This is a genomic window from Phenylobacterium sp., from assembly GCF_030679875.1.
In the GTDB taxonomy this organism is placed as follows: Bacteria; Pseudomonadota; Alphaproteobacteria; order Caulobacterales; family Caulobacteraceae; genus Phenylobacterium.
Genome location: NZ_JAUXSP010000015.1, coordinates 278,113 through 372,018 on the forward strand (window position 1 = coordinate 278,113; position 93,906 = coordinate 372,018).

Genomic DNA, 93,906 nt, shown 5'->3' on the forward strand with positions numbered 1-93,906 from the left:
CTCCAACCTGCCGGAGAACATCCCGCTGCTGGACGAGGTCCGCCGCCGGGTGGAGGCCCACGGCGGCGACCGCTTCGTGTTCGGGGAGTTCTCGGAGGAAGAAGAACGCTGCGGCGCCTATTGCGCCCCCGATGAGGGGCTGCATTCGGCCTATACCTTCGTCCTGCTCAAGGCCCGCCGGATGGCCGCCCAGGTGTTCAAGGATCACTACCAGACCCTGGGCGCCCACCCTGGCCACTGGCCGACCATCTCCTTCTGCAACCATGACGTGGCGCGCACGCTCACCCGCTTCGGCGGACCAGAGGCGGGGCCGCCCATGGCCAGGCTCATGCTGGCCCTCCTGATGGCCCTGCGGGGCACCATCCTGCTCTATCAGGGCGAGGAACTTGGGCTGCCGGAGGCCGAGCTGTCCCGCGGCGAGCTGCGCGATCCCGTCGGCGACCTCTACTGGCCTATCGCCAAGGGCCGGGATGGGGCGCGGACCCCCATGCCCTGGCAGGCCGAGGGCGCCCATCTGGGCTTCTCCAATGGATCAGCCTGGCTGCCGGCGGCCGAGGCCCACCGCCCCCTGGCCGTTGACCGCCAGGAACTCGACCCCAAGTCCACCCTGGCCTTCGCCCGCCAGATGATCGCCCTTCGGAAGGCCTCCCGCGCCCTGACCCACGGGGAGATCGAGTTCCTGGACACGCCTGAGCCCGTCCTGGCCTTTCTCCGCCGGCACGAGGGACAGACGGTCGCCTGTGTCTTCAACATGAGCGCCCGGACCGCCCGGGCCGAACATCCCGCCCTGACCGGCGGTGAACTGCTGCCGGTCGCATCAGGGGTCTGTGAGAGCCTGCCCGGCGGGCTGGCCCTTGGTCCCTATGCCTGCCGGTTCCTCAAACATCCCTCATGACAGGTGCGGGGCCCCCAAAGCCCCGCTAGAAGACGCCATGGCCGAAGGCGACAGCAAGAGCTCCACCGCGACATCCACCCGATTCGGTGAGGGCTTCCTCACCGACATCTGGTACTTCGCCGCCCTGTCGTCGGACCTGAAGCCCGCCAAGCTGCAGCGCTTCGAAATCCTGGGCGAACCGATTCTGATCGGCCGGGGCCGCAAGGGGGGGGCCTATGCGGTGCGCGACATCTGCCCCCACCGGGCTGCGCCGCTCTCGGCCGGAAAGCTGACCGCCGAGCCAGACGGCCGCGAAAGCGTCGAATGCCCCTATCACGGCTGGCGCTTTGGCCTCGACGGCGCGTGCACGGCCATTCCATCCCTGGTGGCCGACCAGGCGATGGACGTCAGCAAAATCCGGGTCCGGCGATATCCGGTGCGCGAGAGCCAGGGGATGGTCTTCATCTGGATCAGCGCCGATCCCCGCTTCGACGGTGAACCTGACATCGAGCCGCCGGTCTTCCCCGGCGTGGTTGGCGGCAAGCCCAAGCTGGTCGACCGCATGACGTTCGACGCTCATATCGACCACGCCGTGGTGGGCCTGATGGACCCGGCGCACGGCCCCTATGTGCACCAGCAGTGGTGGTGGCGCTCGGCCAAGAGCCAGCATGAAAAGTCCAAGCCCTTCGAACCCCGCGACGCCGGCTTCGCCATGGTCCGCCACGAGCCGTCCAAGAACAGCCGGGCCTACGCCATCCTCGGCGGCCAGCCCCTGACCGAAATCTCGTTCCAGATCCCCGGCCTGCGCTGGGAGCATGTGACGGTGGGCGAGCGCCAGGTGCTGTCGCTCACCTGTCTGACGCCGCTCAATGCGAGCCAGACGAAGATCACCCAGATCGTCTGGTCCGATCATCCGGCCTTCTGGTTCCTGCAGCCGCTGATCGCGGCTGGGGCCCGGGCCTTCCTGCGCCAGGACGGCGACATGGTGAACCTGCAGAACGAGGGCCTGCGCTACGATCCCAGCCTGCTGTGGATCGATGACGCCGACCGCCAGGCCAAGTGGTACCAGCAGCTCAAGCGAGAATGGACCCAGAGCCGCCGGGAAGGCCGCGCCTTCGTCAATCCCGTCGAGCCGACCCGTCTGCGCTGGCGGAGCTAACCTCGACTATCCTCAGCCCTTAGGCGGCCTCCGGCTGACCCACCAGCTCAATGGGGGCGAAGCCGCCTTGGATCGTCCAACTGATCCGGGCCCCCAGCTGAGCGGCCAGGGCCATGGGCTCGGCGCGCTCGAAGGGCGTCGCGGCGGCCTGGGCGTGGGTCAGGGTCAGCTGAAGGATCGGGTGGCGTTCGAACAGGCCGCTCCTGGGGTCTCGAAGATCTCCATGGACCACCACTTCCACCGCATCCAAAGGCAGGAATCCCAGCATCTCGACGGCGAAACGAAGGGCTGCGGCGCAGACATTGGCGCCCTGCATCTGATTTCGCTTCCCGATCGGCGCCGGACGGAACACCGCGCGGCCCTGCGGAAGCCGCTCGGCCTCCTCGGCTGGCATGGCGGCGAGGTCCAGGGCCTCGATCTGCACCTGGAACTGGCCCTTGGCCGGCGAGCAGAACCGGAACCGCTCTACGGCCCCGTAGGCTTCGCTGAGTTGGGTGTGCTCGGCCAGGGACTCGTTGATCGTCCGCATGTCCAGTTCGGCGAGCTTGCAGGCGAAATCGATCTCCACATTGTGCGCCTGTGCCTCGCGCCAGGCCGTGCGATAGGCGTGCTCATCCTCGCTGGCGGCTTCGGCGACCCGCGCGGCCAACTGCCGGCGTTTGTCGCGGTCAGACCCGAACAGCTGAGCCAGCCAGCCCGGCTGATAGGCGTGCAAGGCTTGCCTGGCCTCGGCCTCCCGCTCCTGGGTACGAACGATATTGATCCGCGGTCGGGCGGCCACCGTGGCCCAGTCCCGGGGCTTGTAGGGGACCCGGTGGCACTGGATGAGACTGGCGATCCTGGCCGCAAGGGCGTCGGCCTCGGCGGCTGGCCCCAGGCGCCCGTCTTGCGCCCCGCCAAAGCGCGCCTGCTCGGCCTTGGCCTGAGCCGCGCGCTTTGCCTCGCGCTCGATCCGGTCCATGGTGAGTTCGATCGACTGATCGGGACGCATTTCGTCCATCAGAACCTCCTGCCGTCATCCGCTCTCTGGCGGCTTCGGAGCCATAATCGAATAACTGCGTTATCGAGCCTTTAATGCCCTCATTTAGAAATTCTGGCGTCGAAATCGCCTATGACGATTTGCCCCCTCAAGGGGAGGCGTTACGGACCATGGTCCTGGTCCACGGCTTCGCCTCCAACCGGAAGGAAGGCTGGCGGCGAACCGGCTGGTACGCCGCCCTGGAGCGGCGGGGAACCCGGTGCATTGCTCTGGACCAGCGCGGTCACGGCGAGAGCGAGAAGCTCTACGATCCGCAAGACTATGGCCGCGAGGCTCTGGGCGGTGACATTGTCGCCCTGATCGACCATCTGGGGCTGCAGCGGGTGGATCTGTTCGGATACTCCATGGGCGCCCGGACCGCCTTGGCCGCCGCCCTGGCCGCCCCTGACCGGATCGGCCATCTGATCCTCGGAGGGGTCGGCGAGCGGCTGCTGGAGCCGCGGGCCGAAGGCGCACCGACCGACGCCATGGCCCAGGCCATGCTGGCGGACGATCCCGAGACGATCAGCCATCCCATGCTGCGCAGCTTTCGCCACTTCGCCGACGAACAGGGGGAGGACCGCCGCGCCCTGGCGGCCTTTGTCGGGGCCCGCAACCCGCCTCTGGATACAGCGGCCATGGGCCAGCTTGACGTCCCGGTTCTGGTGGTCGCAGGCCAGAGAGACGAGGCCGCCGGCGACCCTGACGGGCTGGCGGGCGCCTTCCCGCAGGGTCGAGGCATCACGGTGGTCGGTTGTGACCACTTCTCCGCCATCCCCCACGCCCTCACCAAGGCCGCAACCTTCGACTTCCTCGACGGCATGCTGGATGACCCGTTCGGGGACCGCTTCTAGTCCTCGCAGGCCGAAGACGCCCTACCGCCCCAGGGCGTAGGGGCCGCCGCGTTCAATGGCCGCCTTGTAGGCGGGTCGGGCGTGCAGCCGGTCGAGCCAGGCGTCGGCATTGGGGTATTTGGGCAGCAGGCCAAAGGCCCGGGCGACCTCGCCGACGAAGCTCGTCTGGATGTCGGCGCCGGTCAGGGCCTGCCCCATCAGATAGTCCCGCCCAGCCAGGGCTTGATCCAGATAGGACATGTGGTTGTCGATTTCGCTGGCGATCCGCTCATGCAGCGGCCCGCCGGCCTCCCCCAGGCGCATGACGTACATCTGAAGCATCAGGGGCAGCATGGCCGAACCTTCGGCGTAATGCAGCCATTGCAGATAGGCCTCGTAGTCGGGGTCGCTCACCGCCGGCTGCAGCTTGCCCGCCCCGTGATGACGGATGATGTAGTCGATGATGGCGCCGGATTCGTGCACCGTGGCCTCACCATCGGTGACGACCGGCGACTTGCCGAGGGGATGGATGGCGCGGAGCTCGTCGGGCGCGAGTCGCGTCTTGGCGTCGCGCTCATAGGCCTTGATCTCGTACTCTACGCCCAATTCCTCCAGCAGCCAGAGGATGCGCTGCGAGCGCGATTCGTTGAGGTGATGGACGACGATCATGGCGGCTCCAGGGTTTGGCTTACATCGTATAGGGGTCGGGCGTGACCCACGGCAAGCTAGGCCTATAGTGATCCCATGACCTCCGCCCCCTCCCCCGACCGCGTGGCTGACGCCCCCACCCGCCTCCTGGCCGCCGCATCGGCCGCCGAGGCCTGTGTTGCCCAGGCCCGCATCACCCTGGCCGCCCGTATCGCGCCGGAGGGCCGACTGGACCGCCGCATTCTGGACGCCGAACAGCGGGCGGCCCACGGTCTGGCCTGGGCGGCGGCCTATGCCGAGACCCTGCGGCAGACCGCCGACTGGGCGGGCGCCCTGGCGGCGGCCGGGACCTGGGATGAGGCGAGCGCACGGCCGGCCCTGCTGCTGGCGCATGAATATCTCAGCCAGCTCGCCGGCGGCCTGCCCATGAGCCAGGGCGAGATGGCGCGGCCCGTCGATCTGGGCTTTGATCCCGCGAGGCTCTTTCCCGCCATCGCGGCCCTGGCGCCCGACGCCACGCCCGAGGCCCGCCAGCGCATTGTCGAACTCCTGGCCGAGGCCCGCGGGCGCCCCTCCCTCGAGACGAGCGGCCTGGACGAGACGCATCAGGCGATCTTTGCGCAGTTCACCGATTTCGCCGCCGAGAAGATCGCCCCCCTCGCCCACGGCTGGCACCTGCGCGATGAGCTGATTCCCCTGGCCCTGATTGAGGAGCTGGCCGCCCTCGGCGTGTTCGGCCTGACCTTGCCCGAAGGCTATGGTGGGGCGGGTCTGGGGAAGGTGGCCATGTGCGTGGTCTCTGAAGCCCTGTCCCGGGGCTATATCGGCGTCGGTTCCCTGGGCACTCGATCAGAGATCGCCGCCGAGCTGATCCTGGCCCATGGGACAGATGCGCAGAAGGCGCAGCTGCTGCCAGCCATCGCCTCGGGCGCGATGCTGCCCACGGCGGTCTTTACCGAGCCGGGGGCGGGTTCGGACCTGGCGTCCCTGCGCACCCGCGCCGTGCGCCAGGACGGCGCCTGGAAGGTCACCGGCGCCAAGACCTGGATCACCCACGCCGCCCGGGCTGATCTGATGACCCTGCTGGTGCGCACCGATCCCGACAGCGCCGACCACCGGGGTCTGTCCATGCTCCTGGCGCAGAAGCCGCGGGGGGAGGACGAACAGCCCTTCCCCGCCGCCGGCATGAGCGGCGGCGAGATCGCCGTCATCGGCTATCGCGGGATGAAGGAATACGAGATCGCCTTCGACGGCTTTGCGGTCCCCGAGACGGCGCTGCTTGGCGGACAGGAAGGTCAGGGATTTATCCAACTCATGGCCACCTTCGAATCTGCCCGGATTCAGACCGCAGCTCGCGCCATCGGGGTCGCCCAGAACGCCCTGGACCTGGCCCTGGACTACGGCCTCTCCCGTCGCCAGTTCGGCCAGCCCCTGACCGCCTTCCCCCGGGTCGCCGATAAGCTGGCCATGATGGCGGCGGAGATCCTCGGGGCCCGGCGCCTGGCCTGGTTTTCGGCCCGGGCCAAGGACGCGGGCCGCCGCTGCGATCTTGAAGCGGGCATGGCCAAGCTGACGGCCGCCCGTATCGCCTGGGCCTGCGCCGACAACGCCCTGCAGATTCATGGGGGAACGGGCTTTGCGGTGGAACAACCCATCAGCCGCCTGCTGGCCGACGCCCGCATTCTCAACATCTTCGAGGGCGCCGGAGAAATACAGGCTCAGGTGATCGCGCGGCGCCTGCTTGAGGGCGCCAATTGAGCCTTTTCAGGCTGCGGGCTCAGGCCGCCGCGGCAGCCGGCGCAAAGCCCCGGGCGATCAGGGCGATCTGGCGTTCCAGTTCAGCGCTCATCTGGTCGGGCCCGGCCTGTTCCCAGGCCGCCATCCGATAGTTCCAGGCATAGGCGGCCATCAGGGTGTCGACGATCAGGGCGATGTCGGCCTCGGCCGCCACCTCGCCTCGCGCGCGGCCATCGGCGATGCAGTCGTAAATCATGCCCCGGAGGCGGGGATTGCGCCCGTAGGGGACGGAATCCGACCCGGGACGCCAGTTATAGGCCGCCGCGATGTGGGCCAGGAACAGGGGCGTGCGCCGGGTCTCGAAGGCATAGTGCAGGGCGAAGATGGACGACAGTCGATCCACGACCGACCCCCGCAGATGCGGGGTGATGCGGTCAAGCTCGGCATAGAGGTCTTCGAGCCGATCCAGCATCACCTGGCTCAACACCTCGGCCTTGGAGGCGAAGCAGGTGAAGACGCTGCCCACCGCCACCCCGGCCTGGGTGGCGATCTCGCGCACTGTCGTCTCTTCGTACCCCACCGTCTCGAACAGCTGTCGGGCGGCGTCGAGAACGCGTCGACGGGTCGCCTCCTTTTGGGTCTGGCGTAGATTCAATTTCCCCCCAAGCGCGCTCTGACGGCGCGTCCTGATATCCGTCCCGCCGACAGGAGACCCGGCATGGCCCCCGGTAGCAAGCGCCTTTCCCTGGGGGGAGGCCAATCGACTCGCCCCTAGCCCCGGCGCGCCCCGGCCAGGATCACGCGGATCTGGTCGCGAGACCGGGCCTGCAGCGCATCCAGGCTCCAGCCGCCGAATACGGCCTGCGGGTAGTTGGCCAGGTAGTTGTCGAACAGCATCTGGCTGCGAAGCTTGATCTCGCACTCCTGGGACAGCTCTCCGCGCTCCACGCCAAGGGCCAGCTGGTCGGCGAACAGCTCAATGGTGTCCTGCATGGCCGGCAAGGCCCGGAGCGCCTGACCATCTTCGAACGACCACGACAAGCCAAGGGCCGCCCGGACCAGCGGCATCTGGCCGCGATAGAAGGCGTAGCCGGCGCTGAACGCCTTGAGCAGGGCGTCATCCACCGTACGACCTCGGGCCGCGGCCTCGGACATGGCGCTCTGTACGGCGTTCAGGTCCGAGGTCATGATCTCGCGGAACAGCTCGGACTTGTCGGTGAAGTTGGCGAAAACCGCCCCGGTGGACATGCCCGCAGCCGCGGCGATGTCCCGGATGGTCGCGCCCTCATAGCCCTGGGTGCTGAACAGTTCCCGGGCGGCGGCGAGCACCTTGGCCCGAGTCTGCTGCTTGGCCAGCGCCCGACGGGTGGGCATGCGGACACGGGTTTCGGCCTGGCCCTCGACCTCGGCGACGTGCTTCATCGACAGTACAACTCCAACTTGCCGTGGCGGGGGAGACCATCGGCGCATGCGCCCCACGGCGCCCGGAGAGACCGGGGCCACGGGGGCTGATTTCTAGGGCTTCCGCAGATCGTCGATGCGGTCACCGGGGCGGCACATTCGGCGAGTGCGTTCAGCTACTCGCGGTTCGGCTCTTCGAGCCCAGGAGATATCGGAATTATGTCGACCTTGCGGCGCGACCTGTTGTCGCAATTAAATCCCGTTAATATACAGAATGTTAACGCTGAAAACCGCGCGTCTGCAGCGCGGTTTTGATTGAACCAGATTCAGTGAGTGCGATCAACCGTTTGCGCGACTGCGAGGCGAAATCAGCTTTGTGCAAATCCGTGGCGAAGCCCTACATTCCATGAAGCTGAAGCATCCAGATGACAGGCCATGACCCAGATCTTCGCCGTGCTGATTCCCGCGAGCCTGCTCGCCGTCACCCTCACCCTTGGTGTGGGCATCTACGCGCTCTTCCGGGGCGGAGATTTTGGCCGCTCCTACTCCAACAAGCTGATGCGCCTTCGGGTCGTGCTGCAGGCCGCCGCCGTCCTGATCCTTGTGACCGCCGTTTGGTGGCGCAACACCTACGGGGGGTGAGCACGTCATGGTGGTCCTGAACCGAATCTACACCCGCACCGGCGACGGCGGCGCCACCCGGCTGGCCAATGGCGCCGAGGTGTCGAAGACAGACCTGCGGGTTGAGGCCTACGGGTCGGTAGATGAGACCAACGCCTGTCTGGGCCTGGCGCGCCTGCACACCGCTGACGACGCCCTGCTCCATCCCCTGCTGGAGCGGATCCAGAATGATCTCTTCGACCTGGGCGCCGATCTCGCCAACCCTCCGGCGGCCGGAGAGGATCCCGAGCGGGTCCTGCGGATCACTGAGGGCCAGGTGGCGCGGCTTGAGGAGGAGATCGACCAGATCAACAGCGCCCTGTCGCCCCTGACCTCGTTTATCCTGCCCGGCGGAACGCCTGCCGCCGCGGCCCTCCATCAGGCGCGCACCGTCTGCCGTCGGGCGGAGCGGGCGGCGGTCAGTCTGGCCCAGGCCGCCGATGTGGCCGCGCCGGCGCTGAAATATCTCAACCGTCTCTCAGACCTGCTGTTCGTGGCCGCCCGCCGCGCCAACGCCCAAGGGGCGCTTGACGTGCTCTGGAGGCCCGGGGCCACCCGGGGCTGACGCCGCCCTAAGGGACCGGGGCGGCCTCGGCCTGGGCCTCAGCCGCCGCGGCGGCCTGCTCGGCGGCCTTGCGCTCGGGGATGGTCCGGCCGGTGATATCGGAAATCAGCACTGGGCGGGCGCAAACCCGGCCATCGGGATCCCACCAGTCGCCTTTCGCCTCACAACGCTCTGCGGGCCGGACGACATAGACCTGGTAGGCGAATATCCCAACCAGGGAGAGGACGAAGACGCCCAGGAAAACGAGTTTCAGACGGTCGATGGTGCGGCTCATCGGATGGCTCATATTCGGGCTTTTTCTCCCTGGCTAGGCTCGACATCGGCGCAAAATGCCCCATGTCCCTGACTTGCAAACCGCGCGGGAAACGTTATGCCCCGTGCGTCCCATTCTTACGCAATGCGAATTTGAGGCTTTCATGAAGGTGTTGGTCCCGGTCAAACGGGTGATCGATTACAACGTCAAGCCCCGGGTGAAGTCCGACGAAACCGGCGTGGACCTCGCCAACGTCAAGATGTCCATGAACCCGTTCTGCGAGATCGCCGTCGAAGAGGCGGTCCGTCTGAAGGAAAAGGGTGTCGTCACTGAGGTCGTCGCCGTCTCGATCGGCCCGGCTCAGGCCCAGGAAACCCTGCGCACGGCGCTGGCCATGGGCGCCGACCGCGCCATCCTGGTGCAGACCGACGCCGACCTGGAGCCCCTGGCCGTCGCCAAGGTGCTGAAGGCGGTCATCGACGAAGAGTCCCCAAACCTGGTGGTCATGGGCAAACAGGCCATCGACGGCGACAATAACGCCACCGGCCAGATGCTCTCGGCCCTGCTTGGCTGGCCCCAGGCCAGCTTCGCCTCCAAGCTGGAGATCGCTGGCGACAAGGCGACCGTCACCCGCGAAGTGGATGGCGGCCTGCAGACCATCGAGGCTCCGTTGCCGGTCATCATCACCGCCGACCTGCGCCTGAACGAGCCGCGCTATGCGTCTCTGCCCAACATCATGAAGGCCAAGAAGAAGCCCCTCGACGCCAAGGACATCGCGTCCTACGGCGTGGACATCGCGCCGCGCCTGAAGGTGGTCAAGGTCGCCGAACCGCCGAAGCGCAGCGGCGGCATCAAGGTCGAAAATGCGGCCGATCTGGTCGCCAAACTCAAGAATGAAGCGGGGGTGCTCTAATGGCCGTTCTCGTCATCGCCGACCACACCGGCGGCGCGCTCAGCGACAACACCCACAAGACCGTCTCGGCCGCCAAGGCCATCGGCGGCGACATCGACATCCTGGTCACCGGCAAGGACTGCAAGTCCGCCGCTGAGGCCGCCGCGAAGATTGAAGGCGTGCGCAAGGTCCTGCTGGCCCAGAGCGACGACCTGGGTCACGGCCTGGCCGAGGCCATCGAGGCGGTCGTGGTTCCGCTGATGTCCGGCTACGACGCCGTGCTGACCCCGGCCACCTCGCAGGGCAAGAACTTCTCGCCCCGCATCGCGGCCAAGCTGGACGTCTCGCACATCTCCGACATCGTCGAAGTCGTTGACGCCTCCACCTTCGTGCGCCCGATCTATGCGGGCAACGCCCTGGAGACCGTGCAGTCCTCCGAGGCCAAGAAGGTCATCACCGTGCGCCCGACCGCCTTCAAGGCGGCTGGCGAAGGCGGTTCGGCCTCGGTCGAGGACGTCGATGCGGGCGCTGGCGCCGGCGCCACGAAGTTCGTGACCGAAGAGATCGTGAAGTCCGAACGTCCGGAACTGACCGGCGCCAAGATCGTGGTCTCCGGCGGTCGCGCCATGGGCTCGGCTGAAGAGTTCCAGAAGGTCATCGAACCCCTGGCCGACAGGCTGGGCGCCGCCGTCGGCGCCAGCCGCGCTGCGGTGGACGCCGGATACGCCCCCAACGACTATCAGGTGGGTCAAACCGGCAAGGTGGTCGCGCCAGAGCTCTACATCGCCATCGGCATTTCGGGCGCTATCCAGCACCTGGCCGGCATGAAGGACTCCAAGGTCATCGTGGCGATCAACAAGGACGGCGATGCGCCGATCTTCCAGGTCGCCGACTATGGACTGGTGGCGGACTACAAGGCCGCCGTGCCCGAGCTGATGACGGCCCTGGGCTGATCCTCCCCGGCCCTCTGGCTTCTGAGATGCGAGGCGGCGCCCCAAGCGCCGCCTCGTTTCGCTTCAGGGTGCGGCTTTGGCGCCACAAGGGATGACCCCTTCACATTGCGGCGCAACATAAAGACCTTGGCGGGGCCGCCTTCGCCCATGTTAGAAAGCCGTCACAGACCAGAGGCGGCCCTTAGGGCGGCCCGCAGATTTGGGGCGAATGGACATGGTTGAGATCAGATCGGTGGGCGTGATCGGCGCCGGCCAGATGGGCTCCGGCATCGCGCACGTCTGCGCCCTGGGCGGCTACGACGTCCTCCTGCATGACGTCAGCCCCGAGCGGATCGAGGCGGGCCTCGCCCACATCGATCAGGCCATGTCCCGCCAGGTATCCCGGGGGCAGATCGATGCGGCCGCCAAGGATACGGCCCTGGCGCGCATCAAGCCGGCGGCCGAACTGCAGGCGGTGGGCGCCACAGACCTGGCCATCGAGGCGGCGACGGAGAACGAAGAGGTCAAGAAGTCGATCTTCCGGGCCCTTTCACCCCATCTCGGGGCCAACACCCTGCTGGCCTCCAACACCTCGTCCATCTCGATCACCCGCCTGGCCTCGGCGACGGATCGGCCCGAACGGTTCATCGGCCTGCACTTCATGAACCCGGTGCCGCGCATGAATCTGGTGGAGATCATCCGCGGGATCGCCACCGATGCGGTGACCTATGAGGCGGCGGTCAATTTCGCCCGCTCCCTCGGCAAGACCACCGCCAACGCCGAAGACTTCCCGGCCTTCATCGTCAACCGCGTCCTGGTGCCGATGATCAATGAGGCGATCTACACCCTCTATGAGGGCGTCGGCACGGTTGAGGCCATCGACACGGCCATGAAGCTGGGCGCCAACCATCCGATGGGCCCCCTTGAGCTGGGCGACTTCATCGGCCTGGACACCGTCCTGTCGATCATGAACGTACTTTATGACGGCCTGGCCGACTCCAAGTACCGGCCCTGCCCCCTCCTGGTGAAGTATGTCGAGGCGGGCTGGCTGGGCCGCAAGGCGGGCCGCGGCTTCTACGATTATCGCGGCGAAAACCCCGTCCCCACCCGCTAGAGCCCAGAGGCCTGCGGCCATTCCGCCCCCGGCTTGGGCGCAATCGTTAATCTGTTCGACTTGCGCCCCCGGCGTGACCGATACTGCCAGGCGATTCGAACAGGCGGGTTCATGCGAAGGCTGACGCTTGCGCTGCTCTGCGGCGCCTATCTCTGTCTGGCGCTGATCATCGCCCTTTCCCTCTGGCGGAATGGCGGCGGCTGGGGTGCGGGCGTGGCGGCCCTGGTGGGCGGCCTGGGCCTGGCCTTCGCCTTTCACGGCCTGATCGAGCATGCGCTCACCGCCACCGGCCTGCGCGGCGAGATCGCCGCCCTGCGCGACGCCCACCGCATCCTGATCGACCAGGTCGAAAAGGTGGACGCCCGCCTGTCCCAGGTGGTCGAGACCGTGACCGACGACGCCCTGCGCCGCTCCGAGGAGTTGTCTGACGAAGTCCATATGCTTGAGGACCTAGTCCAGCGCATGGGCCAGCGGCTGGAGGAGCGGGTGACCGCGCCGCCGGTGCACAGCCGGCCGGGCCACGATCCGCGGCGCGAGGCGGCCCTGCTTGAGACCGTCCGCGGCGCCCTGGCCGACAACCGGGTGGATCTGTACCTGCAGCCCGTCGTCGCCCTGCCCCAACGCAAGACCATCTTCTACGAAAGCTTCTCGCGGCTGCGGGATGAGAGCGGCCGCATCCTGATGCCGGCCGAGTACATCAGCGTGGCCGAGGCCGAGGGCCTGATGACGGCCATCGACAACCTGCTCCTGTTCCGTTGCGTGCAGATTGTCCGCCGCCTGGCCAAGCAGGACCGCAAGGTCGGGATCTTCTGCAATGTGGCGGCCACCAGCCTGGGCGACGAGAGCTTCTTCCCGCAGTTCCTGGACATGCTGTCAGCCAATCGCGATCTGGCCGGGGCCCTGATCTTCGAACTGGGCCAGGGCGCGTTTGAGGCCCGCGGCTCGGTTGAGGCGCGCAATATGGCCAAGCTGGCTGATCTCGGCTTCCGCTTCTCTCTCGACAAGGTCACCGACCTCGACTTCGACCTGCAGGACCTCGCCCGCTCCGATGTGAAGTTCGTCCGGGTCGGGGCCCAGATGCTGCTGGACGAGATGGTCGAGATGGACGGGCGGCTGGTGCTGAAGTCCCTGCCCGACCTCGCCGCCGAGGACTTCTGCCAGCTGACGCGACGCTATGGGGTCGAGGTGATCGTCGAGAAGGTGGAGAGCGAGCGGCAGATCGTCGACCTGCTGGAACTGGAGGTCGGCTACGGCCAGGGCCACCTGTTCGGCGAGCCGCGGCCGATCCGCGAGGCTGTGCTGGCCGAGGCCGATCCCCCGGCGGACTTCCTCCGCCAGGGCCTGCGCCGACGGGCTGGCGGCCGGGCCTGAGACCTGCGCTTCCGCACACCCCGATTGACCGCGGACCCGACGACCTTTACCGCCGCAGGCCATGACCAAGCCGCAGACGCCCCAGGGACTTTCCGACCTTATCGACCACTATGACGTCCTGCTGAGCGACGTCTGGGGCGTGATCCATAACGGTCGCGAGAGCTTCCCAGACGCCTGCGCCGCGCTCGCCCGCTGGCGCGCCGAGCGCGGACCGGTGATCCTGATCTCCAACTCCCCGCGCCCCTCGGCCGACGTGGTCGCCCAGCTCGACGCGCTGGGGGTGCCCCGGGAGGCCTGGTCGGCCTTTGTCACGTCAGGCGACGCCACCCGGCTGCTGCTGGCTGAGCGCGCCCCTGGTCCGGCCTGGCGGCTTGGGCCTGACCGGGACGCCCCGCTCTATGAAGGTCTGGGGCTTTCGTTCGAGGCCCTCGACAAGGCCGCCTTCATCGCCTGCACCGGCCCCATCGATGATGAGACCGAGGGCCCTGGCGACTATCAGGCGCGTTTCGAGGGCGCGGCGGCGCGGGGCCTGGAGATGGTCTGCGCCAATCCCGACATCGTCGTCCAGCGCGGCGACAAGCTGATCTATTGCGGCGGCGCGCTGGCCCAGCTCTACGAGACCCTGGGCGGCAAGGTGCTGATGGCCGGCAAGCCGCATGCGCCCATCTACGATCTGTGCGTCGCCGAGGCCGAGCGCCTGACCGGAAAACCGACGGATCGCGCCCGCCTGCTCTGCATCGGCGATGGGGTGGCCACCGACGTCAAGGGCGCCAACGCCCAGGGCCTGGACGTGATGTTCGTCGCCGGCGGCATCCATGGGGCCGAGACGATCACCGACCAGGGCCTGGACCCCGCCGCCGTCGAAGCCTTGCTTCGCCAGGAAGGGGCCGAGGCCCGCTGGGCGATGGCCGGTCTGTCCTGGTAAGCGCCTACGGCGCCGGTCCATCCACCGGCGTCTGTGGCGGCGGCGTGACCGGATCGGCGGGTGTCTGGTCGCACGCGGCCAGTAGAACCAGGGCCGCAGCGACCCCAAGCAACGTCTTGCGCATGTCCCTCTCTCTCCCCATTGGAACCCTGTCAGGGCCATCTTCGGCGCTGATTGGGGCTCGCGTCCAGCGCAAGCGCCTTCGCTTTGTGCAGGGTTGCGTCTATGCAGGGCCAAAAATGGGGAGCGTTTCCTTGCCGGGACTATTCTTCGAGGACCTCAGTCTGGATCAGAGCGCGCAGATCGCCCGCACGGTCAGCGCCGCCGATGTGGAGGCCTTCGCTGCGGTGTCCGGCGACGACAATCCCCTGCATCTGAATGACGCCTATGCCGCGACCACCCCTTTCAAGCGCAGGATCGCCCACGGCATGTTGACTGGCGCCCTTATCTCCGCCGTCCTCGGCTCCCGCCTGCCAGGCCCCGGCGCGGTCTATGTCTCGCAGAGCCTGCGCTTTCGCCGCCCCGTGGGGATTGGCGACGAGGTCACCACGACGGTCACGGTCCGCGAACTGGACCCCCGACGGAGCCAGGCCACCTTCGCCACCGTCTGCACGGTCGCAGGCAAGACCGTGGCCGACGGCGAGGCCGTGGTTCTCGTGCCCAAGCGGGACGCCTGAACAATGCGTGTGATCAAGGGATGGAAGGGGCTCATGGCCCGTGATCGCGGCGCGGCCGTCGCACTCGGGAACTTCGATGGCGTCCATCGCGGCCACCAGCAGGTGATCGCCCTGGCCGCCCAGGGCGCCCAAGAAAAGGGCGCGCCCCTGGGCGTCATCAGCTTCGATCCGCATCCGCGGCAGATCTTTGCGCCCAATGCGCCGGCATTTCGCCTGATGCGGCCGGGTCAGCAGGCCCGCGCCCTTGAGGCCCTGGGCGTGGACCTGTTCTACGTTCTGCCCTTCGACCAGGAGATGGCCAGCCTGACCGACCGCGATTTCGCCCAGCAGGTCCTGCATGCGGGCCTGGGGGTGGCGCACGTGGCGGTGGGGTTCGACATCTCCTTCGGCAAGGGCCGCACAGGGAGCCCCGCGACCATGAAGGACTACGGGCAGGACTTCGGCTTCGGCGTCTCGGTGGCCGCGGCCGTGGCCGATGACAGCGGTGAGAAATACTCCTCGACCGCCGTCCGTGACGCCCTGAGGGATGGTCAGCCCGAAGCCGCCGCCGCCATCCTGGGTCGCCCCTTCGCCATAGAGGGCGTGGTCCAGCGGGGCCGGCAGCTGGGCCGCGAGCTCGGCTTCCCCACGGCCAATGTCCAGGTGGACGACTATGTCCAGCCCAGGTTCGGCGTCTACGCCACCCGCACCCGCCTGCCCGACGGGCGCGAGGTGCCCGGCGTGGCCAATATCGGGGTCAATCCCACCGTGGGCGAGGTGGCCCCGGTGCTGGAGGTCTGGCTGTTCGACTTCGACGAGGACATCTACGACCAGACCATCGAGACCGACCTGATCACCTTCCTGCGGCCAGAGCAGAAGTTCGCAAGCCTGGACGCCATGGTGGAGCAGGTGATGCGCGACGCCGGCCAGGCCCGCCAGATCCTGATGCCGGACTTCTGAGGCCGGTCACCGGACTTAAGCGCCAAGCCTAAAGGGCTCGCCCGCGCCGCGACGGTCTGCTAGGACCGCCCGATGACGAGGGGCCGCAAATCCTTGCGAATTACGCGCCCGGCGTGACGCCGCCGGAGCCTATGATCCAGCGCGCGCCGGGACCTGTTCCGCCCTCCTCCGCCTCCGACTTGGACGAAAAATCCCATGGCCGACGACGCTGAAAAGCGCACCGCTTCCCCCGAAACTGCGGGACGCGACTATCGCGAGACCGTCTTCCTGCCCCAGACCGACTTCCCCATGCGCGCAGGCCTGCCGCAAAAGGAGCCGCAGATCCTGGCCAAGTGGGACGAAATTGGCCTCTATCACGCCGCCCGCAAGGCCCGTCAGGCCGCCGGCGCGCCGCTGTTCGTCCTGCACGACGGGCCACCCTACGCCAATGGCGCCATCCATATCGGCCACGCCCTGCAGAAGACCCTGAAGGACTTCGTGGTCCGCTCGCGGTTCGCCATGGGCTACGACGTGGACTTCGTGCCCGGCTGGGACTGCCACGGCCTGCCCATCGAGTGGAAGATCGAGGAGGAGCTGCGCAGCAAGGGCCGTCGCAAGGACGAGGTCTCCAAGGCTGAGTTCCGTGAGAAGTGCCGCGCCTATGCCGGCCAGTGGATCGACGTCCAGCGGGACGGCTTCAAGCGCCTGGGCGTGCTGGCTGACTGGGAGAACCGCTACGCCACCATGGACTATCGGAGCGAGGCGGCGATCGTCGCGGAGTTCCACAAGTTCGTGGCCTCGAACCAGCTCTATCGCGGCTCAAAGCCGGTGATGTGGAGCCCGGTGGAGCGCACGGCTCTGGCCGACGCCGAGGTCGAGTATCACGACCACGTCTCGCCGACGATCTGGGTCAAGTTCCCGGTGACCCAAGGCTCCGACGCCGCCCGCGGCGCCAGCGTGGTCATCTGGACCACCACGCCCTGGACGATCCCGGCTAACCGGGCGATCGCCTATAACGAGTCCATCGCCTATGGCGCCTATCTGGTCGAGGCCCTGGAGGAGGGGCTGGAGTTCGAACCCTGGGCCAAGCCAGGCGACAAGCTGATCGTCGCCGACAAGCTGGCCGAGGAGGTCTTCAAGGTGGCCAAGATCGGCAAGTGGCGCAGGATCGAGACCATCGACTGCCAGGGCATGGTCTGCGCCCACCCGCTGGCGGCCCTCGACAGCCACTACGCCTTTAGCGTGCCCCTGCTGGCCGGCGACCATGTGACCGAAGAGGCGGGCACCGGCTTTGTCCACACCGCGCCTGGCCATGGCGCCGACGACTATGTGGTCTGGTTGGCCCATGGCCATCGGGAGATCCCCGAGACGGTGGACGCCGACGGCGCCTACTATCCGCATGTGCCCCTGTTTGGCGGGCTCAAGGTTCTGGAGACCGAGGGCAAGAAGTCCGGCAGGTTCGGCCCCGCCAACCCCGCGGTGATCGAAAAGTTGATCGAGGCCGGCGGCCTGCTGGCCCGCGGCCGGCTTGAGCATTCCTATCCGCACTCCTGGCGCTCCAAGGCGCCGGTCATCTTCCGCAACACCCCGCAGTGGTTCATCCGCATGGACGAGCCCCTGGATACGCCGGAACACGGCGGCCGCACCCTGCGCGAGACCGCGCTGGAGTCCATTGAGGCCACCGCCTTCTATCCCGAGGCCGGGCGCAACCGCATCCGCACCATGGTCGAGAGCCGGCCCGACTGGCTGATCAGCCGCCAGCGGGCCTGGGGGGCGCCGCTGGCCATGTTCGTCGACAAGGAGACGAACCAGCCCCTGCACGATGAAGAGGTCAACGCCCGCATCATTGCGGCCATCGCCGCCGAAGGCGCCGACGCCTGGTTCAACCGGCCGGTGACCGACTTCCTGGGCGCCCACGACGCCGACCGCTACGAGAAGGTCGAGGACATCCTCGATGTCTGGTTCGACTCAGGCTCCACCCACGCCTTCACCCTTGAAAACCGCGAAAACACCCGCTGGCCCGCCGACCTCTATCTCGAAGGCTCCGACCAGCACCGCGGCTGGTTCCAGTCTTCCTTGCTGGAGAGCTCCGGGACCCGGGGCCGCGCGCCCTATAACGGCGTCCTCACCCATGGCTTCACCATGGATGAGAACGGCGAGAAGATGTCCAAGTCCAAGGGCAACACCGTCGATCCGCACCAGATCATCAAGGAGTCCGGGGCCGAGATCATCCGCCTGTGGGCGGCCATGGTCGACTATTCGGACGACCAGCGGATCGGCAAGACGATCCTCGCCACTACGGCCGACGCCTATCGCAAGCTGCGCAACACCCTGCGCTACATGCTGGGGGCGCTGGCCGGCTACAGCCCGGCCGAGGCCGTCGCCGTCGACGACATGCCGCCCCTGGAGCGCTACATCCTGCACCGGCTCCACCAACTGGATGGCGAAGTGCGCGACGCCTATGCCGCCTACGCCTTCCAGGACGTGATCCGCCCGCTGATCGCCTTTTGCCAGGAGGACCTGTCGGCCCTGTTCTTCGACGTCCGCCGCGACGCCCTCTATTGCGACCAGGCCTCGACCCTGCGCCGTCGGGCGGCCCGCACGGTGATGGACGCCGCGTTCGAACGGCTGACGGTCTGGCTCGCCCCGCTCATGCCCTTCACCACCGAGGAGGCGTGGACGATGCGCTTCCCTGAGGCCGGGTCCAACGCCCTGCGGGTCTTCCCTGAGACACCGGACGTCTGGGCCAATCCTCAGGAAGCCGCCCGCTGGGCCAAGGTCCAGGCGGTCACCGCCGTGGTCACCGGCGCCCTGGAGGTGGAGCGTCGCGAGAAGCGCCTGGGCGCCGCCCTGGAGGCCGCCCCTGTGGTCCATATCAACGACCCCGACCTGCTGGCCGCCCTTGAGGGTCTCGACGCCGCCGAGGTGTTCCGCACCAGCCAGGCGACCCTGGTCGCCGGCGATGGCCCTGCTGGCGCCTTCCGCCTGGCTGAGAGCCCCGCCGTGGCCGTGGAGCCCCTGCGGGCCGAGGGCAAGAAGTGCGCCCGCTCCTGGCGGATCCTGCCCGAGGTGGGCGACGACCCCCGCTACCCCGACCTGTCCCTGCGTGACGCCGAGGCCGTGGCGGCCTGGGACGCCGCCCACGGCGCGGCCTGAGGCGATCTGGGCATGACCCTCTCACACCTGATCAACCGCCACGGCTGGACCGCCTATGGGCTGGCCCTGGCGGTCATCGTCCTCGACCAGCTGTCCAAGCACTGGATCCTGTTCGTCTATGACCTGCCAGCCAAGATCAGCGAGCAGGTGGTCGGTCCCTTCTTCCTGACCATGGTCTGGAACCAGGGGGTCAGTTTCGGTCTCCTGCGGGCCGACCAGGATCTCGGCCGCTGGCTGCTGGTGGCCTTCTCGGTCCTGGTGGCGATCGCGCTGGCGGTGTGGGCGCGGCGGGGCGACCGGACCCTTATGGCCCTGGCGCTGGGGCTGGTGATGGGCGGGGCGATCGGCAACGCCATCGACCGCGCCCGCTTCGGCGCGGTGGTGGACTTCCTGGATTTCTCGCGGCTCTATTTTCCGTGGGTGTTCAATATCGCCGACGCCGCCATCTCCGTGGGGGTCGTTCTGCTGCTGATCGATGGGTTCAGGCGCGACGCCAAGACCTAAGGACATTGGCGCCGCGCCCCTGTTTGCGCTAATGCAATGGACTTTCCGGCCGGGGGCGGCCTTTGGGAGCGTATTGTGATGACCCTCAACCGCGTGATCCTCGCCGGCGCCCTGGTGGCGACCGTCGGTCTGGCCGGCTGCAGCTCCACCCGCTCGGCCCTTGGCATGACCAAGGTGACCCCGGATGAATTCCGGGTCGTCACCAAGGCGCCCCTGGTGGTGCCGCCTGACTATTCCCTGCGCCCGCCGGCCCCTGGCGAGCCGCAGCCCCAGGAGCTTCGCCCCGAAAGCGCGGCCCGCGCCGCCCTGGTGGGCGAGCGTGAAGGCATGAACCGCAGCGCTGGCGAGCAGCAGCTGGTGGCCAAGGCCGGTCTGGCCGGAGCCGACCCCCTGATCCGCTACGTGGTCGACGACGAGTTCGGCGACATCGCCCACAAGGACAAGGGCTTCGCTGACCGGGTCATGTTCTGGCGTGGGAACGAGGCTCCGGCCCAGCCCGCCGGTGCTGATCTGTCGGGCCCGGTGGACGCCGAGGCCGAACAGGCCCGGGTCAACGCCATCACCGGCGGCGGCGACGTCGTCATCCGCCGCGACGCCAGCAGCCGAATCAAGCTGCCAGGCCTCTAAGGCTCGGCCTCAGTCCTCCGCCGGCGTCCTGATCTCGTAGCCGAGCGCCCCCAGGCGATCGAGCACGCCCCCCTGCGCCAGCAAGGGGCGCAACTGCACCACCGCAATGCTGTGCCCTGGCCGCTTCAGGGCGGCGACAATGGCGGCGGTCTGGTCGGCCTTCAGCCGGGCGTCCAGCTCCGCAGCTCCAGGCGCGGCGGCGATGCACCGCTCGTAGCTCCGCTCGCCGCCGAGGGCGTCTCGCACACGCCCCCAGGCCCAGGCCCGGGCCGCGGCCTCCGCTGAGGCGGGGCCGGCCTCCACAGCGGCCAGGGCTTCCATCACGCAGGCCTGCTGCGCGGCGGCTGGCGTACGCACCACGGCGGCCAGAAGCGAGGCGGCGTCATAGGTCTTGGCCTCCACCCGGATTCCCCGCGCCGCGGCCATCCGGCCGATGGTCTTGGCGGGATCGGCCGCCGTCAGGCTGGCGGCGTCGCGATAGTCACTGACCAGCAACAGGGCCGCGGCCATGCCGTTGCGGGTCTTGTAGCGGTCGGCCGCCTGGCCGGCCTGGGTTCGGGCGGCGACAAAGCGCGCCCGCAATGGCGGCTCGAGGGTCTCCTCGAATGGCGTTGAGGACCGCAGCCTCAGCAGGCTGACCACCGCACCTGGCGCGGTCAGCAGATTCACGCTGGCGTTGTTGAAGGGCAGGATGACGACATTGGCCCCCTCCAGACGCCGCTCCAGCACGCTGGCGTCCCACCCCGACCCCTTGGGGATCACCGAGGGCGCGCCCATCACATAGACGATGGAATCGCCGTCCGAGACCCGCCACCAGGCCGGGCCGATCTCCCGGGCGGTGACCACCAGCTCCTCGACCAGCACCGCATCCGGATCTGTCGGCAGGCCGGCCGATGTCTGAGCCGCCGCCGCCAGGGGTGAGACCAGCAGCAGCAGTCCGCACAGGACGGCGGTCAGGCGCATCATCTTCTCCTCATGGGCCGCCCCCGCAGCCTGAATCGGCCTATAATGCCCTTTGGACCCAGGCTCGAACATGCGCATCCATCGCCTTCCCCCCGAAACCGTCAATCGCATCGCCGCCGGCGAGGTGGTCGAGCGGCCGGCCAGCGCCATCAAGGAGCTGGTCGAGAACGCCCTGGACGCTGGCGCGCGGCAGATCGAAGTGCAGGTCGATGGCGGCGGCCTGTCCCGCATCCTGGTGGCCGACGACGGCTTTGGCCTCTCGCCCGAGGAGCTGCTGCTGGCCGTCGAGCGCCACGCCACCTCCAAGCTGCTGCCTGACGACGCCGGGGACTATGACCTGCTGCGGATCGCCACCCTGGGTTTCCGGGGAGAGGCCCTGCCCTCGATCGGCTCAGTGGCGCGGCTCTCGATCACCAGCCGCGCCAGGGGCGCCAGCGACGCCTACGCCCTGCGGGTGGACGGCGGCGCAATGGGTCAGGTCTCGCCGGCCGCCTTCCCCGGCCCCCACGGGGCGCGGGTAGAGGTGCGCGACCTCTTCTATGCGACCCCGGCCCGGCTCAAATTCATGAAGTCCGAGCGGGCCGAGGCCATGGCCATCGCCGAGGAGATAAAACGCCAGGCCATGGCCCATGAGGCGGTCAGCTTCAGCCTGGAGATCGACGGCCGAAAGGTCCTGCGTCTGCCCGCTGAACCGGCCGGCGACGCGGGACGGCTGGCCCGGCTTTCGGCCATCATGGGCCGGGAGTTTTCCGAGAACGCGCTGTTGATCGACCATGTCCGCGAAGGGGTGCGCCTGTCTGGCTATGCCGGTCTGCCGACCCTGAACCGGGGCAATGCGGCCCACCAGTATCTGTTCGTCAATGGCCGCCCGGTGCGCGACCGCCTGCTGCAGGGCGCCCTGCGCGGGGCCTATGCCGACTTCCTGGCGCGCGACCGCCATCCCCTGACGGCCCTGTTCCTTGAGCTCGACACCGCCCTGGTGGATGTGAACGTCCATCCGGCCAAGGCCGAGGTGCGGTTCCGCGACCCGGCCCTGGTGCGTGGCCTGATCGTCGGGGGTCTGCGTCACGCCCTGGCTGGCGCCGGCCACCGGGCTTCGACCACTGTGGCCGCCGACGCCCTGCAGGGTCTGCGCCCCGGCATGACGCCGGCGCCAGCCTATCGGCCGGGGCCCTCGGCGCAGGGCTTTTCCAGCTGGGACGGCGGCGGCTGGGGCCCAGCCCTGGCCCAGGCCATCCCGGGCCTGAGTGAAACCTCCGCCCGCCACGAGCCTGTCTATGAGCCGGCGACCTATGGCGCCGCAGGGTTCGCCGAGAGCGATCTGGCCCAGGGTCCCGCGCCGGACCTGGTGGACTATCCCCTGGGCGCGGCCAGGGCCCAGGTGCACGAGACCTATATCGTCGCCCAGACCCGCGACGGCGTCGTCATCGTCGACCAGCATGCGGCCCATGAACGACTGGTCTACGAGAAGATGAAGGCGGAGATGGCGGTGGGCGCGGTGGCGCGCCAGGCGCTACTGATCCCCGAGGTGGTCGAACTCGACCCCGCCGAGGCCGAGCGGGTGGTGGCCCGCGCCGACGAACTCGCCGCGCTGGGCCTCGTCATCGAGCCCTTCGGCGTCGGCGCGGTCCTGGTCCGCGAGACCCCGGCCCTGCTGGGGGCGACGGACGCCGCGGGCCTGGTCCGCGACATCGCCGATGATCTGGCCGAAACCGACCAGGCCCTGGCGCTCAAGGAGCGGCTGGCCGAGGTCTGCTCGACCATGGCCTGTCACGGCTCGGTCCGGGCCGGCCGACGGCTGACGGCTCAGGAGATGAACGCCCTGCTCCGCCAGATGGAGGCCACCCCCCATTCGGGCCAGTGCAACCATGGCCGCCCCACCTATGTGGAGCTCAAGCTCGCCGACATCGAGCGGCTGTTCGGGCGGCGCTGATTGCCTGTGAGGCGGCGAGGCTCTAAGCTTGGCCGGAACTCTGAAAGAGGGATGTTCATGTCACCCGCTGCGACGACCGCCCGGGCCTGACGGACCACAGGACGGCCATCGGCTGTCCATCCGTGACCAGGCCAGAACCCTGCGACCCGCGCCGCGTCAGCGCGCGGGCCGCTTGGCATGGGCTATTCTCCCGGACTCTTTCTTTGAACATTCCCAAATCGCAGCAAAGGACGCTGCACGCCCTCGCCCAGGGGGCCACCATTCGCCCTGTCCGAGACACCCGCGGGCATATCATCGACGTCGACTGCATCACCGGGGAGGGCTGGCGCCTGACCGATTGCGACCTCGCCGTCTTCCAGGCCCTGCGGCGGCGAGGTTTCGTCGCCAGCCGTAGTGGGGGTCCCTACCGGATCACCCGGGAAGGCCTGGTGAACCTGCGCAGCCGGCAGGACAACCGGACCACCTCACGCCTCTGGTGAGTATTTCAGGAAGTGGACGCGCGCGGCGCCATAGTCGCGGGCGTCCATTTCGGCGTACCGCGCCACAGTCGGCGGGGGTTCGCTGGCCCCGCGCTCCCACACGATCAGGGCGCCGGGGGCGAGCCAGCCCCCGTCGGCCAGGGCCGGTAGCGCCGCCTCGCCGAGGCCCTTGGCATAGGGCGGGTCGAGGAAGGCGAGCTCGAAGGGGGGACCATCGCCGCCAGGGCGAAGACCAAGGTCGGTGGCGTCGCGGCGGTGGACCCGGGTGCGGCCAAACAGGCCCATGGCGTCCACATTCTCGCGGATGGCGCCTCTGGCCTCTTCGTCGGTCTCGACAAACAGGCAGAACTTCGCACCCCGGGACAGGGCTTCAAAACCCAGGGCGCCGGAGCCTGCGAACAGATCGATGACGCGGAGATCGCGCAAGCCTTCCGACCAGGGGGCGTGCTCCAGGATGTTGAAGATGGCCTGGCGGGCGCGGTCAGAGGTGGGGCGCGTGTTCACCCCTTGCGGCGCGGCCAGGCTCTTGCCGCGGAATTCTCCCGAAACGATACGCACGACCTAGCCTCGGGACTTGGGTCCGCGGGGGCCGCCCGACCCGCGCGGAGGTCCAGACGGCCGCGGGCCGCTACGCGCCGGACCGGAGGGCCGACCGCCCTTGGCGCCGCCGGGGGGCCCCTTCCGGTCGGACGGCGCCTTTTCGCCAAGCTGGGCCTTGCCGGCCGGGTAGGCCTTGCCCGAGGCCGGGCGAGGCCGAGGCGGGGCCGACCCCGCCGCGCGATCCGCCTTTGGCGCAGAACGCGGCGCCTCGGATCTCGGGCGTTCAGACCTGGGACGGTCCTCGCGAGGACGCTCCGAGGCCGGCCGCGCCGGTCTTGGACGGTCCGCCTGCGGGCGTTCGGACCGCGACCGCTCAGGAGGGCGCTCAGACCGTGACCGCTCGGGACGCTCACCCTGGGGCCGTTCGGAACGCGACCGCTCAGGGCGATCAGCCTGCGGGCGTTCAGAACGCGACCGCTCGGGACGGTCCGCCTGCGGGCGCTCAGACCGTGACCGCTCGGGACGGTCTCCCTGGGGCCGTTCGGAACGCGTCCGCTGAGGACGGTCAGCCTGCGGGCGTTCGGACCGCGACCGCTCGGGACGGTCCGCGGGGGGTTTCGCGGCCTCAGGGCGCGCCGGCCTCTCGGAGCGGGCCGGCTCGGGTCGCGTGGGCCGATCTGTGCTGGCCGCGGCGCTGGCGCGGGCCGCCTGGACTCTGGCCTTATTGATCATCACCCGGCCCTCGGCGAGGGCGGCGTCACGGCCACTGACCTTAGGCGCGGGCTTTCCCTTGGGCGCGCCCTTGGGCCGCACAGTGATCTTGGCCTTGGCCCATCCGGGCTTGTAGGCCTTCTTTTCCACCGGCTTGACCTCGACCCGCTCCACCTCGGCGCTCGCCCGACGGGCCGCGCCGGCCGAACGATTGCGCTTGGGCGGTGAATAGGCCGGCCGGTCGCCCTTGGGCATGTCTTCGGCGGCGATGAAGTCGGCGAACTGCTCGCGCAGGACGCGGGGCCCGACCTCTTCGATCTCGCCGGCCTCCAGCACGCCCAGGGCCAAGGGGCCGTAGGAGAGGCGGATAAGACGGTTCACCTTCAGGCCCAGGGATTCCAGAACCCGCCGGACCTCGCGGTTCTTGCCTTCGGTCAGGGTCAGGCTGATCCAGACATTGGCGCCCTGGGGGCCTTCCCGGGCCTTGTCGATGCGCGCCTCGATGGGGCCATAGCTGACGCCTTCGACGGTGACCCCGTTCTTGAGGACGTCCAGCTTGTCCTGGGTGATGCGGCCATGCGCCCGGGCGCGATAGCGGCGTTGCAGGCCAGTGGACGGCAGCTCCAACGCCCGGGCCAACGCCCCGTCATTGGTCAGCAGCAGCAGGCCCTCGGTGTTCAGGTCCAGCCGGCCGACGGAGATCAGCCGCGGTAGCCCGTCCGGCAGGGCCTCGAACACCGTGGAGCGGCCCGCAGGGTCGGAATGGGTGGTCACCAGGCCTGCGGGCTTGTGGTAGCGGAAGAGGCGGGCCGGTTCGCGGTCGTCCACCACCTCGCCATCGACGGTGAGGATGTCGTTGGCCTCGACCTTGACCGCAGGGGTGGTCAGGACCTGACCATTGAGCGCCACGCGGCCGGCCTCGATCAGGCGCTCCACCTCCCGGCGGGAGGCGACGCCGGCGCGGGCCAGGGCCTTGGCCACCCGCTCTCCGCCGCCCTCGGCGCCATCGGGCGCAGTGGGGTCGTGGGCGTCTGGGGCTTGACCGGAGGGGGGTCGGGGAGTTCGTTGCCGTTCGTGGACCATGATCACCGCACCATGCGCATCGCCCTGCGCGCCGCGCAAGACGCCGCCGCACGCGGGGAAACCCCCGTGGGCGCCTGTGTGGTCGATCCGGCCACGGGCGAGGTGATCGCCATCGGCGCCAATGGCCCCATCGGGACCCATGATCCCACCGCCCACGCCGAGATCGTCGCCCTGCGCGAGGCCGCCCGCAAGTTGGGCAATTACCGGCTGACCGGCCTGACCCTGGTGGTCACGCTTGAGCCCTGCGCCATGTGCGCCGGCGCCATCAGCCATGCGAGGATCGGCCGGGTGGTGTTCGGCGCCGATGACCCCAAGGGCGGCGCGGTCCTGCATGGCCCGAGGTACTTCGAACAGCCCACCTGCCACTGGCGTCCGGAAGTGACCGGCGGCATCCTCGCCGACGAGAGCGCCGAGCTGCTTCGCGGCTTCTTCCGCGCCCGGCGTGGGAAGTCGGCCCCCGAGGCGCCAGCAGGGACCTAGGCGCCGCCGACCTTGCCAAGGCCCCCTGCCCGGTCGGATGATGCCACCCATAAGAATTCGAACATTTGGGAGACGACCATGGGATTGCTCGACGGAAAAGTGGCCATTGTGACCGGGGCCGGCGGCGGCCTGGGGGAGGCCTATGCCAAGCTGTTCGCCAAGGAAGGCGCCAAGGTGGTGGTCAACGACCTGGGCGGGACCCGCGACGGCTCCGGCGCCGACCGCAGCGCGGCCCAGAAGGTGGTCGACGAGATCAAGGAAGCCGGCGGCGAGGCGGTGGCCAATGGGGATGATGTCTCCACCGTCGAGGGCGGCGAGAACATCCTCAAGACCGCCCTGGACACCTGGGGCAAGATCGACATCCTGGTCTGCAACGCTGGCATCCTGCGCGACAAGACCTTCGCCAACACCTCGGAGGCCGACTGGGACCTGGTGGTCAAGGTCCACCTGAAGGGCACCTATTGCTGCGCCTGGCCGGTCTGGAAGTGGATGAAGGAGAACAACAATCCCGGCGTCATGGTGCTGACCTCGTCCACCTCGGGCCTGTATGGCAATTTCGGCCAGGCCAATTACGGGGCGGCCAAGGCCGGCATCTACGGCCTGATGCGCGTGCTTTCCATCGAGGGCCGCAAGTACGGCATTCGGGTCATGGGCCTGGCGCCTGGCGCCTTCACCCGCATGACCTCGGACCTGCCCGGCCGCCAGGGCAAGGAGCCCGACGCCATGAGCCTGCCGGAAAACATCGCGCCGGGCGTGCTCTACATGGTCTCCGACCTCGCCGCCGATCACTCCGGCAAGGTGCTGGGGGTGTCGTCCCGCGGCGTGCGCGAGATCAAGATGGTCCAGACCGACGGCTTCAATCCGGGCAAGCCCTACACCGCCCAGGACGTGGCCAAGCACGCTGAAGAGGTGTTCTTCCCGGCGGCGGCCGAACGCACCGCCGCCAGCGCTTAGCGGGCAGGCCCCTCCTCTTCCGTCATGGTCGGGCTTGACCCGACCATGACGGCGATCGGGCCTGTCAGAGCGCCGTCAGTCGCGCATCCAACTGCGCTCGGACCGCCGGCCATTCCTCGGCCAGAATGGAGAAGACCACCGTGTCGCGGATGCGGCCGGTCCAGACGACGCGGTGCTGGCGCAGGATGCCCTCCTGCACAGCCCCCAGTTTGAGGACCGCAGCGCGGGAGCGGTGGTTGATGGCGTCGACGTTCAGTTGCACCCGCCGGGCGCCGGCCTCGAAAGCATGGCCCAGCATCAGGCGCTTGGTGGCTGGGTTCACCGCCCCGCCCCGGTGGTCGGGGTGGTAGTAGGTGCCGCCGATCTCAACGGACGCATTGGCGGGATCGGGACCGATATAGCTGGTCATGCCGATGCACCGCCCCTCGAGCAGAACCGCATGGGGAATCCAGCTGCCCTCGGCGGCCTGAGCCATCATCCGCGCCCAGCCGGCGTCGAAATGCTCTGGTTCCATGGAGTGGGGATAGAGGTCGCGCCAGACCTGCAGGTCGGCGGCGCAGGCGGCCTGCAATTGGGCGCGATGGCGTTCGCCCATCGGCTCAAGCCGCACATGCCGATTGTGCGAATTCTGGCCTTCCAGCTGCATTTCACCCCCTGTGACGCAACGGCACGAAGAATCTTTCACCCGCCCTCTTGCCTTTGGCCAGGAGGGTATTATCTCAGCCTGGCCCTTTTGGGCGTTTCCTCCCTATAACTTTTGAGTCGCGCCCTTCATGGACGCGGCTCTTTTTTTGCCTCAGGCGCGACCGAGCAGCATCAAGCCCTGGATCAGGAAGCCGGCCCCCAAGGCCGTGAAGATCCATCGGCGCCATCGGCGGAAATGATCTTCAGAGATGATGTCCAGGAACCGGCGGCCAACCGCCGCGCCGAGCACGGCGGCCAGGACCGCTCCCGCCACCAGGGCGAGACCCAGGCCCTCCCCCTCAGCGCCGACCGAAATCAGCGCCCCGCCGTAAAAGACGAGCTTGGCCAGGTGGGCGAAGACCTGGAAGGCGGCCTTGGTGCCGATGACCTCGTGACGGTTGAGGGAGCTGCGCACCAGAAACAGTTCGCTCAGAGGCCCGGAAACCCCCACCGTCAGGGCCATGAGGGTGGCCAGGAAGCCGCCCGCCAGGGCGTGGGTCGGACGGGCGGCGTCCAGGGGAATGAGCCTCGGCGGAAGCCAGACCAGGACCGGCAAGAGGCCCATGCCGATGAAGATCGCCGCCTTGGAGGGCTGGAAGGCCATGAACGAGAGCAGTCCCATGCCAGCAATGGCGCCGAGGCCAAACCACCCCACCGTGCGATAGCGCACATGCCGGGCGTTGAAGCCTGCCCTGGCAAGGTTCGAGGCCAGCTGCGCAGCGCCATGCAGGGCGAGCGCCGCACCCACCGGCAGGATCAGGGTCAGGACCGCCATCAACAGCGAGCCGCCGGCCATGCCCAACAGCCCCGATATGGCCGAGGCGGCGAAGACCGCAGCCAGGACCAGCCCGACGCTGAGCCCGCTCACGAACCCGCCATCAGAAGCTGGGCGGCCTGGATCAGGTAGAGGACGCCGACGGCGGTGACGATCCAGCGGGTCCAGCGCTTGAAGTTCACGTCGCTCATCCGCTCCAGGATCAGGCCGCCGCACCAGGTGCCGGCCATGGAGAGCGGAATGGCCAGGGCGAACAGCCAGAGCGGCGGCATGTCGGCATCCCGCGCCCCGACCAGCAGCGGCGCCCCATAGACGATGATCTTGGCCAGGTGGGCGAAGACCTGGGTGGCGGCCTTGGTGGCGACGATGGCGTGGCGGGTGAGTTCGGTGCGGACGAAGAAGATGTCCAACAGGGGGCCGGCGACGCCTGCCATCAAGTTCAGGCCGGTGACGAGGAAGCCCGAGGCGAAGGCCTGGTGCGGCCGGGCGGCGTCCAGCTTCAGCCAGCCCGCCGGTAGCCAGGTGAGCCAGGGCACCAGGCCCAGCATCAGGAACAGGAACGGCTTGGACGGGGTGAAGGCCGCCAGCGACACCAGCACGCCGGCGATCAGGGAGGCCAGGGCATACCAGCCGACAATGTCCCAGCGGACGTGACGCCTATGCAGCAGGGCCCGCCAGCCATTGGCGACCAGCTGCAGAATGCCGTGGGTGACGAAGGCCGCTGAGACCGGCAGGACGAGCGCCAGGGCGCCCATCAGCACCAGGCCGCCGGCCATGCCGAAGACGCCAGACAGGGTGGCCGTCAAAAAGGCGGCGGCCAGGATGAAGATCGCAGTAGGTAGGGTCACGGGCAGTCTCCAGAAAGGCGGCCTGTCCTCCAGGGCGGTCACAGGCCGCCTCGGATTGCAGAACCGCAGCGCGTCGCGCGCGGGACGGAGCAGGCGCTGCAAACCTCATTGGGCGAGCGCCTTGTAGAAGACGGTGGTGGCCTCGGGCCGGCCGTCTGTGGAAAGGGCGAAGTCGGGAATGACGCCGACGCGAACCCAGTCGCCGCGGGCGTAGAGCCGCTCGGCGTCGCCGCCGGTGACGGTGTCGAGCACCAGGAGCGTCAGGCCCATCTGGCGGGCGGCGGTTTCGGCATGGGCCAAGAGGGCGGCGCCAACACCCCGGCGGCGAACGCGAGGATGGACGAGCATCTTGGCCACATCCCCGCGATGGGGCTGGTTCTCCGGCCCGGCGGGGATCACCTGGACCACGCCGCAGAGACCCGCCGCGTCATGGGCCAGGATCAGGGCGCGCCCGTCATCGGCGCTGAGTTGACCCGCCCACCATTGGCCGGCGCGATCGGCGTCCAGACCCTCAAGAAACGAAACTGAAGCGCCGCCCGCCACGCACGCCGCCAGCAGCTCGCCGAGCGCAGCGGCGTGGGCTGCGGCGTCGGCGGCGGACAGGCGGCTGTAGCGGACGGCGGCGGTCATTGACGATCCCATACACCCGCCAAAGCTTGACCGCCACAAAGCCAAAAGGCCCCGGCGGTGACGCCGGGGCCTTGGCACTTGCGGGCTGTTGTAAGCCTTGCGTCGCCTAGTTCCGGAACACGGCCGCCGTGGACGGGTCCTGGGGCATTTCGCGGTACTGGCGCAGCTCGTTGCGGCCCACCACCATGTGGTGGACCTCATCGGGGCCGTCGGCCAGGCGCAGGGTGCGGGTGGAGGTATACATCCGCGCCAGGGGGGTCTTCTGCGAGACGCCGGTGGCGCCGTACATCTGGATGGCCTGGTCGATGATCTGGCAGACCCGCTCGGGCACCATGGCCTTGACCATGTGGATCCAGATGCGGGCCTCCTGGCGATCGAGGACGTCCATGGCCTTGGCGGCCTTGAGCACCATCAGGCGCATGGCCTCGATCTCGATGCGGGCGCGGCTGACGATCTCGACATTGCCGCCCAGCTGGATGATCGGCTTGCCGAAGGCTTCCCGGGTCAGGCCGCGGGTGACCATCAGGTCGAGCGCCTTCTCGGCCTGGCCAATGGCGCGCATGCAGTGGTGAATCCGGCCGGGACCCAGGCGCAGCTGGCTGATCTCAAAGCCGCGGCCTTCGCCCAGCAGCATGTTCGAGGCCGGCACCCGGACATTGTCGAACACGATGTGCATATGACCGTGCGGCGCGTCGGGATCGCCGAACACGTTCATCGGGCCGACCACCTTGACCCCAGGGGTGTCCATGGGAACCAGGATCTGGGACTGGCGCAGATGGGGCGGACCTTCGGGGCTGGTCTGCACCATGGTGATCATCACCTTGCAGCGCGGGTCGCCGGCGCCGGAGATGTAGTGCTTCTCGCCATTGAGGACGTACTCGTCCCCCACCAGGGTGGCGCGCATGCGGATGTTCTTGGCGTCGGAGGAGGCCATGTCCGGCTCGGTCATGGCGAAGGCCGAGCGGATCTTGCCTTCCAGCAACGGCTTCAGCCACATTTCCTTCTGCTCGGGCGTGCCGACGCGCTCGAGAACTTCCATGTTGCCGGTGTCGGGCGCGGCGCAGTTCATCGTCTCAGAGGCCATCGGGTTCTTGCCGAGCTCGACGGCGATATAGGCGTAGTCCAGGTTCGACAGACCCTCGCCGGTCTCGGCGTCAGGCAGGAAGAAGTTCCACAGGCCCTCGGCCTTGGCCTTGTCCTTGGCGGCTTCAAGGACTTCCAGCTGGCCTGGCGCATAGGACCAGATGTCGGTCTTGCCCTCACCAAGCCGGTGGAATTCCACGCTCATCGGCTGGACCACCTCGGCGATGAACGTCTTCACATGGTTCAAGAGCGGCACCGCCTTTTCGGAGATGCGGAGGTCGTTAAGCGCGTCCAGCGGGTTCAGCGCGAAGCTGGATTGAGCTTTTTCAGCGGCGATATTCATGGTGGTCCTCCCGGGGACATGGCGTTGAAGCTGGGGCGCCGGGGCCGGCCGCAGGGGCCAGGACGCGCCCGGATCGATCTCTGCCCCACCATCGGCGCAGAATTGCTGAAAATCAAACGCCTGTTCGTCTAGGCGGCCTAAAAGGCGTTCAAACATTTGTTTGAATGAGAGGCCTGCCCCATGGATTTCGAATATTCGGCACGACAGAAGGCCCTGATCGCCCGGGTCAGCGCCTTCATGGACGAGCATGTGATCCCCGCCGTCCCCCTCTATGAGGCCCAGCAGGCGGAAGGGCCGCGGTGGAAGGTTCTGCCTGTCATTGAGGATCTGAAGACCAAGGCCAGGGCCGCGGGCCTGTGGAACATGTTCATGCCGCCGTCCTCCGGCGTCGCCCACGTGGATGACAGCTTCGCCTTCGAGGGCCAACAGCTGACCAATCTGGAATACGCGCCCATCGCCGAGCTTCTGGGGCGGGTGGAGTTCGCCTCCGAGGTCTTCAACTGCTCAGCGCCGGACACCGGCAATATGGAGATCCTGAACCGCTACGGGACCCTGGCCCAAAAGGAACGCTGGCTGCGACCGCTGATGAATGGCGAGATCCGCTCGGCCTTCCTGATGACCGAACCCCAGGTGGCCTCGTCTGACGCCACCAATATCGAGACCCGCATCGAGCGCGACGGCGACCACTATGTGATCAACGGGCGCAAGTGGTGGTCGTCCGGCATGGGCGATCCCCGCTGCAAGGTCGCCATCGTCATGGGCAAGACCGACATGGAGGCCCCGCGCCACCAGCAGCAGAGTCAGGTCCTGGTCCCCATGGACGCGCCCGGGGTGAAGATCGTGCGGATGCTGCCGGTGTTCGGCTATGACGACGCGCCCCACGGCCACGCCGAGGCGGTTCTGGAGAATGTCCGGGTGCCGGTGAATGAGGCCCTGCTGCTGGGCGAGGGGCGTGGTTTCGAGATCAGTCAGGCGCGCCTGGGGCCCGGCCGCATCCACCACTGCATGCGCACCATCGGCGCGGCCGAGGTCGCCCTGGAAAAGATGTGCCGCCGGCTCAAGAGCCGCACGGCCTTCGGCAAGACGATCGCCGAACACTCGGTCTGGGAGGAACGCATCGCCCGGGCCCGCATCGATATCGAGATGACCCGCCTGCTCTGCCTGAAGGCCGCTGACATGATGGACAAGGCCGGCAACAAGGTGGCCCGGCTGGAGATCGCCATGATCAAGGTCCAGGCCCCGACCATGGCGCTCAAGGTCATCGACGACGCCATCCAGGCTCATGGGGGCGCCGGCGTGACCAGCGATTTCGGCCTGGCCAAGGCCTATGCCGGCCAGCGCACCCTGCGGCTGGCCGACGGTCCCGACGAGGTCCACAACCGGACCATCGCGCGGATGGAGCTGGCCAAGTACGGGGATCTGCGGGGGAGGCTGGAAGCCGAACAGGACGCCCAGCGCGTGCCCGTGGGCTCGCGCTGAACGCCGGCGGCGGCTGAATTGGCGACTGGGTCAGGCGACCCAGTCGTGCTTCAGCCGCCGCGATCCCACGATGAACAGCGCCGAGGCGACCAGATAGAAGACCAGCCCCGAATAGATGGCGTAGCGCAGGGACTCCTCGCCGAACCGCGGCGTCAGGGCGTCGGAAACCGCCCCGAAATACCAGGTGCCCAGGCCCAGGCCGATCAGGTTGTTGACGAACAGGAAGCAGGCCGAGGCGACCGAGCGCTGGGCGACCGGGACCAGATGCTGGACCGCGGTGATCACGGGACCAAGCCAGGCGAGGTTGAGGCCCTGGGGGATAATGAACAGGAAGAAGGCCAGGGCCAGGGACTGGGACTGGATCGCCAGGAAGAAGCACGGCAGGGCGATCAGGAAAGCCCCGGCCGGCACCAGCAGATAGGCCGCCGGACGCTTGGGCCCCAGGCGGTCGCCGAGCCAGCCCCCCGCCCAGACGCCGATCACCCCGCCCACCAGGGTGATCACCCCGAGGAACAACGAGCGGTCCACCAGGCTCATGCCGAGGCTGCGCTCGAAGAAGGACGGCAGCCAGAAGGCCACGCCGTAACCGCAGACCGACGAGGCCGCGGCCCCCAGTGAAATCAGCCAGAAGCTGGGCTTGCGCAGCAGTAGGGCGACGGCGCCAGGCGGCGGCGCGGCCGGCGCCTGCTCGGCGAGGGGCGGGGCGGGCGCGTTCACAGGCTCATCATAGGCCCCGCGCTTAGGCTCCTTGACGATCAGGCGAAAGATTGGGGCGAAGGCCACACCTGCGAGGCCGACGATGATGAAGGCGGCCCGCCAATCAATGGCGTGGGCGATCAGACCCCCGAACAGAATGCCCAGGGCCGAGCCGATGGGAATGCCAAAGGAGTAGGCCGCCAGCGCCCGGGCCCGATGGGTCTTGGGAAAGTAGTCGGCGATCAGGGAATAGGCGGGCGCCACGCCGCCGGCCTCGCCGATCCCGACCCCCATCCGGGCCAGGAACAGGCTCCAGAAGCCCGTGGCGAACCCGCAAAGGGCGGTGAAGCCGCTCCAGAGCGTCAGGGCCCCGGTCATGATCCAGGTCCGGCTCCAACGGTCGGCGAGCCACGCCACGGGGATGCCCAGACCCGTATAGAAGAGGGCGAAGGCCAGCCCGCCCATCAGGCCGAGTTGGCTGTCGGTGAGCCCCAGATCGGCCTTGATCGGCCCGGCGAGGATGCCGAGGATCTGGCGATCCAGGAAGTTGAACGTATAGGCGACGATCAGCACCCCAAGGACGGTGATCGGATAGCGGTCGGGCCTGATTCCCAATGGGGGGCGGGCGGCGTCGTCGGCGGGCGTGTCCATCAGGGCTCCGTAACAGACAAAGGCCCGGCTCCCCGAAGGGGCCGGGCCTGACAAGCTCTACTAGAACTTCGCTTCGAAGGAGAGGGTCACGGTCTGCGGCGGCCCGTAGTAGGCCGTCACCGAGTTGGCGAAGAGGCCGCCGGGGAAGTTGTAGCCCCCGATCCGGTAGGTCTCGTCGCCGAGATTCTTGCCGTGCAGCCCCACCCGGTAGCGATCGCTGGCCGAGGTCCAGACCAGGCTGGCGTCATAGAGCCAGTAGGCGCCCTGATCGAGCCGGGACGGGATCTCGAACATCGAGAAGGACGAGCGGTAGGAGGCCGAGGGAATGAAGCTGATGCGCCCCTTGTCTCCCAGGTCGCGCTGATAGCTCAGGCTGAAAGCGCCGCTCCATTCCGGGGTGTTCTGGAACACCCGGCTATCGGCGAAGTCCTCAACCACGCCGGTCAGCGGATTGAGGGCCCGGTACTCGTCGAACTCCGCCTTGATGTAGCCCAGGGCGAAGTTGGCGCTCAGATCCGGCGTCAGATAGGCGACGCCCTCCACCTCGACCCCCGACATGTGAGATTCGCCGACGTTAAGCACCTGGCTGGCGATGGAGGCGCCGACCGGGGTCTGAAGGGTCACCTGCTGGTCCTGGTACTGGGCGTAGAAGACCGCCGTATTCAGGCTTAGCCGGCGGTCGAAGAAGTAGCCCTTCAGGCCCGCCTCGTAGGAGTCCACGGTCTCGGGCGCGTAGCCGTCCCGGGAGGTGGGCGTGAGGATGGCGTCGGCCCGCATGTCGAAGCCGCCCGACTTGAAGCCCTGGCTATAGGAGGCGTAGCCGGTCAGTTCGGAGCCAAAGTCGTAGCTGACGCTCACCCGCGGGGTGAACTTCTCATAGCTGTCGGTGCTGGTGAAGTTCGACCGAACGAGACCGGGCACGGCGAGGGGGTTGCCAAACAGGGGAGAGCGGATGCCGGTGAAGTTCTGGCGATAGACGACGCCGGTCTTCTCATCCTGCGTGTAGCGGCCGCCCACAGACAGGGTCAGGGCCTCGGTGAGGTCGAAGCTCACATCGGCGAAGGCCGACCAGCTCTCGGTGTCCACATGGCCGGCCGTGGCGATCGTCAGAGCCGCCTGGCTGAGCACGGTGTCGAAGGCGCCGGCCGCCGTCGCGCTGAGATAGAAGAGGCCGCCGACCGCCTGCACTCGGTCGCCCGAATAGAGCAGTTGCAGCTCCTGGGTGAACTGGTGGTCGCTGTATCGGGCGGGAATGTCCAGGAACGGGGCCGGCAGGGTGTCGAAGTCGATCTCCCCGGCCGTCTCGCCCGCGCGGTAGGCCGAGATCGACTTGAAGGTCAGGGAGTCGCTGGCTGACCATTCCCCCAGCAGAGAGACGCCGCGGCTCTCCACGCGGTTCTTGTCACCGGCGCCGGCCCGGGTGTCATAGACGTTGGGCAGGACTTCGCCGCCAGGGATGGGCTGGTTCAGCACATTGAAGGCGGCCACTTCGCGGTGACCATGGCGGGGGTTGGAACGGTCGGTGACAATGTCGCCGGCGAGACGGAAGAACAGGTCCGGCGTCGGCGAGAACTCCACCGTGGCGCGGGCGGCGCTGACGTCCTTGTTGTAGTGCTCCGCGCCCGTGGTCAGGTTGCTCCCATAGCCGTCGCGGTCAAAGCTGGCCCAGGTCAGACCGACGCCGAGGCTGTCGCTGACCATCCCCTTGGCCGATCCGATGAAGTCGCGCTGGTTGTAGGAGCCGAGCTGGCCCTTGAAGCGCATCTCCGGCTCGCCATCGATCTTGGCGGTGACGTACTTGATCGCCCCGCCGATGGTGTTGCGCCCGTAAAGCGTGCCCTGGGGTCCGCGCAGGACCTCCATCCGCTCGATGTCGAAGATGTCCAGGACCGCGCCTTGCGGGCGGGCGATGTAGACATCGTCCACATAGAGGCCGACGCCGGGCTCAAAGCCCCAGAGCGGATCCTGCTGCCCAACCCCGCGAATGAAGGAGATCAGGGTGGAGTTGGAGCCCCGGGCCACCTGAACCGTGAGGTTCGGGGTCGACTGCTGCAAGGTGGTGATGTCGGCCGCCCCGGTGGCCGCCAGCCGTTCAGCGGTGATCGCGGTGACGGCGACGGGAACGTCCTTGAGGGACTCCTCACGCCGTCGGGCGGTGACCACCAGTTCTTCGACCACCGCGACGCCCTGCGCAGGGGCCTGAGCCGCGGCGACGCCTGGCACGGCCGCCATCGCCGCGCTCGCCAGGAGCGCAGCCTTCAAGATGGTATTCATTTTATCCTCCCCAACGCGCCGCTTTGTGAGGTGCGGCGTCGCCAATAACTCACCATCTGGTGAATTACCGGCGAGTGTGCCTTCAACCGGGGCCTTGGCGCCAGGGCTCAGATGGGGCCGGGTTCCGAATTTTTGGCCAGTTGGTGAATTTTCGCAACACCTCCGCCCCCGGTGGCGCCGTCCCGGCGGCGGACCACGGCTTCAAGGCCCGCCGCGCAATAGGCGAACAGGCGCTCGCGCACCGCCTGCAGATCCGAGGAGCGGCACAGGCCATCAGAAAGCTGGTCGATGCGCCCGGTCTCCGAAAGGGCCAGCATCATCGCGCCGGTGAGGAACTGGTAGCACCAGTAGAGGTCGTCAATTTCAGCCTCCGGCAGGGCGGCCTTGAGGGTGTCGATCAGCTGGTGCACCACAGGGTCAAAGAACCGGTGCATGGTCTCCCCGCCCCAGGCCGGGGTGTTGTTGACCAGGGCGACCAGCCGGAAATAGTTCTTCCAGCCCGGGTCCTGGGTCATGGAGCGGTCGAGCAGAGGTCCGATAAAGGCCTCGATCACCCCCTCAGCCTTTAGATCCTCGGGATGGGCGGCCTGATAGGTCGCCATGGCCTCCAGGCGTTCACGGTTGAGGATCTCGGCGCGGCGGGCGAAAACGGCGTCGAAGAGTTCGCGCTTGGCGCCGAAATAGTAGTGGATCAGGGCGGTGTCGACGCCAGCCTCGGCCGCCACCTGCCGCACGGTGACCCCATAGAAGCCGTGGCGGGAGAACAGGTCCTCCGCCGCATTCAGAATAGCTTCGCGCAGATCCTGGCCCTGGCCCTTGGGCCGGCGACCGCGGGTCGCTCCGGGCGCGATATCGGTTGATTTCCCCATGATGGGGCAGTGGAGGACGCCCGCAGCCCGATCGTCAAGCGTCGGCGGCCGCTCTCACCCTGCGCAGGCGGAGGTCGGCGCGCGCCTCAGAGGCTGGCCGGGCGTGTGAGGACGAACAGGCTCAGCACGCCAGCCAGGGCCATCAGGGCGGGAACAACTTTGAGCAGCTTGACCATAGGTCACAGATAGGCACGGCCATGGCGCCTATCCAGTTAAGCTTCCGACAGAATTCCTGGCCTCGCCTTCAGTCCGACTGCCCCGGGAAATACCCGTCGCGGGTTGACTCAGGCCGTGGGGCTTCCTAATTCCAGGCCGCGTTAGCACTCAGGGTTGGCGGCTGCTAATATGCGCCGATCGCGGGGGCTGACCTCATCGCAATTCCAATAGTTCCGAATGGAGCAAGACCAAAATGGCGTTTCGTCCTTTGGGAGACCGCGTCCTCGTGCGGCGTGTCGAGGAAGAACAGAAGACCAAGGGCGGGATCATCATTCCCGACACCGTGAAGGAAAAGCCGCAGGAAGGCGAAATCATCGCCGTCGGCCCCGGCGCCCGTGACGAGAGCGGCAAGGTTCAGCCCCTCGACGTCAAGACCGGCGATCGCATCCTGTTCGGCAAGTGGTCCGGCACCGAGATCAAGCTCGAAGGTGAAGACCTGCTGATCATGAAGGAAAGCGACGTCCTGGGCGTCCTCGACTAAGACCCCGGCCCCTCGCCGACCAGCCCGCCCGCAAGGTCGGGCGCAAGACATTCGGCCAAGGCGCGCGACCCGGGATGATCCCGACGCTGCCCTTCGCCTCAAGGAAAGAAGAAGAAGAAATGGCTGCGAAAGACGTCTATTTCTCCGCTGACGCCCGCGACCGCATGCTTCGCGGCGTCAACATCCTCGCCAACGCCGTGAAGGTGACCCTGGGCCCCAAGGGCCGCAACGTGGTCATCGAAAAGTCCTTCGGCGCCCCGCGCTCGACCAAGGACGGCGTCACGGTGGCCAAGGAAATCGAACTGGCTGACCGCTTCGAGAACCTCGGCGCCCAGCTGATCCGCGAAGTTGCGTCGAAGACCAACGACAAGGCCGGCGACGGCACCACCACGGCGACCGTTCTGGCTCAGGCCATCGTGGTCGAAGGCCTGAAGTCGGTGGCCGCCGGCATGAACCCGATGGATCTGAAGCGCGGCATCGACAAGGCCGTCGCCAAGGTGATCGAAGAGATCAAGGCCACCTCCAAGAAGGTCTCGGCCAATTCCGAGATCGCCCAGGTCGGCACCATCTCGGCCAACGGCGACACCGAGGTCGGCGAGATGATCGCCCGCGCCATGGACAAGGTCGGCAACGAAGGCGTCATCACCGTCGAAGAAGCCAAGACCGCCGAGACTGAACTCGACGTCGTCGAAGGCATGCAGTTCGACCGCGGCTACCTGTCGCCCTACTTCATCACCAACGCCGACAAGATGGAGGCCGATCTCGAAGAGCCCCTCATCCTGCTCTACGAAAAGAAGCTCTCCAGCCTGCAGCCCCTGCTGCCGGTGCTCGAAGCCGTGGTCCAGTCGGGTCGTCCCCTGCTGATCATCGCCGAGGACATCGATGGCGAGGCCCTGGCCACCCTGGTGGTCAACAAGCTGCGTGGCGGCCTCCGCGTCGCCGCCGTCAAGGCGCCGGGCTTCGGCGATCGCCGCAAGGCCATGCTGGAAGACATCGCCATCCTGACCGGCGGCCAGCTGATCAGCGAAGACCTGGGCATCAAGCTCGAGAACGTGTCCCTCGACATGCTCGGCAAGGCCAAGAAGGTCACGATCACCAAGGACGACACCACGATCGTCGACGGTTCCGGCGAGAAGACCGGCATTGAAGGCCGTATCAGCCAGATCAAGCGCCAGATCGAGGACACCACCTCGGACTACGACAAGGAAAAGCTGCTGGAACGTCTGGCCAAGCTGGCCGGCGGCGTTGCGGTCATCCGCGTCGGCGGCTCCACCGAGGTCGAGGTGAAGGAACGCAAGGACCGCGTCGACGACGCGCTCAATGCGACCCGCGCCGCGGTTGAAGAAGGCATCGTCCCTGGCGGCGGCGTCGCCCTGCTCAAGGCCTCCAAGATCCTGGACGGCTTCAAGGGCGACAATGACGACCAGGAAGCCGGCGTGGCCATCATCCGCCGCGCTCTGCAGGCGCCGATCCGTCAGATCGCCGAAAACGCCGGCGTCGAAGGCTCGATCGTCGTCTCCAAGGTGCTGGAATCCACCTCGGCCACCTTCGGCTTCAACGCCCAGACCGAAGAATATGTCGACATGGTCCAGGCCGGCGTCATCGACCCGGCCAAGGTCGTCCGGACGGCTCTGCAGGACGCGGCTTCGATCGCCGGCCTGCTGATCACCACCGAAGCGGCGATCGTCGAGGCCCCGAAAAAGGGCGGCGGCGGCGGCGGCGGCGGCATGCCTGACATGGGCGGCATGGGCGGCATGGACTTCTAAGTCCAAGCCCTCCAGGCTTTCTCAAGACGAGAAGGGCGGAGCCTCACGGCTCCGCCCTTTTTCTTTGGGCGAAGGGCTGAAGCGACCGCCTCGACCTCACCGCCCCTGCTCGTCGCGGATGATCAGGTGGCCGAGCCAGCTGGTCAGGCCGGTGACGATGGCGGCCACCAGGCCCGGCCAGAGGCCGTCCACGGTGAAGCCGTCCAGGAAGACCGAGACCAGGATGATCATGCCGGCGTTCAGCACCAGCAGGAACAGGCCCAGCGTCACCAGGGTCAGGGGCAAGGTCAGGATGAACAGGATCGGCCGCAGGATGGCGTTCACCAGGCCCAGCAGCACCGCGGCCAGGATCAGGCTGCCCATGTCAGTGAAGGCCACGCCGGCCACCAGCACCGAGGACAGCCACAGGCCAATGGCGGCGAATATGGCGCGGACGATGAACTTGGCCAGCATGAAACACCTTCGGAAATGGCGAACCTTGGCCGCCGGATCAGCGGGCATATTCGCCGATGGCGCCGCTTCCGTCACCCCATGACCCAATTCCGCCGCAACCGGCGCCGATAGCGTGGCCGTGGGTGGGCGAGACGGGAGATCGCGATGCAAAGACTGGTCCTGCTGACCCTGGCCGCCCTCTGGACCAGCGCGGCGAGTGCTGCGCAGCCACAAGACCCCCCGCCCTTCGGCCCGGGCCCCCAGGGCGGGGAGGTTTTCATCAGTCCGTCCGGCGAACCCTTTCGCGGCCCCGGCGGGCTTGCGGCCTGGCTCACAGGCGCCGACCGCGACGGGGACGGCCTGGTCACCGCCCCCGAGTTCGAGGCCGACGCCCTTCGCGTCTTCGCCCGTCTCGACACCGACCAGAATGGGGTGATCGATGGTTTTGAAACCCAGGCCTATGAGCGGGAAATCGCCCCGGAGATCCGCCGCCTGGGCGAGGCGCGGTCCCCCGGCGGCGGGGGCGGCCCTGGCGCCGACAGCGAACGGCCGCGACGACCGCTGCTCGGCATGGGCCGTGGCGCGCGGCCATCACCGCGGGAGGGCGCGGCCCGCTACGGCCTGCTGAATGAACCCCACCCGGTGCGCGGCGCAGACGCCGATCTGTCGGGGCGCGTCAGCCTGGAGGAGTGGCGCAAGGCCGCGGCCCGCCGCTTCGCCCTGCTGGATCTCGACGGCGACGGGGTGCTGACCCTCGACACCCTGCCACGCCTTGGCGGGGAAGCGCCCCGGCGCTGAGCCTCAGGCCCGGGCCAGGTCGACCTGGGGGATGGTCTCCGACAGCCGTCCGCCGACCCGGATCGGCTCGACCCGGATCGCCAGACCCGTGGAGTCATCGGTCTCGACGAACACGCCGCAGACCGTGGCTGGCCCCTCGGCGGGCTTATAGCGGCCGCCGGAGATGCGGGTGGTGAAGCGCCGCAGGGGCTCTTCCTTCTGATTGCCGATCACGCTGTCATAGTCGGCGCAGGCGCCGGCGTCGGTCTGATAGGCGGTGCCGCCGGGCAGGATCTGGCAGTCGGCCGTGGGCACATGGGTATGGGTGCCCACCACCAGACTGGCGCGGCCGTCGCAGAAATGGCCCATGGCCATCTTCTCGCTGGTGGCCTCGGCGTGCATGTCTACCAGCACGGCGTCCGACACCATGCCCAGCGGCGCCTTTTCCAATTCGCGGTCGACGGCGGCGAAGGGGTCGTCCAGGGAGTCCATATGGACCCGGCCGAGCAGGTTGATCACCAGGATGCGCCGGCCTGACTGGGTCTCGAACAGATTGGCCCCGCGGCCCGGCGCGTCGGCCAGGACGGAATAGTTCAGGGGCCGGATCAGGCGGGGCTCGCGGACGATATAGGTCAGCGCCTCCTTCTGGTCCCAGGAGTGGTTGCCGAGCGTCAGGCAGTCGGCGCCGGCGTTGAACAGCTCCCGGGCCGTATTCTCAGTGATCCCGAAACCGGCGGCGGCGTTCTCGGCGTTGATGACCACGAACTCCAGACCGAGCTGGCGGCGCAACATGGGCAGGTGGTCGGCGAGACCCTCGCGGCCTGAGCGGCCGACGACATCTCCGAAAAAGGCGAAACGCATCAGTGCATCCTATCGGACTTCAATCAGCCCGGCTTCCGTCAAAATGGCGTCCAGCCGCTGATCGTGCGGCTCCAGCGGCAGGTCCTCGACCTCCTGGCCGGCATAGGCGTAGCCGAGCAGGAAGGGGCGATGGTCTGCGCCCAGCGCCGCGATCGCCCGATCATAGACGCCGGCGCCCTGCCCCAGGCGCCCGCCTCGCCGATCAAAGGCCAACAGGGGCACAATCAGGGCGGTGGGCGACACCTGCGGCTGGTCGGCAAGCGGCGCGGGGATTCCGAAGGCGTCCGGCGAGAGGGCGGCGCCCGGGGTCCAGGCGCGGAAGGTGAGCGGCGCCTCCCGGTCCGCCGCCACCGGCAGGGCGAGAGCTGCGCCGGCCTCCGCCAGGGCCGCCATCAGCGGGCCGGGATCAAGCTCGGCGCCCTGGGCAAAATAGCCCGCCACCGGGCCAGCCCCCAGCCGCGCCAGCGGCGCGTGGGCGGCCGCGCGGCTGGCGGCCCGACTGTCCGCGGCCGCCAGCGCCAGACGCAGGCTGCGCATCTGCCGGCGCAGAACGGACTTCTGGTGGGAGACAGGGTTCACCCCGGGCTCTTAGCCGAACCTGAGGCTCCAAGGGAAATAGTCGTAGGCCATTGGAGGTCGGAGCGTTCGAAGCTTAGAGCCTGCCCGAATGTAGGGCTTGCACTTTGCGCGGTGGCGAGACCGTATCCAGCGTCCGGCCCTCGGACGCCCGCTCACAACCGTGGCCGACCCATTGCCCGCTCTGGAGGGGCTACGGCTCGGCCCTTTGCTGGAAGTCGTCGTCAACTAGATCGAACGTTCTCGAGACCTGCCCATCCAGACTGAAAATCGTGATTCCGGCGGCTCTGATGCTTTCATCGCTAGGGGACGCAACTCGGATGCCAATCTTCTCGACTTGGTCGAATGGCATCGACTCAATGACGTGCGTGTCGATCTGCCCCCGCTGAAGCACGACCACCACGTATGCGATGTTGCGCTCGACGTTCCGCAAGACCCGGGCACGGTCCAGCCGGCCATCCCCAACAAAATCGGCCGAAAACGCCAGAAATCCGGCAGGGTCCGCAAGCCGCTTCGCATAGTCAGGAGACGTCGCATAGTCCGAGAGCTTTGCCTCGACATAGCCAATGGATATCAGCGCCGTTGGCAACGGCCGCTGGTCAGGCGCGGGGTCTTCAAGGGTCATTGAGGCTATGAGGGCCAGGCTGAGAGCAGTAGCGAGCATAGGCTTAGCTTACACGGGCTGAGCCAAACGTCTGCATGCCACCGGCCTCAGTTCTCCCCAGCGTCTGCAGACCCGCGCAGCGGATAATTGACTGAGAAACGGGCCCACGACAGAAACCGCTGAGCGATCAGGGGGTGAGGGTGGCGGCGCCGTGAGGACCGTGAAGGACGATTTTAATCCCCTCGGACCTGGATAACCAGGTGGGCGCCATGTGTCCGGGGCCACGGCGCCGGACAGGGACAGCTCCCTTTGAGACAATTAAGGTCGGAGGAATTAGGTTGCCTTCGACGTGAGCCACAGCAGACCCGCCGAGGCCTAATCTAGGCGCAGGCCACGGCGATAACAAGGCCCGCGGACAGACCTATTCCGCCGCTAGTTTCTCAATCCGCTTGGCCGCCCCGTCCAGGGCGGCGGCGGCCTTGGACTCGATGCGGGCGCGGTCCGATTGCAGGCGGGCGAGCTCGGCCTGCACGCCGGACATCCGGCTGCGGGAATCCCACAGCTCATCGGCCAACAGCAGGGCCGCCATCAGGAACAGCCGCGTCTCGGTCAGCTGGCCCATGTCCTGGGAGACCGCCCGGACCTGGCGGTCGAACAGCCGCACCAGCTCCAGCAGGTGCGCCTCCTGGCCGTCCTCGCAGCCCACCTGATAGGGCCGGCCGTTCACCTCTACGGTCACCTGGGCCATGGGTCAGTCCTCCCGGGTCATGTGGGCGGGGATGTCGAGTTCGGCGTCCGGTTCGAGGTCGAGCTCGGGCTCGCCCTCCTCCTCCTCCTCCTCGGGGGCCGGCTCGTCGTCCTCGGGCGTCTCCAGCACCTCACGAATTTCAGCGATCGCCCGGCCCAGGGCGGCCGAGGCCTCGACGCCGGCGGCCGCCAGGGCCTTTTCCCGGGCGCGGGCCTCGTCCAGCTCGGCCGCCAGCTTGGCGCGGTCCTGGTCAAACAGGCCGCCAGCCTCCAGCCCGGCGCGGCCCTTGGCCTCGCCCAGACGCTGTTCCAGCAGGGCGATGGCGCGTTCGAGCCGCCGGGCGGCCTGGTCTATGGCGCTCTCGCTGGCGGGATCACGGATCATTCAGGACTCCAGAGGTGTGTCCGTTAATCTATAGACCGCCCCGGGCGTGGGCTGAAAGCGGCGCATTTCTTGACCGCCGCGCCCGTGCGTGCGACCCCGCCAGCCTGCGCCCCGCCCCCCATGACCTCCAGACTCCCCGGAACGCCCATGCCCGCACAGCTTCAGACCATGGCCGACGCCATCCGTGTTCTCTCCATGGACGCCGTTCACCGCGCCAAGTCGGGGCACCAGGGCATGCCCATGGGCATGGCCGACGTGGCCACCGTCCTGTGGTCGAAGTTCCTGAAGTATGACGCCACCGCGCCTGACTGGGCCGACCGGGACCGGTTCGTCCTGTCGGCGGGTCACGGCTCGATGCTGATCTACTCGCTCCTGCACCTCACGGGCTTCAAGGCTGTGACCCTGGAGGAGATCAAGAACTTCCGGCAGTGGGGCTCCAAGACCGCCGGCCATCCGGAGTACGGCCACACCCCTGGCGTCGAGACCACCACCGGCCCGCTCGGCCAGGGCATCGCCACGGCTGTGGGCATGGCCATGGCCGAGCGCCACCTGGCCGGACGGTTCGGTGATGACCTGGTCGACCACCGCACCTGGGTCGTGGCCGGCGACGGCTGCCTGATGGAGGGCGTCAGCCAGGAAGCCATCTCCATGGCCGGGCGCTTCAAGCTCCACAAGCTGACCGTGCTGTTCGACGACAACAACACCACCATCGACGGCGAGGCGACCATCGCCGAGACCGGCGACCAGATGGCCCGCTTCAAGGCCGCCGGCTGGGCGGTGAAGGCCGTGGACGGCCACGACTTCGGCAAGATCGCCGCGGCCCTGCGCTGGGCGACCCGGCAGGACCGGCCGACCATGATCGCCTGCAAGACCAAGATCTCGAAGGGCGCCGGCCGCAAGGAAGGCGACCCCCACAGCCACGGCTACACCCTGTTCGACGACGAGATCGCCGATTCCCGCCTGGCCATGGGCTGGAGCCACGAGCCCTTTGTCATCCCCGATGAGGTCTACAAGCCCTGGCGCTCGGCCGGCCGCAAGGGCGGCAAGGCCCGCAAGACCTGGGAAAAGGCGCTGGGCGCCTCGCCCCTCAAGAGCGAATTCCAGCGGGCCATGGCCGGCGAACTGCCGCTTGAGGCCTTCGAACGCCTGGACGCCCACATCGAAGAGATGGCCAAGACCGCGCCAGCCAACGCTACCCGCGTGCATTCCGGCGCGGCCCTGGAACAGCTGGTTCCGGCCATCCCGGAAATGGTCGGCGGCTCGGCCGACCTGACCGGCTCCAACAACACCTTCGTCAAGGGCACGCCGGCCTTCGACGCCCCGGACTATTCGGGTCGCTACGTGCACTACGGTATCCGTGAACACGGCATGGCGGCGGCCATGAACGGCATGGCGCTGCATGGGGGCGTGATCCCCTATTCCGGCACCTTCATGGTGTTCTCCGACTATAGCCGCCCGGCCATCCGGCTGGGCGCCCTGATGGGCGCGCGGGTGATCCATGTGATGACCCACGATTCCATCGGCCTGGGCGAAGACGGCCCGACCCACCAGCCGGTGGAGCACCTGGCCTCCCTGCGGGCCATGCCCAACCTGAACGTCTACCGTCCGGCTGATGCGGTTGAGGCCGCCGAGTGCTGGAAGCTGGCGTTGTCCACGCCGACGACGCCCTCGATCATGGCCCTGTCGCGTCAGAAGGTTCCGGCGGCGCGCACCGAAGTGGCGGGCGAGAATCTCTCGGCCCGGGGCGCCTATGAGCTGCGCGCCGCTGACGGCGAGGCCCAGGCGACCCTCTTCTCCACCGGCTCGGAGGTCTCCATCGCGCTGGCGGCCCGTGACCTGCTGCAGGCCAAGGGCGTGCCGACCCGGGTGGTCTCGGTCCCCTGCTGGGAGCTGTTTTCCACCCAGTCGGCGGAATACCGCGCCTCGGTGATCGGCAAGGCCCCGGTCCGCTGCGCGGTGGAAGCCGCCGTGGGCATGGGCTGGGAGCGGTTCATCGGCGAGGACGGCGTCTTCATCGGCATGTCGGGCTTCGGCGCCAGCGCCCCCTATGAGCGGCTCTACAAGGAGTTTGGCATCACAGCCGAAGCCGTGGCCGACGCCGTCCAGGCCAGGCTCTAGGGCCATGCGCCTGGGCACGCCGCTCTCGCCAAGCGCCCTGCGCGTCCTGCTGCTGGGCTCGGGCGAGCTCGGCAAGGAGGTGGCCATCGAGCTGCAGCGGCTCGGCTGCGAGGTGATCGCCGTCGACCGCTACGCCGACGCGCCGGCCATGCAGGTGGCCCATCGCAGCCACGTCATCGCCATGACGGATGCGGCCGCCCTGCGGGCCGTGGTCGAGGCCGAACGGCCCCACCTGATCGTGCCCGAGATCGAGGCCATCGCCACTGACGAGCTGGCGGCGATCGAGGCCGCGGGTCTTGCGGTGGTGATCCCCACGGCGCGGGCCGCCCAGCTGACCATGAACCGCGAGGGCATTCGGCGCCTGGCCGCCGAGGAGTTGGGCCTGGCCACATCGCCCTACGCCTTCGCCTCCAGCGAGGCTGAGCTGGCGGCCGGGGCTGAGGCCGTCGGCTATCCCTGCTTCGTCAAGCCGGTGATGTCGTCGTCTGGCAAGGGCCAGTCCTATGTGGAAGACGCCGCCGATATTGCGCAGGCCTGGCGCTACGCCCTGGAGGGCGGCCGGGTCGAACAGGCCCTGGTGATCGTCGAAGGCCGCATCGCTTTCGACTTCGAGATCACCCAGCTCACCGTCCGGGCCCGCGGGCCCGACGGCGAGGTCGCCACCCACTATTGCGCGCCCATCGGTCATCGCCAGGTGAAGGGCGACTATGTGGAGAGCTGGCAGCCGCAGCCCATGAGCCCGCTGGCCCTCAAGCGCGCCCGGGAAATCGCCGGCCGCGTGACCGCCGCCCTGGGGGGTCTTGGCCTGTTTGGGGTCGAGCTGTTCGTAACGGGCGACGAGGTCTGGTTCTCCGAGGTCAGCCCAAGGCCCCATGACACCGGCCTGGTGACCCTGGCCACCCAGGTTCAGAGCGAATTCGCCCTGCACGCCCGGGCGATCCTGGGCCTGCCGGTGGATGTGACCTTGCGCGAACCGGGCGCCAGCGCGGTGATCTATGGGGGCATGGAGGCCCGCGGCGTGGCCTTTGAGGGCGTCGCCGAGGCCCTGGCCGTCCCCGGCGCCGACCTCAGGCTTTTCGGCAAGCCCGAGGCCTTCGAGCGCCGCCGCATGGGGGTGGCCCTGGCCACAGCCCCGACCATCGAGGCCGCCCGGGCGCGGGCCAAAGAGGCGGCGGCCAAGGTTCGGGTGGTCAAGGGCGACTGAACCGTGTGTGGCCGGGCGGGCGCGCCAGCCCCGCCCCGCATGCCCCGTGGCGCTTTCGGGCGTACTAGAGCTTGACTCGCGCGAGAGGGGCCGCACAAAACCCCGGCAAAACAATCGCAAAACGTCGCTCGCAGCCCCTGTTTCGCGCCGACCCTATCTCGCCAGGAGAACACCATGACCGTCCGCGTCGCCATCAACGGTTTCGGCCGCATCGGCAGGCTCGTCCTGCGCTCGATCATCGAGCATGGCCGCACAGACATCGAAGTGGTGGCGATCAACGACCTGGGCCCGGTGGAGACCAACGCCCACCTGCTGCGCTATGACAGCGTGCATGGCCGCTTCCCCGGCACGGTCATCGTGGACGGCGACACGATCGATGTCGGCCGCGGGCCGATCAAGGTCACCGCGATCCGCAACCCGGCCGAGCTGCCGCACAAGGAACTGGGCGTCGACATCGCCCTGGAATGCACTGGTCTCTTCACCTCCCGGGAAAAGGCCGCCGCCCATCTGGAAGCCGGCGCCAAGCGTGTGCTGGTCTCGGCGCCTTGCGACAATGCCGACAAGACCATCGTGTTCGGCGTCAACCACGACGTCCTGACCAAGGATGACCTGGTGGTCTCCAACGCCTCGTGCACCACCAACTGCCTGGCCCCGATCGCCAAGGTGATCCACGACCTGTGCGGCATCGAACGCGGCTACATGACCACCATCCATTCCTACACCGGCGACCAGCCGACGCTGGACACCATGCACAAGGATCTCTACCGCGGCCGGGCCGCAGCCATGTCCATGATCCCCACCTCCACCGGCGCGGCCAAGGCCGTGGGCCTGGTGCTGCCGGAGCTGGCCGGCAAGCTGGATGGCTCCTCGATCCGTGTGCCGACCCCCAATGTCTCGGTCGTGGACCTGAAGTTCGTGCCGGGCCGCAAGGTGTCCAAGGACGAGATCAACGCCGCCCTGCAGGCCGCCGCCGACGGCGCCATGAAAGGGGTCCTGGCTGTTTCCAACGACCCGCTGGTGTCCATCGACCTGAACCATATCGCCGCGTCGTCCACCGCCGCCCTGCCCCAGACCCAGGTGGTCGAAGGCCAGCTTGGCCGAGTCCTGTCCTGGTATGACAACGAGTGGGGTTTCTCGACCCGGATGAGCGACACGGCGCTCGCCATGGCCAAGCTGATCTGATCGGCTGCCCGGACGTTCGCCTTAGAGGCCGATGCGCCTGGGCCCCGGCCCAGGCGCGGCCCGCCGCCCACGCCCTGACCGCTGGAAGCCAATGACCTTCAAGACCCTCGACGACGCCGACCTGAAGGGCCAGCGGGCCCTGGTGCGGGTGGACATCAATGTGCCCATGGCCGACGGCCAGGTCAGCGATGACAACCGCCTGCAGGCCGCCAAGCCGACGGTGGACAAGCTCCGGGCCGGAGGGGCGCGGGTCATCCTGCTCGCCCACTTCGACCGGCCGAAGGGCAAGCGGGTTCCGGAAATGAGCCTGGCCCAGGTGGTCGAGCCCCTGTCCCAGGTGCTTGGCGTCAAGGTGGCCTTCGCCGAAGACTGTATCGGCGAGGCGGCGGACAAGGCCGTGGCGGCCCTTAGGGACGGCGACGTCCTGCTGCTGGAGAATGTCCGCTTCCATCCCGGCGAAGAGAAGAACGACGCCGACTTCGCCCAGGCGCTCGCGGCCAATGGCGACCTCTATGTGAACGACGCCTTTTCCGTCGCCCACCGGGCGCACGCCTCGACTGAAGCCCTGGCCCACCAGCTGCCGGCCTATGCCGGCGAGCAGATGCGGCTGGAGCTGCAGGCCCTGGACGCCGCCCTCGGCAAGCCCAAGCGGCCCGTCCTGGGCATTGTCGGCGGCGCCAAGGTCTCCACCAAGCTCGACCTGCTGAACAATCTGGTCGGCAAGCTCGACGCCCTGGCCATTGGCGGCGGCATGGCCAACACCTTCCTGGCGGCGCAAGGGGTCGATGTGGGCGGGTCGCTCTGTGAGCACGATCTCGGCGACACGGCGCGAGAGATCATGGCCTCGGCCGAGACGTCCGGCTGCCGGCTGCTGCTGCCCGTCGATGTAGCCACCGCCACCGAGGTGGCGCCGGGCGTGGCGGCCAAGATCCAAGGGCTTGACCACCTCGGCCCCGATGACAAGATTCTGGACGCCGGCCCGGAAACCCTGGCGCGCCTGCTCGCGGCCATGGACGGGGCCGCCACACTGATCTGGAACGGCCCCCTGGGCGTTTTTGAGGTGCCGCCCTTCGACAAGGCGACCGTTTCGGCGGCCAAACACGCGGCAAGCCTCGCCAGATCCGGTCAACTGGTGGCTGTCGCCGGTGGGGGTGATACGGTGGCGGCGCTGAACGCGGCTGACTGCGCAGACGACTTCACCTTCGTCTCGACTGCCGGCGGCGCGTTCCTTGAATGGATGGAAGGCAAGACCCTGCCCGGTGTGGCGGCTCTGAGCCAGTAAGAGACAAGAGAGAAACGGACGGATACGGCGATGGCCCGGATTACCCTGAGACAGCTTCTCGATCACGCCGCCGAGCACAGCTACGGCGTGCCGGCCTACAACATCAACAACATGGAACAGGGCCTGGCGATCATGGAGGCCGCCCATGCGGTCAATGCGCCGGTCATCATCCAGGCGAGCCGGGGCGCGCGCTCCTACGCCAATGACATCGTGCTGAAGCACCTGATCGACGCCCTGGCCGAGATGTATCCGCACATCCCGATCTGCATGCATCAAGACCACGGGAACAACGAGGCCACCTGCGCCACGGCGATCCAGTTCGGCTTCACCTCGGTGATGATGGACGGTTCGCTGATGGCCGACGCCAAGACGCCCGCCGACTACGACTACAACGTCAAGGTCACCCGCAACGTCGTGGACATGGCCCACTGGGTCGGCGCCAGCGTCGAGGGCGAGCTCGGCGTGCTGGGCAGCCTTGAGACGGGCATGGGCGAGAAGGAAGACGGCCACGGCTTCGAGGGCAAGCTCGGCCATGACCAGCTGCTGACCGATCCCGACCAGGCCGTGGCCTTCGTCAAGGCGACCGAAGTCGATGCGCTGGCCATCGCCATGGGCACCAGCCACGGCGCCTACAAGTTCACCCGCAAGCCGGACGGCGACGTCCTGGCGATGAATGTGATCGAGGAGATCCACCGCCGCCTGCCCAACACCCACCTGGTGATGCACGGCTCGTCCTCGGTGCCGCAGGATCTGCAGGACGTCATCAACCAGTATGGCGGCGAGATGCCCCAGACCTGGGGCGTGCCGGTGGAAGAGATTCAGCGCGGCATCAAGCACGGCGTGCGCAAGATCAACATCGACACCGATAACCGGATGGCCATGACCGGCGCCATTCGCAAGGTGTTCGCCGAGAACCCGGCGGAGTTCGATCCGCGCAAATATCTGAAACCCGCCATGGAGGCCATGCGCCAGGTCTGCCAGCAGCGGTTCGAGGAATTCGGCGCCGCCGGCTGGGCCGACAAGATCACGCCACTGCCCCTGTCGGTGATGGCCAAGCGCTACGCCGCAGGCGAACTGGACCCGAAGATCGGCGTCAGCCGGCAGGCCGCCGAGTAGTTCATCCTGGACTTCGACAACGAAAAACGCCGGCCAGGATCCCCTGGCCGGCGTTTGTATTTCGGCTCGCCTCCCCCGATGCGGGCGAAGCGCTGAAGGGGGCTAGCCCTCCATCTCGCCCATGGCGCTCTGCATGAAGTTGGCTTCGCCCAGGGACTTCAGCAGCAGGAGCTGGGTTTCGAGATAGTCGATGTGCTCTTCGGTGTCGGACAGGATCTCCCGCAGCAGTTCGCGCGACACATAGTCGGCGACGCTTTCGCAGAGCTGGATGCCTTCGATCAGGGTCACCCGGCCGCCGGTCTCCACCGCCAGATCGGACTCCAGGCACTCGCCGACGGCCTCTCCGACCTTCAGCTTATGCAGATCCTGCAGATTAGGCAGGCCCTCAAGGAACAGGATGCGGTTGATCAGCTTATCGGCATGCTTCATCTCGCCGATAGACTCTTCATAGACGATCTTGCCCAGCTGGCGCAGACCCCAGTTCTCGAACATACGCGCATGCAGGAAATACTGATTTACAGCAGTCAGCTCATTGGTGAGCACTGCGTTCAGCATTCGGATAACAGCCTTGTCGCCTTGCATGTGTGGCTCCTTTCCTCACGCCGCATACAGATTTGTCCGCAACCTCATGCGAAGGCCGCGTCGTGTCAAAGCCTATGTTTGCAAGTGATTAGCGCTGGCGAAGAAACTCGCGCGGCGACCTTCGAAGGCCTGCCTATTCGGCGGCGTAGCGCAGCGCCTGTTGCTGGTCCTGCAGGATCTCGCGCATGTCGCAGACACAGCGGGCGCATTGGGGTTTGGCGTCGCAGGCGCGGAAGATTTCCGACGGCCGGCTGGCGCCCGAGGCGACCGCAGCGCGGACCTCACGTTCCCGAATTCCGTTGCAGTTACAAACGTACACGAGCGGTTGACTCCCCAGGCGACGAGGAGATTGTTAGCAGATGCGAACGTCCTTGCAAGTCATTTGCAGCTTGGTTGCGACGCATTAGCGCGACTCTATGACGCGCCCCGTCCGCTTGGTGCCGGGCGCTTCGGGGCGCAAGACTTCCGGCGCTTTTGACGAGCCACGTGGAGCGGGAAAGCCAGATGGAATTCGACGCGCTGCTTCTGTCGCGAATTCAGTTCGCCTTCACGATCGCCTTCCACATCATCTTTCCAAGCTTCACCATAGGCTTGGCGAGCTATCTGGCCGTTCTTGAGGGCCTCTGGCTCCTCACCCGCAATGAAACATTCAAGACCCTCTACCTCTTCTGGGTGAAGATCTTCGCCCTGTCCTTTGGCATGGGCGTGGTGAGCGGGGTGGTGATGAGCTACCAGCTCGGCACCAACTGGAGCGTCTTCTCAGCGGTGGCCGGGCCGGTGATCGGCCCCCTGTTCGCCTTCGAGGTTCTGGCCGCCTTCTTCCTGGAGGCCAGCTTCCTGGGGGTCATGCTGTTTGGCTGGAAGAAGGTGGGGCCAGGCCTTCACTTCACCTCTACGGTCCTTGTCGCCCTGGGCACATTGACCTCGGCCTTCTGGATCATCTCGGCCAACAGCTGGATGCAGAGCCCCTCAGGTTTCGCCGGAACGGTCGAAGAGGGGCTTGTGGCGGTCAACTGGATGCAGGTGATCTTCTCCCCCACCTTCCCCGAACGACTGGCGCACATGGTCCTGGCCGCCTATCTGACCACCGCCCTGGTGGTGGCCGCCGCCAGCGCCTTCCGCCTGCTGCGCGACGCCAGCGAGGCGGAGTCAGCCATGGCGCTCAAGATGGCCATCGGCATGCTGGCCATCGTCGCGCCGCTGCAGCTCCTGGTGGGGGACCTGTCGGGCAAGGTTGTCCTGGAACATCAGCCGGCCAAGCTGGCCGCCATCGAGGCCTTCTGGGAAACCCGCACCGAACAGCCCTTTCATATCGCCGCATGGCCCGACCGCGAGATCGCGGGCAACCACTGGGAGCTGTCGATCCCCAAGGTGGGCAGCTGGATCACCGGGGGCTCCGTCGACGCCGAGATCCAGGGCCTGGACGCCTTCGCGCCGGAGGACCGGCCGCCCGTCTTTATCGTCTTCTGGTCTTTCCGGCTGATGGTCGGCCTGGGCATGGCGATGATCGCCCTGGGGTTCTGGGGCGCGTGGCTGATCTGGCGGGGATCGCCGGCCCGGAGCCGGGTCTTCCTGAAAGCCTGCGTCGCCATGGGCCCGACCGGCTTCGTGGCGGTGATCGCCGGCTGGATCGTCGCTGAGGTGGGCCGTCAGCCCTATGTGATCTACGGCGTCCTGAGGACAGAAGACGCGGTCTCGCCAATCGGGGCCGGCGCGGTCTCGGCCTCGCTGATGGGCTTCCTGGTGGTCTACGCCATCGTGTTCAGCGTCGGGGCGCTCTACATTCTGCGCCTGCTGGCGGAGGGGCCCCTGGCCGGCGCCCTTGAGCCGGCCCCAAGCGAGCAGAGGGCCCCAGGGTCGCCCCTGTCCGCCGCCCCGGAAGACCCCGGCCCACCAAGCAAGGGGGACCACTGATGGACCTCGACCTGCCCCTGATCTGGGCCGGCGTCATCGCCCTGGCCGTCCTGCTCTATGTGATGCTCGACGGTTTTGACCTGGGCATCGGCATCCTGTTCCCCTTCGCCCGCTCCCCGCGGGACCGGGACACCATGATGAACACCATCGCCCCCTTCTGGGACGGCAACGAAACCTGGCTGGTCCTAGGCGGCGGGGGGCTCTTCGCCGCCTTCCCGCTCGCCTATGCGATCATCATGCCGGCCCTCTACATCCCGATCCTGTTGATGATGATGGCCCTGATCCTGCGCGGCGTGGCCTTCGAGTTCCGCGCCCGGGGGCGGGCCCGGGGCAAGGCCTTCTGGACCGGCGCCTTCGCCGGCGGCTCCACCGTGGCGGCCTTGGCGCAAGGGCTGGTGCTGGGGGGCTTCATCCAGGGGGTCACCCTGAACGGCGAGGCCTTCGGCGGCGGCCCCTTCGACTGGCTGACACCCTACACCCTGCTGGTGGCTGTCGGCCTGACCGCCGGCTACGCCCTGCTCGGCTCGACCTGGCTGATCTGGCGGACTGAGAATGACCTGCACGGAGACGCCCGGCGCTGGGCCTGGAAGGCGGTGATCGGAAGCGCGGCCCTCCTGGCGGTGGTCAGCGTGGCCACCCTGTTCGTCCACCCGCAGGTCGCCATCCGCTGGGGCTTTGAGGACGGCGCCTTTGACCTTGCGCGGCTGGGGCTGCTGTCACCCATTCCGCTCCTGGGGCTGGCGGGTCTGGCCCTGGTGGTGCGGGGCCTGGCCAGCGGCGGGCATGTGGCGCCCTTCGTGGGCAGCCTGACCGTCTTCGTCTCCGGCTATCTGGGGCTGGCGGTCGGCTTCTTCCCCAACATCGTGCCCTATGATCTGACCTTCCGGCAGGCGGCCTCGGCGGACAACGCGCTGGGCCTGATGCTGGGAGGACTGGTCATCCTGTTGCCCGTGATCCTGGCCTATACGGTGTGGGTCTACTGGGTGTTCCGCGGCAAGGTCGGGGCCGATGCGGGATATCATTGAGGGACCGCCTGACTCCGAGGCGCCCCGTCCGCCCCTGGCGCGGCGGCTCGCCTGGTTCGTCGCCCTGGCCCTTGGCGGCATGGCCGCCACCGGGGCGGTGGCCTACGTCCTGCGCGCCCTGCTCGGCCTCGAATGAGCCCCCTCCCCTTTGGGCGGAGGTGAGTCTAGAAGCGGGATCATGACCACGCCGCCCGACTGCCGCCTCTATCTGATCACGCCGCCGGTCCTCGATGATCTGGCCGCCTTTGGCCACACCCTGGCCGAGGCCCTGGACGCGGGAGACGTCGCAGCCCTGCAGATCCGGCTGAAGGGCGCTTCGGACGAGGTGATCGCCGCGGCCGTCGATGTCCTGACCCCCATCGCCCACAGCCGGGACGTGGCCGTGATCCTCAATGATCGCCCTGATCTCGCCGCGGCCCTGGGCTGCGACGGGGTCCATGTGGGCCAGGACGATCCCCCCTGCCGGGAGGCCCGTCAGATCATGGGCAAGGCCGCCATGATCGGCGTCACCTGCCATGACAGCCGCCACCTGGCCATGGAGGCCGCCGAGGCCGGCGCCGACTATGTGGCCTTTGGGGCGTTTTTCCCGACCACCACCAAGGACGCTCCCACCCAGGCTGAGCCTGACTTGCTGACCATCTGGCAGGAGTCCATGGAGATCCCTTGCGTGGCGATCGGCGGGATCACCGCCGACACCGCCGAGGGCCTGGCCGCCGCAGGCGCGGATTTCCTGGCGGTCTCGGCCGGAGTCTGGGCCCATCCGGAGGGTCCGGCCGCCGCCGTCCGAGCCCTGAACACCGCCATCGCCCGCGGCCTCGCCCTCCGGGCCAGGTCAGAAGCCCAGGCGGGTCTCTGACGCCCCGCCTTGCCATAGGGCGGCGCGGCGACTAGGTTCCGCCGCCCATTTCCCGCCCGAGCGCCGACCACCGCCCCCCGTCCCTTGCGCGCACTGGAACAGACCGTGGCCACGCAAACCGCACTTCTGAAAGTCATGTCCGACGCCGCCCGCAAGGCTGCGCGAGGCCTCAACCGCGACTTCGGCGAACTGGCCGAACTGCAGGTCTCCAAGAAGAGCGCCGCCGACTTCGTCTCGGCCGCGGACATCAAGGCCGAGCAGACCATCTTCGAGGCGCTCACCGCCGCCCGCCCCGGCTACAGCTTCCTCGGTGAAGAGCGGGGCATGATCGAGGGCACCGACAAGACCCACACCTGGATCGTCGATCCCCTGGATGGGACCACCAACTTCCTGCACGCCATCCCGCACTTCGCCATCAACATCGCCCTGGAGCGCCAGGGCGCCATCGTGGCCGCCCTGACCTTCAACCCGGTCAGCAACGAGCTGTTCTGGGCCGAGAAGGGCAAAGGCTGCTTCCTCAACGACCACCGCCTGCGGGTGGCTGCGCGGACCCGGTTCGATGAGTCGGTGATCGCCACCGGCATCCCCTTCCTGGGTCACGGCCAGCACGCCAAGTTCCTGAAGGAACTGCACCAGATCAGCCAGCGGGTGGCCGGCGTGCGCCGCTTCGGCTCGGCCGCGCTCGACATGGCCTATGTGGCCGCTGGCCGGTTCGACGGCTATTGGGAGCGCGACTTGAACCGCTGGGACCTGGCGGCGGGCATCCTGCTGATCACCGAGGCCGGCGGTAAGGTGAGCGACGCCGACGGGGGCGAGGACGTGCTGGGGTCTGGCTCCGTCTGCGCCGCCAATCTGGATATGCATCCCATGCTGCTGGAGCGACTGCGCGCCGCGGCCTGAGGCGACCACGGGCCCAGGCTTGACGTAACCGTCACAAGCGGCGGCTAGACCGGGGGCATGAGCGCCCTCACCCGTCGCGCCTTTTCGGCGTCCATCCCGCTGGCCCTGGCCTTTGCGGCGTCCAGCCTGGCCCGGCCGCCCCGCCGCCCCCTCGTGATCGCCCACCGGGGCGCCAGCGGCGAGCGGCCTGAGCACACCCTGCTGGCCTATCAGCGGGCCATCGACCAAGGCTGCGACTTCATCGAGCCGGACCTGGTGATGACCCGCGACGGGGTCCTGGTGGCCCGTCACGAGAACGAAATCTCCGAAACCACCGACGTCGCCGACCGGCCGGACTTCGCCGGACGGCGGACGGAGCGGACTATCGACGGGGTGGAGGTGGCTGGCTGGTTCACCGAGGACTTCACCCTGGCCGAGTTGAAGACCCTGCGGGCCCGCGAACGCCTGCCTGAGCTGCGCCCCGCCAGCGCGGCCTTCGACGGCCAGGCCGATATCCCCACCTTCCAGGAGGTGGTCGAGTTGGCCAAGGCGCAGAGCGCGCGGACAGGCCGGACCATCGGCGTCTATCCCGAAATGAAGCACCCGACCTATTTCGAGGCTCGGGACCTGCCCATGAGCCAGGCCCTGGGGGCGGCGCTGCGCGACAACGACCTCGACCGCCGCGACGCCCCGGTTTTCGTCCAGTGCTTCGAGCCGAGACCGCTGCGCGCCTTCCGCGCCGCCAACCGGGCGCCGACGGTGATGCTGGTCGGCGAAGGCCAGATGTCTGAGTCCCTCCTGGCGGAAGTGGCCGGGTTTTCCGACGGCCTGGGGCCGGAGCTGAAAATGGTTCTGCAACTGGATGGGCCGGGCCTCGCCGCCACGCCCCTGATCGCCCAGGCGCAAGCGGCCGGGATGCAGGTTCATCCCTGGACGGTCCGCTCTGAGAACAGCTTCCTGCCGGCCGCCCTGCGACGGGGGGGCCAACCCGCTGCGCACGGGCATGCTGGGCGCTTGCTGCGCGCCCTCTACAGCGCCGGCGTCGACGGGGTCTTCACAGACTTTCCGGAACTGGCGGTGACGGTGCGCCAGGAGATGTTCGGCGCCTGAGCGATCAGGCGGCCTGGCCGAACTGCAGCGCCACCAGCCGGGCATAGAGCCCGCCCTGGGCCGAGAGCTCGGCATGGGTCCCCTGCTCAACCACCTGCCCCTGGTCCATCACCACGATCCGGTCGGCCTTCAGCACCGTGGCCAGGCGATGGGCGATGACCAGGGTGGTGCGCCCGCGCATGGCCTCGTCCAGGGCGGTCTGAACCAGCCGCTCGTTCTCGGCGTCCAGGGCGCTGGTGGCCTCGTCCAGGAGCAGGATGGGCGCCTGGCGGATCAGGGCCCGGGCAATGGCCAGCCGCTGGCGCTGGCCTCCGGACAGGGACCTGGCCCGGTCACCCAATGGGGTCTGGAAGCCCTCTGGCAGGGCTTCGATGAAGCCCCTGGCCTGGGCCGCCTGGGCGGCGGCCAGGATGTCCTCCAGCTGGGCGTCAGGCCGGCCAAAGGCGATGTTCTCGCCCGCTGAGCCCGAAAAGAGCGGCGAGTCCTGGGCGACCAGGGCCATCCGATCGCGCACCGCCCGAGGATCGGCCTGGCGCAGGTCGGTCCCATCCAGGCGGACCACGCCCTGGTCGGGGTCATAGAAGCGCAGCAGCAGCCGAAAGACCGTGCTCTTGCCGGCCCCGGAGGGCCCCACCAGGGCCACCCGCTCGCCGGGCGCGACCTTGAGCGTGAAGTTCTGCAGGGCGGGCAGGTCAGGGCGGCCGGGATAGGCGAAGGTGACGGCCTCAAAGGCGACGGCCCCTTGCGAGGGGCTGAGCAGGGTGACGGGGCTGGCCGGCGCGGCGATGCCTGGTCTGGCGTCCAGCAGCTCGGCGATCCGGTCCATGGCGCCTGCGGCCTTCTGAACGTCCCCCCAGGTCTCCCCCAGCGCGCCGACTGAACCCGCCGCCATCACCGCCAGGAAGGCGAACTGGAAGAGCGCCCCCCAGCTCATTTCGCCGCGCAGTCCGGCATGGACCCCCAGCCAGAAGATGGCCACCACGCCGCCGAACACGAGCGCGATCACCAGGGCGGTCATCACCGCGCGCGCCGTCATGCGGCGCAGGGAGGTTTCGAACGCCCGCTCCACCGCCCCGTCAAAGGACCGCGCTGCGGCGGTCTCCCCGCCGAAGGCCTGGACGGTCTCCAGCGCGTCCAGCGTTTCTCCAGCCTGGCCCACCGCCTGGGCGAACTGGTCCTGGGTCGACACGGTCAGCCGGCGGACGCGACGCCCGAACACGAACAGCGGGGCGATCACAAAGGGGAAGATCAATATCACCAGACCGGTCAGGCCCGGACTGACCCAGACCAGCAGGATCAGCGCCCCGATCAGGGTCAGCAGGTTGCGCAGGGCCACAGAGACCGAAGTGGCCATCAGGCTCTCGACGATCTGGATGTCGGTGGTCAGGCGTGACAGCACCTCGCCCGTGCGGGTGCGCAGGAAGAAGCCGGGATCCAGGGTCAGGATGTGGGCGTAGACCGCCTCGCGCAGGTCGGCCACCACCCGCTCGCCAAGCTTGGTGACGAAGAAATAGCGAAGGGCCGAGGAGAGGGCCAAGGCCAGGGCCACCGCCCCGATCAGGGCGAACCACAGATTGACCCGGGCCGGCGAAATGTCCGGCGCGGTAAGCGCGTCCACCAGCAGTCTTACGGCCCCGGAGAGGCCCAGGGTGGCCGCCGTGGCGCCGATCAGAAAGACAAGGGCGCCAAGGGCCTCGCCCTTGCGGCGCCTGGCGAAGGGCAGCAGTCGGCGAAGGGCGCCCACATTGCGGCTGCGGGGCCGACGCTCAGCGGCCTCATCAAGGTTCTGAGCCAGTTCGGCGCCGACGCCAGGACGCCCCTCCGGCCCCGGGGCGGCGGCGGCGGGAATGTCGGCTGGCTGGCTCATGAAATCCGTGCGCCCTTGCTTCAGGGCCGCCGTTTCTGTATACGCGCGGCTCGTTTGCGCACCGGGCCTGTCAGGTCAGGTGGCGCATCACCCGCTGCTCTTACGTCGGTTGTCCTCGCGATGAAACAAGACACGCACCCTGATTATCACTTCATCACCGTGGTGATGACGGATGGTACGACCTACCAAACCCGGTCGACCTACGGGAAAGAGGGCGCGACCCTGAACCTGGATATCGACCCCAAGACGCACCCGGCGTGGACGGGCGGCGCCCACACCCTGCTGGACCGCGCCGGTCGCGTTTCGCGGTTCAACGCCAAGTTCGGCGGCTTCACCCGCAAGTAGGTCCTTCCCCGCCGCGCGGCGGGGGATTTCCTGGTCCAAACAAAGAAGACGCCGCGAGCCTCTTGGCCTGCGGCGTCTTCTTTGTGTCTGGAATTCCGCGCCCGCAGCGGGGCCCGGGGTCAGGCCGCCCCGAAGGCGTCCCGCAGGCGATCAAACTGGGACAGGACCGGGTTGGGGGTCGAGTCTTCGGCGACCTCGACATACATGCGCCGGTCCAGATGGCGCACCCGCTCGAACAGGCGCTCCGAGCGATCCATCAGCGCCAGCAGGCCGGGGGGCAGGATTTCGAGGGCTTCAGCGGGATGGCGGGTGGTTTCGGCGGCCAGGCGATAGCGCTCTTCGCAGGCGGCTTCGGGCGCCATGTCGCCTTCACGGACAGCCCGTTGCACCAGCAGCCAGGAGGCCACCTGCATCAGCCGGGTGGTCAGCCGCATGCTCTCGGCCGCATAGGCCAGGGCGGCGTTGCGATCCAGGCGCTTGGACTCCTGGCGGCCGCCGCCGTCGAGATAGGCCGCCGTCTCCTCCACCAGGTCCATGCCCTCCTGGAAGGTCCGCTCGAACAGTTCGGAGCGGGCGAAGTCAGCGATCACGTCGCTGCGCCAGGGTTTCGCCAATGCGGTGAGTTCGCTCATCGATTTCCTAAGCCCCTGCCAGACACTGTACGAACCGATCGTCCGATAGCGTACGGCTTGCAACCCCCATGCCATAGCGGCCTGCGAGCCGCGACGTCACCCCCCAGAATGGGGCCATCATCCTATCAGCGGCCCAATCACCGGAACAGGGCGTCGGCCGCCGCGCGCCCGGCCCGTTTACGGTCGACAAAGGCGCGGGTGCGGGCGATTTCCGCCTCCAGCACCTCCAGCCGCGCCTCCAGCTCCTCCACCCCATACAGCTCAAGGTCTTCCCGCGTGACCTCGATCAGGCCCTGACCGCGCCCCAATCTGACTTCCGCCGGCTCTTCCATGCTCGCGCCTCCCTTTGCCCAGGCCCCCGGAGCGGTTTATCCAACTCCGTACGCCGCTCTGGCGCAAGCACGTGGAGGCGATGACGATGGCGCAAGCAACGGTACCGGACCAGATGACGGCCATCGCCATCACGGGCGACAAGGGGCCCGCCAGCGCCCTGCACCCCGTGACCCTGCCCACGCCGACGCCTGGTGCGGGGCAGATTCTGATCCGGGTCGAGGCCGCCGGCGTCAACCGCCCCGACATCGCCCAGCGGGCAGGCTTTTATCCGCCGCCCCCGGGCGCGCCGCAGACCATGGGCCTGGAGGTGGCCGGGGAGGTGGTCGTCGGCGCCGGCCGCTGGCAGGCGGGCGACAAGGTCTGCGCCCTGCTGGGCGGCGGCGGCTACGCCCAGTACGCGACCTGCGACGCACGCCACGCCCTGCCCGTTCCGGCGGGTCTCAGCCTCATGGAAGCCGCGGGCCTGCCGGAGACCGTCTTCACCGTCTTCGCCAATGTGTTCGAGCATGGGGCGCTTAAGGCCGGAGAGACCCTGATGGTCCACGGCGCGACGTCCGGCATCGGGACAACGGCGATACAGATGGCCAAGGCGGCCGGAGCCCGGGTGATCGCCACGGCCCGGGGGGCGGACAAGGCGCGCCAGGCCCTGGAGCTCGGCGCCGACATCGCCATCGATACGACCGCCCAGGATTTCGCCGAGGTCGCCCTCGCCGACGGGGGCTGCGATGTCGTCCTCGACATGGTCGGCGGGGACTATTTCGCCCGTGATCTGGCGGCCCTGAAGACCGGCGGCCGGATCGTCTTCATCGCCGCCCAGGCCGGCGGCAAGGTGGAGCTGAATATCGGCGCCCTGATGATGAAGCGCGCCGTGGTCACCGGCTCGACCCTGCGGCCCAGGGACGCCGAGGAGAAGGCGCGCCTGGCCGCCGCGATCGAGGCCACGGTCTGGCCCTGGATCGCAGACGGCAAGCTGCGCCCCCAGATCGACAGCGTCTTTCCCCTGGAGGACGCCGCCGGCGCCCATGCGGCGCTGGAGGCTGGAACCCATCTGGGCAAGATTATGCTCCGCCCTTGAACCGCGGCCACCCGGCGGAGAATCCGTGCGCTGTACTCACCCCAAGAATAGCGCGCGAGTCCGCTGGGCCGCGCGGGGTGAGCCGATCGCGCGGCCGGGCTCTGGCGCCGCCTGTGGGCGATTGTGGCCCTAGCCTCAACCCGTTGTAGGCCAACGGTTAGTTTGTGTCAGACTTGTAAGATCATAAGCGTTGACGCTGGGATAGGCCTCGCCCAGGCTTGAGGCGCGACTGACCCTGGGACGACACCGCCGGACGCCAGGACCGGACGCGATACAAGAATGATCGGACCCGACCGAGGTCCGGCAGGGAGGACTGCGTATTGATCCGCAATTTTCTTGCGGGCGGGAACGGATGGCCGCGTCAGACGCGACGCCGGACTGCGGCTGCTGAATTTGAACGCCCGGGGCCCGGGCGTGGCCGCGTGGCCTCATTCCATATTTGTGTCGGCCGGAGATTTTAATGACGGCGATTCCCTCAGAGATTCCCCCTCTGAAGCTGCATACCAAACTGTTCTACGCCCTGGGCGCCGTCGCCAATGCGGTCAAGGGGCGGGGTTTGGCCACGTTCCTGATGATCTTCTACAATCAGGTCGTGGGACTGCCGCCGGCGACCGTGGCCGGGGTGCTGATGGTGGCCCTGGTGTTCGACGCCCTGGTCGATCCCCTGGTCGGGCAGGTGTCGGACAACTTCCGCTCCAAGCTGGGGCGCCGCCACCCGTTCATGTATCTCTCGGCCCTGCCGGTGTCCGTCGCCTACTTCCTGCTGTGGAACCCGCCGGGCGGTTGGAGCGACGAGGCCATCGTCATCTGGCTGGTGGCCTGCCTGCTCACCGTGCGGTTGTTCGACACCTTCTTTGAGCTCCCCTCCTCAGCGCTCGCCCCGGAACTGACCCGGGACTACAACGAACGCACCAGCCTGATCTCCATGCGCGCCTTCTTCACGGTGGTCGGCGGCCTGGGTATGACGGTGGCGGCCTATCAGTATTTCCTGGCCGAAAATCCGGACGGCACCGGCGGCATCCTGGCGAGAGACGGCTATTTCGCCTTCTCGCTGGTGTCTGCGGTGTTGATCTTCGTGGTGATCCTGACCTCCACGGCCGGCACCCACAGTCGCATCCCGCATCTGAGCCGACCGCCCACCCGGAAGATCACCTTCAAGGCGATGGCCAGGGAGGTGGCGCACACCCTGAACAATCGCGCTTTCGTCATCGCAACCTTGACCGGCATGTTCATCGCCGTGGCGGCCGGCTCGAAGAATGGCCTGGAAATCTATTTCGCCCTCTATTTCTGGGAGCTGACCCAGAGCCAGCTGGCGATCCTCACCGCCGTCAGCGTCGTCGGCAGCCTCGGCGGCGTCCTGGTGGCCCCCCATGTGGCCCGGGCCCTGGGCAAGAAGCGCGGCGCCATCCTGATGTTCGCCAGCGCCCTGGCCGTCGGCATCACGCCGATCACCCTGCGGCTCGTCGGGATGATGCCCCCCAATGGCACCGACCTTCTGTTCATCATCCTGCTGGTGGAGACCTTCTTCAATTCCGGCATGGCGGTGGCCACCGGCGTGATGCTGGTCTCCATGGTCGCCGACGTGGTCGAGGACGCCGAGGTCAAGACCGGCCGCCGCTCCGAGGGCCTGCTGATGTCGGCCGACAACCTGTTCAAGAAGATCGTCTCAGGGGTGGGCATCTTCATCGCCGGGGCTGTGCTCAGCCTTGTCAGCTTCCCCGATAGCGCGCGCCGCGGCGGCGTCGACCCGGAAATCCTGCAGAATATGGGCCTGATCTACCTGCCCCTGGTCACCCTGCTCTACGGCCTCGGGATCGTCTGTCTCTCCATGTTCAACATCGACAAGGCCAAGCACGAGGACAACCTGCGCATTCTCGACGAGGCCGGCGCCAAGGCCAGCAGCGAGGCTCAGGCGACCCGCGACGCTGAGGTCGACATCCTGTCCGGGGGCGTGACGCCGCCCCTGGGTTCAAAGGCCTGATAGGGGACCACCGTGACCGACCATACTGACACGGCCCCCCAGGCCGCGCCCGCTGACCGCCGCCTGAGTCTCACGACACGGATCCTGTATGGCGCCGGCGGCGCAGCCAGCGCCATCAAGCAGCGCGGGCTCTCGACCTTCCTGCTGCTGTTCTACAATCAGGTGATCGGCCTGCCGCCGCAGATGGTCTCAACAGCCATCATGTTCGCCCTGATCTTCGACGCTTTCGTCGATCCGCTTGTCGGCCAGGTGTCGGATAATTTCCGCTCCAAGTGGGGCCGCCGCCATCCCTTCATGTATTTCTCCGCCCTGCCTGTGGCGATCGCCTTCTTCCTGATCTGGAACCCCCCGGCCGGCTGGGAGCACGCGCAGATTTTCGGCTACATGCTGGCCTGCCTGCTCGTGATCCGCCTGTTCGACACCTTCTTTGAGCTCCCCTCCTCGGCGCTCGCCCCTGAACTGGCCAAGAGCTACGATGACCGGACCAGCCTGATCGCCCTGCGCGGCTTCTTCGGGGTCGCCGGCGGCCTGGGCATGACCTTGCTGGCCTATCAGGTCTTCCTCAGGGAGGGGCCGGGCGGCACAGGCGGCGTCCTGGCTCAGGAAGGCTATTTCAGCTACGCGCTCTGCGCGGCCGTTCTGATCTTCATCATCATCCTGGTTTCGACCGCCGGGACGCACAAACATATCCCCGACCTGCGCAAGCCGCCGACCCGCAAGATCACCTTCAAGGGGATGGCGCGCGAAGTGGCGCACACCCTGAACAACCGCTCCTTCGTAGTCCTGACCATCTCGGGCATGTTCATGTCCATGTCGCTGGGGGTGAAGGGCGGCCTGGAGCTCTACTTCTTCCTCTATTTCTGGGAGCTCACCCAGACCCAGCTGTCCCTCCTCACCGTGGCCGGGGTGATCGCCAGCGTCATGGGGGTGTCGCTCGCCCCCAAGGTGGCGGCCAAGATGGGCAAGCGGAACGGCGCCATCACCATGTTCGCCGGCGCGGTGGTCGCCCTGCTGGGGCCGATCGCCCTGCGGCTGATCGGCTGGATGCCCGCCAACGGCACTGACCTGTTGTTCTGGATCCTGTTCGTCGACGTGATCGCCAACGGGGCCATGGCCATGATGACCGGGGTGATGCTGGCCTCGATGATCGCCGACGTGGTCGAGGACTCCGAGGTCAAGACCGGCCGCCGGTCCGAGGGACTGCTGTTCTCCTTCGACAACCTGTTCAAGAAGGTGGTCTCAGGGGTCGGGGTCTTCGTGTCGGGCGCCGTGCTGGCCTTTGTCGCCTTCCCGCAGAGCGCCGTCCGGGGCGGGGTCGACGAGGAGGTCCTGCGCAACATGGCGCTGATCTATCTGCCGACCCTCCTGTTCTTCTACGCCATCGCCATCGGGTGCCTGTTCATGTTCAAGATCGACAAGGCGGCCCACGAGGAGAACCTGCGCAAGCTCGAAGAGACCGCCCTGCGCGCCCAGGCTGCTGGTGGCGCGACGCCAGCCGGCCCTAACGTCCCACCCGTCACCGGGGCCTGACCGCCGCGCGTCTGCGGAAGCCGTCATGAATTCCGGGTCTGCGGCCTTGCCCGCGGACCCGGCGGGGACCTAGATGCGGCTTGGCCTTAGGGCCGCCAAGCTCACCGTGCGGCCCCTCGGTCGCGTCTGGCCCAAGGATGCCCTGTGACCTCAAGCGCCGTGCGCCCCGCGCCCAAGAAGCTCAGCCTGCCCACCAAACTCTTCTATGGCTTTGGCACCGTGGCCTTCGGCGTGAAGGACCAGGGCTTCTCCTATCTGCTGCTGATTTTCTACAATCAGGTCATCGGCATGCCGGCCCACATGGTCGGTCTGGTGATCATGATCGCCATGATCTTCGACGCCATTTCCGATCCGCTGATCGGCCAGGTCTCGGACAACTGGCGTTCGCGCTGGGGCCGCCGGCACCCGTTCATGTACGCCTCAGCGATTCCCGTGGCGATCACCTATGGCCTGCTATGGAATCCGCCAGAGCTCTCCCAGACCGGACTGTTCGTCTACCTGCTGGTCGTGGCGGTGATGATCCGCACCTTCATCACCCTCTATGAGATCCCGTCCACGGCGCTGGCCGCTGAACTGACCTCGGATTATGACGAGCGGACCAAGGTCCTCAGCTATCGCTACTTCTTCGCCTGGTGGGGCGGGCTGACCATGACCCTGCTGGCCTTCCAGGTCTTCTTGCGGCCGAGCGCCGAGCATCCGGTGGGTCAGCTGAACCCGGACGGCTATGTCGCCTACGGGACGGCCGCAGCCGGCGTAATGCTGGTGGCCATCCTGGTCTCCGCCATTGGCACCCACCGGCACATCCCAGAACTGGTCACCCCGCCCAAGCGCAAGCTGACGGTCGGGCAGGTGGTCAAGGAGATGGCGGGCACCCTGTCCAACCGCTCCTTCCTGGTCCTGATCATGGCGGGCCTGTTCAACGCCATGGCCGGTGGGCTGGTGCTGTCGCTGAACCTCTATTTCAACACCTATTTCTGGGAGCTCTCGGCGGTCGAGATCTCGCTGTTCGCCGTGGCGAACTTCATCTCCGCCGCGCTTGCCTTCGGCCTGGCCGCGCCGCTGTCGCTGAGGATGGGAAAGAAGAACGCCGCCCAGCTGGCCAAGGTGCTGTCCTTCTTCATCGGCTCGGCCCCGATCACCCTGCGGCTGCTGGGGGTGTTTCCCGACAACGACAACCCGGTGATCATCCCGATCCTGTTCGTCCAGACCATGCTCTCGACCGGCCTGTCGATCACCGCCTCGATCCTGATCTCCTCAATGATCGCCGACGTGGTGGAGGATTCCGAAATCAAGACCGGCCGGCGCTCGGAGGGCCTGTTCTTCGCCGCCGCCAGCTTCGTCAACAAGTCGGTTTCCGGCATCGGGATCTTCGCCTCCAGCATGATCCTGCTGGCCATCGCCTTCCCCCAGAACGCCCGCCCCGGTGAGGTGCCCGAGGCGGTGATCCGCAATCTGGGGATGCTCTATGTGCCGCTGCTCGGCGCCCTGCTGGCGGCCGCGGTCGGGTTCGTCGCCTTCTACAGCATCACCCGCGACAAGCATGAGGCGTCACTGCGCAAGCTGGCGGCCGACGCCGGCGCAGACGGGATCGAGACGCCAGGCCCGCAGTAGGGCCGCAGCCCTGGCGTCAGGTCCGGAAGATACCCATCAGCAAGGGGCGCACGAAGACCGCCGGGGCCGCCTTCTGCCGCACACCCGGCACCCAGAAGGCGAGCTCCGCCCCGGCGTTCAGAGTGGCGTTCAGCATCTGGGCGGCGATGAACGGATCCACGGGCCGCAGCGAGCCCTCGGCGATGCCGTCTGAGATCATTGAGGCGAAACGGTCGGAGATCCGGTTGGAGTGCTGCACCATCTCCTCGCGGATCGCCTCGGGCAGGGCCGACAGGGCCGAGGAGCGCAGCAGGGGCCCATAGTCCGAGAGCTGATACTCCGCCAGGGCGGCGCCGGCGCTGGCCAGCTTGGTCCACTGGTCGCCCTCCTTGGACATGACCAGGCGCTGAACCCGGCGCATCACCTCGTAGCTGCGTTCGAAACAGGCCACGACCAGGTCATCCTTGGCGTCGATGTGGTGGTAGAAGGAGCCCTTGGTGACGTTCAGTTCTGCGGAGATGCGGTCCACCGAGGCGCCACGATAGCCATGGGTGTTGATCAGCCGGGTGGCCGCCCGCAGGAAGGCGTCGCGGCTCATCTCCTGGCCCTCTCCGGGCGCCAGTTCGGCCATGGACGGCAGACGAGGCTCCCAGACCGCGCCCTCGACCGCAAGTCCGTTCAACAGAATGTCGGCCATCCGCTGGCGAATGCGGGGGTAGTCTTCAGGATCGTATTTGGGCAGCCAGAAGGCCGCCCAGGAGATCTGTTCCAGCAGCATGTGCGTGCGCGCCGTGCGGCGGCCGCGCGTCAGGGCGGCCAGTTCCGGCGCCTCGAAGATCTGCCGCATCCGGCGGAAGGCCTTCATATAGGCGGCGAACACCTCGCTGCGGCGGGGCTGACTCAGCGCCCGGATATCGGACAGCGCCGGCAGGGGCGGCGCAAGGCCGACCGCGGTCAGACGAAGGCGCTCCAGATGCAGGTCAAAAATGTGCTCCAGCAGGGCGGCGGGCGGGTCACCGGCCTCAGCGCTGGCGGCCAGATGGATCAACCAGTCGACCCCGCGCATCAGACAGGCGGCGGCGAGATCGTCCTTGCGCTTGAAATAATAGGTCACGCTGGTGGTGGAGAGCCCCACGGCGCCGGCCGCCAGGCTCAGGGTGAGGCCTTTGACCCCTTTCTGGTTCAGGATCAGGGTCGCGGCGTCGAGGATGTCCTCGCGCTTGCGCTCATATCGATCCGTCGCTCGAGCGGCGTTGCGTTCGGCCATGGAAATGGCGGCTCCAAGTCCCGCATCCCCGACGCGGGGAGACGCAGGGGAAGGGGGTAGGCTTCATCTATCGAAACCCGGCGGCCGGCGCAAAGCGCCCGCACGCCGGGTCTCAAGGTCGATCAGCCTCAGCCGATGGCGCCGACCGTGGCCAGGGCCACGCCGCCATCGACGGCGATGGTCTCGCCGACCACATAGTTTCCGGCCCGGCTGGCCAGATAGATGGCGGCGCCGGCCATGTCCTCGTCGCGGCCGATGCGGCGGGCGGGGATCGCCTTGGCCACCGCCTCCCCATGGTCGCGGGCGGTGCGGTTCATCTCCGAGGCGAAGGCCCCCGGCGCAATGGCGGTGACGACAATATTGTCGGCGATCAGGCGGGCCGCCAGCCGGCGGGTCAGGTAGATCAGGCCCGACTTGGACGCGTGATAGGAATAGGTGTCCTGCGGATTGAGGCGGATGCCGTCGATCGAGGCGATGTTGATCACCTTGGCCGGCTGATCATGGGTCCCGGCCTTTTTCAGCGCCACATGCAGGGCCTGGGTCAGAAAGAACGGGGACTTGAGGTTCAGGTCCATGACCTTGTCCCAGCCGTGCTCGGGGAACTCCTCGAAGGGCGCCCCCCAGGCGGCGCCGGCGTTGTTCACCAGGATGTCGAGCTTGCCCTCCCGGTCTTCGATCTCCTTGGCCAGGGCCTGGCAGCCAGCCACCGAGGACACGTCCTGCGGCAGGGAGATGCAAGTCCCGCCCCCTTGCGACAGCTCCTGCGCCGCCGCATCGCAGGCGTCGGCCTTGCGCGATGAGATGTAGACCTTGGCGCCCTGGGCCAGGAAGCCGGCGGCGATCATCTTGCCGATGCCGCGCGAGCCGCCGGTGACGAGGGCGGTGCGCCCCTGAAGGGTGAAGAGATCGAGCGCCATGATGCGCCTCCTGTGCCTTGCGTTTCCCTTGCGCCACCGCCCCTTGGCGGGGCGAACGGCGCGGTGATCGGCGGCGAGCCCGATTGACTCGCCCCCTTCCCGTCAGGCCTATAACACGCGTTTGAATCAGTCAGGTCGCCCGTCCGAGAAGCGGCCCCGTGGAAACTCTTGAGGACGCGCATGAGCCAGATCAATCCGGTCACAGACCTGACCCTCGACGGCGATGTCGCCGTCATCACCCTGAACTCGCCTCCGGTGAACGCCCTCTCGGCGGCCGTCCGCCAGGGCCTGTTTGACGCCTTCACCCAGGCCAACGCCGAGGCCGCCGCCAAGTCGATCGTGCTGATCTGCGACGGCCGCACCTTTATCGCGGGCGCCGACATCACCGAGTTCGGCGGCGCCATGACCGGCGCCTCCCTGCCCCAGGTGCAGGACGCCATCGAAGGCTCGACCAAGCCGGTGATCGCGGCCATCCACGGCACGGCGCTCGGTGGCGGCCTGGAAGTGGCCCTGTGCGCCCACTACCGCATCGCCGTGCCCTCGGCCCGCCTGGGCCTGCCCGAAGTCAATCTGGGCCTCCTGCCCGGCGCCGGCGGCACCCAGCGCCTGCCCCGTGTGGTCGGAGTCGAGACCGCGCTCGCCATGATGACCTCGGGTCGTCACGTGCCCGCCAAGGAAGCCAAGGGGCTCGGCCTCGTCGATGAGCTGGTCGAGGAAGGCAAGCTGCGCGAGGAAGCCCTGGCTTTCGCGCGCAAGGTGGTGGCGGAGGGCCGGCCCCTCACCAAGATCCGCGACCAGAACGAGAAGCTCGAGGCCGCCAAGGGCAAGCCCGAGATCTTCGAAGCCTTCCGCAAGGCCAATGCCCGGAAGTTCCGGGGCTTCCTGGCGCCTGAGTACAACATCCGCTGCATCGAGGCCGCGGTGAACCTGCCCTTCGCCGAGGGGCTGGAGGTCGAGCGCAAGCTGTTCCTGGAACTGATGAGCGGCCCGCAGTCAGCGGCCCAGCGCTACGCCTTCTTCGCCGAGCGTCAGGCCCAGAAGATCCCCGACGTGGCCGACGACACCGCGATCCTCCCGGTGAACAAGGTCGGCATCATCGGCGCCGGCACCATGGGCGGCGGCATCGCCATGAACTTCGCCAATGTCGGCATCTCCGTGGTGCTGATCGAGGTCAAGCAGGACGCCCTGGATCGCGGTCTCGCCACCATCCGCAAGAATTATGAGCGCACCGCCTCCCGCGGCGGGATCACCCTCGACCAGGTCGAAGAGCGCTGCGCCCTGATCACCGGTTCGCTGGAGATGGAGTCGCTCGCCGATGTCGACCTCGTCATCGAGGCGGTGTTCGAGCGCATGGACATCAAGAAGGACATCTTCACCAAGCTCGACGCCATCTGCAAACCCGGCGCGATCCTGGCCACCAACACCTCGGGCCTGAACATCGACGAGATCGCCGCGGTCACCAAGCGCCCGGAAAGCGTCAATGGAATGCACTTCTTCTCGCCGGCCAATGTGATGAAGCTGCTGGAGATCGTCCGCGCCGACCACACCAGCAAGGAGGTCATCGCCACCTCCATGAAGCTGGCCAAGAAGATCGGCAAGGTCGCCGTCCTGGTCGGCGTCTGCCCGGGCTTCGTCGGCAACCGCATCCTTGGCCAGCGCCAGCGCGAAGCCCAGAAGCTGGTCATGGAAGGCGCCATGCCCTGGGATATTGACCGGGTGCTCTACGACTTCGGCTTCCCCATGGGCCCCTTCGCCATGAGCGACCTGGCGGGCCTCGATATCGGCTGGGTCAAGGAGCGCTCCAAGGGCGAGAGCATCCGCGACGTCCTGTGCGAGATGGACCGCCGTGGCCAGAAGACTGGCGCGGGCTATTATGATTATGACGAGACCCGCAACGCCAAGCCCTCGCCGGTGACCGAACAGGTCATCAAGGACTTCATCGTCAAGACCGGCGCCAATCCCCGGGACGTGACCGACGAGGAGATCCTTGAGCGCAGCATCTATCCGATGATCAATGAGGGCGCGAAGATCCTCGAAGAGGGCAAGGCCATCCGCCCGTCGGACATCGATGTGGTCTGGCAGAACGGCTACGGCTGGCCAGTCTATCGGGGCGGCCCCATGTGGTACGGCGACCATGTCGGCCTGCCCAAGGTGCTGGCCAAGATGCAGGAATTCCACGCCAAGATGGGCGACCAGTTCAAGCCCTCGCCGCTGCTGGAAAAACTCGTCGCCGAAGGCAAGTCCTTCAAGGACCTCTAAGCCCCTTCCCCGAACACTCAAGAGAAGCAGGATCATTCCATGCGTGAAGCTGTCATCGTCTCCGCAGCGCGGACCCCCATCGGCAAGGCCTATCGCGGCGCCTTCAACAACACCACCGCCCCCACCCTGGGCGGCCACGCCATCGCCGCGGCCGTCGCCCGGGCCAAGGTCGACCCGGCCGAGATCGACGACGTGGTGATGGGCGCCGCCCTCCAGCAGGGCACGACTTCGCAGAACATCGGCCGCAACGCCGCCCTGCGGGCTGGGCTGCCGGTCACCGTGTCGGGCATGTCCATGGATCGCCAGTGCTCGTCGGGCCTGATGGCCGTGGCCACGGCGGCCAAGTACATCACCCATGACGGCGCGCCGATGGCCATCGGCGCTGGTCTGGAGTCCATCTCGCTTGTTCAGAACGACAAGATGAACCTGTTCCGGGCCCGGGACGAGTGGCTGGTCGAGCATGTGCCGGAACTGCAGACCTCGATGATCGAGACCGCCGAGATCGTCGCCGACCGCTACAAGATCAGCCGGGAAGCTCAGGACGAGTACGCCCTGCAGTCCCAGCAGCGCACCGCCCAGGCCCAGGCCGAAGGTCGGTTCGCCATGGAAATCGTGCCGATGACCACCACCATGATGGTCTTCGACAAGGCCACCGGCCAGGCGTCGGAAAAGGAAATCACCATCGCCCAGGACGAGGGCAACCGTCCCCAGACCACCCTGGCTGACCTGCAGAAGCTGCAGCCGGTGTTCAAGGGCGGCCGCTATGTCCAGGAAGGCAAGTTCGTCACCGCCGGCAACGCCAGCCAGCTGTCGGACGGCGCCGCAGCCCTGGTGCTGATGGAAGCCAAGGAAGCCGAGAAGCGTGGCCTGGAGCCCCTGGGCGCCTATCGCGGCATGGCCGTGGCCGGCTGTGGCCCGGAGGAGATGGGTATTGGTCCGGTCTTCGCGATCCCGAAGCTCTTGGCCCGCAACGGCCTGAAGATCGACGACATCGACATCTGGGAGCTGAACGAGGCCTTCGCCTCCCAGCTGCTCTATTGCCGCGACACGCTTGGCATCCCCAATGACAAGCTGAACGTCTCCGGCGGGGCCATCTCCATCGGCCACCCCTATGGCATGACCGGCGCCCGCTGCACGGCGCACATCATGTATGAAGGCAAGCGCCGCGGGGCAAAGTACGGCGTCGTCACCATGTGTGTCGGCGGCGGCATGGGCGCGGCTGGCCTGTTCGAAATCTTCTGAACTCAGGCGACGGCTTGAGCCTGACGAGGGGCCGCTCCATCCGGGGCGGCCCCTTTTTCGTTCGGTTGAGCCCACCGCAAGATCGCCCTGAACATATTTTTGCGAATTAGTTGCAACTAAGCCTACCGCTCGGTCATTGATGCGCTATATGTAACTCGTCCGCACGAAAGGCTGAGACGATGAAGCGAACCGTCGCCAAGACCCTGACCTACAGCGTCATGCATCTGATCGTGGCCTTCACGGTGGCCTACGTACTCACCCGGGATTGGCGCGCGGCTCTGGCCATCGGCATGGTGGAGCCTCTGTTCCAGACCATCGCCTTTGTCTTCCACGAGCGCGCCTGGGCGCGGGCCGATACGCGCAACGCCGCAGCGCCGGAACATGGAACCCCCGCATGGGTCAGCCGTTCGACAGCAAGCTGAGCCATAAACGACAAGAAGGAGCTATTTGATGGCGGAAAAGATCAAGACCGGACTGGACGCCGAGGACCGCAAGGCCGTCGCCCAGGCACTCTCGCGAATGCTGGCCGACACCTATGCGGTCTATCTCAAGACCCACGGCTTCCACTGGAACGTCCGCGGCCCCAACTTCTCGTCCCTGCACGCGCTCTTCATGGAGCAGTATACCGAGATGTGGCAGGCCATCGACGACGTGGCAGAGCGGATCCGGGCCCTCGGCGAACTCGCCCCGCAGGGCTATGGCGCCTTCGGCAATCTCAGCGCGATCAAGGACGGCGATCCCGAGGGCGACTCTCAGTCCATGCTCCAGGCCCTGACCAGCGACCACGAGACGGTCATCGCCACCTGCCGCGAGGCCCTGACGCTCGCCCAGAAGGCCGAGGATGAGGCCAGCGCCGGGATCATCACCGACCGCTTGGAAGCCCACGAAAAGCACGCCTGGATGCTGCGCGCGACGCTGGGCGGCAAGTAGGTCTAAGGCTGGAGATCCAGGCCCGCGGCGATTTCGTCGACGCGGGCGACCCAGCAACAGTCATGGCGCTCGGACCAGGTCTCTACCTGGCCCTGCGGCCCGGCCAGTCGCCGGGCCGTTGCCTTGACGGTGACCGGCCGAACCACCGGGTCAAGGGCGCCGCTGAGGTGAACTTGACGAACAGCGAGCGGCGGCAGGTCGGCGGGGTCCAAACCCTGCAAAGCGCTCAAGCCCCGGCTGGCTGTCCAGGCCGCCACATTCAACGGGGCGGCGATGGTCACCAGTCCGGCCACATCATCGCGCCGGGCGGCCGCCAGGGTCGCCATCACCCCGCCCCCTGACCAGCCCACCAGCACCACCTGGCTCGCGCCAGCCCGGGTCTTCAGGACGCTGATCGCCGCATCGGTCATGGCCACGGCGTCTTCAGAAAACCGGTGGGAGGTCCAGTCGGACGGTGTGCAGGCGGGGTCGCGCACATATTGGCAGGGTCGCCCCAGCCAGGCGACCGGGCCGGGCCAGGTCCTGGCCAGGTTGAGCCCCACGGCCTTGTCCGGCGTCGGATCCGCGCTCGCCCGCCCCCGGCGGTCGTGTGCCCGTCCATCCCCCTCAATCACGATCGTCAGGGTCTGCGCCGGGATCAACTGAGGCGGCATGGCGGCGGCGAGGGTGCGCCCCGCCGCCGCCACTTCGAACCGCATCCATCCGTCGCCCAGGGGTTCGGCGTGTCGGGCGGCGACGGGGGATGCGGCCAGCAGCGGCGCCAGGAACAGGGGTGTCAGGCGCCGCCACATGGGGATCAGAAGGCCCGGCGCAGGGTTACGCCAAAGGTGGACTGGGCCTCGTTGGACTTGCCCACCAGGGCCTGGGCGGTGAAGGCCAGGCTGAACATCTCCGAGACTGGGATGGCCACCCCGGCGCCGATCAGGCCGTAGTCGGTGTCGACGCCTGGCGCGCCGTCGGTCTGGTGGTTCACGCTGGCCGAGACATAGGGCAACCAGGGGCCGCCGGTGTAGAAGAGCGACGCGCCGCCAGACAGGACGGTCATGTCGACGTCATTGCCGGCCACCGGCCGATTGGCGTTGTCCTGATAGGCGTCGGTTTCCGAAGATGAGACCGAGACCCCGACACCAGGCGTCAGCACCCAGTTGTCGCCCAGGGCGAACTGCGATTCCGCCGAGATCGAGCCGACCAGTTGAGTGCGGTCGGTGGTCCCGAAACTCCGCAGCCCGCCGGCCGTGCGGCCATACTCCACCTCAAAGGCGCCATAGCCCACCGAGGCCGTCAGGCGCAGGGCCGGATCCTGTGACCAGCTGGCGTAGAGACCACCGCTCCAGCCATCGGATTGATAGCTGACATTGGCCCCGTCCAGGTCGATCTGGCTGTGGGCGACAAAGCCGCCAAGGACCACATCGCCGGTGCTGACATCGAGGCCCAGCGCCACGGCGCCGCCATAGCCGTCCTGGCCTGCGCCGGGCCGGCTGTCTTCCACATAGGAGCCGGTGGCGTTGATCCAGACTCCGGCGGACGGGCCAGACGTTCCGGCCGACGCCCCGCGATAACCGTCCCGCTCGGTACGCTGCATGGGCAGCTGGGCCTGCAGGGCGGCCATGCCCATGGCGCGTAGCCGGCCGTTCACGAAGCTGTCCAGACTGCCGATCTGCACCCGATCGCCGAGCAGGGCCATGATCAGCTGATCGGCCTCCGCTACCGAGATCAGCTGTTGTTCCGGGACCGACAGGGTCACCACCGAGCCGTCGGGATTCGTCACGGTGATCGACCCGTCGTTGATCACCGGCGGCGGCGGCGGGGTCGTGGGTGTGGTGGGCGTGGTCGGGGTCGTCGGCGTTGTCGGCGTCGTCGGGGTGGTTGGCGGCGTCGTAGGCGTGACGGGAGTGGTGGGGGTGGTCGGAGGCGGCGGGGTCACCGGCGCAGGGGTGGAGGAAGGCTGCCCGAACGCCACCGCGCAGGCCCCGGTGCCGGTCACCGCCTGGGTGACCGTATTGACCTGGCAGGTGAAGGGCGTGGTCGTCCCCCCCTGGCTGATGGTCCCGCGATAGTCGATCACGCCGGAGCCTGGGGCGACGCTGGTGAAGTTCACCGTCGCTGGATTGGACCCGAAGTCCGGCCCGCCGCTGATCTGAATGGTGATGTCATTCAGGCCGCGGATTGTCGTCACAACCCGCGTGCCGTCAGCCAGGGTGACCGTGCTGTCGCCCGACTGCGCCAGGGCGGCGCCCCCCGGAACGGCTACAGCCAGCAGGATCGATGAAAAGAGACCGGCGGCGAACAATCGCATGTTGAAAAACCCCTGTGAAAGCCTGTGCGAAACTGTCGCACCTGCTCCACCACAGGTTGGCCGGGGGTCGCATGATCCATGTGGACTATGCGCGGCCGTCCAAAGACCGGCGGGTCAAGAAAAAGGGCGGCGCGGCAATGCCGCACCGCCCTCAGAGCATTAGGTCGCCCGCTTGAATCTAGAAGCGGTACTGCAATTCCACACCAAAGGTGCGGGGGAAGTTGAGCTTCACCGTCTGACGGAAGGTGCCCAGCGCGGTCACCGAGCTCGGGGTGGAGCTTTGATAGGCCACCTCGTCCGTCGCGTTCTTCACATAGCCAATGATCGTGAAGCGATCATCGACGTCTTTCCAGAGCGCCCGCAGATCGACGTTTTCGTTCGACGGCGCCGTGTAGCGGGGCGACCCGAACACGCCGGTCTGCATGTCGTCGGTGTAGGTGTAGGTCACGCCCAGGGTCAGGCTGCCCGGGGTGAAGTCCATGGTGTAGTTGCCGCCCACATTGATCTTGTGTTCCGGCGTCATGGGCAGGCGGCTGCCGACGAGGTCCTGGTTGCGGCTGCCATTGGCCAGAGCCGCGCCGACCGGGCGGGCGCCCGGCTGGAGGGCCCGCGGGTCGTTGGTGTCGACGTAGCAGCAGCCTTCGGTGATCTCGGCGTTGATATAGGCGTAGCTGCCGAACAGCTGCAGGCCCTGCACCGGCGCCCACTGGCCCTCGACCTCAAGACCCCAGTTGCGGGCCTCCAGGTTCAGGAACTGCGTGCCCGTTGAGCCGGTGGTGGAGTTCAGGACCACGGTGAGCGGCGCCTGGAAGCCCTGGTAGTCGGCATAGAACAGCGCCGTGTTGAGCTGGAACACGCCGCCCCAGGTCTTCTTCAGACCCAGCTCGTAGTTGTCCACATACTCCGCATCGGCATAGGGGAAGGGCGTCAGGCCGTTGGAGGCGAGCCAGCCCCCGGACTTGTAGCCGCGGCTGTAGCGGAGATAGGCGTTGGTGCTGAAGTCCGGCTGCCATTGAACGCCGAGGGTGCCAGTGAAGGCGTCGTATTCAGCGCTCAGATCCCGCTCAAGCCCGCCGCCAGGGGCCGCGCGCAGGTTGTTGTAGAGCGGATTGGCCAGGCAGGTGGCGATGGTCGGCCCGCCGCAGACCACGAAGGTGGTGAAGTCGACCGCCAGGCCCTGGCCCACGGCGGCCGGAATGCCGCCGGCCGCCAACACGGTCGTGGTGGTGTTGGTCCGCGACACATAGCGGGCGAAGTCGGTGCCGGTCTTCTCGTCCTTCGACCAGCGGAGGCCCGCCGTCAGGGTCCATTCTTCGTTCAGGTCATAGTCGACCTGGCCGAACACGGCGTAGGAGTCGACCTCGAGCGTCCCGTCGACGAACAGGTAATTGCCATTCGGGTTGGGAGGCGCAAGGCCGCCCGTCGCCAGGTTGATCGGGTTCAGCATGGACGGGTCGCCCAGAACCCGCAGGCCCTGAGGCTGCGAATAGTTCTGGTGGTACTGATAGATACCCGTGATCCACTGCAACGGCCCGTCGGAGTTCGACGAGAGGTTGATCTCGTTGGAGTACCACTTCTGGTCTTCTTCATAGAAGAAGCGCTGGTTGGGCGAGATATTGGTCGCCGTATAGGCGCCGAACGGCGTGGCGGCGGGGATGCTATAATTGCCGCTCCGGGCCGAGCGATCCTCGTCGCCATTGGTGTTGTAGACATACTCCTGGTAGCCAGCCAGGTACTTGAGGGTCGCCCCGCCCAGGTCCCAGGTCAGGTCGAAGTGCAGGCGATGGTGATCGCTGAGCTTGCCTTCATTGGTCTGGTTGGTGTTGATCCTGTACTCGTCGGCGGTGCTCGGATTGATCCCGCCGAAGCCGAAGGTCGGATTGTAGTAGAGCGCCGAGTTGCCCAGGCCCGTGATCGAGGCCGTGTCGTAGGGCGAGATCACCGCCTCATGGACGTTGCCGACCCCGTAGCTGTCGTCCCAGTCGAACTTGGTGTAGCGCAGGCGGGCGACGATGTTCTCGCCCAGATCAGCTTCGACCTGAGCCTCAAACATCCAGCGCTTGACCGCGCTGGTGTCGCCGGCCGGGCCGACGTTCTCAATGAAGCCCTCTTCACGACGCTGCAGGGAGCCGCCAACCAGGACACGGAGACCCTCGGTCACCGGCCCGCTCATCAGCAGGTCGGTCTGCCAGGTGCCGTAATTGCCCACGGCGCCACGGAATTCGCCTTCGAACTCGTAGGCCGGCCGCTTGCCGATGATGTTCAGGGCGCCGCCGACGGAGTTGCGGCCATACAGGGTGCCCTGCGGCCCGCGCAGGATCTCGGTCCGTTCGATGAACAGGGACGGGGTCGAGGAGTCCGCCATCGAGTTGGAGAAGATGCCGTCGGAATAGAGCGCCACCGACGGATCGGTGCCGATGGCGTTGGTCAGGCGGCCAAAGCCCCGGATCGAGAGACGGTCATTGTTGGTGTAGGCCACGCTGGGCGAGTTCCGCGCCAGGTCCTCGACCGTGGCGATCCCTAGAAGGTCTCGCCGTTCGCTGGTGTAGGCCGTCACGGCGACGGGCACATCCTGCAGGCTCTGGTCGCGCCGCTCGGCGGTGACGACGAGCTCCTCGAGCATTGTGGCCTGTTGGGCCAGGGCAGGCGTTGCTGCGGCGATAGCCGCTGTTGAAGCGCCCATAATGAATAGGCTGCGCAAGCGCAGGATGTTGGTCATTGCTTTCCTCCCAGCCGCCGCAGGCTCTTGATTGGCCCGTCGTGCGTATTGATAAGGGTCAAGCTGGAACAGTCGAACACTGTTCGGATAGGTGAAAATTCATTAGGTGGCGCCAGCGCCCGTCACAGGCGAATTCAGGGCCGGGCGACCAGGGTTTCCAGGCCTGAAACCGCGTCGCGGACGGTCTCGGCGTCGAGTCGCCCCGGTCCGCCCCGGGCCAGAGCCAGGGCGGCGATTCCCCGGGCGCAGGCCCAGATCGCCTGCGCCACCTGACGGATCACCTCGGGGTCTGCGGCTGAATCGAAGTCCTGCGACACCGCCCGGACCAACTCGGAGAAGGCGGCGTTCTCGGCCTCCTCCACCTCTTCGCGCCGACCCACATCCCGCATCTCGTACATCAGCCCGTAGAGCGCCGGGCGGGCGTTTACAAAGCTCAGATAGGCCATACCGGCGACTCGAATTCCGCTTCGCCCGCTCCGCGCATCGGTCGCCGCGCGCAGGGCCTGCTCAAGGTCACGAAAGCCCTCAGCCGCCAATCCCGCGAGCAGGGCGTGCTTGTCAGCGTAGTGATAATAGACAGTGCCCAGGGCGACGCCGGTTCGCCGGGCGATGGCCCGCAGGCTCAGCGCCGAGGCGCCTTCGGACTCCAGCAGGGCGCTGGCCGCCGACGAAAGCTGAGAGCGGACATTGCCCACATGATAGCTGCGTCGTCGCGCCAGCACAGCCGAGGTGGTCGCCGTGGTCCCCATCTGCCCTCCGGGATGACGAGTGAACGATGGTAACCTACGCCCGTTGACGCAACGGCGCCAAAGCCTTTGCTTTCAGCCTCCGCCATCCCCGGCAAAGGACGCGGTCTGGGCGCTCAGCACCGCGACGAGATCGGCGGGGGCGAGCCGGATCTGCAATCCCCGCTGACCGCCGTTGACAAAGACCTGACGATGAACAAGGGCGGCTGCTTCGACGACCACAGGCAGGGGTCGCCGCTGACCCAGCGGACTTATGCCGCCGACCTTGTACCCGCTCGAACGCTCGGCGGCCTCGGGGGACATCATCTGGGCCGCCTTGCCGCCGACCGCCCGGGCCAGGCGCTTGAGCGAGGCCTCACCGTCGGATGGCAGCACGGCGCAATGGGGCTGCCCGTCCACCAGGAGCATCAGGGTCTTGAGCACCTGCGCCGGGTCCGCCCCCAGGCTGGCGGCGGCCTGCAAGCCTATGCGACCTGCCCCGGGGCGATAGTCGTAGACGTGCAGCACATAGGCGACGCCAGCGCGGTCAAGGGCGCGAGTGGCGGGTGTGGCTCTCGACATGGCCGGCCCCATGACCGGTCGGAGGACCAGGGTCAAGGCGTCGGCGCTGGGCAGGTGCGACGCCGGGCAGTCGGCCCTGGAACAGGGTGGGGACGAAGGGCGACCGCGGCGCGCTCATCGCCGGCCGCCCTGGACGGTGCGCAGGACGGGGCGGGCGCTCGGCGCATGCCAGAGATCCTCATCGTCCCAGGCGTCTTCCCACCAGTCGGGGCCGGCCTGCGCCTTGTGACGGAGGGGCGCATCGTCAATCACCCGCACCACCTCGCCCTCGGCCTCGTCCCAGACCACTGCAATGTCGAGGCTCCGGGCGGCCTCGGCGGCGTTCAGCCGGCCCGCTTCACGCAGTTCGGCCGCCCGGTAGGGAGACAGGGAACGACGGACCCGGCGCGGGGTCAGCCTGGTCTCCAGGTCGGCGTGGGTCAGGACCGCGGCGATCAGATCGGCCCCCGGCGCCTCGGGACGAGGGGCAAGGTCCAGAAGCGGGGCGTCCGAACTGGTCCGGCGGCGGGATGAGGTGCGGGCGGCGCGCATGGGAATCTCCGTTTCCACTCGACATCTGGACCCTGGGGCCTGGGTACGTCAGAATTGGACGTAGGAGACGTTCATGCGCCACGAAAAGGCCGCTCAGCTGCTGCAACTCGCCCGGGCCCTGGCCAGCACCGCCGAAGGCCTGACCCTGGACGAGATGGCCCAGGAGATCGGCGTGGGACGGCGCACGGCTGAGCGAATGCGTGACGCCCTGCGCGACCTCTTCCCGCAGTTCGAGGACATTGAGGACCCGCCCACCCGGCGCTTCCGCATCCCGGCGGGCCTGGACGCCCTGTTCCAGACCCCCGACGCCGAGGAGTTGGGCGCCCTGCGCGCCGCGGCCGAACAGTTTCGCGCCACAGGCGCCCGCGCCCGCGCCGCCGCCCTGGACCGGCTGGAGACCAAGGTGCTCTCAGCCATGCGGGCGCCAGCCCGGCGGAGGCTGGCGCCGGATCTCGAGGCCATGCTGCAGGCCGAGGCCATCGCCCTGTCCCCTGGCCCAAGGCCGTTCGAGGATGACACCGTGCTGCGTCAGGTGCGGGAGGCCATCGTCGGCCTCAAACGACTGACCTTCGCCTATATGGGCGGAAGCACGCCCGGGCGATCGCGGGAGGTCACGCCCCTTGGCCTGCTGTTTGGGCGCAGCAACTATCTTCTGGCCGCCGAGGGCGAAGGCGGCGAGCCGCGCACCTGGCGCCTGGACCGGCTGTCGGACGTGGCCGTGCTGGACCGCCCCGCCACGCCGCCGCAAGACTTCTCCCTGGCGGCCTTTGTCGACCGAAGCTTCGGGATCTATCAGGACGACGTGGAGACGGTGCGCCTGAAGGTCCGACCCCATGGCGCCGAGGAGGCCCTGGGCTGGCGCTTCCATTCGACCCAGGAAGTGACCCCCCAGCCGGACGGGTCGGTGCTGATCGTCTTTCACGCCAGCGGCATGCGGGAACTGGCCTGGCACCTGTTCAGCTGGGGCGACAAGGTGGAGATCCTTGGCCCTCAGCGGTTGAAAGACATGATGGCTGAGCAACTCAGCTTGGCCTTGGCGGTTCATCAGGCTTAAGCAGAACCGTCGCCTTCGGATCACCCCCTCTCCGCCCTCCGGCCCCGGAAGACGTTCTGATGACCACCCGCCTGTCAGCGGCCGCCGGGGCGGCGATACGAAGGCTACGGCGCGACAGGGGCTGGACCCTGTCCGACCTGAGCGCTCGGTCCGGCGTGCCCCTGTCCAGTCTCTCCAAGGTGGAGCTGGGTCAGACCTCGCTCGGCTATGAGGTGCTGATCCGCCTCTGCCGGGCCCTTGGCGTGGAGATCGATCACCTGCTCGGCCCCAATGCGACGCCGGTCGCCCCGCATCCTGCGGCCCGTCGCGCCGTGATCCGCGCGGGCGAGGGAGAGGCCTGTGATCTCGGCGGCATGTCGGGTCTGGCTGGGGCGACGGAGCTCCTGCGGCGCAGCCTGACGCCGGTGATCCTGGAGGTCGTGGAGACGACACAGACCGGCGGCCTGCTGAGGGCGCCCGGCGAGGCCTATCTGCTGGTGCTTGCGGGCCAGGCGGTCATGCACTCCGACGCCTACGCCCCGCTGCCCCTCCACCTGGGCGACGGGGTCTATTTCGACGCTGAGATGGGCTTCACCTTGACGACCGGTGGGGAGACTCCAGCCAAGGTGCTGCTGCTCCACCAGGGCGAGTGCGTCCGCGAAGACTAGGATGGAATCTCAGGGGGATTCGCCAAACCCCTTTACACGCCCATCTCGGGTCATCCTTTCATCTTGTCAAATCTGTCTTTCCAACCGACCTTCAGATGTCCTGAATCTTCGCCTCGGTGCGAGCCTATGCATCTGACTGTCCTTGGCGCCGCGACCGCCTTCGTCCTGGGAATTCTGATAGGGGGGCCGGTCAACGCCGCCACCCCCCAGGCCGAGGCGAGCTTTCGGGCCGGACAGCAGGCGGCGGGCCGTTCCGATGCGGTGACGGCCCGGCGGGAGTATGAGCGCGCCTGCGACAGCGGCCATCTGAGCGCCTGCACCCTGCTCGCCGCCAGGGTCGCCGACGGCGTGGGCGGTCCGGCCGATCCCCGACGCGCCCGCCAGCTGTTCGCCAAGGCTTGCGTGGTGAACATCGCCTGGAGCGCGGCCTCGGTGGCTGACGCCTGCCTCCTCCTGGGCGACATGTACATGGAGGGGGAAGGCGGGCCAAAGCAGCCAGCGCGCGCAGCCTACCTCTATGCGAGAGCCTGCGACATCGGGGCGTGGGAAGCTTGCGACGCCCTGGCGGTCTTGATGGCCGATGGGGAGGTGATTCCGCTCAACGCCGACGACATGGTGGCGACGATTGTGACCCGGGCCTGCGCAACGGCCGACCTCGAACACTGCGAAGAGTTCTACGAGGCTGGACTGATCGCCCCTGGCCAAACCTCCGCCTACGCCGGCGCCTTGCAGACCTTCAGGGACGCCCACAGGCAGCCGGCCGGCACGCCGCCATCCCGGAAGAAGGCGCTGCTGACCCAGGCCTGTGATGGCGGTATGGCGCGAGCCTGCGCCCGGGCGGCCTGGGAGTGGCAGCACGGTTTCCAAAACATGCCCGTCGACCCGCAGCAGGCGCTCCGGCTCTATCTGCTCGCCTGCGCTCTGGGCGACGGGGCCGCCTGCGATGAGGTCGGCGACGCGCTGCGCATGGGGTCTGGCGTCCCCAAAAATCTTGCGGACGCCGCAGACGCCTACAGCTTCTCCTGCCAGGCCGCCTATCCACCCGGATGCAGGTCGCTGGCGGCGATGCACCAGCGGGGGGATATCGCCGCCGACCTGCCCCTGGCGCGGGCACTGGAGCGATTCGTCTGCGAGTCAGGCTGGGGCTGCGTCTCCTATGCCGACATGCTGACACGTGGACTTGGCGGCCCCCCAGATCGGGCGCGCGCCCGACAGGTGCTGCAGGCTGAGTGTGACGATGTGGCCTTCTCCAGCTCCGCCTGCGAGGTCCTCGCGCGGCTTGGAGGCTAGAGCCAAGTCCGCCCGCGCGGGGCCGCCCAAAGCGTGGACGTCGACATCCTTCCGGATGGCTCGACACCGATACTTCTTTCGATGGGCCCCTCGCGGCGCCGCACCGCAGCATCTTGCCCGCGACCTCGGATTCTCATATTAGAGAAGTTCTCGGATTAACCGTATTTTTGGTCACGTCTGCGAAACAGATGTGAGGAGTTCTCCTCCCTGTCACTGCCCGGAGCCATCGCCCGCCATGTTGGCCGCCCATCCTGCCCAGGCCATCCGCATGTCGGGTCCTGAGATTCGGCAAGCGCCTCAGCAGGTTCAGGGCGCGACGCGCATCCTGGTGGTCGATGACTCGCCGGTCATCCGTCTGCTGCTGGAGGACGTGCTGAGCGCCGTTGGCTACGAAGTCCGGGTGGCTGAAGACGGAGCGAGCGCCCTATCGATGATGTCGGCCCGTCGTCCGGATATCATCCTGACAGATCTCAACATGCCACACATGGACGGGTTTGCTCTGTTGGCCGCCATCCGCGCCTGCCCGGCCTTCGCCGATCTGCCGGTGGTGATCATTTCCAGCGAAGACGCGGAAGCCAAGCAGGCCCGGGGCCGCGCCGAGGGCGTGGCCGGCTGGATCGTGAAACCCTTCGAGCCGGCCGAACTGATCGAGGCCCTCTGGCGGCTCGAGGTCTGACCCACGCGCCGAACCCGGGCGCAGGCGGCTGAGAGACGCGCGGCTTCCACAGAGGCGTCTGCCGTCAGCCCGAAACTCGCTGGCGTTCGTCCTGCGGCTCATCCCCGTCAAGGTCGGCCGCCCACGCCACCAGGGCGCGCTCCAGGTCCCTCGCCAAGGCGGACTCAGAGCGGCCCAGCGCCTGAACGCGCCCCGCCTGATCGAACAGGTCAGACTGACGCTCATCCTTCAGGCCCAATTCTTCGGGTCCCAAGGCCCGAGCCAGGGCGGTGTGGGCGGAGGGCGACAAGGTCGCGACGGCCGAGGCCACGGCTCGGCCATAGGCGGTCAAGCGCTCTACGTCGCTCTGCAATTGGGTGAGCTGACGACGAAGGTCGTCAAGGCCCGCCTCCGGCGGTCCACGCATGGAAACCTCTGTTCAAGATATCGGCCGGGCGGTCTCGCGCTGGGAGCGCCCGCGCGGCGACCGCGTAACGGCGTCATGTGACTGTTGGCGCCCACCTAGGGGCGGCCAGCTGGGCTGTCAAGATATATGTGCGTTTGCACCATTTGCATATGCGACTTGTGCGATCTGGCGAAGCCGTGCTTTTTTGCGCCGGGGGGAGACCTGCGTTCTATGACCAAACCCAAGGCTGATCTGAGGTCTATGGACACCGAGGGTGAATTTGGCCTCGATGTGCCGGAGTACTTTTTCTACCTTTTGTTTCAAGCCGTGCGACGCCGTGACGCGGCCTTTGAGAAGGCGCTTGCGCCCCTCGATCTGAGCCTTGGCCAGTGGCGCGCCATCTCCACCGTCCGGCGGTTCGGCGCATGCGCGATGTCAGACCTTGCCGCCTTCACAGCGGTCGACCGGACCACCCTGACCCGCAGCGTCGACCAGTTGGTGCGCCGCGACCTGATGATCCGCACGACGCCGGCCACTGACCGCCGCCAGGTCCACCTGACCCTGACGGATCAGGGACAGGGCGTGTACGACAAGGCCGTGGATCAGTTGCTGGTCTTCAACCGCGACGCCCTGGCTGGCGTCGAAGGCGACCGGCAGCGGGAGATCAGCCGGGGCCTGGCCACGGTGATACGGAACCTGTCCCCCGATTCCCGGGTGGCCGAGGCCCTGATCCGGTTCGAACCCAACCTGATGCGCGGCTGATCGCTCGCTCACGGCGGTCTGGATGAGGCGCCCCGGCGTCTTTTCTGCGACTCCCTCGCAAGGGCTGTGGCATGATTGACCCATGTCGGCGCCCAGCGATCCTGCAGAACCGCACGAGGAGGACGCTGCGACGCCCCGCCCCCTCGCCCCGGCTGCGACCCTGTTCTATCGGGCCCTGGGCCTGGTCGCCGTGGGCCTCGGAACTCTAGGGGTCTTTCTGCCGCTTCTGCCCACGACCATTTTTCTGATCATAGCCGCCTGGGCCTTTGGCAAGAGCGCCCCCAAACTCCGGGCGAGGCTCTATGCGCACAAGCGGTTCGGCCCGACCCTGCGGGCCTGGGACCGGCATGGGGCCATCCCGGCGCGGGCCAAGTTGGCGGCCGTGATCGGCATGGGCCTCAGTCTGGTGATGGTGATGCTGACGGCGACCAGCCTCTGGGTTCCCATGGGAACGGGCGTGATCCTGACCTTGTGCGCCCTCTATGTCCTGACCCGTCCGTCAGCCTGACCGGCGCCCCTGCCGCCTGACCCAGCCTCACCATGGGATGGGCTGGCCATCCCATGCGAAAAAGCCGCCACTGTCAGCCGGCGTCAGTCCGGCCAGAACCGCCAACAGCCGCTCGGCGGCGAAGTCAGGGGTGAACAGTTTCTCGGCGCTGACCCCGCTCTGGAAAGGGGCACTCAGGCCGGTGTCCACCGTGCCAGGGTGCAGAGCGACACAGATGGCCTGGGGCCGCTGCCGCGCCAGTTCCACGGCCAGGGTCCGGATCAACTGGTTGAGGGCGGCCTTGGAGGCGCGATAGCCATACCACCCCCCAAGGCTGTTATCGCCAATACTGCCGACCCGTGCCGACAGGGCGGCGAAGACGCAGGCCTGGTCCCGGGGCAGTCGGGGCAGAAAGTGCTTGGCCGCAAGGGCCGGTCCGATGGCGTTGTCGAGGAAGGCCGCCGTCAGCGCCTCGGCGTCAAGATACCGCCAGGACTTCTCCGGGGTCCGCCCGGCCGCGCTCAGCCGCCCGGTGGCCACCAGCACCATGTCGAGGGGGACGTCAGGATCCAGGGCGGCGGCGGCCGCCGCGATCGTCGGTTCATCCCCGAGGTCGAGGGGGCCCCATGTCACCCCTTCGGGAAGGTTGTCCGGGCGGGTTCGGGACAGGGCCAGGACCGGCCCCGCCTCCGGGCGGGCGGCCAGCCGCGCAATCAGCGCTGAACCAATGCCGCCGCTGGCGCCGATGACGACCCTCGCACCCATTTGCCCGGCTCCCGGAGACAAAAACCCTGCAGTCGCTACGCGCGCCACCGGGCGATTGATGCGGCCGAATGCCGGTCAGACCCCATTTCAGGGCGCCAAAAGGTCGCAGGCGGTTGAATTTTTACCCGGCAATCCAATCTGTTGGAGGCGCGAGACGGCGTCCCCCCACGACTGTTGAAAGACAGTTGCCGTTTCGCGCAGGGCGCGCCGGGCGTGAGACTGAGACGCTTCTCTCCCCCCAAGCCCCGTCCGGACTTCGTCGGGCGCGCCCACCCCCATCGGCCTATGGCGGCGCGCCAGCCAGGATTTCGCGCTTGCCCGCATGGTTGGCGGGACTGACCACACCTTCCTGCTCCATCCGCTCAATGAGCGAGGCCGCCCGGTTGTAGCCGATCTGCAACCGGCGTTGGACATAGCTGGTCGAGGCCTTGCCGTCCCGGGTGACCACCGCCACCGCCCGGTCATAGAGGTCATCCCCAGACCCGCCGCCGGCCCCGACGTCATCCCCGCCGCCATCCTCGTCATCCCCGCCGGCGGTGACGTCCTCGACATATTGCGGCGCGCCCTGGGCGCGCAGGAACTTGGCCACCGCCTCGACCTCCTCGTCGGAGACGAAGGGGCCGTGCAGACGGGTGATGCGTCCGCCGCCGGCCATATAGAGCATGTCGCCCTGCCCCAGCAGCTGCTCGCCGCCCTGCTCCCCGAGGATGGTGCGGCTGTCGATCTTCGAGGTGACCTGGAAGGAGATCCGGGTCGGGAAGTTGGCCTTGATGGTGCCGGTGATCACGTCCACCGACGGGCGTTGCGTGGCCATGATCAGGTGGATGCCGGCCGCCCGGGCCATCTGGGCCAGGCGCTGGACCGCGCCTTCCACGTCCTTACCCGCCACCATCATCAGGTCGGCCACCTCGTCGATGACCACCACCAGATAGGGCATCGGCTTGGGGTCGATGCGTTCGCTCTCATAGACCGGGCGGCCGGACTCGTCGAAGCCGGTCTGGACGGTGCGCTCGAAATGCTCGCCCTTGGCCGCAGCCTCCTTGGCGCGCTCATTATACGAGGCGACGTTGCGTACGCCGATCTTGGACATCAGACGATAGCGGTCCTCCATCTCGCGCACGGTCCATTTCAGCGCGACGATGGCCTTCTTCGGGTCGGTTACGACCGGCGCCAGCAGGTGCGGAATCCCGTCATAGACCGACAGCTCCAGCATCTTCGGATCGATCATGATGAACCGGCACTGGTCCGGGGCCAGGCGGTAGAGGATCGACAGGATCATGGCGTTGACGCCGACCGACTTGCCCGAGCCGGTGGTGCCGGCGATCAGCAGGTGGGGCATCTTGGATAGGTCGGCGATATAGGGCTCGCCGCCGATGTTCTCGCCGAGCGCCATGGGCAGGGCGAGGGTCGAGCGTTCGTATTCCGGGCTGGCCAGCAGGTCGCGCAGATAGACGGTCTCGCGCTTCTGATTGGGCAGCTCGATGCCGATGGCGTTGCGGCCGGGCACCACGGCGACCCGGCAAGCCGCGACGCTCATGGAGCGGGCGATATCGTCCGACAGGGCCACCACGCGGGCCGACTTCACCCCGGGCGCGGGCACCAGCTCATAGAGGGTGACCACGGGGCCAGGACGGATCTGGTCGATCTGTCCGCGGACGCCGAACTCGGCCAGCACGCCCTCCAGCAACTGGGCGTTCTGGCGAAGGGCCCCCTCGTCGAAGGCCGCGGCCCGCGGCTTGGGCTTGGCCAGCATGGAAAGCTCGGGCAGCGAGAAGCCGTCGGGGCGGACAAAATCGAACACCCCCTGGTTCTCGCGGGTCTCGCGGGAGGAATCGCGCGGCGGGGTCTTGGGCGCGCGGATGCTCAGTCCCGTGGCGGGTTCGGCGGCCTCCGGCTCCGACTCTGGGGCGAGCGACGGGGAAACGCCGGGTGCGGTCCCCAGGGCCTGGGGCGGAATTTCAGCCGTCCGGGCGGCGCGACGGGCCCGGGCCGGGGCGGGGGGCGGCGGCGCCTCGATCTCGACCTTGGGGCCAGGAGTGAGCGCCTGGGCCACGCCCTCAGCAAGGACTGACAGGTTCAGGCGCCGGACTCCGAGGGCGAAGGCCAGGGCTGCGGCGCCGGCGATCCCGAGACTGAGGGCCGCGAGAGGCCGCGCGGCCGGAATCCGGGCGAAGTCGAGCAGGCCGGCTAGGCCCGCCAGCACCCCATGACCCCAGAAACCACCCAGACCCTTGGCCAGAGGCCAGGCGGAGGGCGGCGCGGGCCAGGCCAGCAGGGCGGCCAGGCCTAGAACCCCCACAAGACCGACAACCGCGCGGCGACGCAGATCAGCGCGGCTCGCATCGGGATCGGGTGAAAGGGCCCGGGAGAGGCCAAACAGCACCATCATCAGCGCCGTCAGGGCCGCCGTCAGGCCGAGAGACTGTATGGCGATGTCCGCGATCGTCGCGCCCGGGCCGCCCAGCACGTTCAAAGGCGGGTGTGCGGTCGCCGCATTGAGGCTGGGATCAGTGGCGTTGTAGGTGGCCAGGGCCAGAGCCACAGCCACGCCGACAGCCGCCAGCAGCCCCCCACGCAGGCGCGCGGTCAGGGGATGGGTCCAAGCGAGACGGGCGATATGCAGCCCGAGCTCCAGACCAGATTTTCTCGCCGCCCGCGCCATGGGGCCTCCAAATCGACTGGCGCCCATCTATGGCGGCGGAGGGTTAAGAGGCGTTTACCCGCGCGGCCCTGGTCGGATTGCGGCGCGTGACCTGGCCAGACCTTCAAGGGTGATGATCGCGCTTCCGCTTCGCGCCGCACCGCACTAGGTTTCGAGCCATGTGGACCGTCCCCCAACCCGTTCTGCGCTTCGTGGCGCTGCTTCTGCTGGCCTGCGCGGCCGGCGCCTTCTTCCTGGGCGTCCTGGGCGCCGAGCCGCGCGGGGGCCGCCTGCCTGGAGAGACCGTCGCCGAAGGCGCGGGGGCTGCCCCTGTGGTGGCCACGGAGGCCCAGGCCTTGGACGTCGAAGGCGCCGCTCCACCGCCGGTGGACTCGGTCGCCCAAACCCCAACGCAGACGGCGTCTGCTCCGCAGACTGCTTCGGCTGACCCCCAGGTCCCGGCCCTGCAGCTCCCCGATGAGCCAACGCCTACGCCACAGCCCCCCACGGCGGCGGCTCCATCGAAGGCTCCCGTCACTCCACCGGCCCCCAAGGCGCCGGCGCCCAAGGCCCCGGCTCCCGCCCAAGGTGGCGATGCGATCGGCGACCTGGTGGACGGGCTGAGCGAGCAGCCGCCCTTCTGAGGCGCAGCGCCGGCGCGGAACGCGTCCTATGCCGCCGGTGGCGCTTCTTCGGGAGGGCGCGGCCCGAGATCGGCCAAGGGCGGACGGCCCTTGTCGCGATACTTGATCGACTCTGGCGCCGTCACCCCGGCCGAGACAATGAACTGGATCGCCTCATTCAGGGTCCAGTCGAGCCAGACCAGCCGATTGACCGGCACGATTTCCACATAGCCTGAGGTGGGGTTGGGAGTCGTCGGCACATAGACCGCCGCCAACTCTTCGCCGGTGTCAGCGGCGCGAAATATCTGGGTGACCAGGCCGACTGTCTTCATTTCTTCGGACGGAAACTCGATCAGCACCACCTTCTGGGCCTGTTCCATGGGCGACTGAAAACTGGCGATCAGCTTCTGGGCCGACGAATAGATGGTGCGCCCGATCGGGATCCGGCTGATGGCGTCATCCACCGCGCGGCCGACCGCCTTGCCCGCCGCCCCCCGGGCCAGCGTGCCCACCACTGTCAGAATGATCACTGCGGTGAAGATCTCCAGCACCGTCGTGGCCACGCCGGGTTCGCTACCACCCCATGCGGTCAGCGGCCGGATCACCAACGCGCCCAGCAGGGCCGCCAGCTTGGCCAGCAGCCAGAGCGCCCAGACGGTTAAGGCCAGAGGGGCCAAGGTGATGGCGCCCACAGCCAACGTCTGAGGCCAGCGGATCAGGAACTGTCGAAGGGCGGGATCCATGGGCTGCGACTCTCGTATCAAATGCGTCAGACGTACCTAAACGCAGCCGCAGCCCTTCGGAACCATGCCCGGCTTATGCCCCGCCCGGCGCGACCCCATGGGCCGCGAAATGCGCGAGCATCCGAGCCCAGCCATCCTTGGCCGCTTCGGCGTCATAGGCGGAGCGATAGTCAGCGTGGAAGCCGTGCTGGGAGTCCGGATAGACGACGATGGCGCTGTCGGTTTTGCCGGCCGCGGCGAGGGCCGCCTGCATCTGCTCCACATGCTCCAGAGGGATGCCCTGGTCCTTGCCGGCATAGAGGCCGAGCACCGGCGCAGAGAGGTCCTCGGCCATGTCCACCGGCCACTGACGTTCGTCGGCCGGCGCGTCAGCGGGGCGAGCCAGACGTCCGTACCAGGCGACGCCGGTCTTGAAGAGGTTCAGGCGCTGGCAGGCCTGCCAGGTGATGTTGCCCCCCCAGCAGAACCCCGTGATCGCCGCGGCGTCTCCCTGGGCGTAGTCCTGGGCCTTCAGGAAGGCCAGGGCCGCCGACAGGTCCCCCATCACCTGCTCATCGGTGGCTGTGGCCACGATCTTGCGGATCTCGGCATAGTCGGTGAGGCCGGAAGGGTCGCCGGCGCGGGCGAAGAAGTCCGGGGCCATGGCGACATAGCCCAGCAGGGCCAGCCGGCGGCAGACATCGCGGATGTACTCGTGGACCCCGAAGATCTCCGAAACGACGATGACCACCGGATAGGCCCCGTCGGCCGCGGGCCTGGCCAGATAGGCGGGGATCTGGGCGTCGGCTGGCGACAGCTGCACCGTCTCGGTGATCAGGCCGGTCTCTGGCGTCGTGATCGGTTCAGCCTGGGCCGACAGCGCAAAGACGGCGTAGCCGCCCAGTGCGGCGACCGCCAGGCCCCGGCGCGACAGGTTGAGATCGGACGACTTGGTCCCCTCGGGGCGGGTGAGCGTGGTCATGGACGTCCTCCATTATCGGTTTGCCGTGATCCTGCGGGCGGGGCGCCGGGGAGTCCAGGGTTCAGCCCGGCGCAGGACCTGCGCGCCGCAGGGTGAGATTGATACGGCCTCCGCCTGGAACCAGACGCGAGGAGCCGGCCAGCACCCGGTCGATCCCATGGTGGGCCAACCGCGCTGGCCCGGACAGGACGCAGGCGTCGCCCGAGGCCAGCCGAACCGAAGCGGTCGGATCGCGGCGGCTAAGCCCCCCCAGGCGAAACACCGCCGTATCGCCCAGTGAGACCGACAGCACCGGAAAGGCGAAGTCCGCCTCGTCCCTGTCCTGGTGCAGTCCCATGCGGGCGCTGTCCCGATAGAGATTGACCAGACAGGCGTCGGGCGGGGCGTCGGCCGTCGTCAGGTCCGCCCATAGCGCCAGCAACGCCGCTGGAATGTCGGGCCAGGGGTGGCCGGTCAGCGGGTGGGCGCCCTGGTAGCGATATCCCTTGGCGTCAGTCACCCAGCCCAGGGCGCCGAAATTGGTCATCTCCACGCTCATGGGTTTCCCGCCTGGCGTCACGGGCCGGTAGAAGGGCGCCGTCTCCACACGGGTTAGAACCTCGACCAGCAGGGCGGCCTGATCCCCCGCGCTCAGGGCGGCGGGGACGAGACGAAATCCGGTCTGTGAGAGAGGCGCCATCTGGTCCCATATAGGACGGCATGATCCCACTCGCCCGCATGAAACCCCTCACCCTGCGCGCCCTCACCGACGGGGAGGTCGCCCTGGGCCGGGAGGTGTTCGGCGATGGCCTGGAGCCTCGCCGTATCCGTATTCTGTCCCTGCCGATCTGGCCGCGGGCCTTCGCGGCCGGCTCACGGCTGATGGTCTATCCACTCAAGGCCGCGGCGCAGGACTTCTCCCAGGCGCCGCTCGGGCTGCAGGGGCTCTTCATCCACGAACTGACCCATGTCTGGCAGGCCCAGCGGGGGGTGGGACTGATCTGGGCCAAGCTGCGATGCGGTGATGGCCCACAGGCCTACGCCTATGACCTTGCGTCAGGGCACAGCTTTGACGACCTCAATATTGAGCAACAGGCCATGGTTGTGCAGCACGCCTTCCTGGCGAGCCGCAGCGCCAGGACCCCCTTTCCGGCCCTGGCCTATGGTGTTTTTCTCGCCGGATTCGACCTGTCCCGCCGCGATAAACCCCGGAAACTTTAGGGGCATTGGACTTGTAGCGGCTATCAGGAGCCCCATATCGCGACTCGACGGCGGCGCCCTCTTTAGGCTAACCGCCCGAGACCCTTTTTCGACCGGGGGCGGTGACAAGAACCGGGGCGCTTCACTAGAAGGCCCTCCACGCGCCGTCCGCCAACCAGGAGCGAGCAGGACTCGATATGAGCAAGATTATCGGCATCGACCTCGGCACCACCAATTCGTGCGTCGCCATCATGGACGGCAAGACGCCGAAAGTGATCGAGAACGCCGAAGGCGCCCGGACCACCCCCTCGGTGGTCGCTATCCTCGACGACGGCGAACGCCTCGTCGGCCAGCCGGCCAAGCGCCAGGCGGTCACCAACCCGTCCAACACCCTTTTCGCCATCAAGCGCCTGATTGGCCGCCAGTATGGGGATCCGACGGTGGAGAAGGACAAGGGCATGGTGCCCTATGAGATCGTCAAGGGTCCCAGCGGCGACGCCTGGGTTCGGGCCCACGACAAGGATTACTCCCCCCAGCAGATCTCGGCTTTCATCCTTCAGAAGATGAAGGAAGCCGCCGAGCAGCACCTGGGCGAGAAGGTCGAGAAGGCGGTCATCACCGTCCCGGCCTATTTCAACGACGCCCAGCGTCAGGCCACCAAGGACGCCGGCAAGATCGCCGGCCTGGAAGTCCTGCGGATCATCAACGAGCCCACCGCTGCGGCGCTGGCCTATGGCCTTGAGAAGAACGACGGCAAGAAGATCGCCGTCTACGACCTGGGCGGCGGCACCTTCGACGTCTCGATCCTGGAGATCGGCGACGGCGTCTTCGAGGTGAAGGCCACGAACGGCGACACCTTCCTGGGCGGGGAAGACTTCGACCTGCGGATCGTCAACTATCTGGCTGACGAGTTCAAAAAAGAGAACTCCGTTGACCTGCGCAAGGACAAGCTGGCCCTGCAGCGCCTGAAGGAAGAGGCCGAGAAGGCCAAGAAGGAGCTGTCCTCGACCGCCCAGTACG

At 67.7% G+C, this 93,906-nt stretch carries 94 protein-coding genes and 1 other RNA gene (1 of these 95 only partly in view); 53 read left to right on the plus strand and 42 right to left on the minus strand.

Features of this window, described 5'->3' with window-relative positions; genetic code table 11:
• Positions 1-895, plus strand: partial view of an alpha-amylase family glycosyl hydrolase gene (locus Q8K84_RS09415; protein ID WP_305282384.1) — the 3' portion only. The gene continues 716 nt to the left of window position 1, outside the view; only the last 895 of its 1,611 coding nucleotides appear in the window; the start codon falls outside the window, past its left edge; the stop codon is at positions 893-895.
• Positions 896-932: 37 nt separating this feature from the next.
• Positions 933-2,033 carry an aromatic ring-hydroxylating dioxygenase subunit alpha gene (locus Q8K84_RS09420; RefSeq protein ID WP_305282385.1) on the plus strand — a complete coding sequence of 367 codons (1,101 nt, stop codon included), beginning with the start codon at positions 933-935 and terminating at the stop codon, positions 2,031-2,033.
• Positions 2,034-2,052: 19 nt separating this feature from the next.
• Here Q8K84_RS09420 and Q8K84_RS09425 read toward each other — a convergent pair whose 3' ends face one another.
• Positions 2,053-3,033, minus strand: coding sequence for a hypothetical protein (locus tag Q8K84_RS09425; RefSeq protein ID WP_305282386.1), 981 nt, complete (start codon positions 3,031-3,033; stop codon positions 2,053-2,055).
• A gap of 149 nt (positions 3,034-3,182) precedes the next feature.
• Between Q8K84_RS09425 and Q8K84_RS09430 the strand changes: the two genes are divergently transcribed.
• Complete coding sequence (locus tag Q8K84_RS09430) at positions 3,183-3,905, plus strand: alpha/beta fold hydrolase (protein ID WP_305282387.1); 723 nt, start codon at positions 3,183-3,185, stop codon at positions 3,903-3,905.
• 21 nt (positions 3,906-3,926) lie between these two features.
• Here Q8K84_RS09430 and Q8K84_RS09435 read toward each other — a convergent pair whose 3' ends face one another.
• Positions 3,927-4,553, minus strand: a complete 627-nt coding sequence (locus tag Q8K84_RS09435) for a glutathione S-transferase family protein (RefSeq protein ID WP_305282388.1) — start codon at positions 4,551-4,553, stop codon at positions 3,927-3,929.
• A gap of 75 nt (positions 4,554-4,628) precedes the next feature.
• On the opposite strand from Q8K84_RS09435, the gene Q8K84_RS09440 reads away from it, so the two are divergent.
• Positions 4,629-6,290: an acyl-CoA dehydrogenase family protein gene (locus Q8K84_RS09440; protein ID WP_305282389.1), complete on the plus strand. Its 1,662-nt coding sequence runs from the start codon at positions 4,629-4,631 to the stop codon at positions 6,288-6,290.
• 19 nt (positions 6,291-6,309) lie between these two features.
• Here Q8K84_RS09440 and Q8K84_RS09445 read toward each other — a convergent pair whose 3' ends face one another.
• The gene (locus tag Q8K84_RS09445) at positions 6,310-6,924 is read right to left on the minus strand and encodes a TetR/AcrR family transcriptional regulator (RefSeq protein ID WP_305282390.1); all 615 of its coding nucleotides are present in this window, start codon (positions 6,922-6,924) and stop codon (positions 6,310-6,312) included.
• A 116-nt stretch (positions 6,925-7,040) separates the two neighbouring features.
• Positions 7,041-7,691, minus strand: a complete 651-nt coding sequence (locus tag Q8K84_RS09450; RefSeq protein ID WP_305282391.1) for a TetR/AcrR family transcriptional regulator — start codon at positions 7,689-7,691, stop codon at positions 7,041-7,043.
• 414 nt (positions 7,692-8,105) lie between these two features.
• On the opposite strand from Q8K84_RS09450, the gene Q8K84_RS09455 reads away from it, so the two are divergent.
• On the plus strand, positions 8,106-8,312 hold the full coding sequence (locus Q8K84_RS09455) for a twin transmembrane helix small protein (RefSeq protein WP_305282392.1): 207 nt from the start codon (positions 8,106-8,108) through the stop codon (positions 8,310-8,312).
• Between the two features lie 7 nt (positions 8,313-8,319).
• Complete coding sequence (locus Q8K84_RS09460; RefSeq protein ID WP_305282393.1) at positions 8,320-8,895, plus strand: cob(I)yrinic acid a,c-diamide adenosyltransferase; 576 nt, start codon at positions 8,320-8,322, stop codon at positions 8,893-8,895.
• 7 nt (positions 8,896-8,902) lie between these two features.
• Here the strand turns inward: Q8K84_RS09460 and Q8K84_RS09465 are convergent, their stop codons facing one another.
• Positions 8,903-9,169, minus strand: a complete 267-nt coding sequence (locus Q8K84_RS09465) for a hypothetical protein (protein ID WP_305282394.1) — start codon at positions 9,167-9,169, stop codon at positions 8,903-8,905.
• A 142-nt stretch (positions 9,170-9,311) separates the two neighbouring features.
• Between Q8K84_RS09465 and Q8K84_RS09470 the strand changes: the two genes are divergently transcribed.
• The 10 genes from Q8K84_RS09470 (at position 9,312) to Q8K84_RS09515 (ending at position 20,264) form a co-directional block, all read left to right on the plus strand.
• A complete protein-coding gene (locus Q8K84_RS09470) occupies positions 9,312-10,061 on the plus strand; it encodes an electron transfer flavoprotein subunit beta/FixA family protein (RefSeq protein ID WP_305282395.1) in 750 nt (249 codons plus the stop codon).
• Positions 10,061-10,993, plus strand: coding sequence for an electron transfer flavoprotein subunit alpha/FixB family protein (locus Q8K84_RS09475; protein WP_305282396.1), 933 nt, complete (start codon positions 10,061-10,063; stop codon positions 10,991-10,993). The genes Q8K84_RS09470 and Q8K84_RS09475 overlap by 1 nt, the downstream gene beginning before the upstream one ends.
• A gap of 214 nt (positions 10,994-11,207) precedes the next feature.
• Entirely contained in the window at positions 11,208-12,086 is an 879-nt protein-coding gene (locus Q8K84_RS09480) for a 3-hydroxybutyryl-CoA dehydrogenase (RefSeq protein ID WP_305282397.1), read from the plus strand.
• Between the two features lie 111 nt (positions 12,087-12,197).
• Positions 12,198-13,457, plus strand: coding sequence for an EAL domain-containing protein (locus Q8K84_RS09485; protein ID WP_305282398.1), 1,260 nt, complete (start codon positions 12,198-12,200; stop codon positions 13,455-13,457).
• 61 nt (positions 13,458-13,518) lie between these two features.
• Complete coding sequence (locus tag Q8K84_RS09490; protein ID WP_305282399.1) at positions 13,519-14,382, plus strand: TIGR01459 family HAD-type hydrolase; 864 nt, start codon at positions 13,519-13,521, stop codon at positions 14,380-14,382.
• 254 nt (positions 14,383-14,636) lie between these two features.
• Positions 14,637-15,059, plus strand: a complete 423-nt coding sequence (locus Q8K84_RS09495; protein WP_305282400.1) for a MaoC family dehydratase — start codon at positions 14,637-14,639, stop codon at positions 15,057-15,059.
• A gap of 33 nt (positions 15,060-15,092) precedes the next feature.
• Entirely contained in the window at positions 15,093-15,998 is a 906-nt protein-coding gene (locus Q8K84_RS09500) for a bifunctional riboflavin kinase/FAD synthetase (RefSeq protein ID WP_305282401.1), read from the plus strand.
• Positions 15,999-16,193: 195 nt separating this feature from the next.
• Positions 16,194-19,133 carry an isoleucine--tRNA ligase gene (gene ileS / locus Q8K84_RS09505; protein ID WP_305282402.1) on the plus strand — a complete coding sequence of 980 codons (2,940 nt, stop codon included), beginning with the start codon at positions 16,194-16,196 and terminating at the stop codon, positions 19,131-19,133.
• 12 nt (positions 19,134-19,145) lie between these two features.
• Complete coding sequence (gene lspA, locus Q8K84_RS09510) at positions 19,146-19,637, plus strand: signal peptidase II (RefSeq protein ID WP_305282403.1); 492 nt, start codon at positions 19,146-19,148, stop codon at positions 19,635-19,637.
• Positions 19,638-19,715: 78 nt separating this feature from the next.
• Positions 19,716-20,264 (plus strand): DUF3035 domain-containing protein, encoded by a 549-nt coding sequence (locus Q8K84_RS09515; RefSeq protein WP_305282404.1) that lies wholly within the window; start codon positions 19,716-19,718, stop codon positions 20,262-20,264.
• Between the two features lie 9 nt (positions 20,265-20,273).
• Here Q8K84_RS09515 and Q8K84_RS09520 read toward each other — a convergent pair whose 3' ends face one another.
• Positions 20,274-21,227 carry a TraB/GumN family protein gene (locus Q8K84_RS09520; protein ID WP_305282405.1) on the minus strand — a complete coding sequence of 318 codons (954 nt, stop codon included), beginning with the start codon at positions 21,225-21,227 and terminating at the stop codon, positions 20,274-20,276.
• 70 nt (positions 21,228-21,297) lie between these two features.
• Here Q8K84_RS09520 and mutL point away from each other — a divergent pair, with 70 nt between their 5' ends.
• Positions 21,298-23,160: a DNA mismatch repair endonuclease MutL gene (mutL, locus tag Q8K84_RS09525; protein ID WP_305282406.1), complete on the plus strand. Its 1,863-nt coding sequence runs from the start codon at positions 21,298-21,300 to the stop codon at positions 23,158-23,160.
• A gap of 203 nt (positions 23,161-23,363) precedes the next feature.
• Positions 23,364-23,639: a YjhX family toxin gene (locus tag Q8K84_RS09530; RefSeq protein ID WP_305282407.1), complete on the plus strand. Its 276-nt coding sequence runs from the start codon at positions 23,364-23,366 to the stop codon at positions 23,637-23,639.
• Here Q8K84_RS09530 and rsmD read toward each other — a convergent pair.
• Complete coding sequence (gene rsmD, locus Q8K84_RS09535; RefSeq protein WP_305282408.1) at positions 23,625-24,197, minus strand: 16S rRNA (guanine(966)-N(2))-methyltransferase RsmD; 573 nt, start codon at positions 24,195-24,197, stop codon at positions 23,625-23,627. The genes Q8K84_RS09530 and rsmD overlap by 15 nt on opposite strands.
• Positions 24,198-24,200: 3 nt before the next feature.
• Positions 24,201-25,973 (minus strand): pseudouridine synthase, encoded by a 1,773-nt coding sequence (locus Q8K84_RS17395; protein ID WP_370867858.1) that lies wholly within the window; start codon positions 25,971-25,973, stop codon positions 24,201-24,203.
• 12 nt (positions 25,974-25,985) lie between these two features.
• Between Q8K84_RS17395 and tadA the strand changes: the two genes are divergently transcribed.
• Positions 25,986-26,453 (plus strand): tRNA adenosine(34) deaminase TadA, encoded by a 468-nt coding sequence (gene tadA, locus Q8K84_RS09545; protein WP_305282476.1) that lies wholly within the window; start codon positions 25,986-25,988, stop codon positions 26,451-26,453.
• A gap of 78 nt (positions 26,454-26,531) precedes the next feature.
• The gene (locus tag Q8K84_RS09550) at positions 26,532-27,407 is read left to right on the plus strand and encodes an SDR family NAD(P)-dependent oxidoreductase (RefSeq protein WP_305282409.1); all 876 of its coding nucleotides are present in this window, start codon (positions 26,532-26,534) and stop codon (positions 27,405-27,407) included.
• 64 nt (positions 27,408-27,471) lie between these two features.
• On the opposite strand, the gene Q8K84_RS09555 is transcribed toward Q8K84_RS09550, so the two are convergent.
• The 5 genes from Q8K84_RS09555 to Q8K84_RS09575 all read right to left on the minus strand — a co-directional run bounded on the left by Q8K84_RS09555 (position 27,472) and on the right by Q8K84_RS09575 (position 31,770).
• Positions 27,472-28,053: a GNAT family N-acetyltransferase gene (locus Q8K84_RS09555; protein WP_305282410.1), complete on the minus strand. Its 582-nt coding sequence runs from the start codon at positions 28,051-28,053 to the stop codon at positions 27,472-27,474.
• Between the two features lie 150 nt (positions 28,054-28,203).
• Entirely contained in the window at positions 28,204-28,959 is a 756-nt protein-coding gene (locus Q8K84_RS09560) for a sulfite exporter TauE/SafE family protein (RefSeq protein ID WP_305282411.1), read from the minus strand.
• A complete protein-coding gene (locus Q8K84_RS09565) occupies positions 28,956-29,714 on the minus strand; it encodes a sulfite exporter TauE/SafE family protein (RefSeq protein WP_305282412.1) in 759 nt (252 codons plus the stop codon). The genes Q8K84_RS09560 and Q8K84_RS09565 overlap by 4 nt, the downstream gene beginning before the upstream one ends.
• A gap of 105 nt (positions 29,715-29,819) precedes the next feature.
• Positions 29,820-30,344 carry a GNAT family N-acetyltransferase gene (locus Q8K84_RS09570; protein WP_305282413.1) on the minus strand — a complete coding sequence of 175 codons (525 nt, stop codon included), beginning with the start codon at positions 30,342-30,344 and terminating at the stop codon, positions 29,820-29,822.
• Positions 30,345-30,450: 106 nt separating this feature from the next.
• Positions 30,451-31,770, minus strand: a complete 1,320-nt coding sequence (locus Q8K84_RS09575) for an acyl-CoA dehydrogenase family protein (protein ID WP_305282414.1) — start codon at positions 31,768-31,770, stop codon at positions 30,451-30,453.
• A gap of 180 nt (positions 31,771-31,950) precedes the next feature.
• Here Q8K84_RS09575 and Q8K84_RS09580 point away from each other — a divergent pair, with 180 nt between their 5' ends.
• Positions 31,951-33,249 carry an acyl-CoA dehydrogenase family protein gene (locus tag Q8K84_RS09580; protein ID WP_305282415.1) on the plus strand — a complete coding sequence of 433 codons (1,299 nt, stop codon included), beginning with the start codon at positions 31,951-31,953 and terminating at the stop codon, positions 33,247-33,249.
• A 30-nt stretch (positions 33,250-33,279) separates the two neighbouring features.
• On the opposite strand, the gene Q8K84_RS09585 is transcribed toward Q8K84_RS09580, so the two are convergent.
• The 3 genes from Q8K84_RS09585 to Q8K84_RS09595 form a co-directional block, all read right to left on the minus strand.
• On the minus strand, positions 33,280-34,596 hold the full coding sequence (locus Q8K84_RS09585) for an MFS transporter (RefSeq protein ID WP_305282416.1): 1,317 nt from the start codon (positions 34,594-34,596) through the stop codon (positions 33,280-33,282).
• 60 nt (positions 34,597-34,656) lie between these two features.
• A complete protein-coding gene (locus tag Q8K84_RS09590; protein ID WP_305282417.1) occupies positions 34,657-36,870 on the minus strand; it encodes a TonB-dependent receptor in 2,214 nt (737 codons plus the stop codon).
• 107 nt (positions 36,871-36,977) lie between these two features.
• Entirely contained in the window at positions 36,978-37,739 is a 762-nt protein-coding gene (locus Q8K84_RS09595) for a TetR/AcrR family transcriptional regulator (protein WP_305282418.1), read from the minus strand.
• Positions 37,740-38,148: 409 nt separating this feature from the next.
• Between Q8K84_RS09595 and groES the strand changes: the two genes are divergently transcribed.
• Together groES and groL are read left to right on the plus strand one after the other, a co-directional pair.
• Positions 38,149-38,436 carry a co-chaperone GroES gene (groES, locus tag Q8K84_RS09600; RefSeq protein WP_293321778.1) on the plus strand — a complete coding sequence of 96 codons (288 nt, stop codon included), beginning with the start codon at positions 38,149-38,151 and terminating at the stop codon, positions 38,434-38,436.
• Between the two features lie 119 nt (positions 38,437-38,555).
• Positions 38,556-40,202 (plus strand): chaperonin GroEL, encoded by a 1,647-nt coding sequence (groL, locus tag Q8K84_RS09605; RefSeq protein ID WP_305282419.1) that lies wholly within the window; start codon positions 38,556-38,558, stop codon positions 40,200-40,202.
• 96 nt (positions 40,203-40,298) lie between these two features.
• Here the strand turns inward: groL and Q8K84_RS09610 are convergent, their stop codons facing one another.
• A complete protein-coding gene (locus tag Q8K84_RS09610; protein ID WP_370867859.1) occupies positions 40,299-40,655 on the minus strand; it encodes a phage holin family protein in 357 nt (118 codons plus the stop codon).
• 144 nt (positions 40,656-40,799) lie between these two features.
• Here Q8K84_RS09610 and Q8K84_RS09615 point away from each other — a divergent pair, with 144 nt between their 5' ends.
• Positions 40,800-41,432 carry a hypothetical protein gene (locus tag Q8K84_RS09615; RefSeq protein ID WP_305282420.1) on the plus strand — a complete coding sequence of 211 codons (633 nt, stop codon included), beginning with the start codon at positions 40,800-40,802 and terminating at the stop codon, positions 41,430-41,432.
• Positions 41,433-41,435: 3 nt separating this feature from the next.
• Here Q8K84_RS09615 and Q8K84_RS09620 read toward each other — a convergent pair whose 3' ends face one another.
• From Q8K84_RS09620 to Q8K84_RS09645, 6 genes are all read right to left on the minus strand, one after another.
• Positions 41,436-42,272: a TIGR00282 family metallophosphoesterase gene (locus Q8K84_RS09620; RefSeq protein ID WP_305282421.1), complete on the minus strand. Its 837-nt coding sequence runs from the start codon at positions 42,270-42,272 to the stop codon at positions 41,436-41,438.
• Between the two features lie 9 nt (positions 42,273-42,281).
• Positions 42,282-42,851: a 5-formyltetrahydrofolate cyclo-ligase gene (locus Q8K84_RS09625; RefSeq protein ID WP_305282422.1), complete on the minus strand. Its 570-nt coding sequence runs from the start codon at positions 42,849-42,851 to the stop codon at positions 42,282-42,284.
• Positions 42,852-43,041: 190 nt separating this feature from the next.
• The gene (locus tag Q8K84_RS09630; protein WP_305282423.1) at positions 43,042-43,473 is read right to left on the minus strand and encodes a hypothetical protein; all 432 of its coding nucleotides are present in this window, start codon (positions 43,471-43,473) and stop codon (positions 43,042-43,044) included.
• A 182-nt stretch (positions 43,474-43,655) separates the two neighbouring features.
• Positions 43,656-43,818, minus strand: a non-coding RNA gene (gene ssrS / locus Q8K84_RS09635) — 6S RNA.
• 55 nt (positions 43,819-43,873) lie between these two features.
• The gene (locus Q8K84_RS09640; RefSeq protein ID WP_305282424.1) at positions 43,874-44,200 is read right to left on the minus strand and encodes a cell division protein ZapA; all 327 of its coding nucleotides are present in this window, start codon (positions 44,198-44,200) and stop codon (positions 43,874-43,876) included.
• Between the two features lie 3 nt (positions 44,201-44,203).
• Positions 44,204-44,584 (minus strand): DUF4164 family protein, encoded by a 381-nt coding sequence (locus Q8K84_RS09645; protein ID WP_305282425.1) that lies wholly within the window; start codon positions 44,582-44,584, stop codon positions 44,204-44,206.
• A 147-nt stretch (positions 44,585-44,731) separates the two neighbouring features.
• Between Q8K84_RS09645 and tkt the strand changes: the two genes are divergently transcribed.
• From tkt to fba, 5 genes are all read left to right on the plus strand, one after another.
• The gene (gene tkt, locus Q8K84_RS09650; protein WP_305282426.1) at positions 44,732-46,702 is read left to right on the plus strand and encodes a transketolase; all 1,971 of its coding nucleotides are present in this window, start codon (positions 44,732-44,734) and stop codon (positions 46,700-46,702) included.
• Between the two features lie 4 nt (positions 46,703-46,706).
• On the plus strand, positions 46,707-47,906 hold the full coding sequence (purT, locus tag Q8K84_RS09655) for a formate-dependent phosphoribosylglycinamide formyltransferase (RefSeq protein WP_305282427.1): 1,200 nt from the start codon (positions 46,707-46,709) through the stop codon (positions 47,904-47,906).
• Between the two features lie 174 nt (positions 47,907-48,080).
• A complete protein-coding gene (gene gap, locus Q8K84_RS09660) occupies positions 48,081-49,088 on the plus strand; it encodes a type I glyceraldehyde-3-phosphate dehydrogenase (RefSeq protein ID WP_305282428.1) in 1,008 nt (335 codons plus the stop codon).
• 91 nt (positions 49,089-49,179) lie between these two features.
• Positions 49,180-50,370 (plus strand): phosphoglycerate kinase, encoded by a 1,191-nt coding sequence (gene pgk / locus Q8K84_RS09665; protein ID WP_305282429.1) that lies wholly within the window; start codon positions 49,180-49,182, stop codon positions 50,368-50,370.
• Between the two features lie 30 nt (positions 50,371-50,400).
• A complete protein-coding gene (gene fba / locus Q8K84_RS09670) occupies positions 50,401-51,486 on the plus strand; it encodes a class II fructose-bisphosphate aldolase (protein WP_305282430.1) in 1,086 nt (361 codons plus the stop codon).
• Between the two features lie 102 nt (positions 51,487-51,588).
• Here the strand turns inward: fba and bfr are convergent, their stop codons facing one another.
• Together bfr and Q8K84_RS09680 are read right to left on the minus strand one after the other, a co-directional pair.
• On the minus strand, positions 51,589-52,068 hold the full coding sequence (gene bfr, locus Q8K84_RS09675) for a bacterioferritin (protein ID WP_305282431.1): 480 nt from the start codon (positions 52,066-52,068) through the stop codon (positions 51,589-51,591).
• 133 nt (positions 52,069-52,201) lie between these two features.
• A complete protein-coding gene (locus Q8K84_RS09680; RefSeq protein ID WP_305282432.1) occupies positions 52,202-52,387 on the minus strand; it encodes a bacterioferritin-associated ferredoxin in 186 nt (61 codons plus the stop codon).
• Positions 52,388-52,572: 185 nt separating this feature from the next.
• Here Q8K84_RS09680 and Q8K84_RS09685 point away from each other — a divergent pair, with 185 nt between their 5' ends.
• From Q8K84_RS09685 to Q8K84_RS09710, 6 genes are all read left to right on the plus strand, one after another.
• Complete coding sequence (locus Q8K84_RS09685; protein WP_305282433.1) at positions 52,573-53,982, plus strand: cytochrome ubiquinol oxidase subunit I; 1,410 nt, start codon at positions 52,573-52,575, stop codon at positions 53,980-53,982.
• Entirely contained in the window at positions 53,982-55,007 is a 1,026-nt protein-coding gene (gene cydB / locus Q8K84_RS09690) for a cytochrome d ubiquinol oxidase subunit II (RefSeq protein WP_305282434.1), read from the plus strand. The genes Q8K84_RS09685 and cydB overlap by 1 nt, the downstream gene beginning before the upstream one ends.
• Positions 54,991-55,143 carry a hypothetical protein gene (locus Q8K84_RS09695; RefSeq protein WP_305282435.1) on the plus strand — a complete coding sequence of 51 codons (153 nt, stop codon included), beginning with the start codon at positions 54,991-54,993 and terminating at the stop codon, positions 55,141-55,143. Before cydB ends, Q8K84_RS09695 begins: the two co-directional genes overlap by 17 nt.
• Before the next feature lie 42 nt (positions 55,144-55,185).
• Positions 55,186-55,863 carry a thiamine phosphate synthase gene (gene thiE / locus Q8K84_RS09700; protein ID WP_305282436.1) on the plus strand — a complete coding sequence of 226 codons (678 nt, stop codon included), beginning with the start codon at positions 55,186-55,188 and terminating at the stop codon, positions 55,861-55,863.
• 105 nt (positions 55,864-55,968) lie between these two features.
• A complete protein-coding gene (locus Q8K84_RS09705) occupies positions 55,969-56,763 on the plus strand; it encodes an inositol monophosphatase family protein (protein ID WP_305282437.1) in 795 nt (264 codons plus the stop codon).
• A 57-nt stretch (positions 56,764-56,820) separates the two neighbouring features.
• Complete coding sequence (locus Q8K84_RS09710; protein ID WP_305282438.1) at positions 56,821-57,852, plus strand: glycerophosphodiester phosphodiesterase family protein; 1,032 nt, start codon at positions 56,821-56,823, stop codon at positions 57,850-57,852.
• 4 nt (positions 57,853-57,856) lie between these two features.
• Here the strand turns inward: Q8K84_RS09710 and Q8K84_RS09715 are convergent, their stop codons facing one another.
• Positions 57,857-59,719 (minus strand): ABC transporter transmembrane domain-containing protein, encoded by a 1,863-nt coding sequence (locus Q8K84_RS09715; RefSeq protein WP_305282439.1) that lies wholly within the window; start codon positions 59,717-59,719, stop codon positions 57,857-57,859.
• A 120-nt stretch (positions 59,720-59,839) separates the two neighbouring features.
• On the opposite strand from Q8K84_RS09715, the gene rpmE reads away from it, so the two are divergent.
• Positions 59,840-60,064, plus strand: coding sequence for a 50S ribosomal protein L31 (rpmE, locus tag Q8K84_RS09720; protein WP_293319064.1), 225 nt, complete (start codon positions 59,840-59,842; stop codon positions 60,062-60,064).
• A 119-nt stretch (positions 60,065-60,183) separates the two neighbouring features.
• Here the strand turns inward: rpmE and Q8K84_RS09725 are convergent, their stop codons facing one another.
• Both Q8K84_RS09725 and Q8K84_RS09730 read right to left on the minus strand, forming a co-directional pair.
• A complete protein-coding gene (locus tag Q8K84_RS09725) occupies positions 60,184-60,696 on the minus strand; it encodes a DUF1465 family protein (RefSeq protein ID WP_305282440.1) in 513 nt (170 codons plus the stop codon).
• 137 nt (positions 60,697-60,833) lie between these two features.
• Entirely contained in the window at positions 60,834-61,028 is a 195-nt protein-coding gene (locus Q8K84_RS09730) for a DUF1192 domain-containing protein (RefSeq protein WP_305282441.1), read from the minus strand.
• Between the two features lie 86 nt (positions 61,029-61,114).
• Between Q8K84_RS09730 and Q8K84_RS09735 the strand changes: the two genes are divergently transcribed.
• The 4 genes from Q8K84_RS09735 to Q8K84_RS09750 all read left to right on the plus strand — a co-directional run bounded on the left by Q8K84_RS09735 (position 61,115) and on the right by Q8K84_RS09750 (position 67,226).
• Positions 61,115-62,104, plus strand: coding sequence for an NAD(P)H-quinone oxidoreductase (locus Q8K84_RS09735; RefSeq protein WP_305282442.1), 990 nt, complete (start codon positions 61,115-61,117; stop codon positions 62,102-62,104).
• A gap of 460 nt (positions 62,105-62,564) precedes the next feature.
• Complete coding sequence (locus Q8K84_RS09740) at positions 62,565-64,085, plus strand: MFS transporter (protein ID WP_305282443.1); 1,521 nt, start codon at positions 62,565-62,567, stop codon at positions 64,083-64,085.
• A 12-nt stretch (positions 64,086-64,097) separates the two neighbouring features.
• Positions 64,098-65,615 carry an MFS transporter gene (locus Q8K84_RS09745; protein ID WP_305282444.1) on the plus strand — a complete coding sequence of 506 codons (1,518 nt, stop codon included), beginning with the start codon at positions 64,098-64,100 and terminating at the stop codon, positions 65,613-65,615.
• A 144-nt stretch (positions 65,616-65,759) separates the two neighbouring features.
• Positions 65,760-67,226: an MFS transporter gene (locus tag Q8K84_RS09750; protein ID WP_305282445.1), complete on the plus strand. Its 1,467-nt coding sequence runs from the start codon at positions 65,760-65,762 to the stop codon at positions 67,224-67,226.
• A gap of 16 nt (positions 67,227-67,242) precedes the next feature.
• Here the strand turns inward: Q8K84_RS09750 and Q8K84_RS09755 are convergent, their stop codons facing one another.
• Positions 67,243-68,472, minus strand: a complete 1,230-nt coding sequence (locus Q8K84_RS09755) for a TetR/AcrR family transcriptional regulator (protein ID WP_305282446.1) — start codon at positions 68,470-68,472, stop codon at positions 67,243-67,245.
• A gap of 128 nt (positions 68,473-68,600) precedes the next feature.
• The gene (locus tag Q8K84_RS09760) at positions 68,601-69,389 is read right to left on the minus strand and encodes an SDR family oxidoreductase (protein ID WP_305282447.1); all 789 of its coding nucleotides are present in this window, start codon (positions 69,387-69,389) and stop codon (positions 68,601-68,603) included.
• 180 nt (positions 69,390-69,569) lie between these two features.
• Between Q8K84_RS09760 and Q8K84_RS09765 the strand changes: the two genes are divergently transcribed.
• The 4 genes from Q8K84_RS09765 to Q8K84_RS09780 all read left to right on the plus strand — a co-directional run bounded on the left by Q8K84_RS09765 (position 69,570) and on the right by Q8K84_RS09780 (position 73,820).
• Positions 69,570-71,648, plus strand: a complete 2,079-nt coding sequence (locus Q8K84_RS09765) for a 3-hydroxyacyl-CoA dehydrogenase NAD-binding domain-containing protein (protein WP_305282448.1) — start codon at positions 69,570-69,572, stop codon at positions 71,646-71,648.
• A gap of 39 nt (positions 71,649-71,687) precedes the next feature.
• Positions 71,688-72,890 (plus strand): acetyl-CoA C-acyltransferase, encoded by a 1,203-nt coding sequence (locus Q8K84_RS09770; protein ID WP_305282449.1) that lies wholly within the window; start codon positions 71,688-71,690, stop codon positions 72,888-72,890.
• A gap of 179 nt (positions 72,891-73,069) precedes the next feature.
• On the plus strand, positions 73,070-73,312 hold the full coding sequence (locus Q8K84_RS09775) for a DUF2061 domain-containing protein (protein ID WP_305282450.1): 243 nt from the start codon (positions 73,070-73,072) through the stop codon (positions 73,310-73,312).
• 28 nt (positions 73,313-73,340) lie between these two features.
• Entirely contained in the window at positions 73,341-73,820 is a 480-nt protein-coding gene (locus Q8K84_RS09780; protein WP_305282451.1) for a Dps family protein, read from the plus strand.
• A 2-nt stretch (positions 73,821-73,822) separates the two neighbouring features.
• Here Q8K84_RS09780 and Q8K84_RS09785 read toward each other — a convergent pair whose 3' ends face one another.
• The 6 genes from Q8K84_RS09785 to Q8K84_RS09810 all read right to left on the minus strand — a co-directional run bounded on the left by Q8K84_RS09785 (position 73,823) and on the right by Q8K84_RS09810 (position 80,673).
• Positions 73,823-74,611 carry a hypothetical protein gene (locus tag Q8K84_RS09785; RefSeq protein WP_305282452.1) on the minus strand — a complete coding sequence of 263 codons (789 nt, stop codon included), beginning with the start codon at positions 74,609-74,611 and terminating at the stop codon, positions 73,823-73,825.
• 5 nt (positions 74,612-74,616) lie between these two features.
• Positions 74,617-76,116: an autotransporter outer membrane beta-barrel domain-containing protein gene (locus Q8K84_RS09790; protein ID WP_305282453.1), complete on the minus strand. Its 1,500-nt coding sequence runs from the start codon at positions 76,114-76,116 to the stop codon at positions 74,617-74,619.
• A 178-nt stretch (positions 76,117-76,294) separates the two neighbouring features.
• Positions 76,295-78,835, minus strand: coding sequence for a TonB-dependent receptor (locus Q8K84_RS09795; protein WP_305282454.1), 2,541 nt, complete (start codon positions 78,833-78,835; stop codon positions 76,295-76,297).
• A gap of 134 nt (positions 78,836-78,969) precedes the next feature.
• A complete protein-coding gene (locus Q8K84_RS09800) occupies positions 78,970-79,584 on the minus strand; it encodes a TetR/AcrR family transcriptional regulator (protein WP_305282455.1) in 615 nt (204 codons plus the stop codon).
• Between the two features lie 72 nt (positions 79,585-79,656).
• Complete coding sequence (ybaK, locus tag Q8K84_RS09805) at positions 79,657-80,142, minus strand: Cys-tRNA(Pro) deacylase (RefSeq protein WP_305282456.1); 486 nt, start codon at positions 80,140-80,142, stop codon at positions 79,657-79,659.
• 114 nt (positions 80,143-80,256) lie between these two features.
• Positions 80,257-80,673 (minus strand): hypothetical protein, encoded by a 417-nt coding sequence (locus Q8K84_RS09810; RefSeq protein ID WP_305282457.1) that lies wholly within the window; start codon positions 80,671-80,673, stop codon positions 80,257-80,259.
• Between the two features lie 73 nt (positions 80,674-80,746).
• Here Q8K84_RS09810 and Q8K84_RS09815 point away from each other — a divergent pair, with 73 nt between their 5' ends.
• From Q8K84_RS09815 to Q8K84_RS09830, 4 genes are all read left to right on the plus strand, one after another.
• A complete protein-coding gene (locus tag Q8K84_RS09815) occupies positions 80,747-81,727 on the plus strand; it encodes a YafY family protein (RefSeq protein ID WP_305282458.1) in 981 nt (326 codons plus the stop codon).
• A 59-nt stretch (positions 81,728-81,786) separates the two neighbouring features.
• Complete coding sequence (locus Q8K84_RS09820) at positions 81,787-82,374, plus strand: XRE family transcriptional regulator (protein ID WP_305282459.1); 588 nt, start codon at positions 81,787-81,789, stop codon at positions 82,372-82,374.
• 126 nt (positions 82,375-82,500) lie between these two features.
• A complete protein-coding gene (locus Q8K84_RS09825; RefSeq protein ID WP_305282460.1) occupies positions 82,501-83,664 on the plus strand; it encodes a tetratricopeptide repeat protein in 1,164 nt (387 codons plus the stop codon).
• A gap of 235 nt (positions 83,665-83,899) precedes the next feature.
• Positions 83,900-84,340: a response regulator gene (locus tag Q8K84_RS09830; protein WP_305282461.1), complete on the plus strand. Its 441-nt coding sequence runs from the start codon at positions 83,900-83,902 to the stop codon at positions 84,338-84,340.
• Positions 84,341-84,404: 64 nt separating this feature from the next.
• Here the strand turns inward: Q8K84_RS09830 and Q8K84_RS09835 are convergent, their stop codons facing one another.
• On the minus strand, positions 84,405-84,746 hold the full coding sequence (locus tag Q8K84_RS09835; protein ID WP_305282462.1) for a hypothetical protein: 342 nt from the start codon (positions 84,744-84,746) through the stop codon (positions 84,405-84,407).
• 210 nt (positions 84,747-84,956) lie between these two features.
• Between Q8K84_RS09835 and Q8K84_RS09840 the strand changes: the two genes are divergently transcribed.
• Entirely contained in the window at positions 84,957-85,487 is a 531-nt protein-coding gene (locus Q8K84_RS09840) for a MarR family winged helix-turn-helix transcriptional regulator (RefSeq protein ID WP_305282463.1), read from the plus strand.
• A gap of 82 nt (positions 85,488-85,569) precedes the next feature.
• A complete protein-coding gene (locus Q8K84_RS09845) occupies positions 85,570-85,995 on the plus strand; it encodes a YbaN family protein (protein WP_305282464.1) in 426 nt (141 codons plus the stop codon).
• Positions 85,996-86,022: 27 nt separating this feature from the next.
• Here the strand turns inward: Q8K84_RS09845 and Q8K84_RS09850 are convergent, their stop codons facing one another.
• Both Q8K84_RS09850 and Q8K84_RS09855 read right to left on the minus strand, forming a co-directional pair.
• Entirely contained in the window at positions 86,023-86,739 is a 717-nt protein-coding gene (locus tag Q8K84_RS09850) for an SDR family NAD(P)-dependent oxidoreductase (RefSeq protein WP_305282465.1), read from the minus strand.
• Positions 86,740-87,022: 283 nt separating this feature from the next.
• A complete protein-coding gene (locus Q8K84_RS09855; RefSeq protein WP_305282466.1) occupies positions 87,023-89,401 on the minus strand; it encodes a DNA translocase FtsK in 2,379 nt (792 codons plus the stop codon).
• Between the two features lie 158 nt (positions 89,402-89,559).
• On the opposite strand from Q8K84_RS09855, the gene Q8K84_RS09860 reads away from it, so the two are divergent.
• Positions 89,560-90,024 carry a hypothetical protein gene (locus Q8K84_RS09860; protein ID WP_305282467.1) on the plus strand — a complete coding sequence of 155 codons (465 nt, stop codon included), beginning with the start codon at positions 89,560-89,562 and terminating at the stop codon, positions 90,022-90,024.
• Positions 90,025-90,050: 26 nt separating this feature from the next.
• On the opposite strand, the gene Q8K84_RS09865 is transcribed toward Q8K84_RS09860, so the two are convergent.
• From Q8K84_RS09865 to Q8K84_RS09875, 3 genes are all read right to left on the minus strand, one after another.
• Positions 90,051-90,746 carry a DUF502 domain-containing protein gene (locus Q8K84_RS09865; protein ID WP_305282468.1) on the minus strand — a complete coding sequence of 232 codons (696 nt, stop codon included), beginning with the start codon at positions 90,744-90,746 and terminating at the stop codon, positions 90,051-90,053.
• Positions 90,747-90,819: 73 nt separating this feature from the next.
• Positions 90,820-91,707 carry a dienelactone hydrolase family protein gene (locus tag Q8K84_RS09870; protein WP_305282469.1) on the minus strand — a complete coding sequence of 296 codons (888 nt, stop codon included), beginning with the start codon at positions 91,705-91,707 and terminating at the stop codon, positions 90,820-90,822.
• Between the two features lie 61 nt (positions 91,708-91,768).
• Positions 91,769-92,386: an alpha-ketoglutarate-dependent dioxygenase AlkB gene (locus Q8K84_RS09875; RefSeq protein WP_305282470.1), complete on the minus strand. Its 618-nt coding sequence runs from the start codon at positions 92,384-92,386 to the stop codon at positions 91,769-91,771.
• A 20-nt stretch (positions 92,387-92,406) separates the two neighbouring features.
• Between Q8K84_RS09875 and Q8K84_RS09880 the strand changes: the two genes are divergently transcribed.
• Entirely contained in the window at positions 92,407-92,907 is a 501-nt protein-coding gene (locus tag Q8K84_RS09880; protein WP_305282471.1) for a hypothetical protein, read from the plus strand.
• Positions 92,908-93,083: 176 nt separating this feature from the next.
• Positions 93,084-93,906: Hsp70 family protein (locus Q8K84_RS09885; RefSeq protein ID WP_305282472.1), on the plus strand; the 823-nt coding region annotated here is incomplete at its 3' end.

Coding starts and splice junctions, on each gene's coding strand:
- thiE (WP_305282436.1), top strand. CDS start 55,186: ATGACCACGCCGCCCGACTGCCGCCTCTATCTGATCACGCCGCCGGTC.
- Q8K84_RS09620 (WP_305282421.1), bottom strand. CDS start 42,272: ATGCGTTTCGCCTTTTTCGGAGATGTCGTCGGCCGCTCAGGCCGCGAG.
- Q8K84_RS09800 (WP_305282455.1), bottom strand. CDS start 79,584: ATGGGGACCACGGCGACCACCTCGGCTGTGCTGGCGCGACGACGCAGC.
- groES (WP_293321778.1), top strand. CDS start 38,149: ATGGCGTTTCGTCCTTTGGGAGACCGCGTCCTCGTGCGGCGTGTCGAG.
- lspA (WP_305282403.1), top strand. CDS start 19,146: ATGACCCTCTCACACCTGATCAACCGCCACGGCTGGACCGCCTATGGG.
- Q8K84_RS09810 (WP_305282457.1), bottom strand. CDS start 80,673: ATGCGCGCCGCCCGCACCTCATCCCGCCGCCGGACCAGTTCGGACGCC.
- tadA (WP_305282476.1), top strand. CDS start 25,986: ATGCGCATCGCCCTGCGCGCCGCGCAAGACGCCGCCGCACGCGGGGAA.
- groL (WP_305282419.1), top strand. CDS start 38,556: ATGGCTGCGAAAGACGTCTATTTCTCCGCTGACGCCCGCGACCGCATG.
- Q8K84_RS09865 (WP_305282468.1), bottom strand. CDS start 90,746: ATGGATCCCGCCCTTCGACAGTTCCTGATCCGCTGGCCTCAGACGTTG.
- Q8K84_RS09515 (WP_305282404.1), top strand. CDS start 19,716: ATGACCCTCAACCGCGTGATCCTCGCCGGCGCCCTGGTGGCGACCGTC.
- Q8K84_RS09685 (WP_305282433.1), top strand. CDS start 52,573: ATGGAATTCGACGCGCTGCTTCTGTCGCGAATTCAGTTCGCCTTCACG.
- Q8K84_RS09550 (WP_305282409.1), top strand. CDS start 26,532: ATGGGATTGCTCGACGGAAAAGTGGCCATTGTGACCGGGGCCGGCGGC.
- purT (WP_305282427.1), top strand. CDS start 46,707: ATGCGCCTGGGCACGCCGCTCTCGCCAAGCGCCCTGCGCGTCCTGCTG.
- Q8K84_RS09615 (WP_305282420.1), top strand. CDS start 40,800: ATGCAAAGACTGGTCCTGCTGACCCTGGCCGCCCTCTGGACCAGCGCG.
- Q8K84_RS09440 (WP_305282389.1), top strand. CDS start 4,629: ATGACCTCCGCCCCCTCCCCCGACCGCGTGGCTGACGCCCCCACCCGC.
- Q8K84_RS09715 (WP_305282439.1), bottom strand. CDS start 59,719: ATGAGCCAGCCAGCCGACATTCCCGCCGCCGCCGCCCCGGGGCCGGAG.
- Q8K84_RS09775 (WP_305282450.1), top strand. CDS start 73,070: ATGAAGCGAACCGTCGCCAAGACCCTGACCTACAGCGTCATGCATCTG.
- Q8K84_RS09480 (WP_305282397.1), top strand. CDS start 11,208: ATGGTTGAGATCAGATCGGTGGGCGTGATCGGCGCCGGCCAGATGGGC.
- bfr (WP_305282431.1), bottom strand. CDS start 52,068: ATGCAAGGCGACAAGGCTGTTATCCGAATGCTGAACGCAGTGCTCACC.
- Q8K84_RS09420 (WP_305282385.1), top strand. CDS start 933: ATGGCCGAAGGCGACAGCAAGAGCTCCACCGCGACATCCACCCGATTC.
- cydB (WP_305282434.1), top strand. CDS start 53,982: ATGGACCTCGACCTGCCCCTGATCTGGGCCGGCGTCATCGCCCTGGCC.
- Q8K84_RS09470 (WP_305282395.1), top strand. CDS start 9,312: ATGAAGGTGTTGGTCCCGGTCAAACGGGTGATCGATTACAACGTCAAG.
- Q8K84_RS09500 (WP_305282401.1), top strand. CDS start 15,093: ATGGCCCGTGATCGCGGCGCGGCCGTCGCACTCGGGAACTTCGATGGC.
- Q8K84_RS09830 (WP_305282461.1), top strand. CDS start 83,900: ATGTTGGCCGCCCATCCTGCCCAGGCCATCCGCATGTCGGGTCCTGAG.
- Q8K84_RS09855 (WP_305282466.1), bottom strand. CDS start 89,401: ATGGCGCGGGCGGCGAGAAAATCTGGTCTGGAGCTCGGGCTGCATATC.
- Q8K84_RS17395 (WP_370867858.1), bottom strand. CDS start 25,973: ATGGTCCACGAACGGCAACGAACTCCCCGACCCCCCTCCGGTCAAGCC.
- Q8K84_RS09870 (WP_305282469.1), bottom strand. CDS start 91,707: ATGACCACGCTCACCCGCCCCGAGGGGACCAAGTCGTCCGATCTCAAC.
- Q8K84_RS09835 (WP_305282462.1), bottom strand. CDS start 84,746: ATGCGTGGACCGCCGGAGGCGGGCCTTGACGACCTTCGTCGTCAGCTC.
- Q8K84_RS09585 (WP_305282416.1), bottom strand. CDS start 34,596: ATGGACACGCCCGCCGACGACGCCGCCCGCCCCCCATTGGGAATCAGG.
- Q8K84_RS09740 (WP_305282443.1), top strand. CDS start 62,565: ATGACGGCGATTCCCTCAGAGATTCCCCCTCTGAAGCTGCATACCAAA.
- Q8K84_RS09450 (WP_305282391.1), bottom strand. CDS start 7,691: ATGAAGCACGTCGCCGAGGTCGAGGGCCAGGCCGAAACCCGTGTCCGC.
- pgk (WP_305282429.1), top strand. CDS start 49,180: ATGACCTTCAAGACCCTCGACGACGCCGACCTGAAGGGCCAGCGGGCC.
- Q8K84_RS09640 (WP_305282424.1), bottom strand. CDS start 44,200: ATGGCCCAGGTGACCGTAGAGGTGAACGGCCGGCCCTATCAGGTGGGC.
- Q8K84_RS09430 (WP_305282387.1), top strand. CDS start 3,183: ATGGTCCTGGTCCACGGCTTCGCCTCCAACCGGAAGGAAGGCTGGCGG.
- Q8K84_RS09465 (WP_305282394.1), bottom strand. CDS start 9,169: ATGAGCCGCACCATCGACCGTCTGAAACTCGTTTTCCTGGGCGTCTTC.
- Q8K84_RS09590 (WP_305282417.1), bottom strand. CDS start 36,870: ATGAATACCATCTTGAAGGCTGCGCTCCTGGCGAGCGCGGCGATGGCG.
- Q8K84_RS09815 (WP_305282458.1), top strand. CDS start 80,747: ATGCGCCACGAAAAGGCCGCTCAGCTGCTGCAACTCGCCCGGGCCCTG.
- ybaK (WP_305282456.1), bottom strand. CDS start 80,142: ATGTCGAGAGCCACACCCGCCACTCGCGCCCTTGACCGCGCTGGCGTC.
- Q8K84_RS09785 (WP_305282452.1), bottom strand. CDS start 74,611: ATGTGGCGGCGCCTGACACCCCTGTTCCTGGCGCCGCTGCTGGCCGCA.
- gap (WP_305282428.1), top strand. CDS start 48,081: ATGACCGTCCGCGTCGCCATCAACGGTTTCGGCCGCATCGGCAGGCTC.
- Q8K84_RS09580 (WP_305282415.1), top strand. CDS start 31,951: ATGGATTTCGAATATTCGGCACGACAGAAGGCCCTGATCGCCCGGGTC.
- Q8K84_RS09880 (WP_305282471.1), top strand. CDS start 92,407: ATGATCCCACTCGCCCGCATGAAACCCCTCACCCTGCGCGCCCTCACC.
- Q8K84_RS09485 (WP_305282398.1), top strand. CDS start 12,198: ATGCGAAGGCTGACGCTTGCGCTGCTCTGCGGCGCCTATCTCTGTCTG.
- Q8K84_RS09710 (WP_305282438.1), top strand. CDS start 56,821: ATGAGCGCCCTCACCCGTCGCGCCTTTTCGGCGTCCATCCCGCTGGCC.
- Q8K84_RS09490 (WP_305282399.1), top strand. CDS start 13,519: ATGACCAAGCCGCAGACGCCCCAGGGACTTTCCGACCTTATCGACCAC.
- Q8K84_RS09610 (WP_370867859.1), bottom strand. CDS start 40,655: ATGCTGGCCAAGTTCATCGTCCGCGCCATATTCGCCGCCATTGGCCTG.
- Q8K84_RS09595 (WP_305282418.1), bottom strand. CDS start 37,739: ATGGGGAAATCAACCGATATCGCGCCCGGAGCGACCCGCGGTCGCCGG.
- Q8K84_RS09860 (WP_305282467.1), top strand. CDS start 89,560: ATGTGGACCGTCCCCCAACCCGTTCTGCGCTTCGTGGCGCTGCTTCTG.
- Q8K84_RS09435 (WP_305282388.1), bottom strand. CDS start 4,553: ATGATCGTCGTCCATCACCTCAACGAATCGCGCTCGCAGCGCATCCTC.
- mutL (WP_305282406.1), top strand. CDS start 21,298: ATGCGCATCCATCGCCTTCCCCCCGAAACCGTCAATCGCATCGCCGCC.
- Q8K84_RS09825 (WP_305282460.1), top strand. CDS start 82,501: ATGCATCTGACTGTCCTTGGCGCCGCGACCGCCTTCGTCCTGGGAATT.
- Q8K84_RS09575 (WP_305282414.1), bottom strand. CDS start 31,770: ATGAATATCGCCGCTGAAAAAGCTCAATCCAGCTTCGCGCTGAACCCG.
- Q8K84_RS09840 (WP_305282463.1), top strand. CDS start 84,957: ATGACCAAACCCAAGGCTGATCTGAGGTCTATGGACACCGAGGGTGAA.
- Q8K84_RS09850 (WP_305282465.1), bottom strand. CDS start 86,739: ATGGGTGCGAGGGTCGTCATCGGCGCCAGCGGCGGCATTGGTTCAGCG.
- Q8K84_RS09695 (WP_305282435.1), top strand. CDS start 54,991: ATGCGGGATATCATTGAGGGACCGCCTGACTCCGAGGCGCCCCGTCCG.
- Q8K84_RS09765 (WP_305282448.1), top strand. CDS start 69,570: ATGAGCCAGATCAATCCGGTCACAGACCTGACCCTCGACGGCGATGTC.
- Q8K84_RS09725 (WP_305282440.1), bottom strand. CDS start 60,696: ATGAGCGAACTCACCGCATTGGCGAAACCCTGGCGCAGCGACGTGATC.
- Q8K84_RS09425 (WP_305282386.1), bottom strand. CDS start 3,033: ATGGACGAAATGCGTCCCGATCAGTCGATCGAACTCACCATGGACCGG.
- Q8K84_RS09790 (WP_305282453.1), bottom strand. CDS start 76,116: ATGCGATTGTTCGCCGCCGGTCTCTTTTCATCGATCCTGCTGGCTGTA.
- rpmE (WP_293319064.1), top strand. CDS start 59,840: ATGAAACAAGACACGCACCCTGATTATCACTTCATCACCGTGGTGATG.
- Q8K84_RS09455 (WP_305282392.1), top strand. CDS start 8,106: ATGACCCAGATCTTCGCCGTGCTGATTCCCGCGAGCCTGCTCGCCGTC.
- Q8K84_RS09730 (WP_305282441.1), bottom strand. CDS start 61,028: ATGGAAGAGCCGGCGGAAGTCAGATTGGGGCGCGGTCAGGGCCTGATC.
- Q8K84_RS09820 (WP_305282459.1), top strand. CDS start 81,787: ATGACCACCCGCCTGTCAGCGGCCGCCGGGGCGGCGATACGAAGGCTA.
- ileS (WP_305282402.1), top strand. CDS start 16,194: ATGGCCGACGACGCTGAAAAGCGCACCGCTTCCCCCGAAACTGCGGGA.
- Q8K84_RS09520 (WP_305282405.1), bottom strand. CDS start 21,227: ATGCGCCTGACCGCCGTCCTGTGCGGACTGCTGCTGCTGGTCTCACCC.
- Q8K84_RS09570 (WP_305282413.1), bottom strand. CDS start 30,344: ATGACCGCCGCCGTCCGCTACAGCCGCCTGTCCGCCGCCGACGCCGCA.
- fba (WP_305282430.1), top strand. CDS start 50,401: ATGGCCCGGATTACCCTGAGACAGCTTCTCGATCACGCCGCCGAGCAC.
- Q8K84_RS09875 (WP_305282470.1), bottom strand. CDS start 92,386: ATGGCGCCTCTCTCACAGACCGGATTTCGTCTCGTCCCCGCCGCCCTG.
- Q8K84_RS09735 (WP_305282442.1), top strand. CDS start 61,115: ATGGCGCAAGCAACGGTACCGGACCAGATGACGGCCATCGCCATCACG.
- Q8K84_RS09645 (WP_305282425.1), bottom strand. CDS start 44,584: ATGATCCGTGATCCCGCCAGCGAGAGCGCCATAGACCAGGCCGCCCGG.
- Q8K84_RS09630 (WP_305282423.1), bottom strand. CDS start 43,473: ATGACCCTTGAAGACCCCGCGCCTGACCAGCGGCCGTTGCCAACGGCG.
- Q8K84_RS09845 (WP_305282464.1), top strand. CDS start 85,570: ATGTCGGCGCCCAGCGATCCTGCAGAACCGCACGAGGAGGACGCTGCG.
- Q8K84_RS09755 (WP_305282446.1), bottom strand. CDS start 68,472: ATGGCCGAACGCAACGCCGCTCGAGCGACGGATCGATATGAGCGCAAG.
- tkt (WP_305282426.1), top strand. CDS start 44,732: ATGCCCGCACAGCTTCAGACCATGGCCGACGCCATCCGTGTTCTCTCC.
- Q8K84_RS09555 (WP_305282410.1), bottom strand. CDS start 28,053: ATGCAGCTGGAAGGCCAGAATTCGCACAATCGGCATGTGCGGCTTGAG.
- Q8K84_RS09795 (WP_305282454.1), bottom strand. CDS start 78,835: ATGACCAACATCCTGCGCTTGCGCAGCCTATTCATTATGGGCGCTTCA.
- Q8K84_RS09780 (WP_305282451.1), top strand. CDS start 73,341: ATGGCGGAAAAGATCAAGACCGGACTGGACGCCGAGGACCGCAAGGCC.
- Q8K84_RS09460 (WP_305282393.1), top strand. CDS start 8,320: ATGGTGGTCCTGAACCGAATCTACACCCGCACCGGCGACGGCGGCGCC.
- Q8K84_RS09475 (WP_305282396.1), top strand. CDS start 10,061: ATGGCCGTTCTCGTCATCGCCGACCACACCGGCGGCGCGCTCAGCGAC.
- Q8K84_RS09760 (WP_305282447.1), bottom strand. CDS start 69,389: ATGGCGCTCGATCTCTTCACCCTTCAGGGGCGCACCGCCCTCGTCACC.
- Q8K84_RS09770 (WP_305282449.1), top strand. CDS start 71,688: ATGCGTGAAGCTGTCATCGTCTCCGCAGCGCGGACCCCCATCGGCAAG.